We start from the raw sequence: 114376 nt of genomic DNA, 5'->3' as shown, positions 1-114376 counted from the left end.
GGCAATGACGGGAAGTTGAACTGGCTGTTGTAGTTAACCCCCGCGTAGTCATCGATCGCACTCACGGCGACGTTGAATCCTGCGGTGAGCAGAGCGCCGGCGCACATGGCGCAAGGGTCCAGCGTGGTCACGATGGTCAATTTGTTGGGCGGTGGAAGTTTCAGCGATTCCGCTTTTGCGTAGTACCAGTCCACCAGTTGTCGCTCGCCATGGGCGGTCGGGTCATGGGGGAGGAAGTAGGTGGTGCCGCTCCCCGGAAAAGGCATTAACACGTTGTTGTGAAGTGCTGCGATAACTTCGCCAGTGGCGTTGTTGATGATCGCCCCGCCAACGGCGAAAGTTTGTTGAATGGCCGCGAGAATGGCCTGGTTGGCGACGGTATCGACGGCTTCCTGTGCACTTTTCAGTGTGGTCATTGTTTCCCAGCTCCTTGCTGTCCTGAGCGTCAGAGATTTCTGGCGCTTGGCAACGATAGTTCAAGTGGCGGAAGTTGGTTATGACCATTCGGATTAATGCTTATGCACAGCGGGAGGTGGATTCGCTGCGTTTACGGCTTATTTTGTGGAGCCGTTCTCAATAAATCGCAACTGGCTGTTTTTTCGCCTGTTTTCCAATATGAACAAAAAATGACCAAGCGCTTTTATGGCCTAAAAGCCATGGATCCAAAGGCTTTCTCCAAGTTTAATCAACAGACTTATCCACAGGCTGTTAATCGAAATGAAGGGGGTCATCGACGCTCGGCGAGCAGCATCAAATTGCGCGGTGTCAGTGGGGTTTCGCAGAATAAACCCAATCGAACCGAATAACCCTGTTCTTCGAGAAACAGTGCTCGGTCGAGTACCAGCCACAGCTCCAGCGGGCGCCGGAACAGGCCGCGTAGCAGCTCCAGATTGCGCACCTGGGCCAGGCGTTCCCAGCCAGCGGCTTCCAGCGTCGACCAATCCTGCGCCGGGACTGTGGATAAGTCTTTCAGCGCTGCCAGGTCGCGGCAGTAATCGGCGAAGGGTTTATCCAGCCAGGCGCTGGGCAACGACGGTGTTGGCAGGTAGTCGTCACAACCGCGCAGTTGCCGTTGCAGCAGGTCGAAGGCCAGGCGGCGGGCCATCGATGTATCGCGCTGGCGCCGGACGCGGGCACCGGCGGTGACGGTTTCGCTCAGCGGCAGCGCGAGATCGTCGAGGGAAAGCTGTAGGTCGGAGCCTTTAGCCGCGTCGGACAGCGGCTGATACTGGCGAGCGCTGATGCGGTTATAACAGCAGGGCGCAATGGCCAGTTGTTTGCAACCCGCCGCACTGGCCAGTTGCATCAGCCGTACGTGCAAGTCGCCGCAGGCGTGCAGGGCGACCGGCGTGTGTTCGGCGTTCAGGTAAGCAGCCGCATCGCTTGCCATCACATCCTGTTGGAAGTGATTGACCATGAGGTGATGGTGCTGACTCAGCGCCTGACCGCTGGCGATCAGCGCCGGGTCATATTCCAGGCAGGTCAGTTGTTGGCCGGCTTGCAGCAGGCGTCGGCCCAAATGACCTTTGCCTGAACACCAGTCGAGCCAGTGCCGGGGCTTTGCGGAAAATTGCAGGCAACCGGCGAAGGTTTCGATCTGCTGCCATTTGCGCCCGGGCACGTCGACGTTCAGCCGTCGGCTCGCAGGCTCGGTCGAATGAACGGGAAGGTTGCCTATAGCGCTGAGGGCGATGGCCTGCGCTGCCAGTCCTGGAAAAGGCGCGGGCGCCAGAAGGTGCTCAGGATGGTTATGGCTGGTTTCCGCGTCTTCCAGCGAACGCCGGCGTAGCCAATCCGCCAATTCGGGATAGGTCGCTTCCCACGGCAGTTGTCGAAGGGTAAACGGTCTCGGTCGCCAGAGCGTCTGGTGTTCGGTCAGAAACCCGTCCAGCGCTTTGAAGCGGGCGAGCAACTGCTCGCCCGCAAGCACCGGCGGATCAACGTCCCTGGCAGGCATCGACGCGCAACCAGCGCTCCAGTTGTCGGAACGCCTGAACCAGCATAAAGGACATCAGCAGATAGAAAATCCCAGCCGCGAAGAACATATCTACGGTTAGATAATTTCGGGCAATGATGGTGCGGGTCATGCCCGTCAGCTCTAGCAACGTCACGGTGCTTGCCAGCGAACTGGCCTTGAGCATGAGAATGACCTCGTTGCTATAGGCTGGAAGGCCAATCCGCGTGGCGCGGGGCAAGATGATGAAGAAGAGCGCCTTGGCCTTCGACATGCCCAACGCGCGGGCGGCCTCGATTTCGCCAGGCGGAATGGCCTGGATCGCGCCGCGAAGGATTTCGGCGATGTAGGCGGCTGTGTGCAGGGTCATAGTTGCCGTGACGCACCAGAATGGATCACGCAGGTATGGCCACATGAAGCTCTGTCGCACGGCATCGAACTGAGCTACGCCGTAGTAGACCAGGAACAACTGTACCAACAGCGGTGTGCCGCGGAAGAAGAAAATATAACCGTAGGGCAGTGCGCGGACGTACCAGCGCTTGGACGAGCGTGCGATGCCCAGTGGAATTGCGAGAATCAGGCCCGCGATGACGGCGATTCCGACCAATTCAAGCGTAAGGGCTGCACCCTGAATGAGTTTCGGCAACCACTTATAGATGACTTCCCATTCCATTACGTCCTCCTCACAAAGCCGCGAGCGGCGAGTTTTTCCATGATGTACATACCCGTCATCGCGAGGACTGTCAGCCCCAGATACATGACGGCGGCGACCATGAGGAAGGTGAATGGTTGCTTGGTAAAGGTCACGGCGTTCTGGGCGTGGCGCATGATTTCTTCCAGGCCAATGACTGACACTAGCGCGGTGTCTTTCATCAGGATCATGAACAGATTGCCTAGGCCCGGCAGGGCGATACGCCACATCTGCGGCAGGATCAACCTAGTGAAAATCCGGAGTTTCGACAAGCCCAGCGCCACGCCGGCTTCACGGTGGCCTTTAGGGATCGCCAGAATCGCGCCGCGGAAGACTTCAGTTGCATAAGCCCCGAAGCACAGTCCAAGGGCGATCACGCCCGCAACGAAGGGGCTCAGGGCCAGATCGGGGTTCCCGAACTGTTCGCCCAGGGCACTCATCATCTTGACGGTGCCGTAATACATCAACAGAACCCACAGCAGTTCAGGTACACCGCGGACGATGGTCGAGTAGGTTTCGCCAAGCCATTGCAACGGCTTGTACGGGGAAGTCTTGGCCAAGGCGCCGAGCAGGCCGAGCACCAGTCCCAGGCACAACGCCAAGAGGGCCAGTTTGACGGTCATCAGCGCGCCAGCGGCGAGCGCCGGGCCGAATCCGTAGAGGTCGATAGTCATGGATGTCTATTCAAGTTGCCGCAGGCATTGCCAAGGACCGGCACCGTTAGAGAGCGGCGCCGGTCAGGCCAGTCAGAATCAATAGATGCTGAACGGGAAGTACTTGTCGTTGATCTTTTTGTAGGTGCCATCCGCGACGATTTCTTTCAGCGCGGCGTTCAGCTTTTCGCGCAATTCGTCCTGACCTTTGCGCACGGCAATGCCGATTTTGTCGCTGGCGACAACCGGTTCGCCTTTGAACTCGTAGTTTTTGCCGGCATCGCTTTTCAGCCAGTCGTAGTTGGCGTATTTGTCGGCGAGGATCGCATCGACGCGACCGGAGGTCAGGTCCAGGTAGGCGTTTTCCTGAGTGTCATACAGCTTGATGGTGACGTCGTTGCCGTAATTGTCTTCAAGCCAGGTGCCAGCCAGGGTGGCGCGCTGGGTGCCGATGATCTTGCCTTTGAGCGAGTCCTTGTCGGTTTTCAGGTCGACGTTTTTCGGTGCGATGAACTGCAGTTTGTTCGAGTAGTACGGGTCGGTGAAATCAACGGCCTGCTTGCGTTCCTCGGTGATCGACAGCGAGGAGATCAGGAAATCGAACTTCTTGGCGTTCAGCGCCGGAATGATGCCGTCCCAGTCAGAGGTAACGACTTCGCATTCGACCCGCATCTTGGCGCACAGGGCGTCGCCGATGTCTTTGTCGAAACCGACCACCTGGCCGCTGGCATCTTTATTGTTGAACGGCGGGTAAGCCGCTTCGATGCCCATCTTCAGTTTTTCTGCAGCCATTGCGTTGGCTGAAAACACCAGTGTGGCGGCCGCGGCCAGGAGGAGTTTTTTGTAGGTCTGCATGTAGGTAGCTCCGTTAGCGGTTGCTGGACATGAATTGTTTGCAGCGCGCCGAAAGCGGGTTTTCGAACACCTGCTGGGGCGATCCTTGCTCTTCGATGAGCCCCTGGTGAAGGAACACCACTTCACTGGACACCTGACGGGCGAAGCCCATTTCGTGGGTGACCAACAGCATGGTGCGACCTTCTTCGGCCAGGGCGCGGATCACGTTTAGTACTTCCTGAACCATTTCCGGGTCAAGCGCGGAAGTTGGCTCATCAAACAGAATGACTTTGGGTTGCATCGCCAAGGTGCGGGCGATGGCGGCGCGTTGCTGCTGGCCACCGGAAAGTTCTGCAGGGTAGGCGTGACGTTTGTCGGCGATGCCGACCTTGGCCAGCAAGGCTTCCGCTACTTCGATGGCTTCGGATTTGCTTTGCCCGAGGACGCGGCGTGGGGCTTCGATGATGTTGTCGAGCACGCTCATGTGCGGCCACAGGTTAAAGTTTTGAAACACAAAACCGATTTCGCTGCGCAGTCGATTGATCTGCTTGCCGTCGGCGGCGACCAGTTCGCCGTTTTTCGCAGGCTTGAGCTTGAGCTCTTCGCCAGCCACCAGAATCTGGCCCTGGTGCGGGTTTTCGAGCAGGTTGATACAGCGCAGGAAAGTGGACTTGCCGGAACCGGAGGAACCCAGGATCGAGATCACATCGCCGTCGCGTGCGGTCAGCGAGACGCCTTTGAGCACCTCAAGCGTCCCGTAGCGTTTGTGCAAGTTGCGGATTTCAAGCGCGGGCGCGGCCTCGGCCATGTACGGTCCTCATTGTGTTCTGTTGTGCTTCTGCTGTTGGCCGGCGTTCCTGGCGAGGCGCCACGCTAGCATAGCGTTCGAATGGCGGCCAACAGCCCCACGGGGCGTAGACGGGCAGTGCGTGACCGGTTGTCGCCTCAGCGCAGCAGTCTGTCGCGCCATCAACAACCCATCCCCCGTTTGAAGCCATGTCTGAGCGGGTGTCGCGTAAAAAAAGGCGCGATGGTGCCAGCTTTGGCCGGGTGTTGGAAGCGCTAACCGGACAAACGTTCCCGATCTGCACTTTTATTGTGCGCGAGCCGTTTTTTTGATGTGTTTCTGGTGCATGAATTCGTCCACGAAGTGTGTGGCAGGGTAACGCTCTGGCGAAGTGCTATTAATTTCAATGACTTGCGATGACTGTCCGATCAAGGCGAGATCGCCGGGGTAGAAGGGTTTGAAACATTTTGGCGCAATTATTGCGTGCAGAATAAGGAACGCCCCGTTGGATTCTTTTTACGAGAAGGACGCCAAGCGGGATGGACGCAATCGCTTTTCCTTACAAAGGTAGTTTCAATGAGCAGTACCCAAAGCTCTAATGGCCTTGAACAGGGGCTCAAACCGCGCCATGTGACCATGTTGTCGATTGCCGGCGTTATCGGCGCCGGTCTGTTCGTTGGCTCGGGTCACGCCATCGCCGCCGCCGGCCCGGCCGTGCTGTTGGCCTACGCTGCCGCCGGTATGCTGGTAGTGCTGGTCATGCGCATGCTTGGCGAAATGGCCGTTGCTTCTCCGGACACGGGCTCTTTCTCGACCTACGCCGATCGCGCCATCGGTCACTGGGCCGGTTTCACCATCGGCTGGCTCTACTGGTGGTTCTGGGTTCTGGTAATCCCGCTGGAGGCCAACGCCGCCGCGACTATCCTGCATGCCTGGTTCCCTAACGTGGCCATCTGGGCATTTACCCTGATCATCACTTTGCTGCTGACAGTGACCAACCTGTTCAGTGTGAAGAACTACGGTGAGTTCGAATTCTGGTTCGCGCTGATCAAGGTCCTGGCGATCATCGGTTTCATTGTCCTCGGTGTTATGGCGATCTTCGGCTACCTGCCAGGCAGCCAGGTCAGCGGCGTTTCGCACCTGTTCGACACCCAGGGCTTCCTGCCAAACGGCATGGGCGCCGTACTGGGCGCGATCCTGACCACCATGTTTTCCTTCATGGGCACCGAGATCGTGACCATCGCGGCCGCGGAGTCTAAGAACCCGGGCCAGCAAATCTCCAAGGCCACCAACTCGGTGATCTGGCGGATTGGTTTGTTCTACCTCGTGTCGATCTTCATCGTAGTGGCCCTGGTGCCATGGAACGACCCGGTTCTGGCCAGCGTCGGTTCCTATCAGACCGTGCTTGAGCGCATGGGCATCCCGAATGCCAAAGTGATCGTCGACATCGTGGTGCTGGTTGCTGTGACCAGTTGCCTGAACTCGGCGCTGTACACCGCATCCCGCATGATGTTCTCCCTGGGCAAGCGTGGTGATGCACCGGCCGTTTCCCAGCGCACCAACAAGAGCGGCACGCCGTACTGGGCCGTCATGTTATCGACCTGCGCGGCGTTCCTCGCGGTGTTCGCCAACTACGTGGCCCCGGCTGCGGTGTTCGAATTCCTGCTGGCCAGCTCTGGCGCTATTGCGTTGCTGGTGTACCTGGTGATCGCGATTTCGCAACTGCGCATGCGCAAACAGCGCATGGCACGCGGCGAAAAAATCGCCTTCAGCATGTGGCTGTTCCCGGGCCTGACCTACGCGGTGATCGCATTCATCGTGGCGGCCCTGACCATCATGCTGTTTCAGGATGCCCATCGTGTGGAAATCCTTGCCACGGGGCTGTTGAGCCTTTTGGTGGTGGCTGCCGGTTTGTTTGTGGCCCGCCGTCGCAAACTGGAACAGCGTGGCGCGGTAGCGTTGAGCTGATCCGTTCTGCGTAATGAAAACGGCCGCTGTCAGGAATGACAAGCGGCCGTTTTTGCTTCTGATGCCGACTTCAATCGAGGTGTACCCAATCCTCTACACGCAATCCTGGAACACGCTCAAATTCCCGAAGATTATTCGTCACGACAATGAACCCTTGTGAGCGCGCGTGTCCCGCGATCATGTGGTCGTAAGGGCCTATCGGAGTGCCGGCTTTTGCAAGTTCCGAACGGATCATTCCGGTGTGGGCAGCGGCTTCGTAGTCGAAGGGCAGGACTTCAAGGCGAGCTGCAAAACCTTCGATGACGGCCAGGTTCTTTTCCGGTGCCGCCGATTTTTCAGCGCCGTAAATCAACTCCATCAACGTGACTGCGCTGATACACAGCTGGCCGTGATGGCGATTGAACGCTTCGCGTACGACCTGTGGTTTGTTCTTGATGGTGAAAATGCAGATGTTGGTATCGAGCATGTATTTGATCATCAGAACGACTCGCGCTCCTGATCGGCCGGTTGCTCGCGGTCGGCCATAAAATCGGCAGTGACATTATCGCCATCGAACCAGCTATCCCAGGCTTCATCTGCCGGCGTGATGATACGAGTGCGGCCAATGGCGACAACGTTGACGCGTTTCACGTCTTCAGGCATTGCCACGGCTTTGGGCAAGCGGACGGCCTGGCTTCGATTGCTCATGAAAAGGGTGGTCTGTTCCATTGGGGGCGTCCTCTGCTTTTGGTGCGCTTAGAGCTCAAAGAATAGGTTGTGGCAGGGATATGTCAATGGGATATACGCTGAGACTGATGAAGGGTAGTGCCAGCTCTTCGACAGGGTGAACCTTTAAAAAGAAACGGCCGCTGTCAGGAATGACAAGCGGCCGTTTTTGTTTTCGCAAGCTTCAGGGGCGGGTTATTCGGCTTTTGCCTCAGGCTCTTCCAGCGTCTCGCGATAGCTGTCCAGCGCATTCCCGAAGTCGGTGATGAACTGTGGCTCTGTGAGCCAGGCCTGGGCGGTCTCACGGTCCATGCCATCGGCCCACATGCGATAGTCGATCAGCATGTCGGCGGCCAGGTGAGTGGCGGCCATGGCGTCGTTCTCGGCGTTTTCCATGTCCAGCAGCTCTGGATGGTCGCTGATGATCTCGGCGAGGTTCGACAGCAGGGTCAGCAGCATGTCGTTGCGGCTGATGGCTTCTGCTTCACGCATTTTGCTGAACATTGCCAGGGTGTATTCCGGAATCGGCTCACCGATTTCGCCCAGGTCATCGTCGAGCGCGGCGGGTTTTCTGCCGTGAATATTGATTTGCCTGGCTTTGAGCTTGGCGCGTTTGGCGCGTTTCTGTTGCTTGTTCAGGGATGCCATGGGAACTCAGTTCGGTTTCTGTTGGGTTTGGGCCGCGATGGCGTCGGACGCCGCCACGTAGTCAGCCTGGAAGGCTGGTGATTCGATCCACGCCAGGGCGCCGGCTTCGTCCGTCTCGGTGGACCACTGGCGATACTCGATCAGCGCGGCGAGGATGAAGTCCATCGCGCCCTCCTCGCCTTCCTGTTCGTACACCAGCTCCAGCAACGGGTCTTCCAGGAAGGCCGCGCACATTGCTTGCTGGCTGGTTTTTTCGGCGTCGATCATTTTCTTGAACAGTTCGGTCAGGTCCACCGATTCGAAGTCGATGCGATCGTCGTTCGGATCCAGCTCGACCGGTGCAGCGGCGCGTTGAGTGCGGTTCTGCTTGGCCTTCGCTTTAGCGCGGGTAGCGCGTTTGTGCTGTTTGTTCGCGGATGCCATGGGCGTCGTTCCGTATTTCGTTGAGAGGGCAGGCCACTCAGCTGCGTGGCACTCGCCGCCCCGGGGTGTCGGGTGTCAGCTCGCCGTTTTGCAGCCATGACAATGCAATGGGCCATAGTGTGGCTTGGTATGGGCTGCGAAAAAAGGCGAAATGACCGACTTCTTCTTCGCCGATGTCTTCTGGGGTGATTCGCAGGTGGGTGTTTGCTCCGATTTGCACTGAACTCAAGTCCGAATCGATCTAAAACCCTGATCCTCGGTCAGTAATCAAAAAAGGTGTAACAGATAGGGTTCTGTGGAGCCCGGGAGTCGTCATCATGAGGTACGTTCATTCACTTATGCTGCCCCTTGCGGCTGCCGGCTTACTGATGCTTCCCGTCATGTCGCGGGCTGCCAGTGTTGAGCCGATCGACAGTTCAGCCGTGCAAGTCACGCAGCAACAGCAAAACGGGATCACCTACCTGTCCGGTGGTATCGGCGAGGATGAGTCAAAGGCCATTCAGCAAACCAAGGGCTACAACCTGCACATGACCTTCTCCACCGGGTCGGAGAATAAATATGTTCCCGATGTAGATCTGGTCATTCAGAGCGCCCCAGGGAAAACCGTGCTGACCCTGACCCAGGCTGGTCCTCTGGTTTATGTTCAGCTACCCGCTGGCAAGTACACCGTAGTCGCGACGCGTAATGGTGAAGTGCTGCGTGATACCGCCGACGTCGGCAAAGGCGCTGCACGCAATCTGGTCTTCCACTGGAAGGGCAACAGTAATAGTTAGGGACGACGGCTTTTGCGCGTTGGCTTGTTCGGTTGTCGTGATCAAGATTCGATGCAGGCAGAGGCGCCAGCGCCCAAGGTGAACAGCGCCAAGGGCGCTGGCGCTGTGAGATATGACAGCTGGTAGCTGGTCGGCGCCGGCCCAGATCATGACGATGCCAATAAATGGAGGGCCGCAACGCGTAAAGGATTGGTTTCCACGCTCAACAGCTTCATGGCTAATGCGCAGCAGACTATGATCAACATAGGTTTGATTAACCGGGGGCCGACCCGAACAGCGGCTCGTGCGCCAAGCTGCGCACCGATGAAGGCCGCCAACGCCATGGCTATGGCAATCGGCCAGATAATCCCCCCTTTGGTGATAAAAACCGACAGAGAACCCAGGTTGCATGAGGCATTGGCAAGCTTGGTGAAGCTCATGGCCCGCATCATGCCCAAGCCACAGAGAAGGACAAACCCGACAATAAAGAATGAGCCTACACCGGGGCCGAATATGCCGTCGTAAAAGCCCAGGATCGGCGCCACGGTAAACGAGAACAGCAGAATGCCGATTCTCTTGCGCCGGTCTTCATTGGCCAGTTTGGGAGAGAGGGCAAAATAGACGGCCACCAGAATCAGCATGATGGGCACACACACTTCCAGATAGCGCTTTTCAATAGAGCTGACCAGCAAGGCGCCACTGGCACCGCCAATAAATCCGCAGACAACCAGGAAGCGGCCTTCGCGCCACTCGATCATGCCCTTGCGAGCAAAAGTTACGGTTGCCGAAATAGTTGCCGAAGCGGCCTGGAACTTGTTCGTTGCAATGGCGCTGATCGGATCTACACCGGCCAGAAACAATGCAGGCAAGGTGATCAAGCCGCCGCCACCGGCAATCGCATCAAAAAAACCGGCGCAAAAAGCGACGAGCGCCAACATGCCAATGACATCCCAAGACATTACATTCTCTCTTTAATAGTTATTGGCCAGTCATCACATGACGGGTCGTTCGACAGCCTGAGCACTTGAAGAATCAGCCCAGCAGCAGTAACGGGTCCTCTGAAATAACGATGGGGGAAGAAAATTTTGAAAGTCCAAAAAGACGAACCAAAACCCGTCTGTTGTCTTTGATGACATCGCGACAGTGCAGAGCCCGGATGTTGTTGATGACCATGGCCGATTCCTGGGTCAGCGTGTATTCAGCCGGAGTTGCTTCGCCTACACCTTGGCAAAGAGCGGTGTAAGCCGTTTTTACAAAGGTGGAGGTGTTGTCATTGACCGAAAAACGATACGAATTGAAGCGGGCTGCAAACCCGACCTTGTTGTCGAACTCCAGGATCGAAACGTTGCGGCCATCTTCCCCTTTGCCACTGACAAAGGAGTCACTACGAGTGAACTGGAAGTTATCCGTGGTCAGTGCGAGGCAGTTGGTGACGCCAATTTTTTCGAGTATGGGAGGCAGTGGAATGACCCGTGTGGGTTCCAGGCTCGGGTTCCACAGAGCGGAAAGTATGAGTGACGAAGGGGAGGGCGAGTGCCCGCCTTTCGCGTTCACGGCGCACCAGTAAGGCGCCTCGGTATGCGGGCCGAGCGCGAGGCCGGAATGGGAGCTCAGTTCTTTGACTGGCGGCTCGGCATTGATTTTGGTGAGTCCGCCACCCTTGAAGTTGGCCACCAATCGAACCAGTTTTCCTTCGTTGTCCATGTCATAGGCATAGGCATTGTTATCTACCAGTTTCAACAGGATCTGATTGCGGGCGGCCAGGCAAAGGACTTCGTATCGATTTTCCAGGGATGTCAGGTCTGGTAGTTCATTTGGAGGGCTGATATCGGTGATTTTTTGCAGCCCTTCAAAGATCAACAGGGAAACAAGGCCATCGGAGTAGGCTCCCAGCAGCTCGCATTGGTCTTTCGAAAACGAGAACTTCAATTCGGTGGCTGCCAGAGAGGCCCTGGACTTGGCTCCTGGTGCCTGCGGCCCGCCGATGGCGGCCAGTTTTTCGGCGAACGTGTGAAGCAATGTTGACTGTCGAGCATCAAAGCTGAAGGTTCTGACTTCTTGTTCAGTAAAAAGCTCGGCGGCTTCGATGTCTTGTTTAACGGCGTCCGTCATTGTCTACATCCCTGTTGTGTATCTGCTCCCGGTGATGCGGTAGCTCGTTTTCCAATTCTGCCCAATGAAGTAATCAGCGTATGTCATCCATTTCCGCTAAAGCATGCGGACTGTTCTGCCAGACCCAGGGCGCCGCCAGGGAAGTCTGATTACCAGGCGTTTGCTGGCGTAGCGAGAGGGGGAAGGCGCCTCTATGGTGATGGGAACAGTGCCTCACCAAATCGCGGGCATAAAAAAACCCTGAATCTTGCGATTCAGGGTTTTCGGTATTTGGTGCCCAGAGACGGAATCGAACCGCCGACACGGGGATTTTCAATCCCCTGCTCTACCGACTGAGCTATCTGGGCAACGGGGCGCATTAAACGGGTTTTTCAGGGGGTCGTCAAGCAAGTTTTCAAAAAATATTTAATTATTACCGTCGCTTACGATCCAACCCCCGTTTTTACGGGATTACTCGGCAGGTGGAACGTAGCCTTCGGCCTTGGCGTATTCCTCGCCGGAGAAGTACTTGTCCATCTCGCCCTGAAGATATTTGCGATCTTCGGCGTTCATCATGTTCAGGCGTTTTTCGTTGATCAGCAGGGTCTGGTGTTTTTGCCAGTCGGCCCAGGCCTTGGCCGAGACGTGGTCAAAAATGTCCTGACCTTTGGCACCCGGGAACGGGGCGCGCTCCAGGCCTGGCAATTGTTCTTTGTACTTGCGGCACATGATGGTGCGGGTCATGACGACTCTCCTGCGTTCAATACATCGGCCGCGCGCTTCAGCAGTTTTTTCACCGGGGCGGCAAGGCCCAGGCGCGGCGGGGTGGCGAGGTTATACCAGAGCCAGTCGGCCTCGGCCACGTGATGGCCGGCCTCCTGGACCTGAACCAGCCAGGGTTCGATAGCCAGTTGGAAATGGCTGAAGGTGTGGACCAGGCTCGGCAGTTCAACGTGCTTGCCCAGTTCCAGCGAGTGTTGCAGTGCCAGATGTTCCAGGTCGCCGAGGTCGTCGAGTTCCGGCAGGCTCCACAAACCGCCCCACAAGCCCGTGGAAGGGCGGCGGTAAAGCAGAATGGCGCCGTCGCGGTTGGCGAGCATCGGCATCAGCGTGCGCTTCTGTGGCACGGTTTTACGCGGTTTGGGGATCGGGTAGCGGGTCTCCAGGCCGAGCATGTGCGCTTCGCAGCCCTTTTCCAGTGGACACAGCAGGCAACTCGGCTTGTTGCGGGTGCAGAGCGTAGCGCCCAGGTCCATCATCGCCTGAGTGTAGGCGTTGACCCGGTCGTAAGGCGTGAAGCGCTCAGCGTTGGCCCACAGCTGTTTGGCGACCTTGGGTTCGCCAGGGTAGCCCTCTTGCGCGGTAAAGCGTGCCAGCACCCGTTTGACGTTGCCGTCGAGGATTGGCGCGCGCAGGCCCATGCTCAGGCTGGCGATGGCGCCCGCGGTGGACAGGCCGATGCCTGGCAAGTCAGTGAGTTTTTCGACATCCCGGGGGAATTCGCCGCCGTACTCGGCAACGACGATCTTCGCGGTTTTTTGCAGGTTGCGCGCACGGGTGTAGTAACCCAGCCCGGTCCACAGGTGCAGCACTTCATCTTCCGGCGCGGCGGCCAGGGCTTCGACCGTTGGCAAGGACGCCATGAACCGGTCGAAGTAGTTCAGCACGGTGCTGACCTGAGTCTGCTGCAACATGATTTCCGAGACCCACACCCGGTATGGGGTGATGCCCTGTTGCCAGGGCAGGTCATGGCGCCCGTGGCGGTCGTACCAGTCCAGCACCGCGGTTGAGAACTGCTCGGCTTTCATCGCTTGAACAACCCCTTGAGGGCGTTTTTCAGTTCTGGACTGACTTTGTCGCCGAGTTTCTCATCGATTTTTTCGCCGAGCTTGTCGCCCGCCAGCTTGCCCGCGACCTGGCCGAGACGCTCACTGTCCAGGCGGCAGGCCTTGGCACCGAGCTCCAGCGGGCCACGGCAGCGTAATGGCCACTCGATATTTGCATAGCGTTCGTTGACCTGGCAGGCCGGGTCCGGCATGTCGCTCTTGTCACCTTCGACGGTAATACCGATGCGGTAATCCATACCCAGCACCCGCAGGTCGACGTCGCCGTTGCCGTTGACGGTCATGCCCGGGATGCGGACTTTCAGGTCTGGATTGCTGGCCACGCCATTGCGCAACGTCAGGTTGCCCTTGAGTTCCTGGAACGGTGTGTCCTTGCCATGAGGTTCGCCACTGAGGGTTTTGTGGTTCAGGGTGGCGATGCCTTTGCACAGCTGTTGCTCAAGGTTGGCGTTGAGCAGCACGCCGTTATTGAGCACGAAACTGGCCGTGCCGTTGAGGCTGTCGATCAGTGCTTTCTGGCTGTTGCCGCTGGCGCTCAGGTTGCTGTTGAGCGTGACCAGGCCTTTGACTGGCGGTTTTTTCCCTTGGCTTTCGAGAATGTTCTCCACCGGGACTTTGCTGATCTGCGTTTGCAGGTTCAGCGATGGTACGGGTTGGCGTACATCCAGCGTGCCCTTGGCGGCGAAGTTGCCGTTGTAGAGATCGCCACGCAGGTTTTCCAGGGTCAGCAGGCCGCCCTGGCCAGTGGCTTTCAGCGCGGCGTTCTGGATCAACAGCTTGTCGAGGGTCAGTTGGCCGAAGGTCAGGTCGGCGTCCAGATCCAGTTTGCTCAGGCGTTCCGCCGGAATCAGTTTGTCGTTGCTCCAGGCGCCTTTGGTGGGGGCATTCGGCAGTGGTGTGCTGCCAGCGCCGGCCAGCGCGTTGGTCTCGGTGCTGCTGACTTCCGACTGACGAGCCACTGCAGCGCTGTTGGCTTCGGCCGATTTTGGCGGCAGGTAGCGATCAGCGTCGAAGGTGTCGCCCTTGAGCTGCACGCGCAACGATTGCCTGGCGAAGTCTTCGACGGCGATACGCCCGCTGAAGCTGCTGTCGTCGACTTTCAGGTTGAGATCGTCCAGCACCACGCTGCTTGGGGTGCCCGCGAGACGGCTGACCAGTTCGACTTTGCTCAGGCTGCCCTCGGCCATGGCCGGGAGTTGCAGGCCAATGCTGTCGACAAACTTCGCCAGGTCGAATTGCGCAATCGACACACCGCCGCTGATTTGTGGGGTTTTGTCCAGGTTGTTGACTTTCAGTTCGCCGAGCGCACGCAACTGGTTGGCAGAGATCTTGATGCCGGTCCATTCGGCGACGTTCGCTGCTTTATCCAGCAGCAGTTGGCCTTGAGCGGCAAAGGTCACGATCTTGCCTTGCAGCGGTTCACCGGAGATTTCGCCCGCAAGTTTCATGTCTTCGAACTGGTAGCGCTGGAGGGCGCGTTCGAAACGCAACTCTCCGTTGAGTTCGGTGCGCACACGCACGTCCGGCTGGTTGCTGGCCAGGAATGCCGTCAGTTTCACCTGAATGTTGGTCGCGTCGTGCACCGGGCCGGTGCTCAGCTGGATGCTTTCGGCGCTGAATTGCTTGCCGGTTCGCTCATCGTTGTATTCAACCCGGGCGTTGTTCACGGTCAGGCTGTCGATGTCGAGACGAATCGGTTGGGCCGGTTTTTCCGAGGCAGCGGGTATTTCGGCGGCCGGCTCGCTGGTGCTGCCGGTAGCTGGCGCATCCGCCTTGGCGGCGACAGGCGGGACTTTGCCGATGTCTTCCCAGTTGCCATGGCCATTCTTGTCACGGTTGAGGCGCAGGTTCAGGCCTTCGACGCGAACATCGCTCATCTGCACTTCACGGCGCAGCAACGGCAGCACCCGCACGGACAAGCCAAGCATTTGCAGGTCGGCAAACGGCTGGGTCGGATTGGCCAGGGTCGCGACGCCGGCATCGTGCAGCTCAAGTCCGAGCCAGGGGAACAGGCTCCAGCCGATATCGCCATTGAGCGTCAGCTCGATGTGGGCCTTGTCGCGGGCAATTTGGCGGATCTCGTCTTTGTAGTCGTTGGGATCGAAGAAGTGGGTCAGGGCAAAGCCCAGCGCCACAATGATCAGCAACAACCCGAGAAGCACCAAACCCAGGATTTTGCCGAACGCTTTCATGGGCGAGTCCTTGTAATGAGTCAATGTCGAAATTTAGCCAGGGAGTATAGCGCCCCAAAACCGACGACTGGTCAGTGATCGCCTAGAGCAGGTCCAGTGGCAGTTTGAGCTTGGCAGCGAGTGCCTGGGCTTCGAGGTGCCCGGCCGGGGCCAGCAAGTGCAATGTTGCCCCTGCGAGCTCGGCCATTTTTTGCGCTTCGCTGACCAGGCGTTCAGCAACGCCACGGCGACGGGTGATTTTTCGTACGCACAATTGGGACAGCTGCCAGATGTCCTGTTGCCGATGCAGGCGTGCTGCACCGAGCAGCCGGTCATTGAAGCGTCCAGCGATCAGCGAGCCGTCGCGCAGGCTGTGTTCAATCAATTGCAGCTCATCGTTGAACGGTGCAAGCAGCCAATGCGGAGCGTCGTGGTAGATCTTCTGCAGATCCTGCTGATCCTGATAGCTGGGTTCGTTCAGCGATTCGACAACGATGGGCATAAGGTTTCCTGTGAGAGGGTTGTCCGGGGCATTACCCGCCAACGGGTGAAACGGTTTTTAGGCTCTGTAGGAAAACTGCCTGCGCGTCGACCAGGCTGCGTTAAAAACAGGCTCGGAATGCTCATTTAGGGGCCTAAACTCCGCTTCCTCGCCTGTTTTTGCCTTGCCTGATCGCCGCTCGGCGAGTTTTCGTACAGACCCTGGTGCGTGATCGGAACAGATGTCACATAAAAGGTGATGTCAGTTTGGCTTTTCTGTCACGGGCAAATGGTAATCTTGGCCCGTTCGTCGGTCCTTCTGCGACCTGTCGTCGCGCCCGAAGGAACTCTACTCAATAAAACGGTCATGCCTGCGTGCAACAAGGCTGTGGGTGAAGAGTGTCTGGCGAACCATACTAATAATTGGGGGAAACACAAATGAGCACGAGTACCGAGGCGGGCATTATTCCCGTCCAGTCCGCGTTCCTGTCCAAGGAGCGCATTATCGCCAAGCCCGGTTTCAACCGCTGGCTGGTTCCACCGGCCGCGTTGGCCATCCACCTGTGCATCGGCATGGCCTACGGTTTTTCGGTGTTCTGGCTGCCGCTGTCCAAAGCCCTCGGCGTGACCGCGCCGGTGGCTTGCGCACCCGACATGAGCTTCATTGCACAGATTTTCTCGTCCCAGTGTGATTGGCCGATCTCGATGCTCGGCTGGATCTACACCCTGTTCTTCATCTTCCTCGGCTGCTCGGCAGCGATCTGGGGTGGCTGGCTGGAACATGCCGGGCCACGCAAGGCCGGTGTCGTCTCGGCATTGTGCTGGTGCGGCGGTCTGCTGATTTCCGCGTTGGGGGTTTATACCCATCAGATCTGGCTGATGTGGATCGGCTCCGGCGTCATCGGGGGGATTGGCCTGGGGCTGGGTTACATCTCGCCGGTTTCAACCTTGATCAAGTGGTTCCCGGACAAGCGTGGCATGGCGACCGGCATGGCGATCATGGGCTTCGGCGGCGGTGCGATGGTCGGTGCTCCGCTGGCAGCAGCGCTGATGGGCCATTTCGCTTCGCCGGCTGGCGTCGGTGTGTGGCAGAGCTTCCTGGTGATGGCTGCAATCTACTTTGTGTTCATGATCGGCGGTGCGCTGTCGTACCGCGTTCCACCGACCGGCTGGAAGCCTGAGGGCTGGACCGCCCCGGCGAAAAAAGCCGCGAACGCGATGATCACTCATCGCCATGTGCACGTTAACGTCGCGTGGAAAACCCCGCAGTTCCGTCTGGTGTGGCTGGTGCTGTGCCTGAACGTGTCGGCGGGTATCGGCATCCTCGGCATGGCTTCACCGCTGTTGCAGGAAGTATTCGCTGGTAAATTGCTCGGCAACGACCTGACCTTTGGTCAGCTGGACGCTTCGCAATTGGCGTCGATCGCCGCAATCGCTGCCGGTTTCACCGGTTTGCTGAGTCTGTTCAACATTGGTGGGCGGTTCTTCTGGGCGTCGTTCTCCGACTACCTGGGCCGTAAAAATACCTACTTCGTGTTCTTCGCCCTGGGTTTTGCCCTGTACGCGTTGATTCCGAACCTTGGTCATCTGGGCAACATCGCGCTGTTCGTTGCGGCGTTCTGCATCATCCTGTCGATGTACGGCGGTGGTTTTGCGACAGTGCCGGCGTACCTGGCGGATCTGTTCGGTACGCAGATGGTCGGTGCGATCCACGGTCGCCTGCTGACCGCCTGGGCCGCTGCCGGCGTGCTCGGTCCGGTGTTGGTGAACTACTTGCGTGAGTATCAGTTGAGCATCGGCGTCGAGCGCGCGGCTGCGTATGACATCACCCTGTACATCCTTGCCGGCCTGCTGGTGCTGGGTTTCCTCTGCAACCTGCTGGTGCGTCCGGTGGCGGATAAATACTTCATGACCGATGCCGAGCTGGCCGTCGAACAGGCGCTGGGTCACGACAAAGGCGCGGACAGCACCACCGTGCTGGAGTGGAAAGCTTCCTCGGGCAGCGTGCCGTTGGCCATTGCCGCATGGCTGGTGGTGGGCATTCCGCTGGCGTGGGGCGTTTGGGTGACGTTGCAGAAGACTGCCGTCCTGTTCCACTAACGCCTCCCCTGTCTGATGTCTGATCGTTCCCACGCAGAGTGGGAGCGATCAGCGGTCTTGGAGCGCTTGTACTGACATGTATAGCCCCGGCGGCATTGGGTTCAGCCCGTCAGGGATATCACCTCGCGTGTTTCTGTTTGGCGTCCGCGCCCCTATAATGGTTGCCTTTTTCGCCCAATGATTTTGCGGAGCTGGTGATGGCCGAACGTAAGGCGTCAGTCGAGCGCGACACTCTGGAAACCCAGATCAAAGCCTCGATCAACCTGGATGGCACCGGAAAGGCCCGATTTGATATCGGTGTTCCCTTCCTTGAGCACATGCTGGACCAGATCGCCCGTCACGGGCTGATCGACCTGGATATCGAGTGCAAGGGTGACCTGCATATCGACGACCACCACACGGTGGAAGACGTCGGTATCACGCTGGGTCAGGCCTTCACCAAAGCCATCGGCGACAAAAAAGGCATCCGTCGCTACGGCCACGCCTACGTGCCGCTCGATGAAGCGCTGTCGCGTGTGGTGATCGACTTCTCTGGCCGTCCTGGCCTGCAGATGCACGTGCCATATACCCGCGCCACTGTCGGCGGCTTCGATGTCGACCTGTTCCAGGAGTTTTTCCAGGGCTTCGTCAACCACGCCAACGTCAGTTTGCACATCGACAATCTGCGTGGGCACAACACCCACCACCAGATCGAAACCGTGTTCAAGGCCTTTGGCCGCGCACTGCGCATGGCCGTCGAGCTGGATGAGCGCATGGCCGGGCAAATGCCTTCGACCAAGGGCGTTCTGTAATGCAGACGGTCGCGGTTATCGATTACGGCATGGGCAACCTGCACTCGGTGGCCAAGGCCCTCGAGCACGTCGGTGCCGGCAAGGTGCTGATTACCAGCGATGCCAATGTGATTCGCGAAGCCGACCGGGTGGTTTTCCCCGGTGTGGGCGCGATTCGCGATTGCATGGCGGAGATCCGTCGCCTGGGCTTCGACTCGCTGGTGCGTGAAGTCAGCCAGGACCGTCCGTTCCTCGGCATCTGCGTGGGCATGCAAGCCTTGCTCGAACACAGTGAAGAAAACGACGGCGTCGACTGCATCGGCCTGTTTCCCGGCCAGGTGAAGTTCTTCGGCAAAGGTCTGCATGAAGACGGCGAACACCTGAAAGTCCCGCACATGGGCTGGAACGAAGTGAAGCAGACGGTGGATCACCCGCTGTGGCACAACATTCCGGACCTGGCGCGTTTCTACTTCGTGCACAGCTACTACATCGCCGCCGGTAACCCGCGGCAGGTGGTAGGCGGCGGTCACTACGGTGTCGATTTCGCTGCGGCGCTGGCCGAGGGCTCGCGTTTCGCCGTGCAGTTCCACCCGGAGAAGAGCCATACCCATGGCCTGCAATTGCTGCAGAACTTCGCTGCGTGGGACGGTCGCTGGTAATGGCTGTCAAGAAGAAGCCGCCGATCCTCACGCTCACACCCGAGCAAGAGAACGAGGCCAACAGCAAGATCAAGCGTTTCATGGAAGACCGCTTCGAACTCGAGCTGGGCTTGTTCGAGGCGGCTGAAATTCTTGAGCTGTTTACCCGTGAAATTGCTCCGCACTATTACAACAGGGCGATTTTCGATGTGCAGACGCACCTCAAAGAGAGGTTCGAAAGCATCGAAAGCGACTTGTGGGCGCTCGAGAAAAACTGATTTCCGAGCAACGCTGAAAAATCGAATTTAAAGGTTTGCCAGATGCTGATTATTCCCGCTATCGATCTCAAAGACGGTGCCTGTGTACGTCTGCGCCAGGGCCGCATGGAAGATTCCACAGTGTTCTCCGATGACCCGGTGAGCATGGCTGCCAAGTGGGTGGAGGGCGGTTGCCGTCGTCTGCATCTGGTCGATCTGAATGGCGCCTTTGAAGGCCAGCCAGTCAATGGCGAAGTGGTCACCGCGATCGCCAAGCGCTACCCGAACCTGCCGATTCAGATCGGTGGCGGTATCCGCTCGCTGGAAACCATTGAACACTACGTGAAAGCGGGCGTGAGCTACGTGATCATCGGCACCAAAGCCGTGAAAGATCCGGCCTTCGTCGCCGAAGCCTGCCGCGCCTTCCCGGGCAAAGTGATCGTCGGCCTGGATGCCAAAGACGGCTTTGTGGCCACCGATGGCTGGGCTGAGATCAGCACCGTGCAGGTCATCGACCTGGCGAAGCAGTTTGAAGCCGACGGCGTGTCTGCGATCGTTTATACCGACATCGCCAAAGACGGCATGATGCAGGGCTGCAACGTGTCGTACACCGCAGCACTGGCCGCCGCCACGCGGATTCCGGTGATTGCGTCCGGCGGTATTCACAACCTGGGTGACATCAAGTCGCTGCTCGACGCCAAGGCGCCAGGCATCATCGGCGCCATCACTGGCCGGGCGATTTACGAAGGCACTCTCGACGTCGCTGAAGCGCAAGCTTTCTGCGATTCGTACAAAGGCTGAGGACTTACCATGGCGCTGGCCAAACGCATCATTCCTTGCCTGGACGTGGATAACGGCCGGGTCGTCAAAGGTGTGAAGTTCGAGAACATCCGTGACGCCGGCGATCCGGTGGAAATCGCCCGTCGTTACGACGAGCAGGGTGCCGACGAGATTACCTTTCTTGACATCACCGCCAGCGTCGATGGCCGCGATACCACGTTGCATACCGTCGAGCGCATGGCCAGCCAGGTGTTCATCCCGCTGACCGTTGGCGGTGGCGTGCGCTCCGTGCAAGACATCCGCAACCTGCTCAATGCCGGCGCCGACAAGGTCTCGATCAACACCGCGGCGGTGTTCAATCCAGAGTTTGTCGGCGAAGCGGCGCAGCATTTCGGCTCGCAATGCATCGTTGTCGCCATCGACGCCAAGAAGGTTTCACTGCCGGGCGAAACCCCGCGCTGGGAGATCTTCACCCACGGCGGTCGCAAACCTACCGGGCTGGATGCGGTGGAGTGGGCGAAGAAGATGGAAGGTCTGGGTGCCGGCGAAATCCTGCTGACCAGCATGGACCAGGACGGAATGAAAAACGGCTTTGACCTGGGCGTCACGCGTGCCATCAGCGATGCGCTGGGGATCCCGGTGATCGCCTCTGGCGGCGTCGGCAATTTACAGCATCTGGCTGACGGCATCCTCGAAGGTCATGCCAGCGCAGTGTTGGCAGCGAGTATTTTCCACTTCGGCGAATACACCGTGCCGGAAGCCAAGGCCTACATGGCGCAACGTGGCATCTGCGTCCGATAAAGGCCAGTGGACAGCATGGCGGGCTCAGGGCAAGCTTGGGCACGCCATGGACTCCGGTAAACCGTCATGCTCAAACGCCTTCTTCTGGTACTCGCCAGCGCCTCGTTATTACTGGCTGGCGCTGCGCGTGCAGCAGAAAAAACCGACACCGACCTGGTGCTGCTGACGGAAAACTTCCCGCCTTACAACATGGCGAAGAACGGCAAGAACTTCGCTCAGGAAGACAACATCAATGGCATCGCCGTGGACATCGTCCGCGAGATGTTCAAGCGTGCCAACATCACCTACAGCCTGACGCTACGTTTCCCTTGGGAGCGAATCTACAAACTCGCCCTGGAGAAGCCGGGGTACGGTGTGTTTGTCATGGCGCGACTGCCGGACCGTGAAAAACTTTTCAAATGGGTCGGCCCGATTGGTCCGGACGACTGGATCATGTTGGCCAAGGCTGACAGCAAGATCACCCTCGAGTCGCTGGCGCAGGCGCGTAAATACAAGATCGGTGCCTACAAGGGCGATGCGATTGCAGAGACGCTGACCAGGCAGGGGCTGAAACCGATCGTGGTGCTGCGTGATCAGGACAACGCCAAGAAACTGGTCAACGGTCAGATTGACCTCTGGGCCACGGGTGACCCGGCGGGCCGTTACCTGGCCCGCCAGGAAGGGGTGAATGGGCTCAAGACCGTGCTGCGCTTCAACAGCGCGCAGTTGTACCTGGCGTTGAACACGAGCGTACCGGACCAGATCGTCAAAAAGCTCCAGGATGCGTTGGACCAGATGCGCGCTGAAGGCAGTCTGGACGAGATATTCAACCTCTACCTCTAGTGCGCGCATGAGGCATGGCTTGGGATTACGGCAACAACGGCGTTCTGATGAGATCAAAACGAATCGCCGAGGGCTGAAGCTCGGCCTCGTTCTGGCCGTAGCTGCATACTTTCAAAGGGCGGTGTGAAGGTAAAACTTCTACAGATGCCGCTTTCTTGTAGCGCTCATCCCCTAAATCGCCACATTGCGTAGTGTCGGCCGGGCCGGTATGAAAAAAATGGGAAGTGAATACAGGGTACGAATCGGCCCACGTGATGCTGGTTCGTCCGTCTGTGAGCAGATTAAACGTTGGTTTTGGAGCGGATTCAGCTAAGTGAACAGAGTGCGTGAAAACATTTTTTAACAGTGCGCTTGTCAGTTTTTGCTCTTTTGAGTGCGCGCCGATGATGCACAAGATATGCATGCGCGGTTCCGGGCCAATAGAGCTGTTAATGAGGCCAGTGGCCGAGTTGATAGCGCCGCTATAGTCGTCGGGTTTTTCGCAGCTCATGGCGTCCCGTACAGATTTATATCGATAGTAAGGTGTGTCGATGTTGAAGGTATAGTTCCATGTTGGCGATACTTCATAACCCGCCGAGTCCAGCGTTGGGCGAACGGTTGTTTTGAACAGGCTTCGGAAGTCAACTGCAATATTAATGTTTTGCAGTTTGCAGGTTTCCGTGTTGTTGCTGAATACGCCATTGCTGAAGCAGTTCAAGAGAAAACCTGGCGAAAAACTATAATTATTTTCCGAGACGATGCTGGTGATTTTATTTGTTCGACGATCAAGTATTGGGCTGCCGGAGCTTCCAGGCGCCAAATCCTTGCAGTCGTTCACAAATCCCCCGGGGAAGGTCGGAGGTACTCCAGAGAGCGTGGTAGAGATCTCCTGGGTGCAGGCGCTCATGCGTAACCCTTGTTCGGGAAACGTGCCGGGTATTCCGACATTAAGTACATCATGGGTCCCCAGTGGCGGGAGCGGCGCAAGCTTGAGCGGAACGATCCCTTCCAGCATAAGTTGTTCAAGCGTTTTTTCAACTTCGAGTATCGCCAGATCTGTGCCCACCATGCTGGTCCAGTTGGCGGTACGAACTTTATATGTTGTGTGGCGTTTTACCGTGTCGTTGAAGTAATTAAACGTCACACTCGCGTCAAGTGTGTGGTTTAGCTTGGATGTGCCGATTTCTTTTATGATGCAATGTCCACTGGTGATCAGGTAAGCCGGCCCAGTCGCTTTCGATCCGAAGGCTCTTGTGTCTATAAGGGTTGCACTGCAGGTTCCTTCGGTGGTGGTCAGAAGGCCCACGCCGGTCCAGCGTGCTGATTCATTTTTGCTGTTTTTCAGTAATCTGGATGCTGTGCCATTTTTCAGACTGTCGCTGATGTCCAGTGCAATGGCCTGAGTGTTAAGTGCAAGGTTGCCGAGTAAAAAAATAACGAGTGCTGTGAGTTTAAAATTCATGACCGTTCCTTGGTAATGATGGCGGGTTTAACGTGGCGCTCTCAAGTGCCCATAGTGTTGCGGGTAGTTTGTATGGGCCGGTGTTATATATTTATAGGCTCGCAAGAAATCAGTGATGCGCCAGGTCAGTCGCTAGCGGCACGTCGAGTATTTTCAGGTCGTGGGGTATTTCTTTAATTGAAGGGGTTTGCTTTCGGCAGCGCTGCGTTATCGAACTTCGCGATACTGTCCATCTGTACCATGCGCAGCCGTCGCGCGATTGCCGCGCACACTGATCATCAACTTGATATCGATCCAGTCGATGCCCTGAGCCTTGAGCTTGGGCAGTTCGCGCTCCAGCACCGCCAGGGTTTGTGGATAAGGGTGGCCGATCATTACCGCCGCGCCTTGTTTGCGGGCCAGGCTGATGGCGGTCTGAAGCTGAGTGAAGATTGCGGCCTCGGTGCGCTCATCATCGAGGAACACATCCCGCGAGACGCTGGCCAGACCAATCTTCTGCGCCTCGGCGGCGGCGACTGTCTGAGCGCTGGTTCGGCTGTCGACAAAGAACTTGTGCCGGCGTTGCAGCTCGGCCATCAGCCAGGTCATGGCGGGTTGCTGGGCGGTCATGCGGCTGCCCATGTGGTTGTTGATGCCGCTGGTATAGGGCACGGCTTTGAACGCCGCATTCAGGCGTTTTTCCAGCTCTTCGATGGGAAGCTCGGGATGCCAGGCGAACGGGCCGGTGGCCGGGTCCATGGGCATGTGCAGCATGACTATCTTGCCGGCGCGGTGGGCCTCGCGGGCAAATTCGGCAGCGTGGGGCGTGTCGGGCATGATTGCCGTGGTCACCGGCCCGGGCAGCGCCAGCACGCGGCGGTCGCGTGGCAGGTTTTGCCCGAGGTCATCGATGATCAGGCTCAGGTAAGCCTTGTGTGGCGCCGCTGTCTCGGCAGGCGCCGCGTGAGCAGCGCCCGCCAGACAGCACAGCAGGCTGAGGATGACCCGCAAACGCATCTCAGTGGCCGCGGGTGATGCTCAGGCCTTTGAGCAGGCTCAGGGCCTGGGCCAACTGGTAGTCGTCATCCTGTGGCATCGCCTTGGCTTTGCCGCCGGACTTGGTGGGTTTGTCGGCGCCGCCGTTGCCATTGCCCAGGTGACCTTGCAGATCGGCTTCCTTGAAGTATTCGCCATCCTGCTCGTTGGTGATCTTGGCCTTGCGCACTTCGATGTCCGGAACGATGCCCTGGGCCTGGATCGAGCGCCCGTTCGGCGTGAAGTACAGTGCGGTGGTGATCTTCAATGCACGGTCGTTGTTCAGTGGCAGCACGGTTTGTACCGAACCTTTACCGAAACTGGTGGTGCCCATGACCACTGCGCGTTTTTGATCCTGCAGGGCGCCGGCGACAATTTCTGAAGCCGAGGCGCTACCGCCGTTGATCAGCACGACCATTGGCACCGCTTCGCTCAGATCCTTGCCGGTGGCAGAGAAGCGCAGTTCGGAGTTGGCGATACGACCCTTGGTGTAAACGATCAAGCCTTTGGTGACGAAGTGGTCGACCACTTCCACCGCCGCTTGCAGCACGCCGCCCGGGTTGTTACGCAGATCGAGCACGATGCCGCTGAGCTTCTTGCCGTTGTCCTTGCGCAACTTGGCCAGGGCCTTGGCGACTTCTTCGCCGGTCTTGACCTGGAACTGGGTGATGCGCAGGTAGGCATAGCCCGAATCCAGCAACTGGCTCTTCACGCTCTTGACCTGGATGGTCGCGCGGGTCAGCGTCACGTCGAACGGTGCACCACCGTCGCGCACCAGGGTCAGAGTGATCTTCTCGCCGATCTTGCCGCGCATCTTGTCTACGGCTTCGGTCATGCTCTGGCCGCGGGTTGGCTGGCCGTTGATCTTGACGATGAAGTCGCCTGCCTGGATGCCGGCCTTGGAGGCTGGCGTGTCATCGATTGGCGAAACAACTTTGATGAAGCCGTCTTCGGCACCGACTTCGATACCCAGGCCGCCGAATTCGCCGCTGGTGCTTTCCTGCAGCTCGGCAAAGTCTTCCGGGCCGAGGTAGGCGGAGTGCGGGTCGAGGTTGCTGAGCATGCCCTTGATGGCATTTTCCAGCAGGGTCTTGTCGTCAACCGGTTCGACATAGGCTGCCTTGATCCGGTCCATGACCTCGGCAAAGGTGCGCAGCTCTTCCAGCGGCAATGGCGCCTTGGTGGTCGCGGCCGGGGCCAACGGGGCCGGTTCAGCGGCAAACGCCAATGGCGCACAGATCACCAGAGCGATCGTCAGGGCCAGCGAATTGAGGCGGGACAAATGCAGCATGTCGAACGAACTCCTAATGTAGGTGACTCAACGCCTATCCTTGCGCGCGGCACCATTGTGCTGGATCACTCGGGTGACCCTGCTGACGAATAGCGAAATACAGCGCAGGTGTGTCCTGGCCGCCACTGTTACCGACAGTGGAGATGGACTCACCGGCCTTGACCACGTCACCGGCCGCTTTAAGCAGCGTCTGGTTGTGGCCGTACAAACTCAAAAAACCATTGCCGTGGTCGAGGATCACCAGCAAGCCGGCGCCGCGCAACCAGTCGGCGAACACCACGCGACCGCCGTGTACGGCGTGTACCTGGCTGCCTGCAGAGGCGCTGATCATCACGCCGTCCCACTTGGTTCGGGCATCGTCGCCGCGGGTTTCACCAAAACGCGCTAGCAATCGACCATCGACAGGCCACGGAAGTTTTCCGCGGGCTGAAGCAAAGGGGCCGCCGAAGGACTCGCCTGCACTTGAAACCAGTGCGCCTGGTGTCGACTTGGCGGGCTTGCGTGGGGCATCAGTCGGGGCCTCAGCCCGGGCCTGAGCCTCACGTAAACGCTTTTTTTCGGCTTCCTGCTGGGCGATCAGCGCTTTTTGTCGCGCTTCTTCTGCCTCACGGGCCTGGCGTGCCAGGGTTTCTTCGATGGTTTTGAGTACTTTAGACAGGTCGGCCTGATCCTGCTCGCGGGCTTGCAGCTTCTGGTCGCGGGCTTTCACGTCGTCGTTGAGCTTGGCCAGGACTTGCTGACGCTCCTTGCGGACTTTGTCGAGTTCGTCACGCTGACTGTCGAGACTGCTTTTCTGCACCAGCAACTGGGCTTGTTGCAGGGCGATGTCCTGTTCGACGTTGGCCAGTTGGCGCAAGGTTTCGTTGAAATTCTTCAACTGCTCCAGGCGTGCCTGGCTCAGGTAGTCGTAATAGGTGAGGGTGCGGGCGAATTTTTCCGGGTTCTGCTGGTTGAGCAGCAGTTTCAGGTATTCCTGCCGGCCGTTCTGATAGGCCGCGCGGGCCTGAATGGCGATCAGTCGTTGCTGTTCAATGCGCGCGCTCTGGAGTTTTTTTTTCTCACCATCGAGTCGCTGTATCTCGGATTCGCTTTTCTTCAGCTCTTTTTGCAGGGCATCGACCTGCTTCTCGAGCTTGCCCATCTCGGTCTCGGTGCCTTTGAGCTCCTTTTGCACGCCGGACTTTTCTTCCTGCAACTTGCCCAGCAGCTTTTTCAGCTCGGCAATATCCTGACGCGTGGCGTCCAACTGTTGCTGGGTTTGCGCGCGTTCATCGGCAAATGCCGGATGGAGCAGGCAGGTCAGGGCAAGGGCAATCAGGGCGCGAAGCATAGAGGCGGGCGACACCAGGGGAAAAAAGACAGCCTAGTATGCCCGGCCAAGACTGTAAAAAAAACGTCCATTTCTGGCTGTGTGATAACTGGACTGAAAAACACCGAAAACCAATGTGGGAGCAGCCGGGCGACGAACGTCGCCCGGCTGCTCCCACAGGGTTTAGCAGCGTTTGAAAGCCTTCACTACACCAGGATCGACGTCCCCGTCATCTCGGCAGGCTTCGCAAGGCCCAGCAGCATTAGCATGGTCGGTGCCACATCCGCCAGTACACCGCCTTGGCGAACCTTGAGGTCGCGTTTGCCGACGTAGATGAACGGTACCGGTTCAGTGGTGTGAGCGGTGTGCGCCTGACCGGTGGATTCGTCGGACATTTGCTCAACGTTGCCGTGGTCGGCGGTGATCAGCGCTTCGCCGCCGACTTTTTCCAGGGCATCGACGATGCGGCCGACGCACAGGTCCAGGCACTCAACGGCTTTCACTGCGGCATCGAACACGCCGCTATGGCCGACCATGTCGCCGTTGGCATAGTTGACCACGATCACGTCGTAGCGCTGGTTTTCGATCGCGTCGACGATCCTGTCGGTGACTTCCGGTGCGCTCATTTCTGGCTGCAAGTCATAGGTGGCGACTTTCGGCGACGGGATCAGGATGCGTTCTTCGCCCGGGAATGGTTCTTCGCGACCACCGGAGAAGAAGAAGGTCACGTGAGCGTATTTTTCGGTTTCGGCGATACGCAGCTGGGTTTTGCCGTTTTTAGCCAAATAATCGCCCAGCACATTTTCCAGGCTGCCCGGTGCAAAGGCCGACGGTGCCGGAATGCTGCCTGCGTATTGGGTCAGCATGACAAATCCGGCCAGTTTCGGCTGGCGAGCGCGTTCGAAGTCCTTGAAATCGTCTTCGACGAATACCCGGGTCAGCTCGCGGGCGCGGTCGGCGCGGAAGTTCATGAACACCACGGCGTCGCCGTCTTCGACCTTGACCGGCTCACCGATGGTGGTGGCTTTGACGAATTCGTCGCTCTCGCCACGTTCGTAGGCGGCTTGCAGACCCTGTTGAGCGGTGGCGGCGTTGAATTCGCCGTTCCCGTCAACGATCAGGTTGTAGGCCTGGGACACGCGATCCCAGCGGTTGTCGCGGTCCATGGCGAAATAGCGGCCGATGATGCTGGCGATCCGGCCTTTGCCCAGCGTCTTGAACGCTTCATCCAGCAGTTCGATCGACGACTGTGCGCTTTTTGGCGGCGTGTCGCGGCCGTCGAGGAAGGCGTGCAGGTAGATCTTCTCGGCGCCGCGCTTGAAGGCCAGTTCGGCCATGGCGATCAGGTGATCCTGGTGGCTGTGCACGCCGCCTTCGGACAACAGGCCCATGAAGTGCACGGCTTTGCCGGCAGCAACGGCTTTATCCACGGCGGCGCAGATGGTCGGGTTCTCGAAGAACTCGCCATCGCGGATCGCTTTGGTCACGCGGGTGAAGTCCTGATACACCACGCGGCCTGCGCCAAGGTTCATGTGGCCGACTTCCGAGTTGCCCATTTGCCCGTCCGGCAGGCCGACGTCCATGCCCGAGCCCGAGATCAGGCCGTTCGGTACGGTGGCGTACAAACGGTCGAGGACCGGCTTTTTGGCCGTGAACACGGCGTTGGATTCCTGGCTTTCACTGTGACCGAAGCCGTCGAGAATAATCAGGACCAAAGGTTTAGGCGTGGTAGTCATGGATTCCACTCTGGCTTAAGTTAAAGGTGCGATGGAAAAAGGGAGTGGCAGTTTAAAGCGAAGTTCCGACCGCGTCACCGCCGGACGGGGTTTGGCCCACCATAGTGGCTGTGTATACTGGCCGACATTTTAACGCCCTGGAACCTCCTTGATGGTTGCTCACCTGATTGAATTTGCCACTAACCACTATCTGCTCGTCGGTATCTTCGTCGTACTGCTGGCGTTGTTGATCGCCCGCGAGATGAGCCGCGGCGGCCGCAGCCTCAGCACGGCTGAGCTGACAGCGCTGGTCAACAAGGACCAGGGCGTCGTTGTCGATATCCGTACCACCAAGGATTTCGCCGCCGGTCACATCGTTGGCGCGCTGAATATTCCGCAGGACAAACTGACTGCTCGCGTTGGCGAACTGGAAAAGCACAAGGCCAAGACCATCATTCTGGTCGACGCCCTGGGCCAGCACTCCGGCACTCACGCTCGCGAGCTGTTGAAGTCCGGTTTTACCGCAGCCAAGCTGTCCGGCGGAATCTCCAGCTGGAAAGCCGACAATCTGCCGCTGGTGAAGTGATATGAAAAATGTCGTCGTCTATTCCAGCGATTACTGCCCCTACTGCTCGCGAGCCAAGTACCTGCTCGAGAACAAGGGCGTAGCCTTCGAAGAGATCAAGGTCGATGGCAAGCCGCAGGTGCGCGCCGAGATGGCCCAGAAAGCCGGACGTACGTCCGTGCCGCAGATCTGGATCGGCAGCACCCACGTTGGTGGTTGTGATGATTTGTTTGCCCTGGACCGCGCCGGCAAGCTCGACGCGCTGCTCACGGCCTGACTGAACCCTTAAAATCAGCAAACCCTATAAGACCCCAAGATCAGAAAGGATCTGAGATGACTGACCAACAGAACACTGCTGCGAACGAAGAAGAAACTGCACCGCAATTCTCCTTGCAGCGCATTTACGTGCGTGACCTGTCCTTTGAAGCCCCGAAAAGCCCGGCGATCTTCCGCCAGCAGTGGGAGCCGAGCGTTGGTCTGGACCTGAACACCCGTCAGAAAGCGCTGGAAGCCGACTTCCATGAAGTGGTGCTGACCCTGTCGGTTACCGTGAAAAACGGTGACGAAGTGGCGTTCATCGCTGAAGTCCAGCAGGCCGGTATCTTCCTGATCAAGAACCTCGACGAAGCCTCGATGAGCCACACCCTCGGTGCTTTCTGCCCGAACATCCTGTTCCCGTACGCTCGCGAAGCCCTGGACAGCCTGGTGACCCGTGGTTCGTTCCCGGCCCTGATGCTGGCTCCGGTGAACTTCGACGCCCTGTACGCGCAAGAAATGCAACGCATGCAGCAAGACGGCGTACAGACCGTTCAATAAGCGTTCGATGCCGCAACGAAAAAAGCGCCGTAACAGGCGCTTTTTTTATGGTTGTCGAGTATTGATACGCTCTGCGTGGGAATGCCTCAAGGGACGCTCTGCGTCCAGTGACGCGGAGCGTCACGGGCTGCATTCCCACGCGGGAGCGTGGGAACGATCATGTACGGGGGCTCGAGGGTTATTTGAAGCCGAGCTGACGCCAGCCTTCGTATACGGCCACCGCCACGGTGTTGGACAGGTTCAGGCTGCGGCAGCCTTCGCGCATCGGCAGGCGCAGGCGCTGTTCGGCGGGCAGGGCGTCCAGCACCTCGGCCGGCAGGCCACGGCTTTCGGGACCGAACAGGAAGGCATCACCCTCGGCGAAGCTGGCGTCGTGGAACGGCCGCGAGCCCTTGGTGGTGAAGGCGAACACGCGCGGATGGCCAAGGCTTTCCAGACAGCTTGGGAGATCAGCATGGCGCTGCAAAGTGGCATACTCGTGGTAATCGAGGCCCGCCCGACGCAGGCGCTTGTCGTCCATCTCGAAGCCCAGCGGTTCGATCAAATGCAGGTGGCAGCCACTGTTGGCGCACAGCCTGATAACGTTGCCGGTATTCGGCGGAATTTCTGGTTGAAAAAGGATGACGTGAAACATGCACGGCTCCGAAGGTAAAGATGGGCGGCATTCTACGCCTGAAGTGGACCCGCGACCGAAGCTATTCCCTCGGGTGATGGCCTCATTGGCGATCGTCGGTGTCATGGTCGGGATGATGATCGGTCGTCTGACCGAGCCGGACCCTACTGTATTACAACAGGTTGAGGTTGAGCCGGATGGTTTGGTGGTGTGGTTCAACAACGAACCGAAGACCCACGGCGAGTTCATCGACGGCAGCGTCGCGTTGCTGTTCGAGGCTGAAGGCAAGGCGCAAAACGGCCAGTTGAAGCTCAACGACAAGGACGTGAACTGGCGGGTGCGATTGAGTGACAAGGGCTTGTTGCTGACGCTGGTGGCGGCTCGCCCCCTGAAGGGTGAGTGGGCCGGCAGCGAGGTCAATGACCGCTGGCGGTTGGAGATCCATCTCCAGGAGCAATAAAAGAGGGAATCCCCGGCCTGCCTGTACCAAGGTTCCCCAAAACGGGAGGGGGGTCGTCGCGGTCTGCGTGATGAACCCCGGATGTAAAGAGGGGAATCCCCGGCCTGCCTGTACCAAGGCCCCCGAAACTGGGTAGTGAATCGAATCACTGATTAGACTATTGCAGGGGGCGTGCCAGGTTTTTACATGTTGCAAAAAATAACCTGCATGCAGCGCTGAAAGCCCCGTAGTTCGGGGCTTTTGCTTTTTTGTACTATGGCTTTTTGTGTTGCCGGAGGTCGGGTTTTACTCCCCGTGGGATGCGCGATTGCGGTTCACGGTGCATTGAGGCGGTGCACGAGTCGTTAGGATCGTTCCCACGCGGGAGCGTGGGAACGATCGAGCTTCTGCTTAACCCTCATCCCCTTCATCGTCATCCCCGCTATCGACCTTCATCCCCAGTTCCTTGATCTTGCGGGTCAAGGTGTTACGGCCCCAGCCGAGTAATACGGCAGCGTCGCGACGGCGTCCGGCGGTGTGTTTGAGGGCGGTTTCGATCATGATCCGCTCGAAGCTCGGTACGGCGCTGTCGAGCAGGCTCGACTGACCACGCGCCAACGCCTGATCGGCCCACTGACGCAGCGCTTGCTCCCAGTTGGTCACCGGTGCCGAATCCTGCGGCAAGCTCAGCAGCTCTGGCGGCAGGTCACTGATGTGCACTTCGCGACCCGACGCCATCACCGTGATCCAGCGGCAGGTGTTTTCCAGCTGCCGGACGTTGCCTGGCCACGGCAGGTTCTTCAGGTATTCCTCGGTTTCGCTTTTCAGTAGCTTCGGCTCCACCGCCAGTTCTTGTGCGGCGCGGGCGAGGAAGTGCTTGGCCAGGGTCGGTATGTCTTCGCGACGGTCCGACAGGCGCGGAATGTGGATACGGATCACGTTCAGGCGGTGGAACAGGTCTTCACGGAACTTCCCGGCGTGTACCAGGGTTTCCAGGTTCTGGTGGGTCGCGGCAATGATGCGCACATCGACCTTGACCGGCACGTGACCGCCGACGCGATAGAACTCGCCATCGGCCAGTACCCGCAGCAAGCGTGTCTGGGTGTCGGCCGGCATGTCGCCGATTTCATCGAGGAACAGTGTGCCGCCATCCGCTTGTTCAAACCGTCCCCGCCGCAGGTTGGCCGCGCCGGTGAATGCGCCTTTTTCGTGACCAAACAGCTCGGACTCCATCAAATCCTTGGGGATCGCCGCCATGTTCAGCGCGATAAACGGCGAGGCCGCGCGCGGGCTGTGGCGGTGCAGGGCGTGGGCCACCAGTTCTTTACCGGTACCGGATTCGCCGTTGATCAGCACGGTGATGTTGGAGTGGCTCAAGCGCCCGATGGCGCGAAACACTTCCTGCATCGCCGGTGCTTCACCGATGATTTCCGGGGTGCGGGCCAGGATTGGCGCCACTTCCAGGCCTTGCTGTTCCTGGGCATGCTGGTTGGCGCGCTTGACCAGCGACACCGCTTCATCGACGTCGAACGGCTTGGGCAGGTACTCGAACGCACCGCCCTGATAGGACGCGACAGCGCTGTCCAGGTCGGAGTGCGCGGTCATGATGATCACCGGCAGCCTTGGGTGTTGCTCGCGAATCCGTGCCAGCAGGTCCAGGCCGCTGGTGCCGGGCATGCGGATGTCGGAGATGATCACGTCCGGTTGCTGGCGCGCCAGGCGGCTCATCACGCCATCGGCGCTGTCGAAGCTTTGCGTGGTCATGCCTTCCTGTTGCAGGGCTTTTTCCAGGACCCAACGGATAGAACGGTCGTCATCGACGATCCACACGGTTTCACTACGGCTCATGTCGATGTGGCTCCTTGCTCCAGTGGCAGAAAGATCGAGAATGTGGTGTGGCCTGGATGGCTGTCACATTCGATCAGGCCCTGGTGCTGGCTAATGATGTTCTGGGTAATGGCCAGGCCGAGCCCGGTACCGTCCGGGCGGCCGCTGACCATGGGGAAGAAGATGGTTTCCTGCAGGTCTGCCGGAATCCCCGGGCCGTTGTCGATGATTTCAAGCTTGGTCACCAGGCGATGGCGCACGTGGCCAATGGTGAACTGGCGCATCGCGCGCGAACGCAGGGTGATGCGGCCCAGGCGCAACTCGTTCTGGGTGCTGATGGCCTGCATCGCATTGCGCACGATATTCAGCACGGCCTGAATCATTTGCTCGCGGTCGATCAACACGTCCGGAATGCTCGGGTCGTAGTCGCGCACCAATGTGATGCAGCCTTGGCTCTCGGCTTCCACCAGATGACAGACGCGCTCCAGCACTTCGTGGACGTTGCACAGGGCAAGCGACGGCAGTTTGTTCGAGCCGAGCATGCGATCGACCAGGTTACGCAGGCGGTCCGCTTCCTCGATGATGACGTTGGTGTAGTCCTTGAGGCTTTCTTCCGGCAGCTCGCGGGCCAGCAATTGAGCGGCGCCGCGAATCCCGCCGAGCGGGTTCTTGATCTCGTGGGCGAGGCCGCGCACCAGCATCTTGCTGGTTTCCTGCTTGGAGAGTTGTGCTTCTTCTTTGGTGATGCGCAGCAAGCGATCACGCGGATGGACTTCGAGCAGCAGCAGGGTGGCGCCATTGCTCAGGATCGGCGTCACCGCGTAGTCGACGGTCAGGGTCTGGCCGGTCAGCGCGGTGAGCATCGCTTCGCGCTTGGTAAACGGGTGCGCTTGTTCGACTGCCTGGCGCAAGGAGTTAAGGGCTTCGGTTGACTCGGTGAACAGCTCACTGATGAATTGCCCATGGCTGCGCTGGCCGCTGATGGCCAGGAGCATTTCCGCCGCTGGGTTCATGTACTCAAGGCGCAGTTCGGCGTTGAGCAGAATGGTGGCGGTCGTCAGGTTGTCGAGTAGCAAGCGGTGCAGTGCGTCGCTGATGGTCATTAGGACCTCTTTTGGAGCGTGGCGGCTCAGACGGGTCTGAATCGCGCGCGTGAACTGGGCGCTGATACGAGGAAAATGCAAAAACCAAACCAAAGCTCCGAAAAGAAGCGTTCAGGCCCTGAAACAGGCGTTTTAAGCGCGATTGCGTGGCGTTCTGCCGGTGTTTGCGGGTACTTTCGAACCAAAATGGGTTGAAATATGGGTAGGGTGCAGCACATTGCACCAATATAGTGCATAGGCCTGAACAAAATTCAGAAGAAAGAAAAAATCCCGACTTTTTCTTCTTCGGGCTTATCCGCGAGCGGACATTCCGGGCGTTGGCCGTAATCGGTCAGGGTGCAGGGCTTGACCTGGCGCTTCTGCGCCAGAGAGATACGCAGCATGTGGAAGGGCTGATTCGCCGTGCGTTCGACAATCCGCCCGTGTTCGTCGAGGATTTCTACCGCCAGTTGATGGGTGCCGCGATCAATATTGCTCAAGGCGAACACCGGGCTCGGGCCGGGATCGGCAGTCGGTTGGCCGTCCAGTAACAATCGATAGCGATGGCCGCGTTGCAAGGTGGGTTCGTTGGTGACACTGACGATCACGTCCCCCGCACTGCTGCGCACCGAAGCGTCCGGTTCCGGTACGAGTACGCGAAGCATGTCGTAGTGAAACAGTGGTTTTTCCTCAGGCTTTTTTGGGGCTGCTTGCGGTGTTGCATTGCCGGGATTGGCCGACATGCGATTACCTGGCGCCAGTGTGACTCGCTTGGCGTTTCCTGGGCGGGGTTGATCGGTGAAGACCCGGTTGCCCTGGGCGTCGACGTAGGTGTAGACCTCGGCCTGCACCGGAAGAGCGGTCAGCCACAGGCACATGGCGATTATCCAGCACCTCAAGGGAGGTGTACCCGCTGCACGGTGAAGGTGAGGATCGGGCTTTGCTGCACCAGGTTTTCTCCGGCGAGCACCTGCACCGCGAGACGGTGTTCGCCGCGATCGATGTTCACCAGTTGCAAGCGTGGCACATTGCTCGGCTGGCCATACGGTTGACCGTCCAGCAGCAATCGAAACAGATGCGACCCTTGCAGGCGTGGCTGAATCTGCACGCCGACGGTGAAAGTACCGTTGTTGGCGCGCAGGGCTTCATCGCTCGGCAGGCCGGTCAGTTCCAGTACTGAATACACGGCGTTTTTGTCTACGTGCGCGGAGGGTTGTTCGGGCGCTATCGGTGCTTGGTGTTCGATGCTGTTGAGTGGCGGCAACTCGACGGCCTGGCTCTTCACGCCATCGGGCGGCTGATTGCTGTAGGCGGTATTGCCGCTGGCGTCGGTGTAGCGGTAGATCTGCGCGATAGCGGGCTGGGCGATCAGCAGCAAGATGAACAGAAAAACACGACCCATAAAAAACGACCAATAAATGAAAGCGTTGGGTTGCAGCATAGGTCAGGGTTACGAGTTGGCCCACGTCACTAACACCCTGACACGAAAGATCAATAAATCTCGCCAGCTCCTACGGATGAACGCCGCACAATTCGGCAGTAGCGCGTACCAGCGCAAGCTCGCGCAGCGGCACTTGGGTCGCGGCTTTATTGGCTTTGGCCAGCCATGACGGGCAGTGTGGATCATTGCGATACGGGGTGAAATCGGCCAATTGTTGCAGCAGGCGTGTTTGCAGCAGGTCGAGTTGCGGGCGGATCAGGCCAATGAGGTCAGGGCGAGGCTCGTTGGGCGCTTTGCCTTGTGCGTGCCAGTCGGACAAATGCGCGTACTGCACTAACTTGTTGGCTTCGATCTGCGCCGAGAAGAACTGCTCAACGGCTTCATTGCCCAATTTATAGTAGGGCGCTTCGGCGATAGCGTCGGCAATCACTTCACGTTCACGCTGACGATCCTCGACAGGCTTGCCGCTGTCCCACTTGCTCAGCGCAACCTTGTCAGCAATCACCAGTCGCTCCTGAATGGTGCTGAGCAGCGGGGCGAGGGCGGCAGGCGCTGGAACCGAAGCAGTGGTGGCAGCAGCGACAGTGCAGGCGGAGTTGGCGAGCAGGGCGGTAAACAGTGCAAAGCTCAAGCGTAGGTACATGGGATGTCTCTTCTTCATTCCGTGGAAGGGCATGATGCCTATAACAGTAGGCCCGATAATAAGTGTTCGCCCACAAAAAAAGGCCTCCCGAAGGAGGCCTGATTTTTGTTACGCCGCTTGCGCGAGCGTCACTGGATCAGCAGCTGTAGTACAGCTCGTATTCCAGTGGGTGTACGAAGGTACGTACTTTGATTTCTTCTTCGCTTTTCAGGGCGATGTAAGCGTCGATGAAGTCGTCGCTGAAAACGCCGCCTTTGGTCAGGAACGCACGACCTTTGTCCAGCTCTTCCAGGGCTTCTTTCAGGCTGCCGCAAACTTGTGGGATCTCTTTCGCCTCTTCAGGCGGCAGGTCGTACAGGTTTTTGTCTGCAGCATCGCCTGGGTGGATCTTGTTCTGGATGCCGTCCAGGCCAGCCATCAACAGGGCAGCGAAGCCCAGGTACGGGTTGGCTGCCGGATCCGGGAAGCGTGCTTCGATACGGCGAGCGCGAGGGCTCGACACGTAAGGAATACGGATCGAAGCGGAACGGTTGCGAGCCGAGTAGGCCAGCATTACCGGAGCTTCGAAGCCTGGGACCAGACGCTTGTAGGAGTTGGTCGACGGGTTGGTGAAGCCGTTCAGGGCCTTACCGTGCTTGATGATGCCGCCGATGAAGTACAGGGCGGTATCGGACAGGCCGGCATAACCTTCGCCAGCGAAGGTGTTCTTGCCATCTTTGGCGATGGACAGGTGAACGTGCATACCCGAACCGTTGTCGCCGTACAGCGGCTTAGGCATGAAGGTCGCGGTGCGGCCGTAGGCATCGGCAACGTTGTGTACGCAGTACTTCAGGGTCTGAACTTCGTCAGCCTTGGCGACCAGGGTGTTGAACTTCACGCCGATTTCGTTCTGGCCAGCAGTCGCCACTTCGTGGTGGTGAACTTCGATGACCAGGCCCATTTCTTCCATGGCGTTGCACATGGAGGTACGGATTTCGTGGTCGTGGTCGAACGGCGGAACCGGGAAGTAGCCGCCTTTGACGCCTGGACGGTGGCCTTTGTTGCCGCCTTCCACGTCCTGGTCGGACATCCACGAACCTTGTTCGGAGTAGATCTTGAACATCGAGCCGGAGATGTCGGACTTGAACTTTACTTCGTCGAAGATGAAGAACTCAGGCTCTGGACCGACGAAAACGGTGTCGCCGATACCGGTGGATTTCAGGTATTCCTCGGCGCGCTTGGCGATGGCACGTGGGTCACGGTCATAGCCTTGCATGGTCGAAGGCTCGATCACGTCGCAAACCAGGATCAGGGTCGGCTCTTCGGTGAACGGGTCCAGGACGGCAGTGGTGTCGTCCGGCATCAGGATCATGTCGGAGGCTTCGATGCCTTTCCAGCCGGCAATGGAGGAACCGTCGAACATTTTGCCTTCTTCGAAGAAGGCTTCATCCAGCGCATCACGGGCCGGCATGGTCACGTGGTGCTGAGTGCCTTTGGTATCAGTGAAGCGCAGATCAATCCACTTGACGTCATGATCTTTGATGAGTTGAACCGACTTCGACATAGTGCCTCCGGGTGGCTTCGGGCGGGTAGTGGAGTGCCCTTGGAATATGGGTGATGCCGGCGCGAATACTCTGCCTTGGCAACCTGCCTCACAAGGGAGCAAATTGCATGCCAGTGCCCCGACTTGGGTTTATTGCCCCAATATCACGCTTTTAAAGGTGCAAGGCGCTCTAAAATGGAAAATCCCGCCCTTTAATGTAGCGCTCAACTTCACAAATGACCCGTTTTGGTGCATCAAAAACCTTCTGCACATTAACTGGTTAAACCTTGAGCAATTTCCGCTATAATCCGCGCCCCCCTTTTTCGGCTGGCCCTGCGCGCGCTGTTTTCATGAAACTAATCGTAAAAGTCTTCCCCGAGATCACCATCAAGAGCCGCCCGGTACGGATGCGTTTCATCCGTCAATTGGCCAAAAACATCCGTGCCGTGCTCCGCGATCTGGACCCGGCCGTGGTGGTGAACGGCGTGTGGGACAACCTCGAGCTGGAAACCCGTGTCAGTGACCCCAAGGCCCTGAAGGACATGACCGAGCGCCTGAGCTGCATGCCGGGCATCGCGCATTTCCTGCAGGTCGACGAGTACCCGCTGGGCGACTTCGACGACATCGTCGCCAAGTGCAAGCAGCACTTCGGTGATTCGCTGGCCGGGAAGATCTTTTCGGTGCGCTGCAAGCGTGCCGGCAAGCACGAATTCAGCTCGATGGACGTCGAGAAATACGTCGGCAGCCAGCTGCGTCGTCAGTGCGGCGCCGCCGGAATTTCACTCAAAGAACCCGAAATCGAAGTTCGCATCGAAATTCGCGACCAACGGTTGTTTGTGATCCATAGCCAGCACAACAGTATCGGCGGCTACCCGCTCGGTGCGCTGGAACAGACCCTGGTGCTGATGTCCGGCGGTTTCGATTCCACCGTCGCGGCTTACCAGATCATGCGCCGCGGGCTGATGGCCCACTTCTGCTTCTTCAATCTCGGCGGGCGTGCCCACGAATTGGGCGTAATGGAAGTCGCGCATTTCATCTGGAAGAAGTACGGCAGCTCCCAGCGCGTGTTATTTGTCAGTGTGCCGTTCGAGGAAGTGCTGGGAGAAATTCTCGGCAAAGTCGATAACAGTCATATGGGCGTAGTATTGAAGCGTATGATGTTGCGCGCTGCGTCCCGGATCGCTGATCGGCTGGACATCGAGGCGCTGGTCACCGGCGAAGCGATTTCCCAGGTTTCCAGCCAGACGCTGCCGAACCTGTCCGTGATCGACTGCGTGACCGACAAGCTGGTGTTGCGCCCGCTGATCGCCAGTCACAAGCAGGACATCATCGACCTGGCCAACGAAATCGGCACCGCCGATTTCGCCAAGCACATGCCGGAGTACTGCGGGGTCATTTCAGTGAACCCCAAGACCCACGCCAAGCGCCCGCGCGTGGAGCATGAAGAGAAAGAATTCGATATGGCAGTGCTCGAGCGTGCGCTCGAGAACGCCAAACTGGTGCCGATCGATCGCGTAATCGATGAGTTGGGCCAGGACTTGCAGATTGAAGAAGTCAGCGAAGCGCTGGCCGGTCAGATCGTCATCGACATCCGTCACCCGGATGCCGCCGAAGACGACCCGCTGGAGCTTGCTGGCATCGAGGTACAAGCGATGCCGTTTTATGCACTGAACGCTCGTTTCAAGGAACTGGACCCTACTCGCCAGTACCTGCTGTATTGCGACAAAGGCGTGATGAGTCGCCTGCATGCTCACCATTTGCTCAGTGAGGGGCATGCCAATGTGCGCGTTTATCGACCGAGCTAAGAGCCCGGGGCTGTTTGCCTGTGGCCTGCGTCACCGGCCCCCCGACTCTGCCGTCAAGCTGTAACGGCAAGGCCTGACTCTACTGTAAATCGCTGCCAAGACTTGTCAGCACACCGAATCCTCTGATCGAGATACACAAGTGATCGAAAATCTACGCAACATCGCCATCATTGCTCACGTTGACCATGGTAAAACCACCCTGGTAGACAAACTCTTGCGTCAATCCGGCACTCTGGAGCGCAACGAGCTCAACGACGAGCGCGTGATGGACTCCAACGACCAGGAAAAAGAGCGCGGTATTACCATTCTGGCGAAAAACACCGCCATCAACTGGAACGGCTACCACATCAACATTGTGGACACACCGGGCCACGCCGACTTCGGCGGCGAAGTTGAACGCGTAATGTCGATGGTTGACTCCGTTCTGCTGCTGGTTGACGCTCAAGACGGCCCTATGCCGCAAACCCGTTTCGTGACCAAGAAGGCTTTTGAAGCCGGCCTGCGTCCGATCGTGTGCATCAACAAGGTTGACCGTCCAGGCGCGCGTCCGGACTGGGTTCTGGACCAGATCTTCGACCTGTTCGACAACCTGGGTGCCACCGAAGAACAACTGGACTTCAAAGTCGTCTACGCCTCGGCCCTGAACGGTATTGCCGGTCTGGACCACAACGAAATGGCTGAAGACATGACCCCGCTGTACCAGTCGATCGTCGACAACGTACCGGCGCCGGCTGTTGACCGTGACGGTCCGTTCCAGATGCAGATCTCCGCACTGGACTACAACAGCTTCCTGGGTGTTATCGGCGTTGGCCGTATCGCTCGTGGTCGCGTCAAGCCGAACACCCCGGTTGTCGCTATCAGCGCCGACGGCAAGAAGCGTAACGGTCGTATCCTGAAACTGATGGGTCACCACGGTCTGCACCGTATCGACGTTGAAGAAGCCGCCGCAGGCGACATCGTGTGCATCAGCGGTATGGACGAGCTGTTCATCTCCGACACCCTGTGCCAGCTGGACACTCCGGAGGCGATGAAGCCTCTGACCGTTGACGAGCCAACCGTTTCCATGACCTTCCAGGTCAACGACTCGCCTTTCTGCGGTAAAGAAGGCAAGTTCGTGACTTCCCGTAACATCAAGGAACGTCTGGACAAAGAGCTGCTGTACAACGTTGCACTGCGCGTTGAAGAAGGCGACTCGGCTGACAAGTTCAAGGTTTCCGGCCGTGGTGAGCTGCACCTCTCGGTACTGATCGAAACCATGCGTCGCGAAGGCTTCGAAATGGGCGTTGGTCGTCCGGAAGTGATCATCCGTCAAGTTGACGGCGTGAAGCAGGAACCGTTCGAAAACGTAACCATCGACACCCCTGAAGAATCCCAGGGCAAGGTCATGGAAGAGATGGGCCTGCGTAAAGGCGACCTGACCAACATGGTGCCGGATGGCAAAGGCCGTGTTCGTCTGGAATACAACATCCCTGCTCGCGGTCTGATCGGTTTCCGTAACCAGTTCCTGACCCTGACCAACGGTGCTGGCATCCTGACCTCGATCTTCGATCGCTACGACACCATGAAGTCCGGCGACATGTCCGGCCGTCAGAACGGTGTTCTGGTATCGGTAGAAACCGGCAAGGCGCTGACCTACTCCCTGGAAACCCTGCAGGCGCGTGGCAAGCTGTTCGTTGAACACGGTCAAGAGATCTACAACGGTCAGATCGTTGGTCTGAACAGCCGTGACAACGACATGGGCGTCAACCCAACCAAAGGCAAGAAGCTCGACAACATGCGTGCTTCGGGTAAAGACGAAACCATCGCTCTGGTTCCACCTGTTCGCTTCACCCTGGAACAGGCCCTGGAATTCATCCAGGACGATGAATTGTGCGAAGTGACACCTAAGTCGATCCGCCTGCGTAAGAAGATCCTGGACGAAGGCGAGCGTACCCGCGCTGCCAAGAAAGCCAAGAACTGAGTTAACTCAGGCTGAATGAAAAACGCCCCCGGTCGAAAGGCCGGGGGCGTTTTTGTTTGTCTGCCTGTAGCAGCTGCCTCGCGGGCTCGGTAGCTGCTACGGAATAGTGGCTTTGATCAGAACTTGTCCAGGGTCCGCGGATTGTTCTCGCGCACGACTTCTTTCGGCTTGTACGCGCAATAGCCTGGCCGTGGACCGATTTTTGGGTGGTTGCGGCAAGTATCCGGGCGCTTTTCATAAATAGTGCACAAACGGCTCTTACGATCCAGGTACAGGCAATCGTTGTTGCTCATGCGTTGGAGCGTGAAGATCTCGGACTTCTGGTTGTAGCGCTCGACAATCCCTTCCTTCTGCAAGCGCTTGGCGATGTTCTTGGGTGGATCGCCCAGTTCGAATTCGTCGACGATGCCGATGCGGATCAGGTCTTTGATCTTGACCTCGACCGGCAGCGTGCAGCAGCTGGACACGCACGAGCCGCACATCGGGGCAGAGTACTTGGCCCAGGTATCGAGGCGGTCGATCTCCGCGGCGGCGATCAGGTTCGGCTTCATCATGTGGAATTACCAGCGTGCATCAGGGCGCGCGATCATACCGGGACTGGTGATTTTTTGAACGACCATTTGCCGGTTTTTTTATGGCTACACTGAATTTTCCGTGCGATCGGCATGGCATCTGCATCTTTTCAACGTGTATCGGCAAGGGGATAGGCTCGATTCAGGCGATTGCAAAAAACGCCGAACGAGCGCATTTATCTCATGTCAGACCGACTAGGCTCGTCAATTTCATGCTCGTCCGAGGTCCTATCGATGACTCAAGAACCACTAGTTCGCGAAGCTGAAGTGGCCGCATTTCGCGACGCCGTATTGACCAAACTTACCTATGCAGTGGGCAAGGACCCGGATCACGCTTTTGACCATGACTGGTTTGAAGCCATTGCCCTGGCGGCGCGTGATCACATGGTCGAGCACTGGATGGACCACACGCGGCAGATCTACCGCAAAGGCCAGAAGCGCGTTTACTACCTCTCGCTGGAATTCCTCATCGGCCGCCTGCTCTACGACAGCCTGAGCAACCTTGGCCTGCTCGATGTGGCTCGTGAAGCGCTGACCGAGCTGGGCGTCGACCTCGAACGCATTCGCCTGCTGGAGCCGGACGCCGCACTCGGCAACGGTGGCCTCGGTCGCCTGGCGGCGTGCTTCATGGAAAGCATGTCGACGCTCGGCATCGCCGGCCATGGCTACGGTATTCGTTATGAACACGGCTTGTTCCGTCAGGCGGTTGTCGATGGCTGGCAGCAGGAGCAAACCGAAAACTGGCTGGATTTCGGCAACCCCTGGGAATTTGAGCGGCCGGAAGTGGCTTACCCGATCGGCTTTGGTGGCAGCGTTGAAACCGTGACCGATGAGACCGGCAGGTCCAAACAAGTCTGGACGCCGGCGGAAACCGTTCGAGCGATTGCTTACGACACGCCAGTCGTCGGCTGGCGCGGCGCTAGCGTCAACACCTTGCGCCTCTGGCGTGCACGAGCCATGGAAGACTTGCACCTGGAGCGCTTCAACGCTGGCGACCACTTGGGGGCGGTGGCCGAAGTGGCTCGCGCGGAAAGCATCTCCCGCGTGCTCTATCCCGCCGACAGCACCGAGGCCGGTCAGGAGCTGCGGCTGCGTCAGGAGTACTTCTTCGTCGCCGCATCCTTGCAGGACCTGCTGCGCCGTCACCGCAACATGCACACCTCGGTGCTGACCCTGGGCGATCACGCGGCGATCCAGCTCAACGACACGCACCCCTCGATCGCCGTGGCCGAATTGATGCGTCAACTGGTCGATGTGTACGACGTAGCGTGGGACGCGGCGTGGCAGATCACGGTCGATACGCTTTCCTACACCAACCACACACTCTTGCCTGAAGCGCTGGAAACCTGGCCAGTTGGTTTGATGGAACGGATGCTGCCACGGCACATGCAGATCATCTATTTGATCAACGCCCAGCACATCGACTCGCTGCGCGCCAAAGGCATTCATGACTTTGACGTATTGCGCGCGGTGTCGCTGATCGAGGAAGACAACGGTCGCCGGGTGCGCATGGGTAACCTGGCGTTTCTGGGTTCCCACAGTGTTAACGGCGTGTCCGGCCTGCACACCCAACTGATGCGCAGCACGGTGTTTTCCGAGCTGCACAAGCTGTATCCGGAGCGAATCAACAACAAGACCAACGGCATTACGTTCCGCCGCTGGCTCTATCAGGCCAACCCGCAACTGACCTCGATGATGGTCGACGCGTTGGGCCCGGATCTGTTGGATAACCCGGAACAGAAACTGATCGGCCTGGAGCCGTTTGCCGAGAAAGCGGCGTTCCGCAACGAGTTCGCCGAGCAGCGCCTGCACAGTAAAAAAGCCTTGGCCTATCTGATTCATGAACGATTGGGAATCGCGGTCAATCCGGCGGCAATGTTCGATGTGCAGGTCAAACGGATTCACGAGTACAAGCGCCAGTTGCTCAACCTGATGCACACCGTGGCGCTGTATCAGGCGATCCGCGCCGAGCCGGAAGTCGATTGGGTGCCGCGGGTGAAGATCTTTGCCGGTAAAGCCGCCGCGAGTTATCACCAGGCCAAGCTGATCATCAAACTGACCAACGACATCGCCCGGGTGGTCAACAACGACCCGACGGTGCGCGGCTTGCTGAAAGTGGTGTTCTTGCCCAACTACAACGTCAGCCTGGCGGAAAGCATCATTCCGGCGGCCGACCTGTCGGAGCAGATTTCTACGGCCGGTTTTGAGGCTTCCGGTACCAGCAACATGAAGTTCGGTCTCAACGGCGCGCTGACCATCGGCACCCTGGACGGTGCCAACGTGGAAATGAGTGAGCGCATTGGTGTCGAGCACATGTTCATCTTTGGTCTGACCGCGCAGCAGGTTGAGGCGCGCAAACAGAATCACGAGTTCCACGCCGCGCCGGATATCGCCGCCTCTCGTCGGCTGGGGGATGTGCTGCAAGCGATTCGCGGCGGTGTGTTCTCGCCGGATGAACCGTCTCGTTACATGGGCTTGATCGATTCGTTGATCGAATATGACCGCTTCCTGGTCTGCGCCGACTTCGATTCCTACTGGCATGCCCAGACGCGGGTTGAAGAGCGCTGGCACGATTCGCAGGAATGGTGGCGCTCGGCGGTGCTCAACAGTGCGCGCATGGGCTGGTTTTCGTCCGACCGGACCATTCGCGAGTACGCCACGGAAATCTGGAAAGCGCTGGAGTAATTTTTAGCCGCCGTTTGATCGGATCGATATACTGACGCCCCGAAAAAGATCGCAGCCTTCAGCAGCTCTTACAGTCAGTGTTCACCTAAAGTATGGGTGCACGCTGCCGTTGTAGGAGCTGCCGAAGGCTGCGATCTTTGCAATACGGGCTGCGCCAAACGTTTTCGGTTGGCCAATGTGCTTAGGGATATCGACCATGCAATGGATGTTCATGCTGATAGGGCTGGTGCTGGGCTGGGTGCTCGATGAGTCATTCAGCGATGCGCTGATCGGCGCATTGATCGGCTTGGGTGCGGGTCAGGCGATTGTGCTCAGGCGCCTGAATTCACAAGCGGACGAGCAGCGTCGTCAACTGGAGCAGGCGCAGGTCGCCCTTGGTGCGGTCGAGCAACGGCTGGCGTTACTCGAAACCCATGGTGTCCAATCAGCTCCGGTCCCTGAGTCAACAACGGCCAGCGAGCCGACGCTTTCTCCTGAAGTCACTTTTGACCAAGCACCTGAGCCTGGCCCGGCGCCGTTGTCTGCCGCGCAGGAGCTGGTCTGGGAATTGCCGCCCGAATTCGAACCGGTACACGCGAGCATCGCGTCTGAGCCCGCCGATCTCTGGACCCCGCAACCCAGCGAACCACCACAACCTGCCGAACCCCGTGGCCCAAATCTGATCGAACGTGGCATCGCCGCTGCACGCAATTGGCTGTTTGGCGGCAACACTGTGCTGCGGGTCGGCGTGGTGCTGTTGTTCTTCGGTTTGGCGTTTTTGCTGCGCTACGCCACCGAAGGCATGGTGGTGCCGATTGAATTGCGTTACGCCGGGGTCGCTGCGGCCGCGTTGGCTTTGCTCGGGCTCGGTTGGTGGTTGCGACTGCGCAACACCAACTACGCGTTGATCCTGCAGGGCACCGGCATTGCCGTGCTGTACCTGACGGTGTTCGCCGCCATGCGCTTGCACCCGTTGCTCGACCCGTCGGCGGCGTTGGGCTTGCTGGTGGCGGTGACGATCTTCTCGGCGATTCTGGCGATCACCCAGGACTCGCTTGCGCTGGCCTGTGCGGCGGCGTTGGGCGGGTTCGCCGCGCCGATCCTGACCTCCACCGGCGCCGGCAACCATGTCGCGCTGTTCAGCTACTTCGCCTTGCTCAACACCGGCATCCTCGCCATTGCCTGGTTCAAGGCCTGGCGGCCGCTGAACCTGATCGGCTTCGCGGGCACCTTCGGCATCGGTTTTGCCTGGGGCCTGCGTTCCTATACGGCGGAACTGCTGTGGAGTACCGAGCCGTTCCTGATTCTGTTCTTCCTGATGTACCTGGCGATTGGCTTGTTGTTCGCCCGCCGCAAATTGCTCGAGATGACTGACGCGCCGGAGGATGACAGCCGTGAAGCGCTGCTGCGCTGGTCGGCGCGCAAAGGCGACTACGTCGACGGGACGATGCTGTTCGGTCCGCCACTGGTGGGCTTTGGCATGCAGTTCGCGCTGATTCATCAGTATGAGTTTGCTGCCGCGTTCAGCGCGCTGGCGTTGGGCATCGTGTACATGGGCCTGGCGCGTTTTCTCAGCGGCGGTCGAGCCCTGCTGCTGGCGGAAACCTGCCTGGCGCTGGGGGTGATTTTCGCCAGCCTGGCGATCCCGCTGGGTCTGGATGCGCGCTGGACGGCGGCCGCCTGGGCGGTGGAGGGCGCGGGGATCTTCTGGCTCGGCCTGCGTCAGCATCGGCCGTTGGCACGGGCCTTTGCCTTGCTGTTGCAACTGGGTTCGGCGCTGGCGTTCCTCAGCAAACTGAGCCTGGGCGACAGCAGCCTGCTGGCTGGCTCACCGCTTGGTGCGCTGATGCTCGGCGTGGCGTTGCTGTTCAGTTTCTATCACTTGCGCAGCGCTTCCCCTGAGCAAACCTCGGCCTGGGAACGCAAGGGCTTGCCGGTGTTGGCCTGTGCGGGGCTGATGTTCCTCTATCTGCTCGCGCCGTTGTTCTTCTTCACCCACGGCACCGCGATCAGCTGGGCGCTGGCCGGTTTGGCGACGTTGTTTGTCGGCTTGCGCCTGCAATCGCGGACCTTCCTGTTTACGGCGTTCGCCGTGCAACTGCTGGGCGGTGTGTTGTTCCTGCTGCGGCTGCAAGGCGCCAGCGGTGAGGAGGCGGCGGTGTTCAGCGCTGGCTGGAGCGGTTTGCTCACCGCGTCCTTGATTGGCCTGGCGTTGATCGGCGGCATGCTGTTCGCCGCTCGCGACGACATGGTGCGCAGTGACGCACGATTGCTGCGTGGGTTGTCGGTGGTGTTGCTGGCCGGGTTGGTGCTGATCAATCTGGCGGTGCTGTTCGTGTTGCCGTGGCAAACGGCGAGCGCGGTGTGGGCCGCCAGCGGTCTGTTGATCATCTGGCTGAGCCTGTACTTGCAGCAGCGGGTGAGTTTTGTCTTTGGCTTGTTGTTGCAGGTGATCGGCGGCGCGGCGTTCCTGATCGCGGGGCCCGAACTGCTCGGGCCGCTCGCCAGCGAAGGTCTGCGGCCACTGGGCCACAGCGGTTTCTGGACGCCGATGGTGCTCGGGCTGGCGGCGATGGTCGGTGCCTGGCGCTTGCAGCTAGGCAATCATGCCAGTGCGTTCGATGCCTTGAGCTTGCGGCGCTTGTCCGAGTTGTTGCTGGTGTGGGGCGCGGCCTGGTGGGCGTTGGCGCTGGTCAGCGAAGTGCTGCGTTTTGCACCACTGAACCTGCAAGCCACACTGTTGCTGGGCCTCGCGGCGCTGAGTGTCGCGGTGTGGACGTTGTTGTCTCGGCGACTGCAATGGCCGGAATTGGGCGTGCTCTGCACGTTGCTGATTCCAGCGGCGGCGCTGGTATTGGTCGCGGCCTGGCATTCGCGTTATCACCCGGCGGCGAATTTCGGCTGGCTGGCGTGGGCGGCGGTGTTTATGGTGCATTTCATCTCGCTGCGACGCTTGGCGCCGATGCTCCCCGCGCGAGTATTGAGCGCTGCTCACGTAGTGGGTTGCTGGCTGTTGATCGGCGTCTTGGCGCTGGAGTTGCGTTACGGCTTGCTGGTGTTGTCCGAGCAATACAACGCCTGGCGCTGGCTGGGCTGGGCAATTTTGCCGAGCCTGTATCTGGTGCTGATGGCCGCACCACGCGCCTGGCCGTGGCCGGTGTCGGCGTATGCCCGCGAGTACCGCGTGTACGCCGCACTGCCGCTGGCGTTGTTGATGCTCGGCTGGTTCTGGCTGGCAAACATTGCCAGCGACGGCACCGCCGAACCGCTGCCTTATCTCCCGTTGCTCAACCCGTTGGAAATCGGCCTGCTGTTTGCCTTGTTCGGCGTTTATGTCTGGTCGCGCAGTGCGGTCAGCTCATTGGCGATTCGTGTCGATTACGCCGAGCGCGCCACGCAAGTCGTGGCCGGGGTTTCGCTGTTCGCCTTCTTCACTGCGCTGGTGATGCGCAGCGCTCACCATTGGGGCGGCGTGCCGTTTGAGCTGGATGCCTTGCTGGAGTCGATGTTGGTGCAGGCGGGCTTGTCGATCGTCTGGACCCTGATTGCCCTGAGCCTGATGATCGGCGGGCATTTGCGCCATCGTCGGGAAGTCTGGCTGGTCGGCGCAGCGTTGATTGCGCTGGTGGTCGCCAAACTGGTCTTTGTCGAACTGAGTAACCGCGGCGGTCTGGCGCGGATCGTGTCGTTTATCGGCGTGGGCGTGTTGCTGCTGGTGGTGGGCTATTTCGCACCGCTGCCGCCCAAACGCGCCGAACCAACGTCAGGGCCTGAGAAACCGGCCAATGAATCTGAAGGAGTGTCGTCTTGAATCTGAAGTTGTCGCTGGGCGCCGTTGGACTCTGTGTGGCGTTGTCGGCCACGGCTCAGGAAACACCGGCAGACTTCACCACACAGGTGCCGTTGAGCCTGAGCGGCGAGGGGCCGTGGTATCGCCTCGATTTGTCGCTGGCGGTGCAATTGAATGCACGCCAGACCGATCTCAGCGACGTGCGGGTATTCAACGCAGCCGGTGAGGTGCAGGCCTATTCGCTGGCGCGGGAGCAGGCGCAGAGCCGCGAAAGTCTGGTGGTGAATAACGTTAAGTGGTTTCCGATTTACGACTCGGTCTCTGCCAGCGAGGCGGTGCCGAGCGTGCGCGTGCAGTCCAGCGCCAATGGCACGCTGGTGGACGTCCAGCCATCGACCCCGCTCAAGGCTGGCGAAGAAGTACTGCGCGGCTGGTTGCTGGACGCCAGTGCGATCAAGGCGCCGTTGCAGCAGTTGATCCTCGACTGGACCAGTGAACGCGACGGCTTCCAGCGTTTCAGCATCGAAGCCAGTGACGATTTGCAGCATTGGCAGCCGTGGGGCGAAGGCCAGGTGGCGCGGCTGTCGTTTGCCGATGAGCGGGTCGAGCAGCATGAAGTCAGTTTGCCGGGGCAGAGCGCGCGTTATCTGCGCTTGCTATGGAAAACCCCGCAGGCGGCGCCCGCGCTGACCTCCGCGCAACTGCAAAGCGCCAGTTCCAGCTACCTGCCGCAGCCGTTGGTCTGGTCCGAGCCGTTGGCCGGCAGCAGCACCAAGGCCGGTGAGTACACCTGGCAATTGCCGATGGGCTTGAGCGTCGAGCGCTTGCAGGTCGAGTTGAGCCAGGCTAACAGCCTGGCGCCGGTGACCCTGTCGGGGCGTCGCGAAAGCAGCTTGCCGTGGCAGCCCTTGAGCAGCGGTTTGCTCTATCGACTGACGCAAAATGGCCAGGAGGTGGTGCAGAACGAATTGCAGGTCGCTGGGCATGTGGTGCAGCAGTTGAAGCTGACTGTCGATGAGCGCGGTGGCGGCTTGGGCACACAAGCTCCGACAGTGCGCTATGCCGTACGCTCGACCCAGGTGGTGTTCCTCGCTCGCGGGGCGGGGCCGTACACACTGGCGCTGGGGAGCGCGACGGTTAAAACGGCGAGCTTGCCACTGTCGACGCTGATTCCCGATTACAGTCCCAAGCGTCTGGCGACGTTGGGTCAGGCCAAGGTCGATGGTGCGGTGGTGGTGACTTCGCCGGCTGCAGCAGTGGCGCCGATTGTCCCGGGCGCAAACTGGAAGAAGATTGGCCTGTGGGCGGTGCTCTTGCTGGGGGTGGCGGGTTTGGCGGGGATGGCGTTCAGTTTGCTGCGCAAGCCGCCGGTGAAGTCCTGAGGCTGGCGCAGTCAGGCGCATTTGCAGCTACGCTCAACCCCGCGCATGAACTCTATTCAGTGAATCTCGTCTGATAAGAGGAATTGCGCACCGACTCGCGTTAAACTGCGCGGGTTTTTAGCCCCCATTCCTTCGGAGCCTTCCATGTCCCGCGTTACCTTGAGTCGCTATCTGATTGAGCAGACCCGTAGCAACAACACTCCTGCCGATCTGCGCTTTCTGATCGAAGTCGTGGCGCGTGCTTGCAAGGAAATCAGCCACGCCGTTTCCAAAGGCGCCCTGGGCGGCGTTCTGGGCAGCATGGGCACTGAAAACGTGCAAGGCGAAGTCCAGAAGAAACTCGACGTGCTCTCCAACGAAATCCTGCTCGAAGCCAACGAATGGGGCGGTCACCTGGCCGGCATGGCGTCCGAAGAAATGGACAACGCCTACCAGATTCCGGGCAAATACCCGAAAGGCGCGTACCTGCTGGTATTCGACCCGCTGGACGGTTCGTCGAACATCGATATCAACGCGCCGGTCGGTACTATCTTTTCGGTGCTGCGTTGCCCGAACGAATACCTGAGCCAGAACGAACCCTTGAACGAAAAGGCGTTCCTGCAGCCAGGCACCCAACAGGTAGCCGCCGGTTATGCCATCTACGGCCCGCAAACCATGCTGGTGCTGACCCTGGGTGATGGCGTGAAAGGCTTTACCCTCGACCGTGAAATGGGCAGCTTCGTGCTGACCCATGAAGACATCCAGATCCCGTCCTCCACTCAGGAATTCGCGATCAACATGTCCAACCAGCGTCACTGGGAAGCGCCGGTACAGCGCTACGTCGGCGAGTTGCTGGCAGGTGAAGCCGGTCCGCTTAAAAAGAACTACAACATGCGCTGGGTCGCCGCGATGGTCGCCGACGTGCACCGCATCCTGACCCGTGGTGGCCTGTTCATGTACCCACGTGACAGCCGCGAGCCCTCCAAGCCGGGCAAACTGCGTTTGATGTACGAAGCCAACCCGATGTCGTTCCTGGTTGAACAGGCCGGCGGCGCGTCCACCGACGGTCACCAGCGCATTCTCGACATCCAGCCCGAAGGCCTGCACCAGCGTGTAGCGGTGTTCCTGGGCTCGAAAGAAGAAGTTGAACGCGTCACGGCTTACCACAAGGAATAAACCATGAGCGCGCCCTGGCAGCCGTTGCTCGAATGGTGGTTCGGTTCAGCCGAAGCACCTAATGACGTAGCGGCTGACAAGGGCACGTTGTGGTTCGGCAAGCGTGACAGCCAGGACCTCGAAGCGCGCACGCGTTTCGGGGATCTGGTGGAACAGGCACTGGCCGGCGGATTGACCGAGTGGACGCAATGTCCCGACGGTTGGCTGGCCCTGGTGTTATTGCTTGATCAGTTACCGCGGATGATTTTTCGCGAAGCCCCCAAATCCTTTGCAGGCGACTTGAGAGTCCAGGCTCTGGTAGCGCAAGGCATTGCCGCGGATCTCGATCGGCAACTGCTGCCTATCCAGCGGGTGTTCATCTACCTGGTGTTCGAGCATTGCGAGCATCTGGCGGTGCAAAACGAAGCCATCTCACGCTTTGCCGACTTGCTGGCTCAGCAACCTGAGGCGGATCGTGCGGTGTTTGCCGATAACCTCGATTACGCCGAACGGCATCAGAAGATCATCGCAAGGTTTGGGCGCTTTCCCCATCGCAATGCGATTCTTGGGCGGGAGAGTACGCCTGAAGAGTTGGCGTTTTTGAGCGGGCCGGGGTCGCGGTTTTAGTCACAGATCGTTCCCACGCAGAGCATGGGAACGATCATCGTCTACCTTTAAATCCTGAAACTCCCCACCAACTGCTTCAACCGCGCCGCCTGCTGCTCAAGATCGGCGCACGCGCGCAGGGTCGATTGCAGGTTTTCCACGCCTTCCTGATTCAGGGTGTTGATCTCGGTAATGTCGACGTTGAGCGATTCGACCACGGCGGTTTGCTCTTCGGTGGCGGTGGCCACCGACTGGTTCATGCCGTCGATCTCGCCGATGCGCTGGGTCACGCTGCCCAGGCGCTCACCGGCCTGGTTAGCGATGACGACGCTGCTTTCGCTCTGGCGCTGACTGTCGGTCATGATGGCGACGGCCTCACGGGCGCCGACTTGCAACTCTTCAATCATCTTCTGCACTTGCTGCGCCGAGTCCTGGGTGCGATGTGCGAGGTTGCGTACTTCGTCGGCAACGACTGCGAATCCACGTCCGGCCTCACCCGCGCGAGCGGCTTCGATCGCGGCGTTGAGGGCCAGCAGGTTGGTTTGCTGGGAGATGCTGGTGATGACTTCGAGAATCTGCCCGATGTTCACCGTGTTGCTGTTCAGCGTTTCGATGTTGCCGCATGAGTCGCTGATTTTTGCCGACAGCTGCTGCATCGCCGCGATGGTTTTATCCACCACTTGCTGACCGTCTTCAGCCAGGCTGCGGGCATCGCTGGAATGTTGCGAGGCGAGGGCGGCGTTCTGGGCGATTTCCTCGGCGGCGGCGCCAAGCTGGTTGATCGCCGCGGCCACGCTGCTGGTGCGCGAGGCTTGCTGGTCGGAATTGAACATCGACGAGTTGGAGGCGCTGACGACTCGCAGGGCGACTTCGTTGACTTGGCCGGTGGCCGACGACACTTCGCGGATCGAGGTGTGAATACGCTCGACGAAGCGGTTGAACGAAGTGCCCAGCGCCCCGAATTCGTCCTGGCCATGAATGGTCAGGCGTTTGGTCAGGTCGCCTTCGCCTTCGGCGATGTCATGCATGGCGCGGCCCATGGTCAGCAGGGGTTGCATGAGGACGCGGATCAGCATGCCAAGCAGCGTGATGATGATCACCACGGCAATCACCATGGCAATGATCGCCGAGGTGCGGAACTCACTGAGCATCGAGAACGCGGTGTCCTGGTCGAGCACCAATGCCACGTACCAGTCAGCCGACGGCACGCCGTTGACGTGGGTGAACGAGATGAATTGGCTCTTGCCGTCCACCTCGACTTCCTTCATACCGGGGCTGACCTTTGGCGCACCAGCGGGATAGGCCTCGGTGAGGTTTTTAAGCACCAGTTTGCTGTCCGGGTGAATCAGGATCTTGCCATCGGCGCTGACGATGAACGCGTGGCCGTGGCCGCCGAAGTTCAGCGAGTTGATGATCGCGCTGACGCTGCTCAGGTCGATGTCTGCACCGGCCACGCCAATCATCTGGTTCTGATGCTGTACCGGCGTGGCAACAGTGATTACCAGCTTGCCCGATGACGCGGCGATGTACGGTTCGGTGACGATGGTCTGCTGTGCGCTGTTGGCGGCTTTGTACCAGCCACGGGCGCGTGGGTCGTAGTCCGCCGCACGATTGCCGGCCGGTACCGAGAACATTACGCCGTCGGCACCGCCGAAGTAGCTCAACTGAAAGTTGCTGGTGTAGGCCGGCAGGCCGACCGCGCGTTTCAGGCTGTCCAGCGCCGGGCCGTCGACGGCCACTTGCTGGGCCAGCGATTGCAGCAACTGGATGCGGCTTTCCAGCCAGGTCTGGATGTTGCTGGTGGTCAGGCTGCCGAGTTCCTGCATCGAGGACTCGGTACTGTTGCGCAGGGTTTGGCGCTGACGGTAGTCGTTGAACAGAATGAAACAGGCGAACGCTACCGCGACCACAAGGGCAGCGGCGAGCAGGATCTTGTGGCTGAACTTCATGTTTCTGGTCATTAAAGGCGCTACCGCGAGAGGACTGATCAACGAGGAGCGTCAAATTGCCACAGGAGAGGGCTTGGCGCTGCTTCTATGTCGACAGGGCGGCGCCAAAGATTAGGCGGGTTTTACGAAAACCGACGAAATGCCGGGCAATGAGAAAAAACGCCCGATTTTGGGGCGAAATGCCGATTTTGCCATTCAAGAAATACCCGGTACCGGTGGGAACCAGACGGGGGTTTTCTCTTCTAAGCTTCTGGTTGGCAGCCATGCCTTCCCCTCTTTCCAGGAGTTACACCATGTCGCTGCGATCTATCGCCTTGCTGTCGTTTTGCGTGCTGTTGGCCGCCTGCAGCAAAATCAACCAGGAAAACTACTCGAAACTGTCGACGGGCATGCCCAAGGCCGAGGTCGAAACCTTGCTGGGTAAACCTGCTGACTGTTCTGGCGCGTTGGGCATGTCCAGCTGCACCTGGGGCGACAAGAACAGCTTTATCAGCGTGCAGTATGCCGGTGACAAAGTGCTGATGTTTTCCGGGCAAGGCCTGAAGTAAACCGGGGCCAAACGCCCACGGGAGAAGAATAATGATGCGGTTAGTAATAGTTCTTTTGGCCGGTCTGTTGTTGGCCGGCTGCGCCACTTCTGGCGATGATTCGCTGGCGCCGAAAACGGCCCATAGCGTCAGCCTCAAGCGTTATCAGGGCAAATGGTACGAGTTGGCGCGCATGCCCATGTACTTCCAGCGTAACTGCGCGCAATCCGAAGCCCATTACACCCTCAAGACCGACGGTGACATGGACGTGTTGAACCGTTGCCTGACCCCCGAGTGGAAATGGGAAGAGGCCAAGGGCACCGCAACGCCGCAGATTCCCGGCAAGAACGACAAGCTGTGGGTGAACTTCGATAACTGGTTTACCCGGTTGTTGCCAGGTATGAGCAAGGGTGATTACTGGGTGCTGTATGTCAGCGATGACTACCAGACCGCGATTGTCGGTAGCCCCAATCGGCGCAACCTGTGGTTGCTGTCACGCAAGCCGGAAGTCAACGCCGATACCCGCGAGGAACTGCTGAGCAGGGCGCGTCAGCAGGGTTACGACACCACACGCCTGATCTGGCGAGTGTCGGATACCAAAATGGCCCAGACCTCGAAATAACAGGCTGATCATTCCCACGCTCCGCGTGGGAATGCAGCCCGGGACGCTCCGCGTCCCATTTAAAAGCCGAACGCAGAGCGTCCGTTGAGGCATTCCCACGCAGAGCGTGGGAACAATCATTAGCCCAAAAGGTCGCGCAGGACTTGGGTGAAGGCCCGGTTACTGTCTTCTTCGCCAGCGTGATGCCCGTCGCGTACTACCCACTTGCCGTTCACCAGCACATCACGGACCTGGCGGTCGCCACCGGCGAACAGCCAACGGTTCAGAATCCCGTCGCCACTGGCGGTTGCCAGGTAAGGGTCGTTGCCGTCGAGCACCAGCCAATCGGCGCGTTTGCCGACTTCCAATGCGCCAATCGGCTGGCCCAGCGCCTGTGCGCCACCGTCGAGTGCGGCGTCGTACAGGGTGCGCCCGACCATCGGCTGATCGGCACCATACAAGCGATTACGTCGCTGATCGCGCAGGCGCTGGCCGTATTCCAGCCAGCGCAATTCTTCCACCACGCTCAGCGACACATGGCTGTCAGAGCCAATGCCCGTGCGCCCGCCTTGGGCGAGGAAGTCCACGGCCGGGAAAATCCCGTCACCCAGGTTGGCCTCGGTGGTCAGGCACAAACCGGCGATGGCGCGACTCTTGGCCATCAGGCTGACTTCTTCCGGGTTGGCGTGGGTCGCGTGGACCAGGCACCAGCGCTGATCGACATCGGTATTTTCATACAGCCATTGCAGCGGACGGCGACCACTCCAGGTCAGGCAGTCGTCGACTTCCTTTTGTTGCTCGGCGATGTGGATATGCACGGGGCAGTGTTTATCGCTGGCTGCCAGCACTTCGCTGATCTGCTGCGGGGTAACCGCGCGCAACGAGTGGAAGCACAGGCCCAGTTGTTGCGCCGGTTGCTGCGCCAGCAGTGGCTGCAAGCGGGCTTGTAGCTTCAGGTAGTTTTCAGTGCTGTTGATGAAGCGTCGCTGGCCTTCATTGGGCGCCAGACCACCGAAACCAGAGTGGCTGTAGAGTACGGGCAGCAAGGTCAGGCCGATGCCGGAAGCGCTGGCGGCCTGACTGATTTGCAACGACAGCTCGGCCGGGTCTGCGTACGGATGACCGTTGTGGTCGTGGTGCACGTAATGGAATTCGGCGACCGAGGTGTAACCGGCCTTGAGCATTTCGATGTAGAGCTGGCGGGCGATGATCCCGAGTTGTTCCGGACTGATTTTTCCGACGAGGCGATACATCAGATCGCGCCAGGTCCAGAAACTGTCGTTCGGATTACCCGCCACTTCGGCCAAGCCAGCCATCGCCCGCTGGAACGCGTGGGAGTGCAGATTCGGCATGCCCGGCAGCAGCGGACCGTTCAGCCGTTCGGCGCCTTCAGCGCTGGCATCGGCCTGGATGTGGGTCAGCAGGCCATCGGCACTGACCTCAAGACGTACATTGTTAGCCCATCCATTAGGCAGTAGCGCGCGTTCGGCAAAGAAGGCGGACATGGTTCAGCACCCCATCGTGTGTTATTTGTATATACATATACAGACGTTTGCCTGCTCGGTAAACTCCGGCAAGCTAGTGGCCTGTACGGTTTGTTCGTTAGTTCAAGGTCGGATGCCAGAAATCCATAGCCAAGGCGCTGTGACGAGTCATAGCCCGCTATGGCGAGGAACAGCAACGCAGGATATGGGTTTCTGGCGCCGAACTGGACTAACAGAACTAACCACACAGGCCACTCTCTACTTTCATCAACGAACAAGGATTTCCTGTGCCGACTCCGCCTGTAGTTTCACCGCTGAGTGCCAATCTGGGCGACAGTCCGGCGCCCTTGTACGCTCGCGTCAAACAGATGATCACCCAGCAAATCGACAGTGGAAACTGGCCGCCGCACTACCGCGTGCCGTCGGAAAGCGAACTGGTCAGCCAGTTGGGTTTCAGCCGCATGACCATCAATCGCGCGCTGCGCGAGATGACGACTGACGGCCTGTTGGTGCGTATGCAGGGCGTCGGCACCTTTGTCGCCGAACCCAAGAGCCAGTCCGCGCTGTTCGAAGTGCATAACATTGCCGACGAAATCGCCTCCCGTGGCCATCGCCACACCTGCAAGGTCATCACTCTGGAAGAAGAGGCTGCCGGTTCCGAACGCGCCCTGGCACTGGACATGCGCGAAGGCCAGAAGGTCTTCCACTCGTTGATCGTGCATTTCGAGAACGATATTCCCGTGCAAATCGAGGACCGCTTCGTCAACGCCCTGGTCGCGCCGGAATACCTCAAGCAAGACTTTACCCTGCAAACGCCTTACGCCTATCTGAATCAGGTTGCGCCATTGACCGAAGGCGAGCATGTGGTCGAAGCGATTCTTGCCGAGCCTTCCGAATGCAAATTGCTGCAGATCGAAAAAGGCGAGCCGTGCCTGCTGATCCGCCGTCGGACCTGGTCCGGGCGTCAGCCAGTGACGGCCGCTCGTCTGATCCACCCCGGTTCCCGCCATCGTCTGGAAGGGCGGTTTCACAAATAAAGAGCCACAAATAAAGAGCCATAAATAATAAGAGGCCCAAATGAGTCAGTTGAACGTTTTGCGCGCGGCGAATTATCCGCGCATGCCGTGGAAAAACGGCGGCGGCAGCACTGAAGAAATCACCCGCGATGCAGGCACCGGCCTGGATGGCTTTGGCTGGCGCCTGTCGATTGCCGATATCGGTGAGTCGGGCGGGTTCTCGACCTTTGCAGGTTACGAGCGGGTTATCACCGTGCTGCAGGGCGAAGGCATGACCTTGACGGTCGACGGCCAGAACACGCGATCACTGTTACCGCTGGACCCGTTTGCGTTCAGTGGCGAAAGCCATGTTTCGTGCACGCTGCTTGGCGGTGCGATCCGCGACTTCAACCTGATTTATGCGCCGAATCGCTACCAGGCGCGGTTGCAGTGGCTGAAGAGCGAGCAACGGTTTTTCAGTTCGAGCGGAACGCTGCTGATTTTCAGCGCGGCCGATGCGCTTGAAGTTCGAATTGATGGCAATGCGGCCCATGCACTGGGTCGTCATGATTGCCTGCAACTGAACGGTAACACCGGGCTGCTGGATGTTTCCGTCAACGGCCAGTGCTGCGTGATTGAGCTGACAGCGCTCTGATTCAACACCTACTCTGATCGTTCCCACGCTCCAGCGTGGGAATGCATCCCGTGGCAGCTTTACCACGCAGAGCGTGGGAACGATCATCCTCGCCGTTTCCCTGTGCGCACCAATTTGTTACCGAAAACCCCAGCGTGGCGCAAAGCCGCGCTCAGGTAACATCTGTCACTCCTCGAAAAATCCATCCTCAAAAAATATCGACAGCCGCAAAACCCTTGTCCCAAGGGCTTTTCAGCCGGATTCAGCACTTTGTTGAAGCGTCATCCAGAAAGTTGGCCGCTTGATTGCATATGCTTGTATGTACAAGTAAAGACGTATGCGTATGAGTCACGAAGACTCGACCATCGTCCACTGATTCGCCGGTGTGCACCATCTGCACATTGGCTTGCTCGCCCACTGCCTGGGCTGGTTTGGATTGATTGCTGAGGAGTTTTTTTCGTGACTGACAATACCCAGAAAACAACGAAATACCGTGACGTTGAAATCCGTGCTGCCCGCGGCAACAAGCTGACCGCCAAGAGCTGGCTGACCGAAGCGCCGCTGCGCATGTTGATGAACAACCTCGACCCGGAAGTGGCCGAGAACCCTAAAGAACTGGTGGTTTATGGTGGTATCGGTCGCGCGGCGCGTAACTGGGAATGCTACGACAAGATCGTCGAGAGCCTGACCAACCTGAATGACGACGAAACCCTGCTGGTGCAATCCGGCAAGCCGGTCGGCGTATTCAAGACCCACAGCAACGCGCCACGCGTGCTGATCGCCAACTCCAACCTGGTGCCACACTGGGCAAGCTGGGAACACTTCAACGAACTCGACGCCAAAGGCCTGGCCATGTATGGCCAGATGACTGCCGGCAGCTGGATCTACATCGGCAGCCAGGGCATCGTTCAGGGCACCTACGAAACTTTCGTTGAGGCCGGTCGCCAGCACTACAACGACAACCTCACCGGTCGCTGGGTCCTGACCGCCGGTCTGGGCGGCATGGGTGGCGCTCAACCACTGGCCGCTACCCTGGCCGGCGCGTGCTCGCTGAACATCGAATGCCAACAAGTGAGCATCGATTTCCGTCTGAAAAGCCGTTATGTCGACGAGCAGGCCAAAGACCTCGACGACGCGCTGGCGCGCATCGCCAAATACACCAAAGAAGGCAAAGCGACTTCCATCGCCCTGCTGGGTAACGCGGCAGAAATCCTGCCGGAATTGGTCCGTCGCGGTGTGCGTCCGGACATGGTCACCGACCAGACCAGCGCCCACGATCCGCTGAACGGCTACCTGCCAGCCGGCTGGACCTGGGAAGAGTATCGCGCTCGCGCCAAGACCGAACCGGCTGCTGTGATCAAAGCCGCCAAGCAATCGATGGCCGTGCACGTCAAAGCGATGCTCGACTTCCAGAAGCAAGGCATCCCGACTTTCGACTACGGCAACAACATCCGTCAGATGGCGCAAGAAGAAGGCGTCGAGAACGCATTCGACTTCCCGGGCTTCGTACCGGCCTACATCCGTCCACTGTTCTGCCGTGGTATCGGTCCATTCCGTTGGGCTGCACTGTCGGGTAACGCTGAAGACATCTACAAAACCGACGCCAAGGTCAAAGAGCTGATCCCGGACGACGCCCACCTGCACAACTGGTTGGACATGGCGCGCGAGCGCATCAGCTTCCAGGGTCTGCCGGCACGTATCTGCTGGGTTGGCCTGGGCCTGCGCGCCAAGTTGGGCCTGGCGTTCAACGAAATGGTCCGCAGCGGCGAGCTGTCGGCACCGATCGTGATCGGCCGCGACCACCTGGACTCCGGTTCGGTGTCGAGCCCTAACCGCGAAACCGAATCCATGCAGGACGGTTCCGATGCCGTGTCCGACTGGCCACTGCTCAACGCCTTGCTCAACACCGCGAGCGGCGCGACCTGGGTTTCCCTGCACCACGGCGGCGGCGTCGGCATGGGCTTCTCCCAGCACTCGGGCATGGTGATTGTCTGCGACGGTACTGACGAAGCGGCCGAGCGTATCGCTCGCGTGCTGCACAACGACCCGGCCACCGGTGTAATGCGTCACGCCGATGCCGGTTACCAGATCGCTATCGACTGTGCCAAGGAGCAGGGCCTGAACCTGCCGATGATCACCGGTAAATAACGCAACACCCGCCTCAACTCTAAAAACAATCCACAGAGGTTGAACCATGGCTAATGATGATCGTGCACGCAGTAAGCCGTTGATCGAGAAACGTTCGATCGACTACATCCCGGAAGCGGAAAGACACGGTCGTCTATTGAGTCAGTTCACCCTGTGGTTGGGTGCCAACCTGCAAATCACCGCGATTGTGACGGGTGCATTGGCGGTGGTACTGGGCGGGGATGTGTTCTGGTCGTTGATCGGTTTGCTGATCGGCCAATTGCTCGGCGGTGGCGTCATGGCGCTGCACGCAGCCCAAGGTCCACAACTCGGCTTGCCGCAAATGATCTCCAGCCGCGTGCAGTTTGGCGTGTATGGGGCAGTGATTCCGCTGGTGCTGGTGTGCCTGATGTACATCGGCTTCTCGGCCAGCGGCTCCTTGCTGGCGGGGCAAGCGGTCGCGCAGTTGCTGCACGTAGAGGACTGGGTCGGTATCACGTTGTTCGCAGGCTCGATCATGATCTTCACCATGTTCGGCTATCGGGTGATCCATGGCATTGGCCGGGTCGCCAGTGTGCTGGGCGTGGTGGCGTTCATCTACCTGTTCTACAAACTGCTGGCCGGCAACGACATCAGTGCGCTGTTGGGCAACAAGCATTTCTCTGTGGCGAGTTTCCTGTTGGCGGTGTCGCTGTCGGCGTCCTGGCAGATTGCGTTTGGCCCTTATGTGGCGGATTACTCGCGTTACCTGCCGCGCAGCACCTCTGCGTCGAAAACCTTCTGGGCCGTTGGCCTGGGGTCGGTGATCGGTGCACAGGCGTCGATGGTCTTCGGCGTCTTCGCCGCAGCCCTGGCCGGTTCGCAGTTCGCTCACCACGAGGTGTCGTTCATTGTCAGCCTGGGCGGTACCGGGATTGTCGCTGCACTGCTGTACTTCGCCGTGGCCTTCGGCAAAGTCACCGTGACCACGTTGAACGCCTACGGCAGCTTCATGTCGATCGCGACGATCATCAGCGGCTTCCGTGGCAGCCGCCACATTGGAAGCGGCGTGCGCCTGCTGTACATCTTCATCATGGTGTCGCTCGCTGCTGCACTGGCATTGCTCGGCAAGGACTCGTTCCTCAAGGAATTCTCCGCGTTCATCCTGTTCCTGCTGGCGTTCTTCACGCCGTGGAGCGCGATCAACCTGGTGGACTTCTACTGCATCACCAAAGAGCGCTATGACATTCCGGCACTGTCCAACCCCGAGGGTCGCTACGGTCGCTGGAACATCATGGGCATCAGCATTTACGTGTTCGGCGTGTTGATTCAAATGCCGTTCATTTCCACCCACTTCTACACCGGCCCTCTGGTCGCGAGCCTCGGCGATACCGACATCTCGTGGATCATCGGTCTGGTGGTTCCGGCGGCGATGTACTACTTCGCTGCCAGGAAGTGGCATAGCGCAGTACCTGATCGCCTGATACTGCCGGTTGAGCAGGGCGAGGCTGTAAAAGTGAAAACAAGTGGGGCGGATAGCGTTGCAGCAATCTGACTGGACGAAACTGGCGAAGATCTTCATGAAGGCACATCCTGAGATCTGGCAGTTGCGGGTCACCACCGACACTGCCAGGAAAATCAACGCGGAACTGTAGGCAGATACCTCCCGGCTCACCGAGAGGCTGGCCGGGACGTTCGCTACATCCACTTGATTGAGAGTCTCTTATGTTTCCTGAAAGCTTCACCTTTTCCATCGCAGACCGGGTCAACGTTTGGGTTGATTCGCTGGTCGTCAACTACGGGGATGTGTTCCGCCACATCTCCGACACCTTGCTCTGGGCCATCGTCAACCTCGAAGGCCTGCTGCGCGCGGCGCCGTGGTGGTTGATGCTGGTGATCGTTGCCGGCATCGCCTGGCACGCCACCCGCAAGCTGGTGACGACGGCGGTGATCGTGGGTTTGCTGTTTCTGGTGGGCGCTGTCGGCCTCTGGGACAAGCTCATGCAAACGTTGGCATTGATGCTGGTGGCGACGGTTATTTCGGTGCTGATCGGCATTCCGTTGGGCATTCTCTCGGCGCGCAGCAATCGCCTGCGTTCAGTGTTGATGCCGCTGCTCGACATCATGCAAACCATGCCCAGCTTCGTGTACCTGATTCCGGTGCTGATGCTGTTCGGTCTGGGCAAGGTCCCGGCGATTTTCGCCACGGTGATCTACGCTGTACCGCCGCTGATTCGTCTGACCGATCTGGGCATTCGCCAGGTCGATCGCGAAGTCATGGAAGCGATCAATGCCTTCGGTGCCAACCGCTGGCAGCAACTGTTTGGCGTGCAACTGCCGCTGGCGCTGCCGAGCATCATGGCCGGGATCAACCAGACCACCATGATGGCTCTGTCGATGGTGGTGATCGCTTCAATGATCGGTGCGCGTGGTCTGGGCGAAGACGTGCTGGTGGGTATCCAGACCCTCAATGTCGGACGCGGTCTTGAAGCCGGTCTGGCGATCGTGATTCTGGCGGTGGTCATTGACCGCATTACTCAAGCCTACGGTCGTCCACGGCATGAGGTGAGCCAATGAACAGCGCCGCCAAGATCGAAGTCAAAAACGTTTTCAAGATTTTCGGTGACCGTTCGGCCGACGCGCTGAACATGATCCGACAGAACAAGAGCAAGGATCAGGTACTGGCCGAGACCGGCTGCGTGATAGGCGTGAATGATCTGTCACTGAGCATCGCTACCGGCGAGATATTCGTGATCATGGGCTTGTCGGGTTCCGGCAAGTCGACACTGGTACGTCACATCAACCGCCTGATCGACCCGACCAGCGGCGTGATCCTGGTGGATGGCGTGGACATCCTGCAATACGACATGGAGGCCCTGCGCGAATTTCGTCGGCACAAGATCAGCATGGTGTTCCAGAGCTTCGGCCTGTTGCCCCACAAGAACGTACTGGACAACGTTGCCTACGGTTTGAAAGTGCGTGGTGAAAGCAAGCAAGTGTGCGCCGAGCGCGCGCAGCACTGGATCAACACCGTGGGCCTTCAAGGCTACGAAAACAAATACCCGCATCAGCTGTCAGGCGGTATGCGTCAGCGTGTGGGCCTGGCCCGCGCCCTGGCGGCGGACACCGACATCATTCTGATGGATGAAGCGTTCAGTGCCCTTGACCCGCTGATCCGCGCCGAGATGCAGGACCAGTTGCTCGAACTGCAACAGACGCTGCACAAGACCATCGTGTTCATCACCCACGACCTCGATGAAGCCGTACGCATTGGCAACCGGATTGCGATTCTCAAGGATGGGCGGTTGATCCAGGTCGGCACGCCGAAAGAGATCCTTCACTCGCCGGCCGATGAATACGTCGACCGGTTTGTCCAGCGTCGTGCGGCGACGGTTTAAGAGAGGTCATGTTCCAGGCTGAATTGATTTTGAAAGACCCGATACTGCTGTAAACCGCGTTACCCAAGCTGTACTGATTTCTACAAAAGCCAGCGTGCCAAGGCGCCACCCCCTCAAGAAGCGGGCAGCGACGGACAACGGAATCATCCGGAGCGTCTGGTTAGTTAACTGCTCTTAATATAAAGAGCATAAAAACTCTCAAAAGGAGAATAAATGTGACTGCTCTGAATCTTATCCCTGGCCAACTGAGTCTTGCCCAACTGCGCGCTGTTTATCAGCAACCGGTCAACGTCCGTCTCGACGACAGTGCCTCGGCCCAAATCGAAGCCAGTGTTGCCTGCGTGGAACAGATCCTCGTGGAAAACCGTACCGCGTACGGCATCAACACCGGTTTCGGCCTGTTGGCTTCGACCCGCATTGCCAGCGAAGACCTGGAAAACCTCCAGCGCTCGCTGGTGCTGTCCCACGCTGCCGGTGTTGGTGAGCCGATCAGCGATGCGTTGGTACGTCTGATCATGGTGCTCAAGGTCAACAGCCTGAGCCGTGGTTTCTCCGGCATTCGCCGGGTGGTGATCGACGCGCTGATCGCTCTGATCAACGCCGAGGTTTACCCGCACATTCCGTTGAAAGGTTCGGTCGGTGCTTCCGGTGACCTCGCGCCGCTGGCCCACATGTCGCTGGTGCTGCTGGGCGAAGGCAAGGCTCGCTACAAAGGCCAATGGCTGCAAGCGACCGAAGCGCTGGAAGTGGCTGGCCTCAAGCCGCTGACTCTGGCGGCCAAAGAAGGTCTGGCGCTGCTTAACGGTACTCAGGTGTCCACCGCTTACGCGCTGCGTGGCCTGTTCGAAGGCGAAGACCTGTTCGCTGGTGCCCTGGCCCTTGGCGGTCTGACCGTTGAAGCGGTGCTGGGCTCGCGCTCGCCGTTCGATGCGCGTATCCACGCGGCTCGTGGCCAAAAAGGCCAGATCGATGCTGCTGCCGCTTACCGCGACCTGCTGGGCGAGCGCAGTGAAGTCTCCGATTCGCACCAGAACTGCGAAAAGGTTCAGGACCCGTACTCGCTGCGCTGCCAGCCACAAGTCATGGGCGCCTGCCTGACTCAGTTCCGTCAGGCCGCTGAAGTGCTGGCGATCGAAGCCAACGCCGTATCGGATAACCCGTTGGTATTCGCTGCTGAAGGTGATGTGATCTCCGGCGGTAACTTCCACGCCGAACCGGTTGCCATGGCGGCCGACAACATGGCTCTGGCCATCGCTGAAATCGGCTCCCTGAGCGAGCGTCGCATCTCGCTGATGATGGACAAGCACATGTCGCAACTGCCGCCGTTCCTGGTGGCCAACGGTGGCGTGAACTCCGGCTTCATGATCGCTCAGGTGACTGCGGCAGCTCTGGCCAGCGAAAACAAGGCACTGGCGCATCCGCATTCGGTAGACAGCCTGCCGACGTCCGCCAACCAGGAAGACCACGTTTCCATGGCCCCGGCCGCTGGCAAGCGTCTGTGGGAAATGGCTGAAAACACTCGCGGCGTTCTGGCTGTCGAGTGGCTGGCTGCCTGCCAGGGCCTGGACCTGCGCGACGGTCTGAAGACTTCGTCGAAACTGGAAAAAGCTCGCAGCACCCTGCGCGCCAAAGTACCGTTCTACGAGAAGGACCGTTTTTTTGCGCCGGACATCAACGCCGCAAGCGAGCTGCTGGCTTCGCGCTGCCTGAATGAGCTGGTGATGGCGAAGTTGCTGCCTAGCCTGTAATGGCCCCATCGCGAGCAGGCTCGCTCCCACAAGGATTACGCTGAACCTGTGGGAGCGAGCCTGCTCGCGATTCGATTTTGCGTCGACAAGAATAACTAAGGACGAGAAATGCAAAAGCCAGCAAACGGCTTGAAACGCGGGCTATCGGCCCGACATATTCGCTTCATGGCGCTGGGGGCGGCGATCGGCACCGGGCTGTTTTACGGTTCTGCCTCGGCCATCCAGATGGCCGGTCCTGCGGTGCTGCTTGCCTACCTGATTGGTGGCGCAGCGGTGTTCATGGTCATGCGCGCCCTTGGCGAGATGGCCGTGCACAACCCGGTCGCAGGTTCTTTCGGTCAATACGCCAGCACTTACCTGGGACCGATGGCAGGCTTCATCCTCGGATGGACGTACGCATTCGAAATGGTCATCGTCGGCATGGCCGACGTCACTGCGTTCGGTATTTACATGGGCTTCTGGTTCCCGGAAGTCTCTCGCTGGATTTGGGTATTGGGCGTCGTTTCCATCGTCGGCGGCTTGAACCTGTGCAACGTCAAAGTCTTCGGTGAAATGGAGTTCTGGCTGTCGCTGCTCAAGGTCGCCGCCATCGTTGCGATGATCCTCGGGGGCTTCGGCATCATGCTGTTCGGTATCAGCACGGCCCCTGGCCAAGTGACCGACATCAGCAACCTCTGGACCCAAGGCGGCTTCATGCCCAATGGCATGGGCGGTCTGATCGCTTCGTTCGCGGTGGTGATGTTTGCGTTTGGCGGTATTGAAATCATTGGCGTCACCGCAGGTGAGGCCAAAGACCCGCAGCACGTGCTGCCTCGTGCAATCAACGCCGTACCGTTGCGGATTCTGCTGTTCTACGTGCTGACGATGGTGGTGCTGATGTCGATCTTTCCTTGGCAGCAGATCGGTGGCCAGGGCAGCCCGTTCGTGCAGATCTTCGATAAGCTGGGGATCAGCTCGGCGGCCACCATCCTTAATATTGTGGTGATTACGGCGGCGATTTCGGCGATCAACAGTGACATCTTCGGCGCTGGCCGCATGATGTTCGGTCTGGCCCAGCAAGGGCACGCACCGAAGGGCTTCGCCCGCCTGTCGCGCAATGGCGTGCCGTGGATGACCGTGGTGGTGATGAGCGTTGCGCTGCTGCTGGGCGTGTTGCTGAACTACCTGATCCCGGAAAACGTCTTTCTGTTGATCGCGTCCATTGCGACCTTCGCTACCGTCTGGGTCTGGCTGATGATTTTGTTCACTCAGGTGGCGATGCGTCGCTCCATGACCGCCGAGCAAGTGGCACAGCTGAAATTCCCGGTACCGTTCTGGCCTTATGCGCCGATGGCGGCGATTGCCTTCATGCTGTTTGTCTTCGGCGTGCTGGGTTATTTCCCGGATACCCAAGCGGCGCTGATCGTCGGCGTGGTCTGGATCGTGTTGCTGGTGCTGGCCTATCTGACGTGGGTCAAACCGGCGGCAGGGCAGGCGGCCCTGGTTGCGCGTGATCCTTCTTTTTCTCATCGATAACTAACGGAGGCCAAGGATGAAAACTCTCTGGCAACACTGCCACGTTGCAAGCATGGCGCAGGGTACTTACTCGATCATCGAGGATGCCGCCATCGTGACGTCAGGAGCGCACATTGAGTGGATCGGCCCACGTAGCGAGCTGCCGTCCGGCGAGTACCCCGAGGTCCATGACCTCGCGGGGGCCTGGGTCACTCCGGGCCTGATCGACTGCCATACCCACACGGTGTTCGGTGGCAACCGCAGCGGCGAGTTCGAGCAACGCCTGCAAGGCGTGAGCTACGCGGAGATCGCAGCGGCCGGTGGTGGCATCGCCAGCACCGTGCGCGCCACGCGTGCGGCGACCGAGGACGCGCTGTTCGCCAGCGCGAAGAAACGTCTGAAAAGCCTGCTGCGTGACGGCGTGACCAGCATCGAGATGAAATCCGGTTATGGCCTCGACCTCGCCAGTGAGCGGAAGATCCTGCGGGTGATCCGTCGTCTCGGCGCCGAACTGCCGGTCAGTGTACGCAGCACCTGCCTGGCCGCTCACGCCTTGCCGCCAGAGTACGCCGACCGCGCCGACGACTACATCGACCATATCTGCAGCGAAATGCTGCCGGCGCTGGCCGCCGAAGGCCTGGTGGATGCGGTGGATGCGTTCTGCGAATACCTGGCGTTTTCGCCAGCGCAGGTCGAGCGCGTGTTCGTCGCCGCGCAGAAGCTCGGTTTGCCGGTGAAGCTGCATGCCGAGCAACTGTCGTCCTTGCACGGCTCCAGCCTGGCGGCGCGTTATCACGCTCTGTCGGCCGACCATCTGGAGTTTATGACCGAAGAGGACGCCATCGCGATGGCGGCCTCCGGGACCGTTGCCGTGTTGCTGCCAGGAGCCTTCTACTTCCTGCGTGAAACCCAATTGCCGCCGATGGATGCCTTGCGCAAGCACAGGGTGAAAATCGCCATTGCCAGCGACCTCAACCCTGGCACCTCGCCGGCGTTGTCGGTTCGGTTGATGTTGAACATGGCCTGCACCTGTTTCCGCATGACCCCGGAAGAGGCGCTGGCCGGCGCGACCATTCATGCCGCCACGGCATTGGGCATGGAGCGCACCCACGGTTCGCTTGAAGTCGGCAAAGTCGCCGACTTCGTGGCCTGGCAGATCGATCGTCCAGCCGACCTGTCGTACTGGTTGGGCGGTGACCTGGAAAAACGCGTCGTGCGTCACGGCGTTGAAGTCGAGTTATAGGAGAGCAGTTGTGGATAAGGTTCTGAACTTCAAACAAGGCCGGGTGCCGCTGCTGATCAGCATGCCTCACGCTGGTGTGCGTCTGACGCCTGCGGTTGAAGCTGGTTTGATCCCTGAGGCACAAAGCCTGCCGGACACTGACTGGCATATTCCCACGCTCTACGAGTTCGCCGCCGAGCTGGGTGCCAGCACCCTGGCCGCCGAGTATTCGCGGTTCGTCATCGACCTCAACCGGCCGTCCGACGACAAGCCGATGTATGTCGGCGCGACGACCGGTTTGTACCCGGCAACGTTGTTCGACGGCGTGCCGTTGTTCCGCGAAGGGCTGGAACCGTCGGTACAGGAGCGCGCGACGTACCTGGAGAACGTCTGGACGCCGTACCACAACACCTTGCAGCAAGAACTGGCGCGGCTGAAAGCCGAGTTCGGTTATGCGCTGTTGTTCGATGCGCATTCGATCCGTTCGGTGATCCCGCACCTGTTTGACGGCAAGCTGCCGGACTTCAATCTCGGCACGTTCAACGGCGCCAGTTGCGATCCACAGCTGGCCAGCCAGCTGGAAGCCATCTGCGCTCGGCACACGGATTACAGCCATGTACTCAATGGGCGTTTCAAGGGCGGCCACATTACCCGTCATTACGGCAACCCGGCCGAGAACATCCATGCGGTGCAGCTGGAGCTGGGGCAGTGCACTTACATGGAAGAGGTCGAACCGTTCCGCTATCGGCCTGACCTGGCGGCACCGACGCAGGTGGTGCTCAAAGAGTTGCTGCAAGGATTGCTGGCCTGGAGGCAGAAGCACTACCCAACGTAACTTGATCGTTCCCACGCTCTGCGTGGGAATGCCTCAAGGGACGCTCCGCGTCCAGTGACGCGGAGCGTCACGGGCTGCATTCCCACGCAGAGCATGGGAACGATCGGTTGCAGTCGCCACTGTGCAAAACACAGTCGCCACAGGGCGTTTTGGCGCAAGCTTGGCTGCGTAACGTTGTGGGCACGGTGCACAAAGACACCGGGCCCACAATAACCTGCTGCCGAGCGAGCCCTCCCGATGAAACGACTGTTCAACCGCTGTCTGTTAATCCTCACCGGCACCGCACTCCTGAGCGCCAACACCTTTGCCAGCGAACCGGCGTCCTGCCAATCCGTGCGCATGGGCGTGGTCAACTGGACCGACGTGATCGCCACCAGTGGCATGGCCGATGTCTTGCTCAGCGGACTTGGCTATGAAAGCAAGCAAACCAGCGCCGTGCAGCAAATCATCTTCGCCGGCATCCGCGACAAACGCCTGGATATCTTCCTCGGCTACTGGAAGCCCGCGATGGACAAGAATATCGCGCCATTCATCGCCGCCAATCAACTCAAAGTCATGGACAAGCCCAGCCTGTCTGACGCCCAGGCCACCCTCGCGGTGCCTGACTATGTCGCGGCAGCGGGCCTGAAAACCTTCGGTGATATCGCCAGATTCAAAGACCAGTTGGGTGCGAAGATTTACGGCATCGAGCCGGGCAGCGGTGCCAACACCACGATCAAAACCATGATCGAGACCAATCACTTCGGCCTCAAGGACTTCAAACTGATCGAGTCTGGCGAGGCCGGGATGCTGGCCGCGGTGCAGCGGGCGGTCAATCGCAAGGAGTTCGTGGTGTTCGTCGGCTGGACCCCGCATCCAATGAACATCAACATGAAGATCAACTACCTGACCGGCAGCGAGGATGTCTACGGCCCTAACGAAGGTGCGGCGACGGTTTCGACCGTGACCGCGCCGGATTATGCCCAGCGTTGCCCGAACGTGAACCGTCTGTTGGAAAACCTGACGTTCACCGCCGCTCAGGAAAGCCAGTTGATGGTGCCGATCATGGAGCGCAAGACTGCACAGGAAGTCGCCCGGCAATGGCTGCGTGACCATCCCGAGGATCTTCAGCGTTGGTTGGCGGGTGTCAGCAGTTTCGATGGCCAGGACGGTGTGAAGGCGGTACAGACCAGCCTGAAGCTCTGAGTGGCCGAGAACCTTATGCCTGACTATCCGATCTCTGCGCAGCTCTCGGCATTTGTCGAGAGAACCCTCAGCTTCAACAGCCCTGACAGCAGCCTGGACGGGCTGCGTCAGGCTTACAGTCGAATGTGCCGGGCATTTACCCCGGCTCGCCCGGACGGGCTGGAGGTCGCGGACTTTACGCTGGAAGGCGTTCGTGTCCGGTCTTACCAGCCAGCGGTTGCGCCGCCGGATTCGGGTTGGCCGTGCATCCTTTATCTGCACGGTGGTGGCTGGGTGGTGGGGGATCTGGACTCGCACGACTTCATCTGCAGTGAGTTGTCGGCGGTTTTGGGCGTGCTGGTGATTGCCGTCGATTACCGACTGGCACCGGAGCATCCATTTCCGGCGGCGTTCGATGACTGCCTGAGCATCTGGCAAGCGTTGTGCGCGGGGGCGGGCCCGTTTGCGTTGGACGCCGGGCGGATGCTGGTGGCCGGTGACAGCGCCGGTGGCAATCTTGCCGCTGCGTTGTGCCTGGCATTGCGTGACCGGGGTGAGCGCCTGCCCTGCGCACAAGTCTTGATTTACCCAGGACTGGGCGGTGACGCCAGGCTTCCATCGCGTAGCGAATGTGCCGACGCGCCGCTACTCAGCAGCAGCGACCTGGATTGCTATCACGCGTTGTACTTGCGCGGTACGCGGCACCCGTCGGCCTACGCCATGCCATTGCTCGCCGATGATTTCAGCGGTTTGCCACCGACGATGATCGCCGTCGCGCAGTTCGACCCGCTACGCGACGACGGCGTCAGTTATGCCCGGCGACTCGAAGCCGCAGAGGGTGAGGTCAGTCTGTATTCGGGCACGGGGCTGATTCACGGGTGTTTGCGGGGCCGGGGCCAGGTTGCGGAAGTGGATCTGCTCTATGAAAACCTGTTGGCATATTTGCAGCGGTTTCTTGTAAGCGAAGTCTGATTTTTTGTGGGCATGCTCATTCAGGTAATTCGGGTTTATGATGCCGGACGGCAGAATAATTGAAGTCCCCCCAGGGATGAACTCGACCCCTTACGGAGCGCGCAATGCAGACTTTGTACCCGCAGATCAAACCCTACGCCCGGCACGATCTGGCCGTCGATGCAATACACACGCTGTATGTCGACGAAAGCGGTTCACCGGAAGGCTTGCCGGTGGTGTTCATTCACGGCGGTCCGGGGGCCGGTTGCGATGCGCAGAGTCGGCGTTACTTCGACCCGAACCTGTATCGCATCGTTACCTTCGATCAGCGCGGCTGCGGTCGTTCCACGCCCCACGCCAACCTCGAAAACAACACCACCTGGGATCTGGTCGCCGACCTTGAGCGGATTCGCCAGCACCTGGGGATCGACAAATGGGTGCTGTTCGGCGGCTCCTGGGGTTCGACCCTGGCCCTGGCCTACGCACAAACCCACCCGGAGCGGGTGCACGGTCTGATCCTGCGCGGGATCTTTCTCTGCCGCCCGCAGGAAATCGAATGGTTCTACCAGGCCGGCGCGAGCCGGCTGTTCCCGGATTACTGGCAGGACTACATCGCGCCGATCCCGCTCGACGAGCGCGACGACCTGCTGAGTGCATTCCACAAACGCCTGATCGGCAACGATCAGATTGCCCAGATGCACGCGGCCAAGGCCTGGTCGACCTGGGAAGGCCGCACGGCGACCTTGCGGCCAAACCCGATGGTGGTCGACCGCTTCTCCGAGCCGCAGCGCGCGTTGTCGATCGCCCGGATCGAATGCCACTACTTCACCAACAACGCGTTCCTCGAGCCAAATCAGCTGATTCGCGACATGGGCAAGATCGCCCATTTGCCCGGCGTCATCGTCCATGGCCGTTACGATGTGATCTGCCCGCTGGATAATGCCTGGGAACTGCATCAGGCCTGGCCGAACAGCGAACTGCAGGTGATCCGCGATGCCGGACACGCGGCGTCCGAGCCGGGCATCACCGATGCATTGGTGCGTGCGGCCAGCCAGATGGCCCGGCGTTTGCTTGATCTGCCGCCTGAAGAAGCATGAAGGGCCTGTTACAACGCGTGCGAAATGCACGCGTCGAAGTGGCGGGGGAGGTTGTTGGCGCTGTAGACCAGGGTTTGCTGGTGCTGGTGGCGGTCGAGCCGCAAGACACTCGGGCCAGCGCCGACAAACTTCTGCATAAGCTGCTTAACTATCGGATATTCAGTGACGCCGAGGGCAAGATGAATCTGTCGTTGGCCGATGTCGGCGGTGGTTTACTGTTGGTCTCGCAGTTCACCCTGGCCGCCGATACCAAAAACGGTTTGCGTCCGAGCTTTTCTACCGCGGCCCCACCGGCCCTGGGAGAGGAGCTTTTTGGCTATATATTAGCCAAAGCGCAGCAGGTTCATGGCAAAGTGGCATCAGGTAGATTTGGCGCAGACATGCAGGTGCATCTGGTCAATGATGGCCCGGTAACCTTCCTGATACAGACCTGAAGACGCTTGAAACATCTTTTCAGGCGTGTTTCGGTCGAAAACAGGGGGTTTTCGCGATAAATACTTTGTTACCCCTGATGCGTTGTAACGCGGCCTACTAGATAATCCCGCGCTACGGGGATCAGCGTTCGTTGGCCCATTTTTGACTTAGGTAGAGACTTGTCCGCAACCGTTTGGGGAATCATTTAGCCCCATCGGAGTCGGAACAATGCTCGCCAACCTGGCATGAGTGGTCTGTACGGTTGGTTTTGTGAGCAGTATTTCGGATGTCAGGTAGCCAGAGACAAGGCGCTGCGACGAGTCATAGCCCGCTATGGCGAGGAGCAGCAACGCAGTATCTGGTTACCTGGCGCCGAAGTACGCTCACAAAACCGACCACACAGACCGCCTGGTCTGGCCGTTGGTTTTTTGATCTGTTTTCGGCGAGGGTTGCTCGTGATTGTTAGTCCCTGTAATGCACCAAAATTGTCTGCCAAACGGTTACGAAACGCACTGGTGACGGGCTCTGCTTTGCTTTGCCTGCTCAGCGCCGGCCAGCTTTGGGCATTCAATCTGGATGATGTGTCGGCCAAGGCAAAAGAGCTGGCCGGGCAGAAATACGAAGCTCCGCGCAGCAATCTGCCGAACGAATTCCGTGAAATGAAATTCGCGGACTATCAGAAAATTCGTTTTCTGACCGAAAAAGCCGAATGGGCCGACCAGAAAACCCCGTTCAAGCTGTCGTTCTATCACCAGGGCATGCACTTCGACACGCCGGTGAAGATCAACGAAATTACCGCCAACGCCGTTGAAGAGATCAAGTACGACCCGAGTCGTTTCGATTTCGGCGACGTGAAGTTCGATCCTAAATCCACCGAACAGCTGGGTTATGCCGGCTTCCGTGTGCTGTACCCGATCAATAAGGCCGACAAGCAAGACGAAATCATGACCATGCTCGGCGCGAGTTACTTCCGCGTCGTCGGCAAAGGCCACACCTATGGCCTGTCCGCCCGCGGCCTGGCGATCGACACTGCGCTGCCGTCCGGTGAAGAGTTCCCGCGCTTTACCGAGTTCTGGATCGCGCAACCCAAGCCGACCGACAAGCACCTGGTGATCTACGCCCTGCTGGACTCGCCGCGTGCCACCGGCGCCTACCGCCTGACCCTGCGTCCGGGCAGCGACACCATTGTCGACGTCAAGGCGCAGATGTTCCTGCGTGACAAGGTCAGCAAACTGGGCATCGCGCCGCTGACCAGCATGTTCCTGTTCGGCGCCAACCAGCCGTCGAAAGTGCTCAACTACCGTCGCGAACTGCACGACTCCAGCGGTCTGTCGATCCATGCCGGCAACGGCGAGTGGATCTGGCGCCCGTTGAACAACCCGAAACACCTGGCCGTCAGCAATTTTTCGGTTGAGAACCCGCGTGGTTTCGGCCTGCTGCAACGTGGCCGTGACTTCAGCCACTACGAAGACCTCGATGACCGCTACGACAAGCGCCCAAGCGCCTGGATCGAGCCAACAGGCGACTGGGGCAAAGGCACCGTCGACCTCGTAGAGATCCCGACTGCCGACGAAACCAACGACAACATCGTTGCCTTCTGGAGCCCGGAAAAGCTGCCTGAGCCTGGTCAGCCACTGGACTTCGCTTATCGTCTGCACTGGACCATCGACGAAGCTGCCCTGCACTCGGCAGACAGCGCTTGGGTACAACAGACCCTGCGTTCCACCGGTGACGTGAAACAATCCAACCTGATTCGTCAGCCAGATGGCAGCGTTGCCTATCTGGTGGACTTCACAGGCCCGTCCCTCAAGGCTCTGCCGGAAGATGCACCGGTTCGCAGCCAGGTCAGCGTTGGCGACAACGCCGAAGTGGTCGAGAACAGCGTGCGCTACAACCCTGAAACCCAGGGCTGGCGCCTGACCCTGCGCATGAAGATCAAGGACCCGGGTAAATCCACCGAGATGCGTGCTGCGCTGGTCAAGGACATCGTCGCCTCTGAGCCGGTCAAGGCCTCGCTGCCGAACGCCAATTCTTCGATTGCCAAGGCCGACAAGATCGCCGCCAGGCAGCTCGAGAAGAAAGAAAAAGACTCCAAAGACGTGAAAGACAAAGACGCCAAGCAGCCTGCCGCTGCCGAAGCAGCCCCTGCCACACCTCCTGCCCCGGATGCAGCCAAGACTGAACAAGTGCTGACCGAGACCTGGAGCTACCAGTTGCCAGCCGATGAGTAATTCCCAAGTACAGCCAGAAACTCTCAATGAGTATCTGGCGCACCTGCCAATGACCGATGAGCAGCGCGCAGAACTTGCGGGCTGCACATCTTTCAGCGAACTGCATGAGCGCCTGTCGTCGAAGACCTTCGACGCACCGGGCGAAGCGAACCAGGCTTCGGTCGGTCGCCGGCTGACCCTCAACTCCGCCGAGGAGCTGGAGGAGGCCGAGATGTTGGCGCTCGACGCCAGCGGTCGTGTGTGCCTGAAGGCAACCCCGCCGATTCGTCGGACCAAGGTCGTGCCCGAGCCATGGCGTACCAATATCCTGGTGCGGGGCTGGCGTCGCCTGACCGGTCGCACCAACCCTCCGGCACCGCCGAAGGATGAGCGCGTGCTGCCGGCGGCTCGCTGGCGTACCGTCGGTTCGATCCGCCGCTACATCCTGCTGGTGTTGATGCTGGGCCAGACTATCGTTGCGGGCTGGTACATGAAAGGCATCATGCCGTACCAGGGCTGGTCGTTCGTCGACCTCAACGAAGTCCTGCACCAACCGCTGCTCCAGACCGCCACGCAAGTGCTGCCCTATGCCTTGCAAACCAGCATCCTGATTCTGTTCGGGATTCTGTTCTGCTGGGTATCGGCCGGTTTCTGGACCGCACTGATGGGCTTCCTCGAATTGCTCACCGGGCACGACAAGTACCGCATTTCCGGTGCCAGCGCCGGCAACGAGCCGATTCCCAAGGACGCTCGCACTGCATTGGTGATGCCGATCTGCAACGAAGACGTACCGCGGGTGTTCGCCGGTTTGCGCGCGACCTTCGAGTCGGTCGCCGCCACCGGTGACCTGGATCGCTTCGACTTCTTTGTCCTCAGTGACAGTAACGACACCGATATCTGCGTTGCCGAGCAGCAAGCCTGGCTGGACGTCTGCCGCGAAGCCAAGGGCTTCGGCAGGATCTTCTATCGCCGTCGTCGCCGTCGCGTGAAACGCAAGAGCGGCAACCTCGACGACTTCTGCCGTCGTTGGGGCGGTGATTACAAATACATGGTCGTACTCGACGCCGACAGCGTGATGAGCGGCGAATGCCTGACCAGTCTGGTGCGCTTGATGGAAGCCACGCCGGACGCCGGGATCATTCAGACTGCGCCACGCGCCTCGGGCATGGACACGCTGTATGCGCGCATGCAGCAGTTCGCCACGCGGGTTTACGGTCCGCTGTTTACCGCCGGCCTGCACTTCTGGCAGTTGGGCGAATCCCACTACTGGGGCCACAACGCGATCATCCGCATGAAGCCGTTCATCGAGCACTGCGCCCTGGCGCCGTTGCCCGGCAAAGGCGCATTTGCGGGGGCGATCCTTTCCCACGACTTCGTTGAAGCGGCGCTGATGCGCCGTGCCGGCTGGGGCGTGTGGATCGCTTACGATCTGCCCGGTAGCTACGAAGAACTGCCGCCGAACCTGCTCGACGAGCTCAAGCGTGACCGTCGCTGGTGCCACGGCAACCTGATGAACTTCCGGCTGTTCCTCGTCAAGGGCATGCACCCGGTGCACCGTGCGGTGTTCCTGACCGGCGTGATGTCTTATCTGTCGGCACCGCTGTGGTTTTTCTTCCTGGTGCTGTCGACGGCGCTGCTGGCGGTCAACACGCTGATGGAGCCGCAGTACTTCATGGAGCCGCGACAGCTGTATCCGCTGTGGCCACAATGGCACCCGGACAAGGCCGTTGCGCTGTTCTCGACGACCATCGTGCTGCTGTTCCTGCCGAAGTTGCTGAGCATCATCCTGATCTGGGCCAAGGGCGCGAAAGAGTTCGGCGGCAAGTTCAAGGTGACCCTGTCGATGCTGCTGGAGATGCTGTTCTCCATGCTGCTGGCGCCGGTGCGGATGATTTTCCACACCCGTTTCGTACTCGCCGCGTTCCTCGGCTGGGCAGCGACCTGGAACTCGCCTCAACGTGACGACGACTCGACACCGTGGAGCGAAGCGGTGCGCCGCCATGGTCCACAAACCTTGCTGGGCTTTTTCTGGGCCTTGCTGGTGGTCTGGCTGAACCCGAGTTTCCTCTGGTGGCTGGTACCGATCGTCGGTTCGTTGATGCTGTCGATCCCGGTGTCGGTGATCTCCAGCCGCGTGAAGCTGGGCCTCAAGTCCCGCGACGAGAGCCTGTTCCTGATCCCTGAGGAATACGCACCGCCGCAGGCCTTGCTGGCCACCGATCAGTACACCCACGAAAACCGTTGGCACGCACTGAACGACGGCTTCATCCGCGCCGTGGTCGATCCGCAGCAGAATGCCCTGGCGTGCGCGCTGGCGACTTCGCGTCACGGTCTGGCCGAGCCGATCGAGTGGCTGCGTATCGAACGGGTTCGCCATGCACTGAAAGCCGGCCCTGCCGGGTTGAACAACCATGAGCGTCTGCAACTGCTGAGCGATCCGGTGGCACTGGGTCGCCTGCATGAGCAGGTCTGGAGCGAAGGTCACGCACAGTGGCTGGATGCCTGGCGAGCGTCGGTGAAAGCCGATCCTCACGCACCGTTGTTGCCGCTCAAACCGCTGAGCGCCCAGGCACAACCGGCCTGATGAAAAAGCCCCGCTTCTGAAAAGATGCGGGGCTTTTTCTTGGCCCATTGATCATTCCAACGCTCTGCGTGGGAATGCATCCTGTGACGCTCTGCGTCACGCTTACGAAGGGACGCGGAGCATCCCGGGCGGCATTCCCACCCTGGAGCATGGGAACGATCATCGGTAAAACAACAAATCCCCTTCCACCCCCTTGTGCAAACGGACGAGTGAGTTAGCATCGCTCCCCTCTTTGGTGTGCCCGGACAACTTTCTGTCCGTAACTATCGGTTTTAAAAAGAAAATCGGTTTTTTGCGCGCCTGACAACACAAAGAGTTAGGGGAGTTGATGATGAAGAAGTATCTCTCGATGCTGCTGCTCGGCGTCACGGCACTGGTTGCCGTCAACGCGGCGCACGCCGGTGCCATCGACGACGCAGTCAAGCGTGGCACGCTGAAAGTCGGCATGGACCCGACCTACATGCCGTTTGAAATGACCAACAAGCGCGGCGAGATCATCGGCTTCGAAGTCGACATCCTCAAAGCCATGGCCAAGGCCATGGGCGTCAAGCTGGAGATGGTCTCCACCGGCTACGACGGGATCATCCCGGCCCTGATGACCGACAAGTTCGACATGATCGGCAGCGGCATGACCCTGACCCAGGAACGCAACCTGCGCCTGAATTTCAGCGAACCGTTCATCGTGGTCGGCCAGACATTGCTGATCCGCAAGGACCTGGAAGGCACCATCACGTCCTATAAAGACCTGAACACCGCCGACTACCGTATTACTTCCAAACTCGGCACCACCGGCGAAATGGTCGCGAAAAAGCTGATCTCCAAGGCCAAGTACCACGGCTACGACAACGAGCAGGAAGCGGTGCTCGACGTGGTCAACGGCAAGGCTGACGCCTTCATCTACGACGCGCCTTACAACGTCGTGGCAGTGAACAAGGTCGGCAACGGCAAACTGGTGTTCCTCGACAAGCCGTTTACCTACGAGCCATTGGCCTTCGGTCTGAAGAAGGGTGACTACGACAGCATCAACTTCATCAACAACTTCCTGCACCAGATCCACGAAGACGGCACCTACGATCGCATCCATGACAAGTGGTTCAAAGACTCCGCCTGGCTCAAGGATATGGAATAACGCCCGGTCAGATAGACCGCGTCGCCTCAATCGCGAGCAAGCTCGCTCCCACAGGATCTGCGCCGGACACAAATGTTGTGTTCACACCGATCCACTGTGGGAGCGAGCTTGCTCGCGATGACGGCTTCCCTGGCAACACAGCATTCGGAACTTTCAAAGCAAATGAAACAGAAAAAAGCCCAATGGCCCTGGCACGTGTTGACCGTGCTGGTGCTGATCGGCATGGCTGGCGCGTTGTACTACGCCACCTCGCTGATGTCTTACGAATGGCGCTGGAACCGCGTGCCGCAGTACTTCGCCTATCACGCCGAAGAAACCCAGCGTGCGGCGGACATTTCCACCGTCAGCGAGCTGGTGCGCAACGGCGACAAGGCCGAAGTGACCCTGCGCAACGACGTCGGGGTCGAACAGCGGCTGAGCGTTGATGACAACAGCCTGCAAGTGGCCCGTGGCGACGATGTGGCGGAAGGCGATGTGGTTGGCGTGACCCGGCATTGGGCGGCAGGACCGCTGTTGTGGGGCCTGTGGACAACGTTGTGGCTGTCGCTGGTGTCGGGCGTGCTCGGGCTGCTGATCGGCCTGGCGACCGGCCTCTGCCGGCTGTCGAACAACCCGACCCTGCGCGATCTGTCGACCGTCTACATCGAGCTGGTGCGCGGTACGCCGCTGCTGGTGCAGATCTTTATCTTCTACTTCTTCATCGGCACGGTGCTCAACCTGTCCCGCGAATTTGCCGGGATCGCTGCGCTGTCGCTGTTCACCGGTGCCTATGTGGCCGAGATCATTCGTTCTGGCGTGCAGTCGATTGCCCGTGGGCAGAACGAAGCCGCCCGTTCGCTGGGTTTGAGCGCTGGCCAGTCGATGCGCCATGTGGTGCTGCCGCAAGCGTTCAAGCGCGTGCTGCCGCCGCTGGCCGGGCAGTTCATCAGTCTGGTCAAGGACACTTCACTGGTGTCGGTCATCGCCATCACCGAGCTGCTCAAAAGTGGCCGTGAAGTCATCACCACCTCGTTCTCGCCGTTCGAAATCCTGTTCTGCGTGGCTGGCCTGTACTTGTTGATCAACCTGCCGCTGTCGAAAATCGCCAGCCGGCTTGAGCGGAGGCTCGCGCAAAGTGATTGAAGTCCGCGATCTGGTAAAAGTCTTCGACACCCGCGGCCAAGTGGTCCGTGCGGTCGATAACGTCACCACTCGAGTGGCCAAGGGCGAAGTGCTGGTAGTGATCGGCCCGTCGGGCTCCGGCAAGTCGACCTTTCTGCGCTGCCTGAATGGCCTGGAAGCGTTCGACTCGGGCTCGGTCAGTATCGACGGTCTGCAACTGGCGGACCCGAAAACCGACGTCAACGCCTATCGCCGTGAAGTCGGGATGGTGTTCCAGCACTTCAACCTGTTCCCGCACATGACGGTGCTGGAGAACCTCTGCCTGGCGCAGAAAGTCGTGCGCAAGCGCGGAAAAAAAGAGCGTGAGGCCAAGGCCTTGGCCTTGCTGGAAAAGGTCGGCATCGCGCAGAAGGCCCACGAGTTTCCGTCGCGCCTCTCTGGTGGTCAGCAACAGCGCGTAGCGATTGCCCGGGCGCTGGCCATGGAGCCGAAGGTGATGTTGTTCGATGAGCCGACGTCGGCGCTGGACCCGGAAATGGTCGGCGAAGTGCTGGACGTGATGAAGACCCTGGCCGTGGAAGGCATGACGATGGTCTGCGTGACCCACGAAATGGGCTTTGCACGGGAAGTTGCGGATCGGGTGCTGTTCTTCGATCACGGCAAATTGCTCGAAGACGCCTCGCCGGCCGAGTTCTTCGATGCGCCGAAGGATCCTCGGGCACAGGTGTTTTTGCGGCAGGTTCTGTAACCTCGTAACTGATCGTTCCCACGTAGAGCGTGGGAACGATCTTGGTGGTTTCTCAAACCCTGAACTTGGCCACCAGCATCTGCAGGTGGGTACCCAGCCGTGCCAGCTCGACGCTGGAGGCCGCGGTCTCTTCACTGGCGGCCGAGGTCTGGTCGGAGACGTCGCGCACGTTCAGCACGCTGCGGTTGATCTCTTCGGCCACGGCGCTCTGCTGTTCGGCGGCGGTGGCAATCTGCTGATTCATCGCCTGAATCGCCGAGACAGTGCGAGTGATGTTGGACAGCGAACCGCCAGCGCGGCGAGTCAGTTCAACGCTGCTGTCGGTGAGGCTGCGGCTGTTGTCCATGATAGTGGCGACCTGCTGTGTACCGCTTTGCAGGCCGACGATCAGCTCTTCGATCTCTTCGGTGGACTTCTGGGTGCGTTGCGCCAGGCTGCGCACTTCATCGGCAACCACGGCAAAACCACGTCCGGCTTCACCGGCCCGTGCAGCCTCGATAGCGGCGTTGAGGGCCAGCAGGTTGGTTTGTTGGGCCACGGACTTGATCACATCCAGCACGCTGCCGATCTTGTCGCTCTCACGCTTGAGATGCCCCATGGCTTCAGTGGAGTTGCCGACTTCAGTGGCCAGGCGTTCGATCTGGGCGATGGCTTCGCCGACCACCTTGTCGCCTTCGCGGGCCTGCTGGTCAGCGGCGACGGCGGCTTCCGATGCTTCCTCGGCATTGCGTGCGACTTCTTGCACGGTGGCGGCCATCTCGTTCATGGCGGTAGCCACCTGATCGGTTTCAACTTTCTGGCTGTTGACCCCGGCGCTGGTCTGCTCGGTCACGGCAGAGAGCTCTTCAGCGGCGCTGGCGATCTGTGTCACGCCTTCGCTGATACCGCCGATCAGTTCACGCAGGCCGACGGTCATGTTCTGCATGGCGCATTGCAGCTGGCCGAGTTCGTCGCGACGCTGGGAGATGAGATTGTGAGTCAGGTCCCCGGCGGCTACGCGCTCGGCGACTTTGAGGGTCTGGTTCAGCGGGATGACGATCTGTCGGGTGATGCTCCAGGCAGCGAGCAGACCAAATGCCAGCGCGAGCAGAGTGACCAGCATCAGGGTGTTTTTGGCTTTCTCGGTCTCGGCATCACGCACCAGGATTTGTGCCTGGGTCAGTTGTTTGCTCAGATCCATCAGGCGGTCGCCTTGGGTGGCCATGCGTTTGAGGGCATCGACGCTGGCCACTTGTGAGTCGCGGAACTGGCTGACGGCGGCGCGGTAACCGATGAGTGAATCGGTGGCCTGTTGCAGGTTGGAGGTGTGTTGATCCGGGAGTTTTGCCGGCAGGGTCTTGAGGTTTTTCAGCGCGTTGTCGATGGCATCCAGCGCCGGTTGCTCAGCCTCGACCTTGGCGCTGTAGGTGTAACCGCGCACCTGGAAGCGTGCTTGCTGGATCAACTTGCTCAGCTCGATGACGCTGTTGAACTGGGCGACGCTGTCACCTTGCAGCAGGGCTGCTTCGACTTCCGCCACATGGGCCACGGCATTATCGGCGCTGGCACCGAGTTTGGCGCGGGCGGCCTCGCGGTTGGCGGTGGCCTGGGTCAGGTCGGCAAAGGCGCGCTTGTACTCGCTGACGGCTTCAATCTGCTGATTGAGCATCGCCACATTAGCCGGCAGCACGATCATTTTGAGGGCGCCTTGCAGGCCCTCGTCGAGCTTGCCCAACAGGTCGTTGACCGCCGCCGGGCCTTGTTCGCCGCGGCGAACTTCATAGTCCAGACGAGCAATTCGCAGGTCTTTGGTCAGCACATTGATGCTGGAAATATAACCGACTTTGTCACCGCGACTGATGATGCCGCTCATGCCAATCCAGCCGGTCAGGGTGATCAACAGGGTCAGGAGCAATACCAGGCCAAAGCCGATGCCAAGCTTGCGATTGACGCTCACATTTCCAAGGTGTTCGGTTAACCATCGGTACATGCTGCGGACCCTCTATGACCACTTCAATTGGATTCATAGGGAGACTATCGGCGGGTCCGCAGTTTTCTGTAGGGGGGAGGGACGCGTTAGAACAGCCGCGAAAGCAGGGCAGTGACGGCGGTTTCGACCCGCAGGATGCGCTCGCCGAGCTGTACCGGTTGCAGGCCGGCCTTGGTCAGCAGGTCGACTTCGTAGGGGATCCAGCCGCCTTCCGGGCCGATGGCCAGGGTCACCGGTTCGTCCAGCCCGCGGGGGCAGGGCGGGTACTGGCCAGGGTGGCCGATCAGCCCGAGGGTGCCGTCGGCGATGGCCGGCAGGCGGTCTTCGACGAAGGGCTTGAAGCGTTTCTCGATGACGATCTCGGGCAGCACGCTGTCGCGAGCCTGTTCGAGACCGAGGATCAGTTGCTCACGGATGGCCTCGGGTTCGAGGAACGGCGTCTGCCAGAAGCTCTTCTCGACCCGATAGCTGTTCACTAGCACGATTCGCGGCACACCCATGGCGGCCACCGTCTGGAACACTCGACGCAGCATCTTTGGCCGTGGCAGGGCCAGCAGCAGGGTCAGCGGCAGCTTGGCCGGTGGTGGCTGGTCGAGGGTGACGCGCAGCTCGGCTTCGGTGGCTTCCAGGCGCAGCACTTCGGCTGAGCCCATCAATCCGCCAATCCGCCCGACCCGCATGCTGTCGCCGACTTCACAGCGGTGGACTTCCTGCATGTGAGTGAGTCGGCGATCGCGCAGGATCACCCGGTCGGCCGCAATGAAATCGGCCTCTTCGAGGAGCAGCAGGTTCACGGTTGAGTCGCTGGCGGCTGGTCGTTGTGATCGTCCGCCGGCAGGTCATCCGCCGGTTTTTCGCGTTTGCTGACCAGGCTGCCAAACAATATCCCGATCTCGAACAACAGCCACATCGGCACGGCCAGCAGGGTCTGCGAGAAGATGTCCGGCGGGGTCAGGATCATGCCGACCACGAAGCAGCCGATGACCACGTACGGGCGGATCTTCTTCAGGTATTTGACGTCGACCACGCCGATCCACACCAGCAGCACCACGGCCACCGGGATCTCGAACGCCACGCCAAAGGCGAAGAACAGCGTCATGACGAAATCCAGGTAACTGGTGATGTCGGTCATCATTTCCACGCCCGCCGGAGTGGCCGAGGCGAAGAACTTGAAGATCAGCGGGAACACCAGGAAGTAGGCGAACGCCATGCCGGTGTAGAACAACAGGATGCTGGAGACCAGCAGCGGCACCGCGATGCGTTTTTCATGCTTGTACAGGCCCGGCGCGATGAAGCCCCAGATCTGATGCAGGATCACCGGGATCGCCAGGAACAGCGAGACCATCATGGTCAACTTCAACGGCGTCAGGAACGGCGAGGACACGTCTGTGGCGATCATCGTTGCGCCGGCCGGCAAGTACTGGCGCAGCGGAATCGAGACAAAGGTGTAGATCTGCTGGGTGAAGGCGAACAGCCCGGCGAAGATCAGGAAAATCGCCGCGACGCAGCGCAGCAGGCGAGTGCGCAACTCGGTGAGGTGCGAAACCAGCGGCATGTGCTGGTCGTTCTCTGGAATATCGCTCATGGGGCTCGCGGCGGCAGTGTTGGGTCGTGGGGAGCCGGCGCAGTGGTTGCCGCCGCAGGAGTAACAGGGGCTGCCGGAGGTGCGGCAACGACCGCTGGAGGCGGCTCGACCGGTGTTGCGACAGCCGCAGTTTCGGCAGCAGGCGCCTGGACTGTCTGCTCGGCTACCGTTTCGACGGGCGTCGGCTGTTGCTGGGTGGGCGAGAGGATTTTGCGGGCCTCTTGTTCCAGCGACAGAATGTGCTCGTTGTGCAGTTGCCGGCGAATCTCGTCGGCACCGATTTCACGTTCAACTTCCTGTTTGATCGCGTTAAAGCTGCGCTTCAGGCGTCCGATCCACAGGCCGGCAGTGCGCGCAGCGCCCGGCAGACGCTCGGGGCCCAGCACCAGCAGGGCGACGAGGCCGACAAGCAGCAGTTCAGAGAAGCTGATACCGAACATTAGTCTGTGCTCACGAGTCTTTGCGGGTCGGCTCTTCGACTTTATGGGCCTGCACGTCGATGGTGTGCGGCTCTTTCAGTGTCGTGGCCTGTGGTTGCACCGGCGCTGCTGGCTGTGCCGTGGTCGGCGGTACGACGGGCTCGGCAGGCTTCTCTTCGTCGTTCATGGCTTTGCGAAAGCCCTTGATCGTTTCGCCGACGTCGGTGCCGAGGTTTTTCAGTTTTTTGGTGCCGAATACCAGTACGACCACAATCAGGATGACGATCCAGTGTTTCCAGTCAAAAATGCCCATGTTGCTGTTCCTCTCTAATCGTTATTCAGGCGGACGGGCGCGAGGCTTTCTCGACGTGGCCGGACAGGCCAAAGCGGCGGTCCAGTTCATCGAGCACTGCCTGCGGATGCTGCCCCAGTTGGGCGAGCATGACCATACTATGGAACCACAGGTCAGCGGTTTCGTAGATTACATCACTGCAATCTCCGCTGATGGCGGCGTCTTTGGCGGCAATGATGGTCTCGACCGATTCTTCGCCGACTTTTTCCAGAATCTTGTTCAAGCCCTTGTGGTAAAGGCTGGCGACATACGAGCTGTCGGCGGCAGCGCCTTTACGCTCTTCCAGCACTTGGGCCAGACGGGTCAGGGTGTCAGTCATGTTTGTGGTCCGAATAGATGGCGTGCGGGTCCTTGAGCACCGGGTCGACGGTTTTCCAGTCGCCGTTCTCATAGACGCGGTAGAAGCAGCTTTGGCGGCCGGTATGACAGGCGATGTCGCCGATCTGCTCGACCATCAGAATGATCACGTCGGCGTCACAGTCCAGGCGCATCTCATGCAGTGTTTGCACATGACCGGACTCTTCGCCCTTGCGCCACAGCTTGCCACGCGAACGTGACCAGTAGATGGCGCGGTTCTCGGCGGCGGTCAGTTCCAGCGCTTCGCGGTTCATCCAGGCCATCATCAGCACGCGCCCGGTTTTATGATCCTGGGCGATCGCCGGCACCAGGCCGTCGCTGTCCCATTTGATCTCGTCCAGCCAATCTTTCATCTTCGACTCCGACAGTGGGCTCGACACTTCAGTAGTGGAGCCCTGGCGTTGAAACAGTGTGCCAGTCTGCGGGGGCTCTGGCTATCGGCGAACGATCAGATACAAGCCCACGGCCACCATGATTGCGCCGGGCCAATGGCCCAGTCCGTCCAGGGGGCCGCCGGCCAGCAGGATCGCGCCGCCTGCCAGATGCACAGTGCCGAGCAGGCGCAGGAACCAGTCGTCCGAGCGGCGATGCCAGGTCGGTGGCGGGTTGACGATGTGCGGCTGCGACATGCGCTCGAGCAGGTCGCGGGTCATGTTGGCCAGGTGCGGCAGTTGCTCGACCTGGTTGTGCAGGTTGCCGAGCAAGGTTTTCGGGCTGACGCGCTCGCGCATCCAGCGTTCGAGGAACGGCTGGGCGGTGTTCCACAGGTCCAGCTCCGGGTACAGCTGACGACCCAGGCCTTCAATGTTGAGCAGGGTTTTCTGCAAAAGAACCAGTTGCGGCTGCACTTCCATGTTGAAGCGCCGCGCCGTCTGGAACAGGCGCATCAGCACCTGACCGAAGGAAATGTCTTTCAACGGTTTTTCGAAGATCGGTTCGCAGACTGTACGGATGGCCGCTTCGAATTCGTTGAGTTTGGTTTCTGCCGGTACCCAGCCCGAATCGATGTGCAATTGGGCAACGCGGCGATAGTCGCGCTTGAAGAAGGCGAACAGGTTGCGTGCCAGATAGTCCTGGTCTTCAGGTGTCAGGCTGCCGACGATCCCGCAGTCGATCGCAATGTACTGCGGGCTCCACGGCTGCACGGTGCTGACGAAGATGTTGCCGGGGTGCATGTCGGCGTGGAAGAAGCTGTCGCGGAACACTTGGGTGAAGAAGATCTCCACGCCTCGTTCAGCGAGCATTTTCATGTCGGTGCGCTGGTCGGCGAGGGTCGCGAGGTCCGTGACCTGAATCCCGTAGATACGCTCCATCACCAGGACTTTGGGCCGGCACCAGTCCCAGTAGACCTGCGGCACATACAGCAGCGGCGAACCGTCGAAATTGCGCCTCAGCTGGCTGGCATTAGCCGCTTCGCGCAGCAGGTCGAGTTCGTCGAAGATGGTCTTTTCGTAGTCGCTGACCACCTCCACCGGGTGCAGCAGGCGGGCGTCGGCAGAGAGTTTTTCCGCTGCACGGGCGAGGATGAACAGCCAGGCCAGGTCTTGCGCGATGACCGGTTTGAGGCCTGGGCGTATGACCTTGACTACCACTTCTTCGCCGCTTTTCAACTGCGCCGCATGGACTTGCGCCACCGACGCCGAAGCCAGTGGCTCGATGTCGAATCGGCTGAACACCTCGCTGATTTTCTTGCCCAGCTGTTCCTCGATCAGCTTGACCGCCACCTGCGAGTCAAACGGCGGCACACGGTCCTGCAGCAGCATCAGCTCATCGGCGATGTCTTCAGGCAGCAGGTCGCGGCGGGTCGAAAGAATCTGCCCGAACTTGATGAAAATCGGCCCCAGGTCCTGCAAGGCCAGTCGCAAGCGCGCGCCCCGGCTCAGGTCCAGGGTTTTACGCGGGAACCAGCGCCACGGCAGCGCATAACGCAGCCCCAGCAGGAACCACGGCAGTGGCAGGGCGAACAGCAGGTCATCGAGGCGGTAGCGGACCACGACGCGCTGGATGCGCAACAAACGGCGGACGGCAAGCAGCTTCATGCGTTATCGCTTGAATCAAGGGATCGGGAAAGACGCTCGAAGCGCGCCTCAAGACGTTCCAGATCAAGTTTGATCTGGTCCAGTTCACTAAACCGCGCTTCGGCTTCGCGCTGGCCGACGAGGGCACGCGATTCTTCGGCGAGGTAGTCGGCAAGATTCTGGTTCAGGCTGGCGAAACCTTGCTGATACCAGCGTGCGCGGCTGCGCAAGTGACCGCCCAGCAGTTGCGTGGCGACCGGGCCGAGCCAGCGCGAGAGTTCGTATTCCCAGTCCAGTTCCAGGTCCTGAAGGACTGCCGCGAGTTCCAGCAGCACGCCGCTGTCGCCGTCGAGTTCAACTTCAGGAGCATGCAGGACCGCCGTCTTGTCCTTGCTCAGGGCCAGCTTGAGCAGGCTTGCCGCCGGTGCGCGCAAGGTGCAGTCGGCGTCCGCAGCCCAGTGTGCTGCCAGCATCAGGCCTTCGTCGCTGGGCACAATGAACATCTGCAACGCCGGGCTGCGGCAGTCGATGGCAATCACCTTGCCGCTCAAATGCGCCAGACGCGGCAGCGCCGTACTGTCGAGCCGCAACACCCGGTTGAGGCCGAGTTCGACGCTGGCGAGCAGGCCGGCGAGCAACATCAGGGTTTGATGCCACGGTGCAGGGCGACGATGCCTGCGGTCATGTTGTGGTAGGTCACGCGGTCGAAACCGGCTTCAACCATCATCGACTTCAGGGTTTCCTGATTCGGGTGCATGCGGATCGATTCGGCCAGGTAGCGATAGCTTTCCGAGTCATTGGTGATCAGCTTGCCCATCAACGGCATGAAGGCGAACGAGTAGGCGTCGTAGGCTTTGGACATCAGTGCGTTGGTCGGTTTGGAGAACTCCAGCACCAGCAAGCGCCCGCCCGGTTTGAGCACCCGCAGCATGGAGCGCAGGGCGTCTTCCTTGTGGGTGACGTTACGCAGGCCGAACGCGATGGTCACGCAGTCGAAGTGGTTGTCCGGGAACGGCAGCTTTTCAGCGTCGGCCTGAACGAACTCGACGTTGCCGGCCACGCCCAGATCCAGCAGGCGGTCACGACCGACCTTGAGCATGGATTCGTTGATGTCGGCGAGCACGACCTGGCCGGTCGGACCGACGAGGTGCGAGAACTTTCTGGTCAGGTCGCCGGTGCCGCCAGCGATGTCCAGCACGCGGTTGCCGGTGCGAACGCCCGACAGTTCGATCGCAAAACGCTTCCACAAACGATGCATGCCGCCCGACAGGAGGTCATTCATCAGGTCGTATTTGGCGGCTACCGAGTGGAAAACCTCAGCGACTTTTTCCGCTTTCTGGCTTTCCGGAACGTTTTTGAAGCCGAAGTGAGTGGTGGGTTCGGCATCGCTGCCTTTGCGCTGATCAGTCATATCGCTGTCACCAAAAGAGAATGCGCGACATTCTAATCCCGCAGGCATGCTTTGTCTTGGCAAGGCTGAAGGTAAGATAGGCAACCGCCCGGACGTTTTGACGCAGCAGGGGTCAGAATGCGTGAGGCAAGTCCCGATAAAACAGGAGTCATTCAGTGGCCCATATTAGTGTTGAGCGTGCCCATGGCCTGGGTAAGGAAGCAGCCCGCGAGAAGGCTGACAAACTGGCGGAAAAACTGGCTGCGCAATATGGCCTGGAACCTCAGTGGTCGGGCGACACCCTGAACCTCAAGCGTTCCGGGGTAAAAGGCGCCGTGTATGTGGGCGACACCTCGATCAGGGTTGATGTCGAACTCGGTCTGTTGATGTCAGCCATGAGCGGCACCATCAAGTCGGAAATCGAAAGAGCCCTCGATAAAGCCTTGGTCTGAATTGTTCTTTTCATGTGGGAGCGAGCTTGCTCGCGATGGCGGAGTATCAGTCAGCATCAATGTTGAATGATGGACAGCTATCGCGAGCAAGCTCGCTCCCACAATAGAACGTTGTCATCCGCATTGTTTATGTCAGTTGTTAGGGTGCCGTTTCTAATTTTTCTCACTACGTTGTGCCTGAGCCCGACGCTTGACGGGCAGTTCCTCAAACCTTCTGCGCGTGAGGTGCACCATGGCCAAAGTTACTTTGAAGAAAAAAACTGACGTTCAGCCGACTGCGTTGAACGAAGTGAAATCCTATGCCCGCAAGATCTGGCTGGCAGGCCTGGGTGCCTACGCCAAGGTCGGTCATGAAGGCAGCGAGTACTTTCAGGAGTTGATCAAGGCTGGTCAAACTGTTGAAAAGAAAGGCAAAAAGGTAGTTGCCGAGAAGCTTGAAGCGGCCAATGCCGAGATTGATGAAGCCAAGAGTGAAGTCAGTACCTTCAAAGGCAAAGTCGAAGTTCAGCTCGACAAAGTCGAGAAGGCTTTCGACACGCGTGTCGCAAGTGCCTTGAATCGTATCGGCATTCCGTCTAAACATGACGTTGAGACACTCTCTGCTAAGCTCGATGAGCTGACGGCATTGCTCGAACGCGTCGCGCGTAAACATTAAGGAGAACGGGATGGCTGGCAAGAAGAACACCGAGAAAGAAGGCAGCTCGTGGATTGGGAAAGTCGAAGACTACTCCCGCAAAATCTGGCTTGCTGGTTTAGGCGTGTACTCGAAGATCGACACTGACGGCAGCAAACTCTTCGAGGCATTGGTCAAGGATGGCGAGAAAGCCGAGAAGCTCACCAAGAGCGCTGTCGGCAAAACTGTCGACGCTGCCAAAGACTCCGCTCAATCGGCCAAGTCGCGTATCAGTGGTGTCAAAGATCGTGCGCTCGGCAAGTGGGACGAACTGGAAGGGGCTTTCGACAAGCGTCTGAACAGCGCGATTTCGCGTCTTGGCGTGCCAAGCCGCAATGAAGTCAAAGCGCTGCACAGCAAGGTCGACACTCTGACCAAGCAAATCGAAAAACTCACCGGTGCCAAGGTTACGCCTGTTGCTGCTAAAACTGCAGCAGCCAAACCGGCGGCTAAAACTGCCGCCAAACCCCTGGTAAAAGCTGCCGCGAAACCGGCTGCCAAACCAGCGGCTAAAGCGCCAGCGAAGCCGGCAGCTAAAACCGCGGCAGCCAAACCTGCAGCGGCCAAGCCAGCGGCCAAACCGGCTGCTGCGAAGAAGCCGGTAGCCAAAAAGCCTGCAGCCCCGAAAGCGGCCGCACCGAAACCAGCAGTGGCTGCCGCCAAACCGGCAGCACCGGTCAGCCCGGCGAACTCCGCCGCGGCGCCAACCCCTGCTGTGACCCCGACTGTAACGCCAACCCCATCGGCGCCAACCAGTCAGTCCTGATTAACCCAGGGCACGCAAGAACGCCCGGCCTGCGAAGGTCGGGCGTTTTTGTTTGTGCCGCAAAAGCTGAGTGGTTCGCCAGCTGCTACAGGGTCGGTGTTGCTCCTTCAGTCATGTTCTTCCAGATACTGCAACGCCAACTGCTCGGTTGCGAGTTTCGCCGACGGCGGCAGGTGCGGCGCCACCAGCATCATGATCTGGTAGACCACCACTCGCACTTCGCCTTCGCGATCGAGAATCCGCTGATAGTCCAGGGAAAACAGCAAGGTCATGGTGATCTGTTCCACCAGTTGCCCGAGTGCCTGGGTATCGCTGACCAGTTGTCCCTGAGCCTTCAACTGCGCCAGTAACGAGGCCAATGTACGCTTGAGGGCATTGAGCAGATTACGGATGCCCTTGGCCAGTTTCGGCAAGCGTCCGGCCAGGTTCGACAGGTCCTGGAACAGGAAGCGGTAGTGCGCCAGGCGTTCGACGATCAGGTGCAGGAACAGCCAGTAATCCTCCGGTGCCAGTTGCACGTCCGACGGCGGATCGAGTAACGGCGTCAATTCGCTCTGAAAGCGCTCGAACAACCCGAGAATCAGCGGCTCCTTGCCGTGAAAGTGGTAGTAGAGGTTGCCGGGGCTGATCCCCAGTTCATTGGCAACTTCCATGGTAGAGACATTCGGCTCGCCCTTTTGGTTGAACAGCTGCAGGGCACATTCAAGAATCCGGTCGCGGGTTTTCATCCAGTCTTCTTAGTGATTCGTCAGGCCACGGCCGACACTTCAGGCCGTGGCGCGGGGGAGAGTTCAGCGTACGCGCACGTAAGTGCCTGGCGCCGCCTCCATCGGTGGATAGTTCTGGTTACCAAGGGCCATCAGGGGTTCGCGCTGAGTGCCGGAACGTTCCTGAATCCAGCCCAGCCACTGGTTCCACCAACTGCCGTCGACGTGTTTGGCGTCGTAGTACCAGGCCCGTGGATCGCTGCTCAGTTTCGGGCTCTCGACGTAGTTGGCCTTGGGGTTGCTCGGGGGGTTGAGAATGCTCTGCACGTGGCCGCTGTTGGACAGCACGAAGCGCCGCTCACCGCCCAGCAGCAGTGTCGAGCGGTACACCGCATCCCAAGGCGTGATGTGGTCGTTGATCCCGGCAACGCTGAAGCTGTCGACGTTGACCTTCTGCAAGTCGATCGGTGTGCCGCAGACTTCCAGTCCGCCAGGATGGGTCAACGGGTTGTGCTTGAAGAAGTCCAGCAGGTCGCCATGAAAGGCGGCCGGCAGACGTGTGTTGTCGTTGTTCCAATAGAGAATGTCGAAGGCTGGCGGTTCTTTGCCCAGCAGGTAGTTGTTGACCCAGTAGTTCCAGATCAGGTCGTTGGGGCGCATCCAGGCAAAGACCTTGGCCATGTCGCGACCTTCGAGTACACCTTTCTGGTAGGAGCGACGCTTGGCCGCTTCGAGGGTTTGTTCGTCGGTAAACAGGGTCGCCGGGCTTTCCAGTTCACTGTCGAGCAGGCTTACCAGATAGGTCGCGCTGGAGACCCGACGCAGCTGCCGCTTGGCTTGCAGATGCCCTTGCAGGGCAGCGATGGTCAGGCCGCCAGCGCAGGCGCCCATCAGGTTGACCTCGCGGCTGCCGCTGATCGCCCGGCAGACATTCAGGGCTTCTTCCAGGGCCTCGACGTAACTCGACAGACCCCACTCGCGATGACGGACATCCGGGTTGCGCCAGCTGACCATGAACACCTGCAGGCCGTTTTTCAGTGCGAACTGGACGAAGCTGTTGTGCGGGCTCAAGTCGAAAATGTAGTACTTGTTGATCTGCGGCGGTACCACCAGCAGTGGCCTGGCGTACTGCTTTTCGCTCATTGGCTTGTACTGCATCAACTCCAGCAGTTCGTTGCGAAACACCACGGCACCGGTGGTGGTGGCAACCGTTTTGCCGACTTCGAAGGCGTGCTTGGTCACCTGGCTGGGCAGGCAATTGTTGTGCATCAGGTCGTCGAGCAGGTGGCTCAGACCACGCACCAGACTGTGGCCGCCAGAGTTGAACAGTTCCTTGACCGCTAGCGGGTTGAGCAAGGTATTGGATGGCGAGACCGCGTCGTTGAGCAGAGCAAAGGCAAATTGCGCGCGTGCGCGGTCGTCGGCGGACATACCGCTTTCATCGATCCATTGTTTGATCTGCTTCTGCCAGCTCAGATAGGCCTGAAGGCCGCGCCGGTAAAACGGATTCAGGCTCCAGCTCGGGTCGGCAAAGCGACTGTCCGAAGGGTTGGGCTGATGCAGGGTCTCGCCCAGTAGTACCCGGCCCAACTGACCACCCAATGCCAGTGCGTGTTTGGCACTCTGTACCGGGTGGCGCAAGCCATGGGTGGCGACGCTGCGCAGAGTCGAGAGCAGATCCCGGCCGCGCAGACCGGTGATCGCACTCTGGGCGTTGATGAATGCGGCGGGTGGAGGAAAGGCGCCCGGCGCTTTTTTGTCTCGCATGAGTCAACACTCCTTCGTCAAGCCATCAACAAGTACATCAATTCCGAATAGACACCATAGTCGCTCCGGACCTCCCTTGCGGCTTTCGACACGCCTGTCGACATACGCAGTACGTTATGTGCCGCCAAACGACCCCGGGTGCGGATGCATCACCGCCCGTTGGCGTTCTTCCTGGAGAAATTTCATGATGATTGGAGCAACGGCTTCAGCCCGAGTGATCAGGAATAAATGGCCGTCGTCGATTATGTGTAGCTGGGCATTGGGAATACGCCAGGCGAGTACCCGCATATTGATCAGCGGAATGAGCGGGTCATCGTCACCGGCCAGCACCAGGGTCGGCTGATTGATTTTGTGCAGCCAGTGAATACTGGTCCAGCCCAGGCCCGCGAATAGCTGCCAGTAGTAGCCAAGCTTGCCCGCCGAACGCACTTTGCTGGCGTGCTCCGCCGCGAGGTTCGGATCACGACGGAACGAACCACCATAAATCAGCGGCGCAATGCGAATCACGTGGGATGGCTGGATGTAGCGTCTTGGGCTTGCCATCATCCACAGCACTTTCGGTTTGCCGGGCACCATCACCATGCCCGCTGCCGTCGCTGCCAACACCAGTTTCTTGCAGCGCTCGGGGTAGTCGAAAGCGAACTGTTGGGCGAGTGCCCCGCCCCACGAAACACCGACCACGTTGACTTGCCCGTAATCGAGGTAGTCGAGCATCCGCGCGGTCAGCTTGGCCAGCCCGGGAAAGCGGTAAGGGTGGGTAGGCGTCGATGAACCGCCGACACCGGGGACATCGAAGGCGATCACTTCCAGGTCCGGGTCCAGCGCCTGGACGAACGGAAACACCAGCTCCAGGTTGGCGCCGATGCCGTTGAAAATCAGCAAGGGCGTCAAGTGAGGCTTGCCGGGGCGTACCGCGGTGCGGATGGTTTGACCATCCAGGTCGACGGTACGAAATATGAACGGTTGCGGCATGTTTCAAACCCTGCGGGTTAGGGGGAAGCAGCTTCAAGCTACAAGCTGCAAGCGGAACGAGTTCAGCTTGCGGCTTATAGCTTGAAGCTTGCCGCTATCTTTCGTGCACATAAGTCCCCGGTGATGCTTCACCTGCCGCATAGGTCTTGTTGCCGAGTACTGTCGGGGCTTTTTTCAGCTTGCCCGAACGCTCGGCCTGCCAGGCCTGCCAGTGCAGCCACCAGGAGTCAGTGTGCTTGGTTGAGTTTTCCAGCCAGTCGTTGGCATGGACCGGCATGTCGGTACTGGTCATGTAACGGGATTTCGGGTTGCCCGGCGGGTTCAGAATGCTCTGGATATGGCCGCTGCTGGACAACACGAATTCGACTTTGCCACCGAACAGCTGCGCCGATTTGTAGCACGACTTCCACGGTGTGATGTGGTCGTTGGTGCCTGCCAGGGAATAGACGTCTGCCGTGACCTGCTTGAGGTCGATCGGCGTGCCGCACACTTCCAGTGCATCGGCGCGAACCAGTGGGTTGTTTTTGAACAGTTCGATCAGGTCGCCGTGGAACGCCGCAGGCAGCCGGGTGGTGTCGTTGTTCCAGAACAGGATGTCGAAAACCGGCGGTTCGTTGCCCAACAGGTAGTTGTTGACCCAGTAGTTCCAGATCAGGTCGTTGGGACGCATCCAGGCGAAGACCTTGGCCATGTCGCGCCCTTCGAGCACGCCGGCCTGATAGGAGTGGCGTTTGGCGGCTTCCAGAGTTTGTTCGTCGACGAACAGTGCGACCTGGGAATCAAGGGTGGTGTCGAGCACGCTGACCAGCAGGGTCAGGGCGTTGACCTTCTTCTCGCCGAGCGCCGCGTAGTGGCCCAGCAGCGCGGTGCAGGTGATGCCGCCGGAGCAGGCGCCGAGCATGTTCACGTCTTTGCTGCCGGTGATCGCGGTGACCACATCGACCGCTTCCTTGAGTGCTTCGATGTAGGTCGACAGACCCCATTCACGTTGGGCCTTGGTCGGGTTTCGCCAGCTGACGATGAAGGTCTGCACATTGTTGCGCAGGCAGAAGCGCGCGAGGCTTTTGTCCGGGCTCAGGTCGAAAACGTAGAACTTGTTGATCTGTGGTGGAACTACCAGCAGTGGGCGTTCGTGTACTTGTTCAGTGATTGGCCGGTACTGGATCAGTTCCAGCACATCGTTGCGAAAAACTACCGCGCCTTCGGTGGTGCCCAGGCTCTTGCCGACTTCGAAGGCCCCCATGTTGACCTGGCTCGGCATGCCGCCGTTGTGCACCAGATCCTTGGCCAGGTGCGAGAGGCCATCGAGCAGGCTTTTGCCGCCGGTTTCGAAGAAGCGTTTGACGGCAGCAGGGTTGGCCGCGCTGTTGGTCGGGGCCATGGCCTCGGTCATCAGGTTGATCACGAAGTGTGCGCGGCTGATGTCCTGGGTGGACAGACTGCTTTCGCCAATCCAGTCGTGGAGTTCCTTGCGCCACGCCAGGTAGGTTTGCAGATAACGTCTGTAGAGCGGGTTCTGACTCCACGCCGGATCGTTGAAACGACGGTCATCGCCTTCCGGTTGCAGCTCGGATTTACCGAGCATCACGTTCTTGAGCTCAATGCCAAAGTGCGCGACATGCTTGACGCTGTGGATGGGTTGTTTGATGGCCTGGGTCAGCACCATGCGGGCAGAGGTAAGCAGATCCTTTCGACGCAAGCCGATGACCGGGTTAAGCCCAAGGGTGTTCTCCGAGGCTTGACGTTTCAGGTCATCGTTATTCTTGTTACTCATCTACGACGCTCCATTGTCCTGAGGCGAGTACCTGAGTCCTGCTGTGTAGTCACACAGCAAATGCCGGGTACACGCTCGGGTGACCGTTAGTTGTACATCGCTGACTTTTTCATTCAGGAGGCGCGCTGCACAGAACTTGCCAGATCCATTGGTTACCCGAGTTTAATTTTTTTCGCAAGCAGGCCGATCCTCGGCACCGCAGCCCAGCATTCAAACAGATGAAATTAGAAAATGCCCTCTAAAGAGCGCGAGCCTTGATTTAGAGCACCAGCTTGACGACTGACTCGTTTGGATCGCGGGATTTTCCGGCGGCTTTGAGCTCGGCAAGATAATCGTCCCAGAGTGCGTCATATCGTCGCGCCAACTGATAGAGATATTCCCAGGTGAACAGACCGCTGTCGTGGCCGTCATCGAAGGTCAATTTCAGTGCGTACTGACCGGCCGGTTCTACCTTGTTCAGGCCTACGCCGATCTTGCCAAATTGAAGGATGGGTTTGCCGTGGCCCTGGACCTCGGCGGAAGGAGAGTGCACGCGCAAGAACTCCGCGCTCAGGTGATAGACCTCGTCGGGCGCGTATTGCAGCTCCAGGGTTTTCGAGGCTTTGTGCAGTTTGATGGCGGTGGGGAGTTTGGTCATGATGAGGGGCTTCTGGGCTTTAAGCTACAAGCTACAAGCTACAAGCTACAAGACGGTGATGTCCAGCTTGTAGCTTGTCGCTAGAAGCTTGCCGCTCTACAGAATGTAGCGGGACAGGTCTTCGTTCTGCGCCAATTCGCCGAGGTGGCTGTTGACGTAGTCAGCGTCGATGCGGATCGGCTCTTCGCTGTGGGTGCTGGCCAGATCGCTGGCGCTGAACGACACCTCTTCGAGCAGACGCTCGAGCAGAGTGTGCAGGCGACGGGCACCGATATTCTCGGTCTTCTCGTTGACCTGCCAGGCGATCTCCGCCACACGTTTGATGCCGTCGGGCTGGAACTCGATGGTCACGCCTTCGGTTTTCAGCAGTGCGCAATACTGCTCGGTGAGCGACGCATGCGGCTCGCTGAGGATGCGCTCGAAGTCTTCCGGCGTGAGGGCCTTGAGTTCGACGCGGATCGGCAGGCGACCTTGCAGCTCGGGCACCAGATCACTTGGCTTGCTCAGGTGGAACGCACCGGAAGCGATGAACAGGATGTGGTCGGTTTTGACCATGCCCAGCTTGGTGTTGACCGTGCAGCCTTCGATCAGCGGCAGCAAGTCGCGCTGTACGCCTTCGCGAGACACATCGACGCCGCCGGAATTGCCACGCTTGGCGACCTTGTCGATTTCGTCGATAAACACAATGCCGTGCTGCTCGACCGCTTCCAGGGCCTTGGCCTTGAGCTCTTCGTCATTGACCAGGCGGCTGGCTTCTTCGTCGCGCACCAGTCGCAGCGCTTCCTTGACCTTGAGTTTGCGGCTCTTGCGCGCGCCCTTGCCCATGTTGGCGAACAGGCTTTGCAACTGGTTGGTCATTTCTTCCATGCCCGGTGGCGCGGAGATATCGACGCCGGATACTTCGGCGACTTCGATTTCAATCTCCTTGTCATCCAGCTGACCTTCGCGCAGGCGCTTGCGGAACAGTTGGCGGGTGTTGGAATCCGAGGCCGGCGCGGAGTCTTCGTTGCTGAAACCCATGCGTGCCGGTGGCAGCAGTGCATCGAGGATGCGCTCTTCGGCGGCATCTTCGGCACGATGGCGAACCTTGATCATTTCCTGTTCGCGCAGCAGCTTGATCGCGGCATCGGCGAGGTCGCGAATGATCGACTCGACGTCACGGCCGACATAGCCGACCTCGGTGAACTTGGTCGCTTCAACCTTGATGAACGGCGCGTTGGCGAGTTTGGCCAGACGACGGGCGATTTCGGTTTTACCGACACCGGTCGGGCCGATCATCAGGATGTTCTTGGGCGTTACTTCAACGCGCAGCTCTTCAGGCAGTTGCATCCGGCGCCAGCGGTTACGCAGGGCGATGGCGACGGCGCGCTTGGCATCGTCCTGGCCGATGATGTGGCGACTGAGTTCATGGACGATTTCGCGGGGAGTCATTGGCATGGTAATGGGGGGTCCTCAAGCAAAAGTGAATGCCGTGGCGTGATGGCCGAAACAGGCTTATTCGCTGAGATCCTGCTCCTCAATGGTGATGTTGTGGTTGGTGAAAACACAGATGTCGCCGGCGATGCCCAGAGCGGTTTCGACGATTTCACGGGCCGACAGATCGGTTTTCTTCAGCAGGGCGCTGGCCGCGGCCTGAGCGTAACCGCCGCCGGAACCCATGGCGATCAGGCCTTCTTCAGGTTCGACCACATCGCCGTTACCGGTGATGATCAGAGAGGCGTCTTTGTTGGCGACTGCAAGCATCGCTTCGAGGCGGCTGAGGGAGCGGTCGGTACGCCATTCTTTGGCGAGTTCGACGGCGGCGCGAACCAGGTGGCCCTGGTGCTTTTCAAGCTGGCCTTCGAAACGTTCGAAGAGGGTAAAGGCGTCAGCGGTGGCGCCAGCAAACCCGGCGATGACTTGACCGTGGTACAGGCGGCGAACTTTCTTCGCGTTGCCTTTCATCACGGTATTGCCAAGAGAAACCTGGCCGTCGCCGCCCATGACGACTTTGCCGTGGCGGCGAACTGAAACGATGGTGGTCAAGGGAAGAGTCTCCACGCAGCGGGGCGAAAATGCCTTATCCCAACTCATATGGGGGTGGTGAGGCGTTTTTCAACTGCGGGAAGTGGCGGGGGACGAGCGGTGTTTGTGGTGATCGTTCCCACGCTCTGCGTGGGAATGCCTCAAGGAACGCTCCGCGTCCAGTGACGCGGAGCGTCACGGGCTGCATTCCCACGCAGAGCGTGGGAACAATCAGAGAAAATCAGCGGCTTTGGCGTTGTTGTAACAACAGGTTGCTGAAACCGCTGCCAGCCAGTTGTTTCTGGGCGGTGGTCAGCTGTTCGCGGTTGCTGAACGGGCCGACCAGCACGCGGTACCAGGTCTCGTCCTTCACCGTGCCGGACTCCACCGAAACCGCCTGGCCGAGCAGAATGATCTGCGCACGAACCTTGTCGGCGTCGGCTTGCTTGCGGAAAGAGCCCGCTTGCAGGAAGAACTTGGTCACCGGTGCGGCTTTCGCTACCGGTGGCGCTGGCGGCGGGGTGATGCCGCTCAGGGCTGCTTGCGCACGTGCGGTGTCGATCTTCGCCGCTTCTGCCGGGGTGACTGGCGCAACAGGCGCGGTTTGCGGCGTCGGCAGGGTTTTCTCCGGCACGGCATCCGGCGGCACGATGACCTCCGATTCCGGCAGCAAGGTGTAGAAGTCGTATTTCGGCTTCACCGGTTGCGTCGGGCTCGGCGGGGTTTTGTTGGCCTCGGCGATCTTGCTGGCTTTCTGTTGCTCGACCTTCTCGCGTTTGACGCTTTCGCTGCCTTTACCCGGCTCCAGCTTCATCAGGAACACGATGAATGCGCCCACGGTCAGGCCGATGGCCATCCACAGCCATCCCGGAATCGGCTTTTTTGCAGGAGCTTGGTAACGGCTGGCGCCACGCTTTGGTGCTGGTTTTTTCTTGGCAGCCAACTTACATACGCTCCAGAGTTTCCAGACCCAAGAGTTCCAGGCCTTGCTTGAGGGTGCGACCGGTCAATGCGGCGAGGCGCAAGCGACTTTGCATTTGTGCCGGGGTTTCGGCGCTGAGGATCGGGCAGTTCTCGTAGAAGCTGGAGAACAGGCCGGCAACATCGTACAGGTAGGTGCAGAGGATGTGCGGCGTGCCTTTTTCGGCGACGTTGTTCAGCACTTCACCGAACTGCGCCAGCTTGGCGGCCAGTTCGTGTTCGTGAGTGGCCTCGAGGACGATCTGCCCTTCGACTTCGCTGAAGTCCTTGCCCAGTTTGCGGAATACGCCGGCCACGCGGGTGTAGGCGTACAGCAGGTACGGTGCGGTGTTGCCTTCGAAGTTCAGCATCAGGTCGAAGTTGAAGCTGTAGTCGCTGGTGCGGTGCTTGGACAGGTCGGCGTATTTCACTGCGCCAATGCCCACGACTTTGGCGATGTTGCGCAGGTCGGCTTCGGCAAGCTCAGGGTTCTTTTCCTTCACCAGCGTGTAGGCGCGTTCCTTGGCCTCGTTCAGCAGGTCGATCAGCTTCACGGTGCCGCCATCACGGGTCTTGAACGGGCGGCCATCGGCGCCGTTCATGGTGCCGAAGCCCATGTGCTCCATTTCCATTGGATGGGTCACGAAACCGGCCAGGCGAGCCACTTCGAACACCTGCTGGAAGTGCAGGGCCTGGCGCTGGTCAACGAAGTACAGCACTCGATCGGCTTTCAGCACGCCGTTACGGTAGCGCACGGCCGCCAGGTCAGTGGTGGCGTAGAGGTAGCCGCCATCAGCCTTGACGATGATTACCGGCAGCGGGTCGCCGTCGGCATTCTTGAACTCGTCGAGGAACACGCACTGGGCGCCGTTGCTCTCGACCAGCATGCCTTTGGCCTTGAGGTCGTTGACCACGTTGATCAGGTCGTCGTTGTAGGCACTTTCGCCCATCACGTCGGCCATGGTCAGTTTGACGTTCAGCTGTTCGTAGATTTTCTGGCAGTGGGACAGGGAAATGTCTTTGAACTTGGTCCACAGCGCCAGGCAGTCCGGGTCACCGGCTTGCAGCTTGACCACCAGGCCACGGGCGCGGTCGGCGAATGCTTCGGATTCGTCGAAGCGCTGCTTGGCGGCGCGGTAGAAGTTTTCCAGGTCCGACAGCTCGTCGCTGGTAATCGGGTTTTCTTGCAGGTACGCCATCAGCATGCCGAACTGGGTGCCCCAGTCGCCGACGTGGTTCTGACGGATCACCGTGTCGCCGAGGAACTCCAGCACGCGCGCCACACCGTCGCCGATGATGGTCGAGCGCAAGTGACCGACGTGCATCTCTTTGGCCAGGTTCGGCGCGGACAGGTCGACCACGGTGCGCTGCACGGGACCTGCCTTGCGCACGCCGATTTGGGCGTCGGCCAGGGCGGCGTCCAGGCGCGAGGCCAGGGCCTGGGTGTTCTGGAAGAAGTTGAGGAAGCCGGGCCCGGCGATTTCGGTTTTGCTGACGTTTTCGTCAACCGGCAGTGCGGCGATGATTTTTTCCGCCAGATCGCGCGGTTTCATGCCGGCCGGTTTAGCCAGCATCATGGCGATGTTGCTGGCGAAGTCGCCGTGAGTCTTGTCACGGGAGTTCTCCACCTGAATCGCCGGCGTCAGGCCTTCAGGCAACACACCGTCGGTAACGAGTTGGGTGAGGGCTTGCTGGATCAACTGGCGAATGGTGTCTTTCATGGTCTTCTCTTTCAACCGCAGAGCGGCGGCGCATCAATGCGCAGGTGGAAAAACTGGACATTATCCGTTGCGAAGTCGGGCTTGCCAACCTTAGCAGGCAGGTTATGGATATGTGGTGCAAAGATCTTTCAGTACAAATCGACCGGATCAACATCCACAGACCAACGCACCGCCCGCCCGCTCGGCATCTGTTCCAGCGCCAGCAGCCAGGCACTCAGCAGTCGATGCAGCGGCGCCCGTGCCGTGGCTTGCAACAACAATTGCGCACGATAGCGTCCAGCCCGACGCTCCATCGGCGCCGGTACCGGGCCGAGCAATTCGATGCCGGTCAGGGTGTGTTCGGCCAATAATCGCTCCGCCTCGCTGCAGGCTTCATCGAGGAAACTTTCGGCCTGCCCCGGTTTGTGCGCTTCGGCGCGCAACAGCGCCAGGTGCGCGAACGGCGGCAAACCGGCAGAGCGACGTTCGCTCAAGGCCTGCTCGGCAAAGGCGAAATAACCTTGCTCGGTCAGTTGCACCAACAGCGGGTGGTCAGCCAAGTGAGTCTGAATGATCACTTTGCCCGGCTCTTCGGCACGGCCGGCACGACCTGCCACCTGCACGATCAACTGGGCCATGCGCTCGCTGGCGCGGAAGTCGCCGGAGAACAGTCCGCCGTCGGCATCGAGAATCGACACCAGCGTCACCCGTGGAAAGTGATGCCCTTTGGCGAGCATCTGCGTGCCCACCAGAATGCACGGCTGACCTTTCTGGATAGTCGCGAACAGCTGATTCATTGCGTCCTTGCGCGAGGTGCTGTCGCGGTCGACCCGCAATACCGGGTAGTCCGGGAACAAAATGCCCAGACGCTCTTCGGCACGTTCGGTGCCGGCGCCCACTGGCCGCAAATCGACTTTTGCGCATTTCGGGCAGTGCCGAGGGACACGTTCAACGTAGCCGCAATGGTGGCAACGCAGCTCGCCGGAGCGCTGGTGCACGGTCATTCGCGCATCGCAGCGCTGGCATTCAGACATCCAGCCGCAATCGTGACAGAGCAGGGTGGGCGCAAAGCCGCGACGGTTGAGGAACACCAATACTTGCTGGCCAGCGGCGAGGGTCTGGCCAATCGCCTGTTGCATCGGCCCGGAAATACCGCTGTCCAGCGGACGGCTTTTGACGTCCAGCCGCAGGAAGCGTGGTTGTTTTGCCCCGCCGGCGCGCTCGTTCAGGCGCAGCAGACCGTAGCGACCGGTGTAGGCGTTGTGCAGGCTTTCCAGTGACGGCGTCGCCGAGCCGAGGACAATCGGGATGTTTTCCTGCCGCGCTCGCACCAACGCCAGATCGCGGGCGTGATAGCGCAAACCCTCCTGCTGTTTATATGAGCCGTCGTGCTCTTCATCGATGATGATCAGCCCGGGGTTTTTCATCGGCGTGAACAGCGCCGAGCGGGTGCCGATAATAATGTCGGCCTCGCCATCCCGGGCCGCGAGCCAGGATTCCAGCCGTTCGCGGTCATTGACCGCCGAATGCACCAGGGCGATGCGAGCATTGAAGCGCTGTTCGAAACGCGCCAGGGTCTGCGGCCCGAGGTTGATTTCGGGGATCAGTACCAGCGCCTGCTTGCCGGCCTCGAGGGTTTCGCGGATCAGTTGCAAATAGACTTCGGTCTTGCCGCTGCCGGTGACCCCGGCCAGCAGGAACGCATGGAAACTGTCGAAGCCTGCGCGAATTGCTTCATAAGCGGCGCGCTGCTCCGGGTTCAGCGGCAGCTCCGGTTGCGCCAGCCAGTGTTCGTGACGTTCGCCGGGTGCGTGTTTGCGGATCTCCACTTGCACCAGTTCTTTGGCCAGCAGCAGGTCGAGGCTGTCCTTGCTCAACATCAACTTGCTCAGCAGTTGATGGGCGACGCCATGCGGATGCTGGGCCAGCGTTGCCAAGGCCTCGCGCTGACGTGGCGCGCGGGCGATGCGCGGATCATCCAGTTTCGCGCCCGGGGTGATCGACCAGAACCGCTCCTGGCGCGCTTCGGCCATTTCACCCTGGCGTAACAGCACCGGCAACGCCCAGCTCAAGGTGTCGCCGAGGCTGTGCTGGTAATACTGGGACGTCCACAGGCACAACTTGAACAGCGCCGCCGGTAGCGGTGGCGTGGCATCGAGTAGGGCCAGTGCCGGTTTAAGCTTGTCGGCCGGGACTTCGCTGTGGCTGGTGACTTCCACCAGGATGCCGATCATCTCGCGGCGACCGAACGGCACCCGCAGCCGCATGCCCGGATGCAAATGCGCGCGCAGGACTCCCGCCGGGGCACGGTAGTCGAACAGGCGGCGCAGGGGCGAAGGCAGGGCGAGGCGCAAAATGGCGTCGGGCACGCGGGGGGATCTCATTGAACAGGCGGTAAAGAAGGGCCGGAGCCTAGCAGACGGTCGGTGTAGTGTCCTCCATTAGGAAAGCGTTCGAGAGCTGGCGAGTGGATTTTAATGTCATGCAAGGCGCCGCGACGAGCCATAGCGGGCTATGGGGAGGAGCGGCAACGCCGCATGGCATTAAAAGTCGCCGCCAGAATCGAACAGTCTTTTCTGATGGAGGGCACCTTGGACAGCTTGCGTGATCGCAAAGGTCTGGTAGAATTCGCGGCCTAATTACGTGCGGTATTCAACAATAGTGTTGGGTGGCGGCACGCTAGCCTGAGGAAGACACCATGAAAGCCGATATCCATCCAGATTACCCAGTCATTGCTGTTACCTGCAGCTGTGGCAACAAGTTCGAAACCCGTTCGACCTTCGGCAAAGCCCTGCCGATCGACGTATGCAACGAGTGCCACCCGTTCTACACCGGTAAGCAGAAGACTCTGGATACCGGCGGCCGCGTTCAGAAGTTCGCCGATCGTTTCGGTGCTTTCGGCAAAAAAGCCTAAGGCTGATCATGTTGGAGAGTCGTTTCGGCTTCTCCAGACTGATGAAAAAGGCGCCCTTCGCGGGCGCCTTTTTTATGTCCGCGATTTGGCTCTCCAGCGCCCACGCGCTCTGTCCTGCACCTACCAGTAAGCTGGAAGCTGTCAGCGTGCAACGCGTGGTGGATGGCGACACGGTGCGCCTGAGCGATGGCCGCAGTGTGCGCATGATCGGTTTGAATACCCCGGAACTGGGCAAGAAAGGTCGCTCCAATGAGCCTTTCGCCGTGGCTGCACGCACGCGTCTGGAAGTATTGGTGGCGGCAAGCGACGGACGGTTGGGTTTGCTGGCGGGGCAAGAGGGCAAGGATCGTTACGGGCGCACCCTGGCCCATCTTTACAGCGCCAACGGTGACAATCTCGAAGCGCAGATGCTTGCCGAGGGGCTTGGTTACCTGGTGGCAGTGGCGCCGAACGTCGATTTTGTCAGTTGCCAACAGGCCGCCGAACGTACTGCGCGGCAGGCCCGGCTGGGGTTATGGCGGCAATCACCTGTGCTGAAAACGGAGCAGATCAACCAATCGGGTTTTGCTGTGCTTGGTGGGCGTGTGAGCAAGGTTCAGCGCAATCGTGGCGGAATTTGGATCGAGTTGCAGGATTCGGTTGTATTGCGCGTTGCACCCAATCTGCTCGGTCAATTCGATCTGGCGGCGCTGGAGCGGCTCAACGGCAAGCAAATCGAGGCGCGTGGCTGGGTGCTCGATCGCTCTCGGCGCGGTGGTCTGGATTCCGGTCAGGCGCGCTGGTTGTTGCCATTGACCCACCCGGCCATGCTGCAAACCGTGCCGTAAAAAGAAATTGTCGACATTATTTTCGTTGATTGTGAACAGTTGAGTCCTTGTGTTCCGTGGCTCTTGGCCCAAAGTCGTAGGGTAGGGCGCTTGACAGGGGTGACCGGTCAGTCTTGTGGGGACTTTGCGACGCGAGTATCCTCGGCGGTCCGTCGTTCAACAGTAAAAGCGGAATGCCCACATGTCTGATTTGAAAACTGCCGCTCTCGAATATCACGCCCATCCTCGTCCAGGTAAGCTGAGTGTCGAGCTCACCAAGGCCACCGCTACCGCTCGCGACCTGTCGCTGGCCTATAGCCCCGGCGTAGCCGAACCAGTACGCGAAATCGCCCGCGATCCTGAACTGGCCTACAAATACACCGGCAAGGGCAACCTGGTTGCAGTCATTTCCGATGGCACCGCGATTCTCGGCCTGGGTAACCTCGGCCCATTGGCTTCCAAGCCGGTGATGGAAGGTAAAGGCGTGCTGTTCAAGCGCTTCGCCGGTATCGACGTGTTCGACATCGAAGTCGACTCCGAAAGCCCGCAAGCCTTCATCGACACCGTCAAGCGTATCTCCATCACCTTCGGTGGCATCAACCTGGAAGACATCAAGGCACCAGAGTGCTTTGAAATCGAACGTGCTCTGATCGAGCAGTGCGACATTCCAGTGTTCCACGATGACCAGCACGGTACCGCGATCGTGACCGCTGCGGGCATGATCAACGCCCTGGAAATCGCTGGCAAAACCCTGCCGGAAGCCAAGATCGTCTGCCTGGGCGCTGGCGCTGCCGCTATCTCCTGCATGAAGTTGCTGGTGAGCATGGGCGCCAACATTGAAAACATCTTCATGGTTGACCGTACCGGCGTGATCCACTCCGGCCGTGACGACCTGAACCAGTACAAGGCGGTCTTCGCTCACGCCACCGACAAGCGCACCCTGAGCGACGCCCTGAAAGGCGCAGACGTGTTTGTTGGCCTGTCCGGTCCGAACCTGCTGAGCGCTGAAAACCTGATGTTGATGGCGGCCAACCCGATCGTGTTCGCGTGCTCGAACCCGGATCCTGAAATCGCCCCGGAACTGGCTCACGCTACCCGTAACGACGTGATCATGGCGACCGGCCGTTCGGACTACCCGAACCAGGTGAACAACGTATTGGGCTTCCCGTTCATTTTCCGTGGTGCTCTGGACGTTCGCGCCAAGCGCATCAACGAAGAAATGAAAGTGGCTGCGGCCAACGCTCTGCGTGAATTGGCCAAGCTGCCAGTGCCTCAGGAAGTGTGTGACGCTTATGGTGGCATCAAGCTGGAATTCGGTCGTGAGTACATCATTCCGAAGCCAATGGATGCGCGTCTGATCACTGTGATCTCGGATGCTGTGGCCAAGGCTGCGATCGAGACGGGTGTGGCGACTCTGCCGTATCCGAAGAACTACCCGCTGAAAAGCGTGGATGACGTGTTCAACGGCTAAGTCGTTGTAGCGTCCCCAAAAGGCCCCGGCTCTCGCGAGTCGGGGTTTTTTTATGCCTGTTATTCGCTGATGCACCCCGATCTACTGTGGGAGCTGGCTTGCCTGCGATGGCGGCCTGACAGCCGACCAACCTCTTGCAGGTGTACATATCCATTCCTGCGGTAACGGCAGCTGACGGTTTCGCCCTTACGGCGAGTCCCTTTTTCAAACGCCAAAAAGGAACCAAAAGGCTTCGCCCCAAGCGTACGGCGCCTCGCCTAGGCTCGGCGTCCCCTCGCTCCGGTGTCCATCAGGGGGCATCGCCTCCGGTCTGCTTCGCGACGACCTCCTCTCGATGTGTCCGGCTGCGCCGTACGGCGCTGCGCGCCAACCCCCTGATGAACACCTCCACTCGGCCTTCCGATGGGACGGGTGGATCAAGATCAAAGGCAACAGCACGGCGGCCTACCGGCCGGCCTGAGTGGTTGGGGCGTGTGCGGCTTCAGATTTAGATCGTTCCCACGCGCAGCAAAGGAATGCCGCCAGGGACGCTCCGCGTTCCGCTTCACGAGCTGAGGTGGAACTTGGGAACGATCATTTGTGTAATGCCCGTAGGATGAGGCCGGAACTTGATGGCAGCATCACGGGCAACGTAGAAATCTCCGACATGTCTTTAAGGTTACCCCTCGGAAGCGTGGCCTCTAGCCTTTGATCGTCGCTGCCAATTCAGCGATCGGATTTGACCGTCCGTGTAAATCAAGGCGCACCAGCGCCCAAGACCTATTTCAGGCGATTTTTTCGTCTGGGGTATCGTGTCATGGCGGCTGTGCGTGGGACACCTTCGGGTGTGCCGGGTCCCTTGATTCCCGGTCTGTCGATCCGCGTACAGCTGCCACCTCCAGAAACTAAAAAGCCCCGCCTTCAATCGAAGAGCGGGGCTTTTGGGTGGGGCTGCGCGATCAGAACAGGTCGATCGGTGCCGCTTCGTCTGCTGGCAGTGGGCTGCCCGGTGCGTTGCCGTTGCCCAGTTCGTTGACTGATGGCGGCGTGTCTTCGGACTTGAACAGTTCGAAGTAGGCGCCAGGCGTGCTTGGGGTGGCCGCACGGCCGCTGACCGGGTCAACCCGCAGGCTGAGGATGCCTTCTGGTTCCGCCTGCGTATGCGGGGGTTTGCCTTTGAGCGCGGCGCTCATGTAGTTCATCCAGATCGGCAGCGCCACGGTACCGCCGAACTCGCGCTTGCCGAGGCTTTCCGGTTGGTCGAAACCGGTCCAGACCGTGGTTACGTAATCGGCGTTGTAGCCCGAGAACCAGGCGTCCTTGGATTCGTTGGTGGTCCCGGTCTTGCCCGCGATGTCGCTGCGGCCCATTGACAGGGCGCGACGCCCGGTACCGAGCTTGATCACGTCTTCGAGCATACTGTTGAGGATGAACGTGGTGCGCCCGTCGACGATCCGCTCTGCGACTGCCGGTGCTTGTACGGTAGTTTGCGCCGCCGGAGCTTCGCCTGGTGTCGGGTTGACCGTGAACGCCGTGCTGGCTGGCGCGGCGATCCCGCTGCTGGCGACATCGCCCTTAGGCACGCTTGGCGGGTTGGCGACGAACAGCGTGTCGCCGTTGCGGCTTTCGATCTTGTCGATGATGTACGGGGTGATTTTGTAGCCGCCGTTGGCAAAGGTGCTCCAGCCGGTGGCGATTTCCATCGGCGTCAGCGTTGCGGTGCCCAGGGCCAGCGACAGGTTGCGCGGCAGGTCCTGCTTGTTGAAGCCGAACTTGCTGATGTAGTCGATGGTGCGATCGACGCCCAGCGCCTGGAGCAGGCGGATCGACACCAGGTTGCGCGACTTGTAGAGCGCTTCACGCATGCGGATCGGGCCGAGGAAGGTGTTGGTGTCGTTCTTCGGACGCCAGACCTTGTCCAGGTACTCGTCGACGAACACGATCGGTGCGTCGTTGACCAGCGTTGCCGGGGTGTAGCCGTTATCCAGCGCAGCGCTGTAGACGAATGGCTTGAAGCTCGAGCCCGGTTGGCGCTTGGCCTGCATGGCGCGGTTGTAATTGCTCTGCTCGAACGCGAAGCCGCCAACCAATGCGCGGATGGCGCCGTTTTGCGGGTCCAGCGAAACCAGCGCACTTTGGGCAACCGGAATCTGGCTGAACTTCAGGACGTTGTCCTGGCGCTGTACGCGAATCAGGTCGCCAACCTGGGCGACGTCCGATGGTTGCTTTGGTACCGGGCCCATGCTGTTGGTGTTCAGGAACGGGCGCGCCCATTTCATGCTGTCCCAGCTGACATGTTCTTCGCCGTTGCGGGTCAGGACCTGCACGCCGTTTTTCTCGATCAGGGTGACGATGGCCGGTTCCAGGCCGCTGATAGTGCGCTGTTTGGTCAGTTCCGTGGCCCAGGCAGCGGGCGTCTTGCCCGGCAGACGGGACTCGGGACCGCGATAGCCATGACGCTGGTCGTAGGTGATCAAGCCTTCATGGACGGCGGTGTTGGCCATTTCCTGAAGGTTGCTCGGCACGGTGGTGGTGACGCGGAAACCTTCGGTGTAGGCATCGCTGCCATAACGACCGACCATTTCGGCACGGGCCATTTCTGCGATGTACGGTGCGTTCACTTCCGGCGTCGGTACGTGATAGCTGGCGTTCAGTGGCTCGTTGATCGCGGCCTGATACGCCGCTTCGTCAATTTTCCCGAGCTTGTACATGCGCCCAAGGATCCAGTCGCGACGTTCTTTGCTGCGCGCCGGGTTGGCCAGCGGGTTGAAGCGCGAAGGGGCTTTCGGCAGACCGGCGATCATCGCCATCTGCGCCAGGCTGACGTCGCGGATCGACTTGCCGTAATACACCTGCGCCGCCGCCTCGATGCCGTAGGCGCGGTTGCCCAGATAGATCTTGTTCACGTAGAGCTCAAGGATCTCGTCCTTGGTCAGCTGACGCTCGATTTGCAGGGCCAGGAGGATTTCCGTGGTCTTGCGCGAGAAGCTGCGCTCGCTGGTGAGGAAGAAGTTCTTCGCCACCTGCATGGTGATGGTGCTGCCGCCGGATTGAATGTGTCCGCTCTTGACCAGTTGGCTCGCGGCACGCATCAGGCTGCTGGGGTCGACGCCATAGTGATTGGCGAAGTTGTCGTCTTCGGCACTGAGTAACGCATTGATGAAATTGGGTGGGATGTCGGCGAAGCGGATCGGCGTGCGGCGCATTTCGCCAAACTCGGCGATCAATTTGCCGTCGCTGCTGTAGACCCGCAAAGGAATCTGCAACTGAATGCTTCTCAGCGCCTCCACGGATGGCAATCCCGGACTAAGGTAAAGAAAAGCGCCGCTCAGACCGAGGAGCAGTCCGCAGAAAACGGCGACGATGGACCACCCGAAAAATTTCAGCAGACGAATCAAGGCTTTTGGACATCCAGGGTAAAGAATGAATTAGGCGTCAGGGCATTCAAGGTAAGCAAGGGTCGACCCGCGCTTGAGAAAGCGGAAAAAACGCTGGCCATTATAAGCATTTTTCCGCCAAAAGCGCATTTGGCGCCTCTGTCAAGACGCAGCTATTGAACGCAATGAATCATAAAGAGTCCGTAACTCACGGATAGTCATAGGGAATTGCAAGTGCTGGGACTCTTCAATAAAAAAGGCCGCACGCTTTTGGGGATCGATATCAGCTCCACTTCGGTGAAGCTTCTCGAGCTAAGCCGTGCAGGCAATCGATACCGGGTCGAAGCCTACGCGGTAGAGCCGCTGCCGACCAACGCCGTGGTCGAGAAAAATATCGCCGAACTCGAAGGTGTCGGGCAGGCATTGTCCCGGGTGTTGCTCAAGGCCAAGACCAGCGTCAAGAGTGTCGCGGTGGCGGTTGCCGGATCGGCGGTCATCACCAAGATCATCGAAATGGACGCCGGGCTTTCCCCGGATGACATGGAAAATCAGCTAAAGATTGAGGCTGACCAATACATTCCTTATCCCCTCGAAGAAGTCGCCATCGATTTTGAAGTACAGGGCGTCTCTCGGCGTAATCCCGAGCGGGTCGATGTATTGCTGGCGGCCTGTCGCAAGGAAAACGTCGAAGTTCGCGAAGCCGCGTTGGCCCTTGCCGGCCTGACCGCGCGGGTCGTCGATGTCGAGGCGTACGCGCTGGAGCGTTCATTCGGCTTGCTGAAGGCGCAGTTGGCTGGCGTAACCGAGCGTTCGACAGTGGCCGTGGTCGACATTGGCGCCACCATGACCACCTTGAGCGTGTTGTCCAACGGCCGAATCATCTACACCCGCGAGCAGTTGTTCGGCGGCCGTCAGTTGACGGAGGAAATCCAGCGTCGCTATGGGATGACCGTCGAACAGGCCGGGCTTGCAAAAAAACGGGGTGGATTGCCTGACGACTACGTCAGCGAAGTCCTGCAACCGTTTCGCGAGGCGCTGGTGCAGCAGGTCTCGCGCTCATTGCAGTTCTTTTTCGCCTCGGGCCAGTACAACGCAGTCGACTGCATTCTGCTGGCCGGTGGTACGGCCTCGGTCACCGGGCTGGATCGGCTGATCGAGCAGCGCCTGGGCACGCCGACGCAGGTGGCCAATCCGTTTGCGGGCATGACATTGAGCAGCAAGGTCAACGCCAGTGCCTTGGTCAGTGATGCGCCGGCGCTGATGATTGCCTGCGGCCTGGCGCTGAGGAGTTTCGACTGATGGCGCGGATCAATCTTCTCCCTTGGCGCGAAGAGCTGCGCGAGGAACGTCGCAAGCGCTTCCTGTTGGGCTTGGCCGGCGCGCTGGCGGCGGCGGTCGGGGTGATTTTGCTGGGTGATCACGCGATCAGCAGCGCCATCGATCGACAGGTCGCCCGCAACGATTACGTCGGCAAACAGATCGCCGTGCTGGATGACCGGATCAAGCAGATCAGCGATCTGAAAGCCCGTCGTCAGCAACTCGTGGAGCGGATGCGGATCATCCAGGACTTGCAAGGCAATCGGTCGGTCAGCGCACGGATCTTCGATCAACTGGCGCGCACGCTGCCGGACGGGGTGTATTTCACCGACGTGAAACTGGTCGATAAAACGCTGTCCATCAGCGGGGCGGCAGAGTCGAACAATCGCGTCTCGGAGTTGTTGCGCAACCTCGATGCCTCCGACCGGTTCGAGTCGCCGAACCTTACCGAGGTCAAAGCGACCACGGCCGGCGCGCTGGATCAGGCCAACGTGTTTCGGTTGACCGTTCGTCAGTCGCAACCGGCCGCAGCGGAGGGCGCGAAATGAGTCCGTCCCAATGGTTCGAGGGGTTGCGCAAGGTCGATATCAACGACCTGGACCTGAACAACATAGGCTCCTGGCCTGCGGCGATCAAAGGCCTGGCGGGCGGGCTGCTGATCGTGCTGGTGCTGGCGCTGGGTTACAGCTTTTACCTCAAGGATCTTGAAGATCAGCTTGAGCAGGCCCGTGCCGGGGAAGCCACTCTCAAGGAGCAATTCGCGAGCAAGGCACACCTGGCGGCCAATCTGGAGCGCTACATCGAGCAGATGAAAGCAATGGAAATCTCCTTCGGCGTGCTGTTGCGGCAGTTGCCTGGCGATACCGAGGTGCCCGGTCTGCTGGAAGACATCACTCGCACCGGATTGGGCAGCGGGCTGGAGTTTGAAGAGATCAAACTGCTGCCGGAAGTCACCCAGCAGTTCTACATCGAGCTACCGATCCAGATCACTGTTACCGGCGCCTACCATGACCTGGCGACTTTCGTCAGTGGCGTCGCCAACCTCCCGCGGATCGTCACCCTGCACGATTTCAATGTCGAGCCGGTCGTTCCGGACAGGGGCGCGAAACTGCGCATGAATATCCTGGCCAAGACTTACCGCTACAACGACAAGGGGTTGCAGAAATGAATGCGGCCCGATGGTTTTCGCTGGCTGTACTGCTGGGGGGGCTTGCCGGTTGTGGCAACGGTAACGACTTCAGCGATCTGGACGCCTACATGAACGAGGTACGCCTGCAACCGCCCGGCAAGATCGAGCCGGTGCCGACGTTCAGGTCCTACGAGACATTCACTTACAGCGCTGCGTCGTTGCGCAGTCCGTTTTCACCGCAGGTCAGGGTCGACCTGGCAGGTCGAAAACAGGGGGCGCGCAACGTCAAGCCCGATCCAAACCGGGTCAAGCAATACCTTGAAGGTTTCAACATCGAGCAGTTTGAAATGGTCGGCACTATTTCCAATGCGTCCGGCGCCTTTGCGCTGCTGCGCGGTGCCGGCGGGGTGCATCGGCTGAAGATCGGTGACTACCTGGGGCGCAACGATGGCCGGATCGTGGCCATCAGTGACTCGCAAGTCGATGTGGTCGAAATCGTTCCCGATGGCCAGGGTGCCTGGCTGGAGCGACCGCGGACTATTCCTTTGAAAGAGCACTCATAGTGGAACTCGTATCATGAACAGGATCCTTTCAACCCTCGGTTTTTCGCTATGGATGGCGCTGCTTTCTCCGATGGTGCAGGCAGCCAATCTCAAAACGCTGGATGTCGCCGCGCTGCCGGGTGATCGCGTCGAGTTGAAACTGGCTTTCGATGGACCGCCGCCCGCGCCTCATGGCTATACCACCGATCAGCCGGCGCGTATCGCCCTCGACCTGCCGGGTGTGAGCAGCCAATTGGCGAGCAAGACGCGGGATTTGGGCGGCGGCAATGCTCGCAGTGCGACAGTGGTCGAGGCCAAGGATCGCACCCGTTTGATCATCAACCTGACGCAGTTGACGCCTTACAGCACGCGAGTCGAGGGCAATACGCTGTTCGTGGTAGTTGGGCAGGCCGCCGCCGCTCAGAAACCCCGGCCCGCGGCACCGCGAGTGGCGAGCGCCATGCCAGTGGCAGCCAAGACTTATGCTCCCGTGAGCAAGGCCATTCGCGGCGTGGACTTTCAGCGCGGTGAGCAGGGTGAAGGCAATGTCGTCATTGATTTGTCAGACCCCGGTATCAGCCCGGACATCCAGGAGCGTGACGGCAAGATCATCCTCACCTTCGTCAAAACCCAGCTGCCCGAACGGTTGCGGGTTCGCCTGGACGTCAAGGATTTCGCCACGCCGGTGCAGTTCGTCAACGCCAGTGCGACCTCCGATAAAGCGAGCATCAGCATCGAACCCGGTGGCACATACGACTATTCGACCTACCAGACCGACAACAGGCTGACCGTCAGTGTCCGCCCGATGACCGTCGACGATCTGCAGAAGCGCAACGCAGAGCGCTTCGCCTACAGCGGTGAGAAGCTGTCGTTGAATTTTCAGGACATCGATGTGCGCTCGGTGCTGCAACTGATCGCCGACTTTACCAATCTCAATCTGGTTGCCAGCGACACGGTGCAGGGCGGTATTACCTTGCGCCTGCAAAACGTGCCATGGGATCAGGCGCTGGATCTGGTGCTCAAGACCAAAGGGTTGGACAAGCGCAAGATCGGCAACGTCTTGCTGGTCGCGCCAGCAGACGAGATTGCTGCTCGCGAGCGCCAGGAACTGGAGTCGCGCAAACAGATTGCTGAACTGGCGCCACTGCGCCGTGAGCTGTTGCAGGTCAACTACGCCAAGGCGGCGGATATCGCCAAGCTGTTCCAATCGGTGACCAGCGCCGAGGCGAAAGTCGATGAGCGTGGTTCTATCACTGTCGACGAACGAACCAACAATATCATCGCCTACCAGACCCAGGATCGCCTGGATGAGCTACGGCGAATCGTCGCTCAGCTGGATATTCCGGTGCGTCAGGTGATGATCGAAGCGCGGATCGTCGAAGCCAACGTCGACTACGACAAAAGCCTCGGCGTGCGTTGGGGCGGCTCGGTCCGCAATAAGGGTAACTGGAATGCCTCCGGGGTCAGCAACGGGGCCAACGCCTCATCGACCATTGGTACGCCGGGCAGCACCAGCACCAACTCACCGTTCGTCGACATGGGGGCGGCGGGGAATACGTCGGGAATCGGCATCGCCTTCATCACCGATAACGTGTTGCTGGACCTTGAACTGACGGCCATGGAGAAGACCGGTAACGGGGAAATCGTCTCGCAACCCAAAGTGGTCACCTCCGACAAGGAAACCGCGAAGATCCTCAAAGGCACGGAAATCCCCTATCAGGAAGCCAGCTCCAGCGGCGCGACATCGGTGGCGTTCAAGGAGGCCTCGCTGTCTCTGGAGGTAACGCCGCAGATCACCCCGGACAATCGCATCATCATGGAGGTCAAGGTCACCAAGGATGAGCCGGACTACCTGAACAAAGTGCAGGATGTGCCGCCGATCAAGAAGAACGAGGTCAATGCCAAAGTACTGGTCAACGATGGCGAAACCATCGTCATTGGCGGGGTTTTCTCAAATACTCAAAGCAAGGTTGTAGATAAGGTGCCATTTCTCGGTGATGTGCCGTATCTTGGCCGCCTTTTCCGGCGTGACGTGGTGTCGGAGAAAAAATCCGAGCTGCTGGTATTTCTCACTCCGCGTATCATGAATAACCAGGCGATTGCTGTGAGTCATTGATTCTGTGCGAAATTTGATTCTTGTTGGGCCGA

General features: G+C 59.5%; 106 protein-coding genes, 1 tRNA gene and 3 pseudogenes (2 of these 110 cut by a window edge). 53 read left to right on the top strand and 57 right to left on the bottom strand.

Translation table 11 applies throughout. From position 1 onward, the window contains the following. The 6 genes from FPT12_RS13555 to FPT12_RS13530 form a co-directional block, all read right to left on the bottom strand. A protein-coding gene (locus FPT12_RS13555; protein ID WP_145016710.1) for a nucleoside deaminase crosses the window boundary here: on the bottom strand, window positions 1-416 show its 5' end (the start). It extends 826 nt beyond the left edge of the window; 416 of the gene's 1242 nt are visible here — the first part of the coding sequence; the start codon lies at window positions 414-416; its stop codon lies off the left edge, out of view. 311 nt (window positions 417-727) lie between these two features. Beyond that, window positions 728-1957, bottom strand: a complete 1230-nt coding sequence (locus tag FPT12_RS13550) for a methyltransferase (RefSeq protein WP_145016709.1) — start codon at window positions 1955-1957, stop codon at window positions 728-730. After that, on the bottom strand, window positions 1938-2627 hold the full coding sequence (locus FPT12_RS13545) for an ABC transporter permease (protein ID WP_145016708.1): 690 nt from the start codon (window positions 2625-2627) through the stop codon (window positions 1938-1940). The genes FPT12_RS13550 and FPT12_RS13545 overlap by 20 nt, the downstream gene beginning before the upstream one ends. Next, a complete protein-coding gene (locus tag FPT12_RS13540) occupies window positions 2627-3319 on the bottom strand; it encodes an ABC transporter permease (RefSeq protein WP_145016707.1) in 693 nt (230 codons plus the stop codon). The genes FPT12_RS13545 and FPT12_RS13540 overlap by 1 nt, the downstream gene beginning before the upstream one ends. A gap of 78 nt (window positions 3320-3397) precedes the next feature. Beyond that, window positions 3398-4153, bottom strand: coding sequence for an ABC transporter substrate-binding protein (locus tag FPT12_RS13535; protein WP_145016706.1), 756 nt, complete (start codon window positions 4151-4153; stop codon window positions 3398-3400). 13 nt (window positions 4154-4166) lie between these two features. Continuing rightward, window positions 4167-4940 carry an ABC transporter ATP-binding protein gene (locus tag FPT12_RS13530; RefSeq protein ID WP_145016705.1) on the bottom strand — a complete coding sequence of 258 codons (774 nt, stop codon included), beginning with the start codon at window positions 4938-4940 and terminating at the stop codon, window positions 4167-4169. A gap of 555 nt (window positions 4941-5495) precedes the next feature. On the opposite strand from FPT12_RS13530, the gene gabP reads away from it, so the two are divergent. Beyond that, complete coding sequence (gabP, locus tag FPT12_RS13525; RefSeq protein WP_145016704.1) at window positions 5496-6887, top strand: GABA permease; 1392 nt, start codon at window positions 5496-5498, stop codon at window positions 6885-6887. Between the two features lie 70 nt (window positions 6888-6957). Here the strand turns inward: gabP and vapC are convergent, their stop codons facing one another. From vapC to FPT12_RS27975, 5 genes and pseudogenes are all read right to left on the bottom strand, one after another. After that, window positions 6958-7365 (bottom strand): tRNA(fMet)-specific endonuclease VapC, encoded by a 408-nt coding sequence (vapC, locus tag FPT12_RS13520; RefSeq protein ID WP_145016703.1) that lies wholly within the window; start codon window positions 7363-7365, stop codon window positions 6958-6960. Continuing rightward, window positions 7365-7595: a type II toxin-antitoxin system VapB family antitoxin gene (vapB, locus tag FPT12_RS13515; RefSeq protein WP_145016702.1), complete on the bottom strand. Its 231-nt coding sequence runs from the start codon at window positions 7593-7595 to the stop codon at window positions 7365-7367. The genes vapC and vapB overlap by 1 nt, the downstream gene beginning before the upstream one ends. A gap of 192 nt (window positions 7596-7787) precedes the next feature. Further along, window positions 7788-8240 carry a hypothetical protein gene (locus FPT12_RS13510; RefSeq protein WP_145016701.1) on the bottom strand — a complete coding sequence of 151 codons (453 nt, stop codon included), beginning with the start codon at window positions 8238-8240 and terminating at the stop codon, window positions 7788-7790. 6 nt (window positions 8241-8246) lie between these two features. After that, complete coding sequence (locus FPT12_RS13505; protein ID WP_123582087.1) at window positions 8247-8663, bottom strand: hypothetical protein; 417 nt, start codon at window positions 8661-8663, stop codon at window positions 8247-8249. 37 nt (window positions 8664-8700) lie between these two features. After that, window positions 8701-8868, bottom strand: a pseudogene (locus tag FPT12_RS27975) (alpha/beta hydrolase); the annotation flags it as partial. 112 nt (window positions 8869-8980) lie between these two features. Between FPT12_RS27975 and FPT12_RS13495 the strand changes: the two are divergent. Further along, complete coding sequence (locus FPT12_RS13495) at window positions 8981-9436, top strand: carboxypeptidase regulatory-like domain-containing protein (RefSeq protein WP_145016700.1); 456 nt, start codon at window positions 8981-8983, stop codon at window positions 9434-9436. 146 nt (window positions 9437-9582) lie between these two features. Here the strand turns inward: FPT12_RS13495 and FPT12_RS13490 are convergent, their stop codons facing one another. The 7 genes from FPT12_RS13490 to FPT12_RS13460 form a co-directional block, all read right to left on the bottom strand. Continuing rightward, on the bottom strand, window positions 9583-10374 hold the full coding sequence (locus FPT12_RS13490) for a TSUP family transporter (protein WP_145016699.1): 792 nt from the start codon (window positions 10372-10374) through the stop codon (window positions 9583-9585). A 73-nt stretch (window positions 10375-10447) separates the two neighbouring features. Continuing rightward, window positions 10448-11527, bottom strand: coding sequence for a hypothetical protein (locus FPT12_RS13485; RefSeq protein ID WP_145016698.1), 1080 nt, complete (start codon window positions 11525-11527; stop codon window positions 10448-10450). A 271-nt stretch (window positions 11528-11798) separates the two neighbouring features. Continuing rightward, window positions 11799-11874, bottom strand: a tRNA-Phe gene (locus FPT12_RS13480). A 103-nt stretch (window positions 11875-11977) separates the two neighbouring features. Next, window positions 11978-12250 carry an oxidative damage protection protein gene (locus FPT12_RS13475; protein WP_019691289.1) on the bottom strand — a complete coding sequence of 91 codons (273 nt, stop codon included), beginning with the start codon at window positions 12248-12250 and terminating at the stop codon, window positions 11978-11980. After that, complete coding sequence (mutY, locus tag FPT12_RS13470; RefSeq protein WP_145016697.1) at window positions 12247-13314, bottom strand: A/G-specific adenine glycosylase; 1068 nt, start codon at window positions 13312-13314, stop codon at window positions 12247-12249. Before mutY ends, FPT12_RS13475 begins: the two co-directional genes overlap by 4 nt. Then, a complete protein-coding gene (locus FPT12_RS13465) occupies window positions 13311-15542 on the bottom strand; it encodes an AsmA family protein (RefSeq protein WP_145016696.1) in 2232 nt (743 codons plus the stop codon). The genes mutY and FPT12_RS13465 overlap by 4 nt, the downstream gene beginning before the upstream one ends. A gap of 82 nt (window positions 15543-15624) precedes the next feature. Further along, the gene (locus tag FPT12_RS13460) at window positions 15625-16023 is read right to left on the bottom strand and encodes an acetyl-CoA sensor PanZ family protein (protein ID WP_145016695.1); all 399 of its coding nucleotides are present in this window, start codon (window positions 16021-16023) and stop codon (window positions 15625-15627) included. A 416-nt stretch (window positions 16024-16439) separates the two neighbouring features. On the opposite strand from FPT12_RS13460, the gene FPT12_RS13455 reads away from it, so the two are divergent. The 7 genes from FPT12_RS13455 to FPT12_RS13425 all read left to right on the top strand — a co-directional run bounded on the left by FPT12_RS13455 (window position 16440) and on the right by FPT12_RS13425 (window position 22169). Continuing rightward, the gene (locus FPT12_RS13455; RefSeq protein ID WP_145016694.1) at window positions 16440-18101 is read left to right on the top strand and encodes an OFA family MFS transporter; all 1662 of its coding nucleotides are present in this window, start codon (window positions 16440-16442) and stop codon (window positions 18099-18101) included. Between the two features lie 197 nt (window positions 18102-18298). Further along, window positions 18299-18892 carry an imidazoleglycerol-phosphate dehydratase HisB gene (hisB, locus tag FPT12_RS13450; RefSeq protein ID WP_071552374.1) on the top strand — a complete coding sequence of 198 codons (594 nt, stop codon included), beginning with the start codon at window positions 18299-18301 and terminating at the stop codon, window positions 18890-18892. Continuing rightward, window positions 18892-19530 (top strand): imidazole glycerol phosphate synthase subunit HisH, encoded by a 639-nt coding sequence (hisH, locus tag FPT12_RS13445; RefSeq protein WP_145016693.1) that lies wholly within the window; start codon window positions 18892-18894, stop codon window positions 19528-19530. Before hisB ends, hisH begins: the two co-directional genes overlap by 1 nt. After that, window positions 19530-19787, top strand: a complete 258-nt coding sequence (locus tag FPT12_RS13440; protein ID WP_145016692.1) for a DUF2164 domain-containing protein — start codon at window positions 19530-19532, stop codon at window positions 19785-19787. Before hisH ends, FPT12_RS13440 begins: the two co-directional genes overlap by 1 nt. A gap of 42 nt (window positions 19788-19829) precedes the next feature. Then, window positions 19830-20567: a 1-(5-phosphoribosyl)-5-[(5-phosphoribosylamino)methylideneamino]imidazole-4-carboxamide isomerase gene (gene hisA, locus FPT12_RS13435; protein WP_054595157.1), complete on the top strand. Its 738-nt coding sequence runs from the start codon at window positions 19830-19832 to the stop codon at window positions 20565-20567. 9 nt (window positions 20568-20576) lie between these two features. Beyond that, window positions 20577-21347, top strand: coding sequence for an imidazole glycerol phosphate synthase subunit HisF (hisF, locus tag FPT12_RS13430; RefSeq protein WP_145016691.1), 771 nt, complete (start codon window positions 20577-20579; stop codon window positions 21345-21347). A 66-nt stretch (window positions 21348-21413) separates the two neighbouring features. Continuing rightward, entirely contained in the window at window positions 21414-22169 is a 756-nt protein-coding gene (locus FPT12_RS13425) for an ABC transporter substrate-binding protein (RefSeq protein WP_145016690.1), read from the top strand. Between the two features lie 25 nt (window positions 22170-22194). Here FPT12_RS13425 and FPT12_RS13420 read toward each other — a convergent pair whose 3' ends face one another. The 5 genes from FPT12_RS13420 to gpmI form a co-directional block, all read right to left on the bottom strand. Next, the gene (locus FPT12_RS13420; RefSeq protein WP_145016689.1) at window positions 22195-23610 is read right to left on the bottom strand and encodes a serine protease; all 1416 of its coding nucleotides are present in this window, start codon (window positions 23608-23610) and stop codon (window positions 22195-22197) included. A gap of 207 nt (window positions 23611-23817) precedes the next feature. Beyond that, on the bottom strand, window positions 23818-24606 hold the full coding sequence (locus FPT12_RS13415; RefSeq protein ID WP_145016688.1) for a divergent polysaccharide deacetylase family protein: 789 nt from the start codon (window positions 24604-24606) through the stop codon (window positions 23818-23820). A 1-nt stretch (window position 24607) separates the two neighbouring features. Beyond that, entirely contained in the window at window positions 24608-25915 is a 1308-nt protein-coding gene (locus FPT12_RS13410) for a S41 family peptidase (protein WP_145016687.1), read from the bottom strand. 34 nt (window positions 25916-25949) lie between these two features. Beyond that, window positions 25950-27245, bottom strand: coding sequence for a murein hydrolase activator EnvC (locus tag FPT12_RS13405; protein WP_145016686.1), 1296 nt, complete (start codon window positions 27243-27245; stop codon window positions 25950-25952). Window positions 27246-27430: 185 nt separating this feature from the next. Further along, a complete protein-coding gene (gpmI, locus tag FPT12_RS13400) occupies window positions 27431-28960 on the bottom strand; it encodes a 2,3-bisphosphoglycerate-independent phosphoglycerate mutase (protein WP_145016685.1) in 1530 nt (509 codons plus the stop codon). 151 nt (window positions 28961-29111) lie between these two features. Between gpmI and FPT12_RS13395 the strand changes: the two genes are divergently transcribed. The 3 genes from FPT12_RS13395 to secB are packed head-to-tail and all read left to right on the top strand — an operon-like array spanning window position 29112 to window position 30320. Next, window positions 29112-29525: a rhodanese-like domain-containing protein gene (locus tag FPT12_RS13395; RefSeq protein WP_054595164.1), complete on the top strand. Its 414-nt coding sequence runs from the start codon at window positions 29112-29114 to the stop codon at window positions 29523-29525. 1 nt (window position 29526) lies between these two features. Further along, window positions 29527-29781 carry a glutaredoxin 3 gene (gene grxC / locus FPT12_RS13390; protein ID WP_019691307.1) on the top strand — a complete coding sequence of 85 codons (255 nt, stop codon included), beginning with the start codon at window positions 29527-29529 and terminating at the stop codon, window positions 29779-29781. A 56-nt stretch (window positions 29782-29837) separates the two neighbouring features. Then, window positions 29838-30320, top strand: a complete 483-nt coding sequence (gene secB, locus FPT12_RS13385; protein ID WP_145016684.1) for a protein-export chaperone SecB — start codon at window positions 29838-29840, stop codon at window positions 30318-30320. Window positions 30321-30498: 178 nt separating this feature from the next. Here the strand turns inward: secB and FPT12_RS13380 are convergent, their stop codons facing one another. Continuing rightward, complete coding sequence (locus FPT12_RS13380; protein ID WP_145016683.1) at window positions 30499-30954, bottom strand: tRNA (cytidine(34)-2'-O)-methyltransferase; 456 nt, start codon at window positions 30952-30954, stop codon at window positions 30499-30501. Here FPT12_RS13380 and FPT12_RS13375 point away from each other — a divergent pair. After that, window positions 30953-31393: a hypothetical protein gene (locus FPT12_RS13375; protein ID WP_145016682.1), complete on the top strand. Its 441-nt coding sequence runs from the start codon at window positions 30953-30955 to the stop codon at window positions 31391-31393. The genes FPT12_RS13380 and FPT12_RS13375 overlap by 2 nt on opposite strands. A 390-nt stretch (window positions 31394-31783) precedes the next feature. Here the strand turns inward: FPT12_RS13375 and ntrC are convergent, their stop codons facing one another. From ntrC to glnA, 6 genes are all read right to left on the bottom strand, one after another. After that, complete coding sequence (ntrC, locus tag FPT12_RS13370; protein ID WP_054595168.1) at window positions 31784-33220, bottom strand: nitrogen regulation protein NR(I); 1437 nt, start codon at window positions 33218-33220, stop codon at window positions 31784-31786. After that, window positions 33217-34302, bottom strand: coding sequence for a nitrogen regulation protein NR(II) (gene glnL / locus FPT12_RS13365; protein WP_145016681.1), 1086 nt, complete (start codon window positions 34300-34302; stop codon window positions 33217-33219). The genes ntrC and glnL overlap by 4 nt, the downstream gene beginning before the upstream one ends. A gap of 251 nt (window positions 34303-34553) precedes the next feature. Further along, window positions 34554-35159, bottom strand: coding sequence for a DUF4124 domain-containing protein (locus FPT12_RS13360; RefSeq protein ID WP_371922550.1), 606 nt, complete (start codon window positions 35157-35159; stop codon window positions 34554-34556). A gap of 17 nt (window positions 35160-35176) precedes the next feature. Continuing rightward, the gene (locus FPT12_RS13355) at window positions 35177-35683 is read right to left on the bottom strand and encodes a DUF4124 domain-containing protein (RefSeq protein WP_145016679.1); all 507 of its coding nucleotides are present in this window, start codon (window positions 35681-35683) and stop codon (window positions 35177-35179) included. A gap of 109 nt (window positions 35684-35792) precedes the next feature. Beyond that, window positions 35793-36365: a chorismate mutase gene (locus FPT12_RS13350; protein ID WP_145016678.1), complete on the bottom strand. Its 573-nt coding sequence runs from the start codon at window positions 36363-36365 to the stop codon at window positions 35793-35795. Window positions 36366-36501: 136 nt separating this feature from the next. Then, a complete protein-coding gene (gene glnA / locus FPT12_RS13345) occupies window positions 36502-37908 on the bottom strand; it encodes a glutamate--ammonia ligase (RefSeq protein ID WP_019691316.1) in 1407 nt (468 codons plus the stop codon). A 329-nt stretch (window positions 37909-38237) separates the two neighbouring features. On the opposite strand from glnA, the gene thiI reads away from it, so the two are divergent. Together thiI and typA are read left to right on the top strand one after the other, a co-directional pair. After that, window positions 38238-39692, top strand: a complete 1455-nt coding sequence (thiI, locus tag FPT12_RS13335; protein ID WP_145016677.1) for a tRNA uracil 4-sulfurtransferase ThiI — start codon at window positions 38238-38240, stop codon at window positions 39690-39692. Between the two features lie 139 nt (window positions 39693-39831). After that, a complete protein-coding gene (gene typA, locus FPT12_RS13330; protein WP_145016676.1) occupies window positions 39832-41652 on the top strand; it encodes a translational GTPase TypA in 1821 nt (606 codons plus the stop codon). Window positions 41653-41768: 116 nt separating this feature from the next. On the opposite strand, the gene FPT12_RS13325 is transcribed toward typA, so the two are convergent. Next, the gene (locus tag FPT12_RS13325; RefSeq protein ID WP_145016675.1) at window positions 41769-42206 is read right to left on the bottom strand and encodes a YkgJ family cysteine cluster protein; all 438 of its coding nucleotides are present in this window, start codon (window positions 42204-42206) and stop codon (window positions 41769-41771) included. A 252-nt stretch (window positions 42207-42458) separates the two neighbouring features. Between FPT12_RS13325 and FPT12_RS13320 the strand changes: the two genes are divergently transcribed. From FPT12_RS13320 to FPT12_RS13300, 5 genes are all read left to right on the top strand, one after another. After that, the gene (locus tag FPT12_RS13320) at window positions 42459-44909 is read left to right on the top strand and encodes a glycogen/starch/alpha-glucan phosphorylase (RefSeq protein WP_145016674.1); all 2451 of its coding nucleotides are present in this window, start codon (window positions 42459-42461) and stop codon (window positions 44907-44909) included. Between the two features lie 196 nt (window positions 44910-45105). After that, complete coding sequence (locus tag FPT12_RS13315) at window positions 45106-48699, top strand: DUF2339 domain-containing protein (RefSeq protein ID WP_145016673.1); 3594 nt, start codon at window positions 45106-45108, stop codon at window positions 48697-48699. Continuing rightward, the gene (locus FPT12_RS13310; protein WP_145016672.1) at window positions 48696-50060 is read left to right on the top strand and encodes a DUF3999 domain-containing protein; all 1365 of its coding nucleotides are present in this window, start codon (window positions 48696-48698) and stop codon (window positions 50058-50060) included. The genes FPT12_RS13315 and FPT12_RS13310 overlap by 4 nt, the downstream gene beginning before the upstream one ends. Window positions 50061-50204: 144 nt before the next feature. Further along, window positions 50205-51215: a class 1 fructose-bisphosphatase gene (locus FPT12_RS13305; protein ID WP_145016671.1), complete on the top strand. Its 1011-nt coding sequence runs from the start codon at window positions 50205-50207 to the stop codon at window positions 51213-51215. 3 nt (window positions 51216-51218) lie between these two features. After that, a complete protein-coding gene (locus FPT12_RS13300) occupies window positions 51219-51821 on the top strand; it encodes a DUF924 family protein (RefSeq protein ID WP_145016670.1) in 603 nt (200 codons plus the stop codon). Window positions 51822-51868: 47 nt separating this feature from the next. Here FPT12_RS13300 and FPT12_RS28360 read toward each other — a convergent pair whose 3' ends face one another. From FPT12_RS28360 to FPT12_RS27665, 3 genes and pseudogenes are all read right to left on the bottom strand, one after another. Then, window positions 51869-52633, bottom strand: coding sequence for a methyl-accepting chemotaxis protein (locus FPT12_RS28360; protein WP_371922554.1), 765 nt, complete (start codon window positions 52631-52633; stop codon window positions 51869-51871). A gap of 93 nt (window positions 52634-52726) precedes the next feature. Further along, window positions 52727-53749: pseudogene (locus tag FPT12_RS28355) on the bottom strand (cache and HAMP domain-containing protein); the annotation flags it as partial. A gap of 85 nt (window positions 53750-53834) precedes the next feature. After that, the gene (locus FPT12_RS27665; protein WP_178098745.1) at window positions 53835-54014 is read right to left on the bottom strand and encodes a hypothetical protein; all 180 of its coding nucleotides are present in this window, start codon (window positions 54012-54014) and stop codon (window positions 53835-53837) included. Between the two features lie 28 nt (window positions 54015-54042). Here FPT12_RS27665 and FPT12_RS13290 point away from each other — a divergent pair, with 28 nt between their 5' ends. Both FPT12_RS13290 and FPT12_RS13285 read left to right on the top strand, forming a co-directional pair. Further along, complete coding sequence (locus tag FPT12_RS13290) at window positions 54043-54297, top strand: hypothetical protein (RefSeq protein WP_007933963.1); 255 nt, start codon at window positions 54043-54045, stop codon at window positions 54295-54297. Window positions 54298-54328: 31 nt separating this feature from the next. After that, window positions 54329-54898, top strand: a complete 570-nt coding sequence (locus tag FPT12_RS13285; RefSeq protein ID WP_145016668.1) for a lipocalin family protein — start codon at window positions 54329-54331, stop codon at window positions 54896-54898. A 119-nt stretch (window positions 54899-55017) separates the two neighbouring features. Here FPT12_RS13285 and FPT12_RS13280 read toward each other — a convergent pair whose 3' ends face one another. Continuing rightward, complete coding sequence (locus tag FPT12_RS13280; protein ID WP_145016667.1) at window positions 55018-56382, bottom strand: formimidoylglutamate deiminase; 1365 nt, start codon at window positions 56380-56382, stop codon at window positions 55018-55020. Window positions 56383-56729: 347 nt separating this feature from the next. On the opposite strand from FPT12_RS13280, the gene hutC reads away from it, so the two are divergent. The 19 genes from hutC (at window position 56730) to FPT12_RS13185 (ending at window position 80191) form a co-directional block, all read left to right on the top strand. Beyond that, on the top strand, window positions 56730-57398 hold the full coding sequence (gene hutC, locus FPT12_RS13275; protein WP_236721995.1) for a histidine utilization repressor: 669 nt from the start codon (window positions 56730-56732) through the stop codon (window positions 57396-57398). 40 nt (window positions 57399-57438) lie between these two features. After that, window positions 57439-58011, top strand: a complete 573-nt coding sequence (locus tag FPT12_RS13270) for a HutD family protein (protein WP_145016666.1) — start codon at window positions 57439-57441, stop codon at window positions 58009-58011. A gap of 438 nt (window positions 58012-58449) precedes the next feature. After that, window positions 58450-60138 carry a urocanate hydratase gene (gene hutU / locus FPT12_RS13265; RefSeq protein ID WP_145016665.1) on the top strand — a complete coding sequence of 563 codons (1689 nt, stop codon included), beginning with the start codon at window positions 58450-58452 and terminating at the stop codon, window positions 60136-60138. Between the two features lie 46 nt (window positions 60139-60184). Beyond that, window positions 60185-61651 carry a cytosine permease gene (locus FPT12_RS13260; protein ID WP_145016664.1) on the top strand — a complete coding sequence of 489 codons (1467 nt, stop codon included), beginning with the start codon at window positions 60185-60187 and terminating at the stop codon, window positions 61649-61651. A 170-nt stretch (window positions 61652-61821) separates the two neighbouring features. Beyond that, on the top strand, window positions 61822-62673 hold the full coding sequence (locus tag FPT12_RS13255) for a proline/glycine betaine ABC transporter permease (RefSeq protein WP_145016663.1): 852 nt from the start codon (window positions 61822-61824) through the stop codon (window positions 62671-62673). After that, on the top strand, window positions 62670-63494 hold the full coding sequence (locus FPT12_RS13250) for a glycine betaine/L-proline ABC transporter ATP-binding protein (RefSeq protein WP_145016662.1): 825 nt from the start codon (window positions 62670-62672) through the stop codon (window positions 63492-63494). Before FPT12_RS13255 ends, FPT12_RS13250 begins: the two co-directional genes overlap by 4 nt. Window positions 63495-63709: 215 nt before the next feature. Further along, window positions 63710-65242 carry a histidine ammonia-lyase gene (gene hutH, locus FPT12_RS13245; RefSeq protein ID WP_145016661.1) on the top strand — a complete coding sequence of 511 codons (1533 nt, stop codon included), beginning with the start codon at window positions 63710-63712 and terminating at the stop codon, window positions 65240-65242. 108 nt (window positions 65243-65350) lie between these two features. Continuing rightward, window positions 65351-66757 carry an amino acid permease gene (locus FPT12_RS13240; RefSeq protein WP_145016660.1) on the top strand — a complete coding sequence of 469 codons (1407 nt, stop codon included), beginning with the start codon at window positions 65351-65353 and terminating at the stop codon, window positions 66755-66757. 16 nt (window positions 66758-66773) lie between these two features. Then, the gene (gene hutI / locus FPT12_RS13235) at window positions 66774-67979 is read left to right on the top strand and encodes an imidazolonepropionase (RefSeq protein ID WP_145016659.1); all 1206 of its coding nucleotides are present in this window, start codon (window positions 66774-66776) and stop codon (window positions 67977-67979) included. A 10-nt stretch (window positions 67980-67989) separates the two neighbouring features. Continuing rightward, on the top strand, window positions 67990-68793 hold the full coding sequence (gene hutG, locus FPT12_RS13230; RefSeq protein WP_145016658.1) for an N-formylglutamate deformylase: 804 nt from the start codon (window positions 67990-67992) through the stop codon (window positions 68791-68793). 237 nt (window positions 68794-69030) lie between these two features. Continuing rightward, complete coding sequence (locus FPT12_RS13225; RefSeq protein ID WP_145016657.1) at window positions 69031-69978, top strand: choline ABC transporter substrate-binding protein; 948 nt, start codon at window positions 69031-69033, stop codon at window positions 69976-69978. 15 nt (window positions 69979-69993) lie between these two features. Then, on the top strand, window positions 69994-70929 hold the full coding sequence (locus FPT12_RS13220) for an alpha/beta hydrolase (protein ID WP_145016656.1): 936 nt from the start codon (window positions 69994-69996) through the stop codon (window positions 70927-70929). 104 nt (window positions 70930-71033) lie between these two features. After that, entirely contained in the window at window positions 71034-72005 is a 972-nt protein-coding gene (pip, locus tag FPT12_RS13215) for a prolyl aminopeptidase (protein ID WP_054595195.1), read from the top strand. Further along, entirely contained in the window at window positions 72002-72439 is a 438-nt protein-coding gene (gene dtd / locus FPT12_RS13210) for a D-aminoacyl-tRNA deacylase (protein WP_145016655.1), read from the top strand. Before pip ends, dtd begins: the two co-directional genes overlap by 4 nt. A 435-nt stretch (window positions 72440-72874) precedes the next feature. Further along, window positions 72875-74650 (top strand): glucan biosynthesis protein G, encoded by a 1776-nt coding sequence (locus FPT12_RS13205; protein ID WP_145016654.1) that lies wholly within the window; start codon window positions 72875-72877, stop codon window positions 74648-74650. Beyond that, on the top strand, window positions 74643-77213 hold the full coding sequence (mdoH, locus tag FPT12_RS13200; protein ID WP_145016653.1) for a glucans biosynthesis glucosyltransferase MdoH: 2571 nt from the start codon (window positions 74643-74645) through the stop codon (window positions 77211-77213). Before FPT12_RS13205 ends, mdoH begins: the two co-directional genes overlap by 8 nt. A 331-nt stretch (window positions 77214-77544) precedes the next feature. Beyond that, entirely contained in the window at window positions 77545-78342 is a 798-nt protein-coding gene (locus tag FPT12_RS13195; protein WP_145016652.1) for a transporter substrate-binding domain-containing protein, read from the top strand. Window positions 78343-78504: 162 nt separating this feature from the next. Continuing rightward, window positions 78505-79464, top strand: a complete 960-nt coding sequence (locus tag FPT12_RS13190) for an amino acid ABC transporter permease (RefSeq protein ID WP_145016651.1) — start codon at window positions 78505-78507, stop codon at window positions 79462-79464. Then, window positions 79457-80191, top strand: coding sequence for an amino acid ABC transporter ATP-binding protein (locus FPT12_RS13185; RefSeq protein ID WP_145016650.1), 735 nt, complete (start codon window positions 79457-79459; stop codon window positions 80189-80191). Before FPT12_RS13190 ends, FPT12_RS13185 begins: the two co-directional genes overlap by 8 nt. A gap of 52 nt (window positions 80192-80243) precedes the next feature. Here FPT12_RS13185 and FPT12_RS28350 read toward each other — a convergent pair whose 3' ends face one another. From FPT12_RS28350 to ubiE, 11 genes and pseudogenes are all read right to left on the bottom strand, one after another. Continuing rightward, complete coding sequence (locus tag FPT12_RS28350) at window positions 80244-80957, bottom strand: methyl-accepting chemotaxis protein (protein ID WP_371922553.1); 714 nt, start codon at window positions 80955-80957, stop codon at window positions 80244-80246. 144 nt (window positions 80958-81101) lie between these two features. After that, window positions 81102-82043: pseudogene (locus tag FPT12_RS28345) on the bottom strand (methyl-accepting chemotaxis protein); the annotation flags it as partial. Window positions 82044-82246: 203 nt separating this feature from the next. Continuing rightward, complete coding sequence (locus tag FPT12_RS13175; protein ID WP_145016648.1) at window positions 82247-82954, bottom strand: 16S rRNA (uracil(1498)-N(3))-methyltransferase; 708 nt, start codon at window positions 82952-82954, stop codon at window positions 82247-82249. Beyond that, the gene (gene tatC, locus FPT12_RS13170; RefSeq protein ID WP_145016647.1) at window positions 82951-83745 is read right to left on the bottom strand and encodes a twin-arginine translocase subunit TatC; all 795 of its coding nucleotides are present in this window, start codon (window positions 83743-83745) and stop codon (window positions 82951-82953) included. Before tatC ends, FPT12_RS13175 begins: the two co-directional genes overlap by 4 nt. Continuing rightward, entirely contained in the window at window positions 83742-84185 is a 444-nt protein-coding gene (gene tatB, locus FPT12_RS13165; protein WP_145016646.1) for a Sec-independent protein translocase protein TatB, read from the bottom strand. Before tatB ends, tatC begins: the two co-directional genes overlap by 4 nt. Window positions 84186-84195: 10 nt before the next feature. Further along, window positions 84196-84477 (bottom strand): twin-arginine translocase TatA/TatE family subunit, encoded by a 282-nt coding sequence (locus FPT12_RS13160; protein ID WP_145016645.1) that lies wholly within the window; start codon window positions 84475-84477, stop codon window positions 84196-84198. Between the two features lie 25 nt (window positions 84478-84502). Continuing rightward, window positions 84503-84835 carry a phosphoribosyl-ATP diphosphatase gene (locus FPT12_RS13155; RefSeq protein ID WP_018929162.1) on the bottom strand — a complete coding sequence of 111 codons (333 nt, stop codon included), beginning with the start codon at window positions 84833-84835 and terminating at the stop codon, window positions 84503-84505. Beyond that, window positions 84828-85226, bottom strand: coding sequence for a phosphoribosyl-AMP cyclohydrolase (hisI, locus tag FPT12_RS13150; protein ID WP_054595207.1), 399 nt, complete (start codon window positions 85224-85226; stop codon window positions 84828-84830). Before hisI ends, FPT12_RS13155 begins: the two co-directional genes overlap by 8 nt. Window positions 85227-85307: 81 nt before the next feature. Beyond that, window positions 85308-86912 carry a ubiquinone biosynthesis regulatory protein kinase UbiB gene (ubiB, locus tag FPT12_RS13145; RefSeq protein WP_145016644.1) on the bottom strand — a complete coding sequence of 535 codons (1605 nt, stop codon included), beginning with the start codon at window positions 86910-86912 and terminating at the stop codon, window positions 85308-85310. Then, window positions 86909-87532 (bottom strand): SCP2 domain-containing protein, encoded by a 624-nt coding sequence (locus tag FPT12_RS13140; protein ID WP_145016643.1) that lies wholly within the window; start codon window positions 87530-87532, stop codon window positions 86909-86911. The genes ubiB and FPT12_RS13140 overlap by 4 nt, the downstream gene beginning before the upstream one ends. Then, complete coding sequence (gene ubiE, locus FPT12_RS13135; RefSeq protein WP_007989286.1) at window positions 87532-88302, bottom strand: bifunctional demethylmenaquinone methyltransferase/2-methoxy-6-polyprenyl-1,4-benzoquinol methylase UbiE; 771 nt, start codon at window positions 88300-88302, stop codon at window positions 87532-87534. Before ubiE ends, FPT12_RS13140 begins: the two co-directional genes overlap by 1 nt. A 155-nt stretch (window positions 88303-88457) precedes the next feature. Here ubiE and FPT12_RS13130 point away from each other — a divergent pair, with 155 nt between their 5' ends. From FPT12_RS13130 to FPT12_RS13120, 3 genes are all read left to right on the top strand, one after another. Beyond that, window positions 88458-88733: a polyhydroxyalkanoic acid system family protein gene (locus FPT12_RS13130; protein ID WP_054595210.1), complete on the top strand. Its 276-nt coding sequence runs from the start codon at window positions 88458-88460 to the stop codon at window positions 88731-88733. 232 nt (window positions 88734-88965) lie between these two features. Then, window positions 88966-89388, top strand: a complete 423-nt coding sequence (locus FPT12_RS13125) for a phasin family protein (RefSeq protein WP_145016642.1) — start codon at window positions 88966-88968, stop codon at window positions 89386-89388. 10 nt (window positions 89389-89398) lie between these two features. After that, window positions 89399-90172: a phasin family protein gene (locus FPT12_RS13120; RefSeq protein ID WP_145016641.1), complete on the top strand. Its 774-nt coding sequence runs from the start codon at window positions 89399-89401 to the stop codon at window positions 90170-90172. Between the two features lie 107 nt (window positions 90173-90279). Here the strand turns inward: FPT12_RS13120 and FPT12_RS13115 are convergent, their stop codons facing one another. From FPT12_RS13115 to FPT12_RS13070, 10 genes are all read right to left on the bottom strand, one after another. Beyond that, window positions 90280-90900: a TetR/AcrR family transcriptional regulator gene (locus tag FPT12_RS13115; RefSeq protein WP_145016640.1), complete on the bottom strand. Its 621-nt coding sequence runs from the start codon at window positions 90898-90900 to the stop codon at window positions 90280-90282. A 63-nt stretch (window positions 90901-90963) separates the two neighbouring features. Beyond that, a complete protein-coding gene (gene phaC, locus FPT12_RS13110) occupies window positions 90964-92646 on the bottom strand; it encodes a class II poly(R)-hydroxyalkanoic acid synthase (RefSeq protein WP_145016639.1) in 1683 nt (560 codons plus the stop codon). A gap of 114 nt (window positions 92647-92760) precedes the next feature. Beyond that, window positions 92761-93618, bottom strand: coding sequence for a poly(3-hydroxyalkanoate) depolymerase (gene phaZ / locus FPT12_RS13105; RefSeq protein WP_054595215.1), 858 nt, complete (start codon window positions 93616-93618; stop codon window positions 92761-92763). Window positions 93619-93712: 94 nt separating this feature from the next. Continuing rightward, complete coding sequence (gene phaC / locus FPT12_RS13100; protein WP_145016638.1) at window positions 93713-95392, bottom strand: class II poly(R)-hydroxyalkanoic acid synthase; 1680 nt, start codon at window positions 95390-95392, stop codon at window positions 93713-93715. Between the two features lie 259 nt (window positions 95393-95651). After that, a complete protein-coding gene (locus FPT12_RS13095; RefSeq protein ID WP_145016637.1) occupies window positions 95652-96029 on the bottom strand; it encodes a gamma-butyrobetaine hydroxylase-like domain-containing protein in 378 nt (125 codons plus the stop codon). 96 nt (window positions 96030-96125) lie between these two features. After that, a complete protein-coding gene (hslU, locus tag FPT12_RS13090) occupies window positions 96126-97466 on the bottom strand; it encodes an ATP-dependent protease ATPase subunit HslU (RefSeq protein ID WP_145016636.1) in 1341 nt (446 codons plus the stop codon). Window positions 97467-97523: 57 nt separating this feature from the next. Further along, window positions 97524-98054 carry an ATP-dependent protease subunit HslV gene (gene hslV, locus FPT12_RS13085; RefSeq protein WP_123423947.1) on the bottom strand — a complete coding sequence of 177 codons (531 nt, stop codon included), beginning with the start codon at window positions 98052-98054 and terminating at the stop codon, window positions 97524-97526. A gap of 220 nt (window positions 98055-98274) precedes the next feature. Then, window positions 98275-98976 carry an SPOR domain-containing protein gene (locus FPT12_RS13080; protein ID WP_145016635.1) on the bottom strand — a complete coding sequence of 234 codons (702 nt, stop codon included), beginning with the start codon at window positions 98974-98976 and terminating at the stop codon, window positions 98275-98277. A gap of 1 nt (window position 98977) precedes the next feature. Beyond that, window positions 98978-100714, bottom strand: coding sequence for an arginine--tRNA ligase (gene argS / locus FPT12_RS13075; RefSeq protein WP_145016634.1), 1737 nt, complete (start codon window positions 100712-100714; stop codon window positions 98978-98980). A gap of 128 nt (window positions 100715-100842) precedes the next feature. After that, window positions 100843-103062 carry a primosomal protein N' gene (locus FPT12_RS13070; protein ID WP_145016633.1) on the bottom strand — a complete coding sequence of 740 codons (2220 nt, stop codon included), beginning with the start codon at window positions 103060-103062 and terminating at the stop codon, window positions 100843-100845. A 329-nt stretch (window positions 103063-103391) separates the two neighbouring features. Here FPT12_RS13070 and rpmE point away from each other — a divergent pair, with 329 nt between their 5' ends. The 3 genes from rpmE (at window position 103392) to FPT12_RS13050 (ending at window position 105884) form a co-directional block, all read left to right on the top strand. After that, window positions 103392-103607 (top strand): 50S ribosomal protein L31, encoded by a 216-nt coding sequence (gene rpmE, locus FPT12_RS13060; RefSeq protein ID WP_145016632.1) that lies wholly within the window; start codon window positions 103392-103394, stop codon window positions 103605-103607. An 8-nt stretch (window positions 103608-103615) separates the two neighbouring features. Then, window positions 103616-104434: a thermonuclease family protein gene (locus tag FPT12_RS13055; RefSeq protein WP_145016631.1), complete on the top strand. Its 819-nt coding sequence runs from the start codon at window positions 103616-103618 to the stop codon at window positions 104432-104434. A gap of 181 nt (window positions 104435-104615) precedes the next feature. Then, window positions 104616-105884 (top strand): malic enzyme-like NAD(P)-binding protein, encoded by a 1269-nt coding sequence (locus FPT12_RS13050; RefSeq protein WP_145016630.1) that lies wholly within the window; start codon window positions 104616-104618, stop codon window positions 105882-105884. 938 nt (window positions 105885-106822) lie between these two features. Here the strand turns inward: FPT12_RS13050 and FPT12_RS13045 are convergent. Next, a complete protein-coding gene (locus tag FPT12_RS13045) occupies window positions 106823-109258 on the bottom strand; it encodes a penicillin-binding protein 1A (protein WP_371922552.1) in 2436 nt (811 codons plus the stop codon). Window positions 109259-109474: 216 nt separating this feature from the next. On the opposite strand from FPT12_RS13045, the gene FPT12_RS13040 reads away from it, so the two are divergent. The 6 genes in view from FPT12_RS13040 to aroK are tightly spaced (at most 13 nt apart) and all read left to right on the top strand, a layout consistent with a single transcriptional unit that may run on beyond the window. Next, window positions 109475-110539: a pilus assembly protein PilM gene (locus FPT12_RS13040; protein WP_145016628.1), complete on the top strand. Its 1065-nt coding sequence runs from the start codon at window positions 109475-109477 to the stop codon at window positions 110537-110539. Further along, window positions 110539-111105, top strand: a complete 567-nt coding sequence (locus tag FPT12_RS13035) for a PilN domain-containing protein (protein ID WP_145016627.1) — start codon at window positions 110539-110541, stop codon at window positions 111103-111105. Before FPT12_RS13040 ends, FPT12_RS13035 begins: the two co-directional genes overlap by 1 nt. Further along, complete coding sequence (gene pilO, locus FPT12_RS13030; RefSeq protein WP_145016626.1) at window positions 111102-111725, top strand: type 4a pilus biogenesis protein PilO; 624 nt, start codon at window positions 111102-111104, stop codon at window positions 111723-111725. Before FPT12_RS13035 ends, pilO begins: the two co-directional genes overlap by 4 nt. Further along, entirely contained in the window at window positions 111722-112249 is a 528-nt protein-coding gene (locus FPT12_RS13025) for a pilus assembly protein PilP (RefSeq protein ID WP_145016625.1), read from the top strand. The genes pilO and FPT12_RS13025 overlap by 4 nt, the downstream gene beginning before the upstream one ends. A 13-nt stretch (window positions 112250-112262) precedes the next feature. Continuing rightward, entirely contained in the window at window positions 112263-114344 is a 2082-nt protein-coding gene (gene pilQ / locus FPT12_RS13020; RefSeq protein WP_145016624.1) for a type IV pilus secretin PilQ, read from the top strand. A 4-nt stretch (window positions 114345-114348) separates the two neighbouring features. Next, window positions 114349-114376, top strand: the beginning of a protein-coding gene (gene aroK, locus FPT12_RS13015) for a shikimate kinase AroK (protein ID WP_071552300.1). 491 nt of this gene lie beyond the right edge of the window; only the first 28 of its 519 coding nucleotides appear in the window; it begins with the start codon at window positions 114349-114351; its stop codon lies off the right edge, out of view.

Origin of the sequence: Pseudomonas sp. H3(2019) (assembly GCF_007713465.1) — a bacterium.
Classification (GTDB): domain Bacteria; phylum Pseudomonadota; class Gammaproteobacteria; order Pseudomonadales; family Pseudomonadaceae; genus Aquipseudomonas.
The sequence above is the reverse complement of the archived record's forward strand: the minus strand, read 5'-3'. Positions and strand labels throughout refer to the sequence as shown.

Coding starts and splice junctions, on each gene's coding strand:
- FPT12_RS13550 (WP_145016709.1), bottom strand. CDS start 1,957: ATGCCTGCCAGGGACGTTGATCCGCCGGTGCTTGCGGGCGAGCAGTTG.
- FPT12_RS13545 (WP_145016708.1), bottom strand. CDS start 2,627: ATGGAATGGGAAGTCATCTATAAGTGGTTGCCGAAACTCATTCAGGGT.
- FPT12_RS13540 (WP_145016707.1), bottom strand. CDS start 3,319: ATGACTATCGACCTCTACGGATTCGGCCCGGCGCTCGCCGCTGGCGCG.
- FPT12_RS13535 (WP_145016706.1), bottom strand. CDS start 4,153: ATGCAGACCTACAAAAAACTCCTCCTGGCCGCGGCCGCCACACTGGTG.
- FPT12_RS13530 (WP_145016705.1), bottom strand. CDS start 4,940: ATGGCCGAGGCCGCGCCCGCGCTTGAAATCCGCAACTTGCACAAACGC.
- gabP (WP_145016704.1), top strand. CDS start 5,496: ATGAGCAGTACCCAAAGCTCTAATGGCCTTGAACAGGGGCTCAAACCG.
- vapC (WP_145016703.1), bottom strand. CDS start 7,365: ATGATCAAATACATGCTCGATACCAACATCTGCATTTTCACCATCAAG.
- vapB (WP_145016702.1), bottom strand. CDS start 7,595: ATGGAACAGACCACCCTTTTCATGAGCAATCGAAGCCAGGCCGTCCGC.
- FPT12_RS13510 (WP_145016701.1), bottom strand. CDS start 8,240: ATGGCATCCCTGAACAAGCAACAGAAACGCGCCAAACGCGCCAAGCTC.
- FPT12_RS13505 (WP_123582087.1), bottom strand. CDS start 8,663: ATGGCATCCGCGAACAAACAGCACAAACGCGCTACCCGCGCTAAAGCG.
- FPT12_RS13495 (WP_145016700.1), top strand. CDS start 8,981: ATGAGGTACGTTCATTCACTTATGCTGCCCCTTGCGGCTGCCGGCTTA.
- FPT12_RS13490 (WP_145016699.1), bottom strand. CDS start 10,374: ATGTCTTGGGATGTCATTGGCATGTTGGCGCTCGTCGCTTTTTGCGCC.
- FPT12_RS13485 (WP_145016698.1), bottom strand. CDS start 11,527: ATGACGGACGCCGTTAAACAAGACATCGAAGCCGCCGAGCTTTTTACT.
- FPT12_RS13475 (WP_019691289.1), bottom strand. CDS start 12,250: ATGACCCGCACCATCATGTGCCGCAAGTACAAAGAACAATTGCCAGGC.
- mutY (WP_145016697.1), bottom strand. CDS start 13,314: ATGAAAGCCGAGCAGTTCTCAACCGCGGTGCTGGACTGGTACGACCGC.
- FPT12_RS13465 (WP_145016696.1), bottom strand. CDS start 15,542: ATGAAAGCGTTCGGCAAAATCCTGGGTTTGGTGCTTCTCGGGTTGTTG.
- FPT12_RS13460 (WP_145016695.1), bottom strand. CDS start 16,023: ATGCCCATCGTTGTCGAATCGCTGAACGAACCCAGCTATCAGGATCAG.
- FPT12_RS13455 (WP_145016694.1), top strand. CDS start 16,440: ATGAGCACGAGTACCGAGGCGGGCATTATTCCCGTCCAGTCCGCGTTC.
- hisB (WP_071552374.1), top strand. CDS start 18,299: ATGGCCGAACGTAAGGCGTCAGTCGAGCGCGACACTCTGGAAACCCAG.
- hisH (WP_145016693.1), top strand. CDS start 18,892: ATGCAGACGGTCGCGGTTATCGATTACGGCATGGGCAACCTGCACTCG.
- FPT12_RS13440 (WP_145016692.1), top strand. CDS start 19,530: ATGGCTGTCAAGAAGAAGCCGCCGATCCTCACGCTCACACCCGAGCAA.
- hisA (WP_054595157.1), top strand. CDS start 19,830: ATGCTGATTATTCCCGCTATCGATCTCAAAGACGGTGCCTGTGTACGT.
- hisF (WP_145016691.1), top strand. CDS start 20,577: ATGGCGCTGGCCAAACGCATCATTCCTTGCCTGGACGTGGATAACGGC.
- FPT12_RS13425 (WP_145016690.1), top strand. CDS start 21,414: ATGCTCAAACGCCTTCTTCTGGTACTCGCCAGCGCCTCGTTATTACTG.
- FPT12_RS13420 (WP_145016689.1), bottom strand. CDS start 23,610: ATGAATTTTAAACTCACAGCACTCGTTATTTTTTTACTCGGCAACCTT.
- FPT12_RS13415 (WP_145016688.1), bottom strand. CDS start 24,606: ATGCGTTTGCGGGTCATCCTCAGCCTGCTGTGCTGTCTGGCGGGCGCT.
- FPT12_RS13410 (WP_145016687.1), bottom strand. CDS start 25,915: ATGCTGCATTTGTCCCGCCTCAATTCGCTGGCCCTGACGATCGCTCTG.
- FPT12_RS13405 (WP_145016686.1), bottom strand. CDS start 27,245: ATGCTTCGCGCCCTGATTGCCCTTGCCCTGACCTGCCTGCTCCATCCG.
- gpmI (WP_145016685.1), bottom strand. CDS start 28,960: ATGACTACCACGCCTAAACCTTTGGTCCTGATTATTCTCGACGGCTTC.
- FPT12_RS13395 (WP_054595164.1), top strand. CDS start 29,112: ATGGTTGCTCACCTGATTGAATTTGCCACTAACCACTATCTGCTCGTC.
- grxC (WP_019691307.1), top strand. CDS start 29,527: ATGAAAAATGTCGTCGTCTATTCCAGCGATTACTGCCCCTACTGCTCG.
- secB (WP_145016684.1), top strand. CDS start 29,838: ATGACTGACCAACAGAACACTGCTGCGAACGAAGAAGAAACTGCACCG.
- FPT12_RS13375 (WP_145016682.1), top strand. CDS start 30,953: ATGCACGGCTCCGAAGGTAAAGATGGGCGGCATTCTACGCCTGAAGTG.
- FPT12_RS13380 (WP_145016683.1), bottom strand. CDS start 30,954: ATGTTTCACGTCATCCTTTTTCAACCAGAAATTCCGCCGAATACCGGC.
- ntrC (WP_054595168.1), bottom strand. CDS start 33,220: ATGAGCCGTAGTGAAACCGTGTGGATCGTCGATGACGACCGTTCTATC.
- glnL (WP_145016681.1), bottom strand. CDS start 34,302: ATGACCATCAGCGACGCACTGCACCGCTTGCTACTCGACAACCTGACG.
- FPT12_RS13360 (WP_371922550.1), bottom strand. CDS start 35,159: ATGTGCCTGTGGCTGACCGCTCTTCCGGTGCAGGCCGAGGTCTACACC.
- FPT12_RS13355 (WP_145016679.1), bottom strand. CDS start 35,683: ATGGGTCGTGTTTTTCTGTTCATCTTGCTGCTGATCGCCCAGCCCGCT.
- FPT12_RS13350 (WP_145016678.1), bottom strand. CDS start 36,365: ATGTACCTACGCTTGAGCTTTGCACTGTTTACCGCCCTGCTCGCCAAC.
- glnA (WP_019691316.1), bottom strand. CDS start 37,908: ATGTCGAAGTCGGTTCAACTCATCAAAGATCATGACGTCAAGTGGATT.
- thiI (WP_145016677.1), top strand. CDS start 38,238: ATGAAACTAATCGTAAAAGTCTTCCCCGAGATCACCATCAAGAGCCGC.
- FPT12_RS13325 (WP_145016675.1), bottom strand. CDS start 42,206: ATGATGAAGCCGAACCTGATCGCCGCCGCGGAGATCGACCGCCTCGAT.
- FPT12_RS13320 (WP_145016674.1), top strand. CDS start 42,459: ATGACTCAAGAACCACTAGTTCGCGAAGCTGAAGTGGCCGCATTTCGC.
- FPT12_RS13315 (WP_145016673.1), top strand. CDS start 45,106: ATGCAATGGATGTTCATGCTGATAGGGCTGGTGCTGGGCTGGGTGCTC.
- FPT12_RS13305 (WP_145016671.1), top strand. CDS start 50,205: ATGTCCCGCGTTACCTTGAGTCGCTATCTGATTGAGCAGACCCGTAGC.
- FPT12_RS13300 (WP_145016670.1), top strand. CDS start 51,219: ATGAGCGCGCCCTGGCAGCCGTTGCTCGAATGGTGGTTCGGTTCAGCC.
- FPT12_RS28360 (WP_371922554.1), bottom strand. CDS start 52,633: ATGTTCAATTCCGACCAGCAAGCCTCGCGCACCAGCAGCGTGGCCGCG.
- FPT12_RS27665 (WP_178098745.1), bottom strand. CDS start 54,014: ATGGCTGCCAACCAGAAGCTTAGAAGAGAAAACCCCCGTCTGGTTCCC.
- FPT12_RS13290 (WP_007933963.1), top strand. CDS start 54,043: ATGTCGCTGCGATCTATCGCCTTGCTGTCGTTTTGCGTGCTGTTGGCC.
- FPT12_RS13285 (WP_145016668.1), top strand. CDS start 54,329: ATGATGCGGTTAGTAATAGTTCTTTTGGCCGGTCTGTTGTTGGCCGGC.
- FPT12_RS13280 (WP_145016667.1), bottom strand. CDS start 56,382: ATGTCCGCCTTCTTTGCCGAACGCGCGCTACTGCCTAATGGATGGGCT.
- hutC (WP_236721995.1), top strand. CDS start 56,730: ATGATCACCCAGCAAATCGACAGTGGAAACTGGCCGCCGCACTACCGC.
- FPT12_RS13270 (WP_145016666.1), top strand. CDS start 57,439: ATGAGTCAGTTGAACGTTTTGCGCGCGGCGAATTATCCGCGCATGCCG.
- FPT12_RS13260 (WP_145016664.1), top strand. CDS start 60,185: ATGGCTAATGATGATCGTGCACGCAGTAAGCCGTTGATCGAGAAACGT.
- FPT12_RS13255 (WP_145016663.1), top strand. CDS start 61,822: ATGTTTCCTGAAAGCTTCACCTTTTCCATCGCAGACCGGGTCAACGTT.
- FPT12_RS13250 (WP_145016662.1), top strand. CDS start 62,670: ATGAACAGCGCCGCCAAGATCGAAGTCAAAAACGTTTTCAAGATTTTC.
- FPT12_RS13240 (WP_145016660.1), top strand. CDS start 65,351: ATGCAAAAGCCAGCAAACGGCTTGAAACGCGGGCTATCGGCCCGACAT.
- hutI (WP_145016659.1), top strand. CDS start 66,774: ATGAAAACTCTCTGGCAACACTGCCACGTTGCAAGCATGGCGCAGGGT.
- FPT12_RS13225 (WP_145016657.1), top strand. CDS start 69,031: ATGAAACGACTGTTCAACCGCTGTCTGTTAATCCTCACCGGCACCGCA.
- FPT12_RS13220 (WP_145016656.1), top strand. CDS start 69,994: ATGCCTGACTATCCGATCTCTGCGCAGCTCTCGGCATTTGTCGAGAGA.
- pip (WP_054595195.1), top strand. CDS start 71,034: ATGCAGACTTTGTACCCGCAGATCAAACCCTACGCCCGGCACGATCTG.
- dtd (WP_145016655.1), top strand. CDS start 72,002: ATGAAGGGCCTGTTACAACGCGTGCGAAATGCACGCGTCGAAGTGGCG.
- mdoH (WP_145016653.1), top strand. CDS start 74,643: ATGAGTAATTCCCAAGTACAGCCAGAAACTCTCAATGAGTATCTGGCG.
- FPT12_RS13195 (WP_145016652.1), top strand. CDS start 77,545: ATGAAGAAGTATCTCTCGATGCTGCTGCTCGGCGTCACGGCACTGGTT.
- FPT12_RS13190 (WP_145016651.1), top strand. CDS start 78,505: ATGAAACAGAAAAAAGCCCAATGGCCCTGGCACGTGTTGACCGTGCTG.
- FPT12_RS28350 (WP_371922553.1), bottom strand. CDS start 80,957: ATGAACGAGATGGCCGCCACCGTGCAAGAAGTCGCACGCAATGCCGAG.
- tatC (WP_145016647.1), bottom strand. CDS start 83,745: ATGAGCGATATTCCAGAGAACGACCAGCACATGCCGCTGGTTTCGCAC.
- tatB (WP_145016646.1), bottom strand. CDS start 84,185: ATGTTCGGTATCAGCTTCTCTGAACTGCTGCTTGTCGGCCTCGTCGCC.
- FPT12_RS13160 (WP_145016645.1), bottom strand. CDS start 84,477: ATGGGCATTTTTGACTGGAAACACTGGATCGTCATCCTGATTGTGGTC.
- FPT12_RS13155 (WP_018929162.1), bottom strand. CDS start 84,835: ATGACTGACACCCTGACCCGTCTGGCCCAAGTGCTGGAAGAGCGTAAA.
- hisI (WP_054595207.1), bottom strand. CDS start 85,226: ATGAAAGATTGGCTGGACGAGATCAAATGGGACAGCGACGGCCTGGTG.
- ubiB (WP_145016644.1), bottom strand. CDS start 86,912: ATGAAGCTGCTTGCCGTCCGCCGTTTGTTGCGCATCCAGCGCGTCGTG.
- FPT12_RS13140 (WP_145016643.1), bottom strand. CDS start 87,532: ATGTTGCTCGCCGGCCTGCTCGCCAGCGTCGAACTCGGCCTCAACCGG.
- ubiE (WP_007989286.1), bottom strand. CDS start 88,302: ATGACTGATCAGCGCAAAGGCAGCGATGCCGAACCCACCACTCACTTC.
- FPT12_RS13125 (WP_145016642.1), top strand. CDS start 88,966: ATGGCCAAAGTTACTTTGAAGAAAAAAACTGACGTTCAGCCGACTGCG.
- FPT12_RS13120 (WP_145016641.1), top strand. CDS start 89,399: ATGGCTGGCAAGAAGAACACCGAGAAAGAAGGCAGCTCGTGGATTGGG.
- FPT12_RS13115 (WP_145016640.1), bottom strand. CDS start 90,900: ATGAAAACCCGCGACCGGATTCTTGAATGTGCCCTGCAGCTGTTCAAC.
- phaC (WP_145016639.1), bottom strand. CDS start 92,646: ATGCGAGACAAAAAAGCGCCGGGCGCCTTTCCTCCACCCGCCGCATTC.
- phaZ (WP_054595215.1), bottom strand. CDS start 93,618: ATGCCGCAACCGTTCATATTTCGTACCGTCGACCTGGATGGTCAAACC.
- phaC (WP_145016638.1), bottom strand. CDS start 95,392: ATGAGTAACAAGAATAACGATGACCTGAAACGTCAAGCCTCGGAGAAC.
- FPT12_RS13095 (WP_145016637.1), bottom strand. CDS start 96,029: ATGACCAAACTCCCCACCGCCATCAAACTGCACAAAGCCTCGAAAACC.
- hslU (WP_145016636.1), bottom strand. CDS start 97,466: ATGCCAATGACTCCCCGCGAAATCGTCCATGAACTCAGTCGCCACATC.
- argS (WP_145016634.1), bottom strand. CDS start 100,714: ATGAAAGACACCATTCGCCAGTTGATCCAGCAAGCCCTCACCCAACTC.
- rpmE (WP_145016632.1), top strand. CDS start 103,392: ATGAAAGCCGATATCCATCCAGATTACCCAGTCATTGCTGTTACCTGC.
- FPT12_RS13055 (WP_145016631.1), top strand. CDS start 103,616: ATGTTGGAGAGTCGTTTCGGCTTCTCCAGACTGATGAAAAAGGCGCCC.
- FPT12_RS13050 (WP_145016630.1), top strand. CDS start 104,616: ATGTCTGATTTGAAAACTGCCGCTCTCGAATATCACGCCCATCCTCGT.
- FPT12_RS13035 (WP_145016627.1), top strand. CDS start 110,539: ATGGCGCGGATCAATCTTCTCCCTTGGCGCGAAGAGCTGCGCGAGGAA.
- pilO (WP_145016626.1), top strand. CDS start 111,102: ATGAGTCCGTCCCAATGGTTCGAGGGGTTGCGCAAGGTCGATATCAAC.
- FPT12_RS13025 (WP_145016625.1), top strand. CDS start 111,722: ATGAATGCGGCCCGATGGTTTTCGCTGGCTGTACTGCTGGGGGGGCTT.
- pilQ (WP_145016624.1), top strand. CDS start 112,263: ATGAACAGGATCCTTTCAACCCTCGGTTTTTCGCTATGGATGGCGCTG.